The organism is Comamonas humi (assembly GCF_054782535.1).
In genome coordinates, this window is sequence record NZ_BAAGSH010000009.1 from 111,551 (window position 1) to 215,816 (window position 104,266).

A 104,266-nucleotide genomic window follows, 5' to 3' on the forward strand; every position below is an offset into this window, starting at 1 on the left:
CGAGGCCGTGGCCGGCGGCCGCATGCCGGTGCCCCTGACCGAGCATTTCCCGTTCGCCGACTGGCGCACGGCCGTAGAGACGACGATGGAGCGCCGCTCCATCGGCAAAGTGATCCTGGATATGCAGCCATGACCGACAAGCACCTCTTTTCCGACGCCGATGACGCGCTGCCGCTGGCAGGCCTGCGCGTGCTGGACCTGAGCCAGGGCATTGCCGGCCCCTATTGCGGGCTGATGCTGCGCCAGCAGGGTGCGCAGGTGACCAAGGTGGAGCCGCCCCAGGGCGACTGGAGCCGCCACATGGGCCGCAGCAAGGACGGGCGGTCGGCCATCTTCATGGCCTGCAACGCCGGCAAGCAGGGCATGTGCCTGGACGCGGCCACGCCCGAGGGGCGCGCGCAGCTGCAGCGCCTGGCCGCCGAGGCCGACGTGGTCCTGCAGAACTACCGCCCCGGCGTGGCCGAGCGCATGGGCGTGGGCTGGGAGGAGCTGTCGGCGCGCAAGCCCTCGCTGGTCTATGTCTCCATCAGCGGCTGGGGGCGCAGCGGCCCCATGGCCCATGTGCCCACGCTGGACACCACCATGCAGGCGGCCAGCGGCATGATGCATGCCAACCGCGGCGAAGACGGCAAGCCGCGCCGCATCGGTGTTTACGTGGTGGACTACGCCACCGGCATGTATGCGGCCCAGGCCACGCTGGCGGCGGTGCTGCGCCAGGTGCGTACCGGACGTGGGCGTCACGTGGAGGTGGCCATGCTGCAGGCCGCGGCGGTGCTGCAGAACTACCTGACCATCGACGCGGCCATGTTCCCGCAGCAGCAGGGCGGGGCCATCAATGCGCCGACCGGGCTGTTCGAGACCCGGGACGGGCGCTATATCTATGTGAGCATGCTCAACGACGCGATGTTCCTGCGCCTGGCCCGGGCGCTGCAGATGGACGGCTGGATCGCCGATGCCAGCCTGCACGCCAGCAGCGGGCGATTGCCGCGTGCGCAGGAACTCAACGATGCGCTGGCCGCGCGGCTGGCCCAGGATACGCTGGCGCACTGGAGCGAGCTGCTGGCGCGGCACGACATCCTGTTCGCGCCGGCGCGCAGTCCGGGCGAGCTGCCGCAAGACCCGCAGGTGCAGCACCTCAAGGTCTTCGCGGAGCACGAGGTGCCCGGCGTGGGCACGGTGCCGCTGGCCGGGCTGCCGGGCAGCGAGGGGCAACTGCCGCTGGCGCCTGCTCCCCGGCTGGGCCAGCACAATGCCGAGATGTTGGGCGGGCTTTAGGGCCTGTTCACACTAAAATTGGGAGTGCGAAGGATGAATGCCGGGATGCAGCGCTAGGCGCGGTGCCCAGCCAATAGCCGCAGCTATTGGTTGGGTGCCGCAACGCCGCGATCCGCCGGGGCCGCCTAGGCCGGCATTCGTCCTTCCCTTCGGGTTGCCCCGCCGTGGGGCGTCTGCTTTGTCGCTCGGCATCCCCAATAGCTGCGGCTATTGGGAATACCAAGCTTCGCGCATCCATCCCCACGGCGGGGCAACGCATCTCCCAGTTTTAGTGTTAACAGGCCCTAGCCGGCTTTGCCCAGCTCGACGATGCTGCGGAACCCGCCCCAGAACATGCGCTGGGCATCGAAGGGCATGGTGGCGGGGTCCATGTTGGCAACGCGCGGGTCCTTCATGACGGCGGCGTTGATGCGGTCGCGCTCCTCGCGCGAGGCATAGACGATCCACGAGAACACCACGGTCTCGTCGTCCTTGAGCTGCACGGCCTGCGGGAACGAGGTGACTTTGCCCATGGGCACGTCGTCGCCCACGCATTCCCAGTACTGCAGCGCGCCGTATTCCATCCAGACAGCGCCGGCATCCTGGGCCAGCTTGCGGTAGGCGTCAAGGTTGGCGCGTGGCACCGGTAGTACGAATCCATCAACGTAATGCATGGCGGTCTCCTGGGGTTGGACCATCTACAGCGTGGCGGCCAGCTCGGCGAGCTGGTCGGCGCACTGGCCCCAGCCGGTGTGGAAGCCCATGGCTTCGTGCTGCTGGCGGGCCTCCTCGGTCCAGTGGCGGGCAATCGCGGTGTAGCGCGTCTGCGCGCCCTCGGGCTCGAAGCTGACGATGGCGGTGAAGAAAGGCTTGGCGCTGGGCACCCAGCCGGCGGTATACGCATCGGTGAACACAATGCGGCGGTTGGGCACGACCTCGAGGTACACGCCTGCGTTCGGGTATTCGTTGCCGTCGGGGTCGCGCATCACGATCAGGCTGCCGCCGCCGGGGCGCAGGTCCACTTCGGCGCGCGCAATGGTCCAGGGCCTGGGCACAAACCATTTCGGGATCAGCGCGGCGTCGGTCCAGCAGCGAAACAGCTTGTCGGCCGGGGCATCGATCAGGCGTTCGAGCACGAGGTCTTGGGGATGCTTGGTCATCAAAGGTCTCCTGGTTTCAAATAGGTTCAATGGGTGGCCAGCGGCTCGGCGCCGGCCTTGAGGTCCGCGCGCAGCGCGGTGGCGCCCAGCACGGCGGCGATCACGGCAAACAGCGCTCCCGCGCCAAAGGCCCACTGGTAGCCGCCGTGCAGCGCCGCCAAGGCATTGGCGCCACCAGCGGCCAGCTCGCCGGTACGGGCCGCGGCCAGGCTGGCCAGCACGGCCAGGCCTAGCGCGCCGCCGAGCATGAACGAGGTGTTGACCAGGCCCGAGGCCAGGCCCGCGTCGGCGGGCGAGACATCGTGCATGGCGGCCATCAGCATGGGGTTGAAGGCCACGCCTGCGCCCAGGCCCAGCAGCAGCATGCCGGGCAGCACGTAGAGCCAGAAGCCTCCGTCCAGCGGCGCGCGCGCAAACAGCAGCAGTCCTGCCGCGGCCAGCAGCAGGCCCGCGACCAGCGGCGCACGGATGCCGAAGCGCATCACCAGCCTGGCCGACCAGCCCAGCGACAGCGCCGCCATGACCAGGTTGGCCGGCAGAAAGGCCAGGCCCACCTGCATGGGCGTGTAGCCCAGCACCTGCTGCAGGTACAGCGCCGACATGAAGAACCACGCGAACATGCCGGCCGACCACAGCACGGCGCAGATATTGGACACGCTGATGTTGCGCAGCCGGAACAGCGCGAGCGGCACCAGCGGGTGCGCCGAGCGCGACTCGATGGCGAGGAACAGCGCCATCAGCAGCCCCGCGGCGCCCAGCAGGCCCAGGGTCTGGGCCGAACCCCAGCCGGCCTCGTTGCCGTCCACCACGCCATAGACGGCCAGCATCAGCGACAGTGTCACCGTCGCGGCGCCCGCCACGTCCAGTCGCTGGCTGCTGCCTGCGGCGCTGGATGCCGGCAGCAGCACGCGACTGGCCAGGTACACAGCCACGCCTATGGGCAGGTTGACGAGGAAGATCCAGTTCCAGCCCACGCTGGTCAGCAGGCCGCCCAGCAGCACGCCCAGGCTGCCGCCGCCCGCGCAAACGAAGCCGTACACGCCCATGGCGCGGGTGCGCTCCTGGGTCTCGGTGAACAGGTTCATGATCAGCGACAGGGCCACGGCCGACACCACGGCGCCGCCCAGGCCCTGGATGGCGCGCGCCGCCACCAGCACCCCCTGCGATGGCGCCAGCCCGCAGGCCAGCGAGGCGGCGGTGAAGAAGGCCAGCCCGGCGAGGAACATGCGGCGGTGGCCATACAGATCGCCCAGCCGCCCGCCCAGCAGCAGGCAGCCGCCGAAGGTCAGCATGTAGGCATTGACCACCCAGACCAGCGAGGTCTCGCTGAAGCCCAGGTCGGAGCGTATCGAGGGCAGGGCGACGTTGACGATGGTGCTGTCGAGCACGATCATCAGCTCGCCCAGGCACAGCACGATCAGCGCCAGCCAGCGGCGGCGGGGGTGGGCTGCGGCATCCATGGCGCTAGGCCGAGTGCCCGTCGTAGTGGCGCACGGGAATGGCGTCCAGGTCCAGGCCATCCACGCAGCGTATGTTGATGGCCGCCATGGCCTTGCCCTGCGGTCCGGGGGCCTCGCCATAGAGGTGGATGCCGCAGTGCGGGCAGAAGCGGTGGCGGATCACGTGCTTGTGGAAGGTGTAGGTGCTGCTGTTCTCCTCGGGCGTGAGCAGCTTCAGGTTCTCGCGCGCGGTGAACCACAGCAGCGAACCGCGCCGCCGGCACATGGAGCAGTTGCAGGCCAGCACCTCGCCGATCTCGCCCTCGAAGGCGATGGCATTCTTGCCGCAATGGCAGCTTGCTTGGTATTGCATGGTGGATGGGGTTGTTACTGCATCGAGTGCAGGCCGATCATGTTGCCCTCGGTGTCCTGCACGATCGCGCAGTGGCCGTAGGGGCCGATGGAGAACTTCGCGCGGTGGACCTGGCCGCCGGCGCCGGCCACGCGGGCCTGCTCGACGGCGCAGTCCTCGCAGGCGAAGTACACCATGGTGCCGCCACCGCCTGGGGCGGCACCGTCCATCTGGACCAGCATGCCGCCCGAGCCGGGCGCGTCCATGGTCATCGGAAAGGACAGCATGCGCATGTTGCCGGGCACGCAGTCGGAGGCGCCGGCCGGCGCGGGCTCGGGCGGGGCCAGGGCCTCCAGCTTGCACTGGAAGACGGCTTCATAGAACCGGCGGGCGCGCTCCATGTCCTGCACGTAGATCTCGAACCAGACGACGGGATTGGGTTTCATGGCGATCATCCTTCTGACAAAGAAAGGGAAGGGGCGTCAGGTGCCGCGGCGCCTGAGCACCACGTGGGTGGCCTTCTCGGACGCCGTGGACTGCACGCATTCGTAGCCCAGGGCCGGCAGGTCCAAGCCCTCGAACAGGTGCTCGCCGCGGCCCAGCAATACCGGCGCGATGGCGAGGTGCAACTCGTCGATCAGCTGGGCCCGCAGGTACTGGCGGATGGTGTCCACACCGCCGCCTATGCGCACATCCCTGGCGCCGGCCGCGGCGCGCGCACGCTCCAGCGCCTCGTGGATGCCACCGGTGACGAAATGGAAACTGGTGCCGCCTTCCATCTCGATGGACGGGCGCGCATGGTGGGTCAGCACGAAGACCGGCACGTGGTAGGGCGGATTGTCGCCCCACCAGCCTTTCCAGCTGTCATCGGGCCAGGGGCCGCGGATGGGGCCGAACATGTTGCGGCCCAGGATCCAGGCGCCGATGTTATGGAAGCCCCGCGCGGCGAAGTCATCATCCAGCCCCGTAGTGCCATCGGCGGCGCCCATCACCGTCCGCTGGAAGGTGCGTGTGGGCAGCACCCACTGGTGCAGGTTGATGCCGCCCGCGCCCAGGGGCTGGTCGAGGCGCTGGTCGGGGCCGGCGCCGTACCCATCCAGCGAAATGGAGAAACTGGCAACGCGTACCTGTGTCATGGCATTCCTTGCGGGTGGAGGCGGATTCAGCCTTGCTGCACGTTGACCATCCACGGCGTGCCGAAGCGGTCCTTGACCATGCCGAAGCCGGGCGACCAGAAGGTGGCGGCATAGGGCATCACGACCTGCCCGCCCGGTGCCAGTGCGTCGAAGAAGCGCTGGCCCTCGGCCGCATCGGCAGCCTGGATGGAAACCCACAGGCCTTGCGCCGGCTGGTAGCCGCCGCAGGTGGCGTCAGCGCCGGGCATGGAGTCCGAGCCCATCAGCGACTGCTCCTTGATCTGCAGGTGCACATGCATGATGCGCTGCTTGGCCGAATCGGGGATGGGCGGCATGCCCTCGTGCGCCGGCATCTCGCCGAAGCTGCCCTGGTAGACGATGGTGCCGCCGAACAGCTTGGCGTAGAAGGCGAAGGCCTCGGCGCAGTTGCCGTCGAAGTTGAGATAGGGGGTGAATTGCATGGTGAAGTCTCCGTGGGGTTGGGGTGAGGGGAGGGAAAATCAGGCGCCGTCATAGGCGCGCTGCAGCGCGTCCATGTCCAGCTTCTGCATGGTGAACATCAGCGCCAGCGCGCGCTGGATGCCGGCGGTGTTGGACGAGGCCATCATCTCGCTCCAGCGCCGCGGCACGATCTGCCACGATAGGCCGAAGCGGTCCTTGAGCCAGCCGCACTGCTGCGCGGCGGGGTCGCCGCCTTCGCCGAGGCGTGCCCAGTAGTGGTCGATCTCAGCCTGCGAGTCGCAGTGCACGATCAGCGAGAGGGCCTCGGTGAAGTGGAACTGCGGCCCGCCGTTGAGCGCAAGCAGCGACTGGCCGTCCAGCTCCAGCTCCAGGGTCATGGCCGTGCCCGGCGCCTTGCGGTGCAGTTCCTGGCCCACCTCGGTGTAGCGGGTGATGGCGCCGATGCGCGAATTGGGAAAGATCGCCGTGTACTGGCGGGCGGCTTCTTCGGCCTGGCTGTCGAACCACAGGCAGGGCTGGATACGTTCCAAACGGGGCATGCGTGTCTCCTGGCGGAAAACAGTGGCCGGTGCCTCAGCCTAGACGGAAACTGTGTCTGGCGTGTGCACCGGGGCGTACTCGGGAAAATCCATGTGTACAGTGTTCACTTATTATGGAGAATAAAATGTACGCTGTCCACATCAAGATGTCGATGGCCGGTGACAGCTTGTGAAAATTCGTTTTCGCCCCGGCCAGTCCCATCCTTTTGCCTGCCATGAGTGCACCGAAACCAAGAGATACCTACCACCACGGTGACCTGCGCCAGGCCCTGGTGCAGGCCGGGCTGGAGCTGGCGCGCGCTGGCGGCCCCGATGCCATCGTGCTGCGCGAGGCCACGCGCCGCGCCGGCGTGGCCCCCAATGCCGCCTACCGCCATTTCGCCAACCGCGAGGCGCTGTTCGACGCGGTGCGCGCCGCGGCGCTGGGGGCGCTGGCCCAGGCGATAGAGCAGGAAATGGCCGCCGCGCGCGGCATTGCCGAGGCGGCCCTGCGCTCGCGGGCCCTGCTGGCGGCCGTTGGGCGCGGCTACCTGGGCTTTGCCCAGGCCGAGACCGGGTGGTTCCGCACCGCGTTCGCCTGGGGCTCGCACGATGTCGATGTGCCGCCCGATGCCGCCCGCACCGCCGGCATGGGCCTCAACCCCTTCGAGCTGCTGGGCTACGCGCTCGACGCCATGCGCGACGCCGGCGTGCTCGCGGCCGAGCGCCGGCCCGGCGCCGAGTTCCTGGCCTGGTCGTCCGTGCACGGCATGGCCCTGCTGATGATCGACGGGCCGCTGCGCCATGCGCCACCCGAGCAGCGCATGGCGCTGGCCGGGCGCCTGCTGGCCATGGTGGAAGCGGGGATCTGAGCATGGACCTCTCCGACGCCTGCGCGCAGGCCGCCCAATGGCTGCGCGACGCCCGGCGCGTGGCCGTGCTCACCGGCGCGGGCGTGAGCGCCGAGTCCGGCGTGCCCACCTTCCGCGATGCGCAGACCGGCTACTGGGCGCAGTTCCGCGCCGAGGACATGGCCTCCGAGCCCGGCTTCCTGGCCCAGCCCGAGCGCGTCTGGCGCTGGTACCAGTACCGGCGCGAACTGGTCGCCGCGGTGCAGCCCAATGCCGGCCACCTGGCGCTGGCGCGCTGGCAGCGGCGCCATCCCGGCCGGCTCACGCTCATCACGCAGAACGTCGACGGACTGCACCGGCGCGCCGGCAGCGAGGATGTGCTGCACCTGCATGGCGACCTGATGGCCGACCGCTGGCTGCGGCCCGCGCGGCCCTGCTGCGACCTGGCCCGCGTGGAGGCCGGCGAGCCGCCGCGCTGCCCCGTCTGCGGCAACCTGGTGCGGCCGGCCGTGGTCTGGTTCGGCGAGGCGCTGCCGGCCGACGTGCTGCGGCAGGCGGGCGAGGCTGCACGCGGCTGCGATGTGATGCTGGTCGTGGGCACGTCCGGCCAGGTCTATCCGGCCGCTGGGTTGGCGCACGAGGCGGGCCAGGCCGGCGCCCGCGTGGTCATCGTGAATCCGGAGCCGACGGCGCTGGATGGCATTGCCGACCTGCGGCTGGCCGGGCCTTCGGCCAGCGTGCTGCCGGCCTTGTTCGAGGATACTTAAAAAGGATAGCTACTGGCGATTGCTATGTAATGATTTCAGATGGTTTTGTATCTGAAATCATTGCGTATAAAGCGCTAGCAGCTCTCAAATTTGATTATCTCATTTCACACCCAGCCCAGGGCGCCCAATGCGGCGCCCGCGCCCAGCAGCCACAGCAGGTGCAGGCGGGTGCGCCACACCAGCAGCATGGACACCAGCGACACCAGCCACAGCCAGGGCGCCTGCGCCAGCGTGCCGTGCGCCGAGGCCAGCACGATGGCGGTCGAGAACATCATGCCGATCACCACCGGCGACAGCCCCAGCTTGAAGGCGCGCAGCGCGCGGTGCTGCTGGTAGCGCTGCAGCCAGCGCGAGGCCGCGAGCATCAGCGCCGACGTGGGCAGCAGCACGCCCAGCATGGTGCAGGCCACGGCGACGATGCAGGTCAGCCACACGGTGCCGAGCGGTGCGCCCGCGCTGGCGTTCTGGCCGATCTGCAGGCCGATCAGCGCGATGAACAGCACATTCGGGCCGGGCGCGGCCTGCGCGATGGCGACCGCGTTGTTGAACTGCAGCGTGCTCAGCCAGCCCTGCTCGTCGACCAGCACGCGGTGCATGTCGGGCGCGGTGGAGATCGCGCCGCCCACCATCAGCAGCGACATCGACAGGTAGTAGGTCAGCAGGTGCAGCCAATCCTGCGCCTGCATGGCCAGCGGCGCGGCCGTCATGGCTGGCCTCCGTCGCGCGCGGGCTCCGGCGCCAGGCGCCGCCAGGTCAGCGCATAGCTCAGGCCGCCTATGCCCAGCAGCACCGCGGCCAGCGGCCAATGCAGCCAGGCCAGCGCCGCCACCGTGGCCGCCGCGGCCGCCAGGCAGCCCGCCCAGCGCAGCGGGTGGTGGCCCATGGCCATCATCATCTTGCAGGCCGTGCCGGCGACCAGGCCGGCCGCCACGGCGCCCATGCCGCGCACCGCGCCGGCCACCGCGGGCAGGTGCGCCCAGTGGCGGTACAGCAGCGCCAGGCCGATCACCACCATCATGGGCACGAGCAGCATGCCGGCCAGCGCCGCGAGCGCGCCGCGCCAGCCGAAGTAGCGGTCACCCAGCGTGATCGAGAGGTTGACCACGTTCGCGCCGGGCATGATCTGCGCCACGGCCCATTCCTCGACGAACTCGGGCGCCGTCAGCCACTGGCGCTTTTCGACCAGCTCGCGCTGCACGATGGCCATCACGCCGCCAAAGCCCTGCAGCGCGATCGAGGTGAAGGCGGTGAAGACCTGCCAGGGGCTGGCCGGGCCGCGGCGTGGGGGAGGTGGGGTGTTGGGAGCGGGTATCGGCAAGGGGGCGGCCATGGTGCGGGAGCGGGCGGGTAGCGTGCGCCTGCCATTGTGCGCCGAAGCGGCCGCGATGGGCAGGCGCCGGATCGTTCGCATTCGGGGACGGAGGGCATCGCCGATCGCGGGGGGCGAGCGGGCAACGGGGGATACGGCAGCGACAGTGGGCTGCACAGTCTTTGCGCCAGATCGGTGTACGGGGCGGCAAAGTCACGTAAGCTGTCGCCTTTCCCACCCTTGTAGAGACCTGCGGCCGTGACTGCACCCGTGATCTTTCCCCCTCCCTACAGCGACGCTGCCCAGACCGGCAGCATGCTGAGCGCCTATGGCTATGCGGTGCTCAGCCCGGCAGCCGTGAGCCAGTGGGCTGGCTGCGAACTGGCAGCGCTCGAGGCGCTGTCGCCCAGCTGGAACGACATGCCGCCCGACGGCTACCTGAAGGACGGCGGCCGCTACCGCCACCGCCGCCATTCCTGCTTCGTGCTGCGCGATGGCGCGGTCGAGCAAGTGGCGCACCGCGCCCACTGGCAGCCGGTGGAGTACAACGCGCTGCACGGCGGCATGCAGCGCTGGTTCGAGCCCATGGAGCTGGGCACCGTGGCCGCGCCCGCGTGGAAGCAACTGTTGCTGGCGCTGGGGCAGACCGCCGGCGCGCTGTTCGGCACCGGCGCGCAGACCCCGTGGTACGCCGAGGCGCACCAGTTCCGCATTGATACGGCCGACGGCATCGGCCGCCCGACGCCCGAGGGCGCGCACCGCGATGGCGTCGACCTGGTGGCGGTGTTCCTCGTGGGGCGCGAGCGCATCAGGGGCGGCGAGACCCGCGTGTTCGACGCGGCCGGCCCGCAGGGCGTGCGCTTCACGCTGACCGAGCCCTGGTCGGTGATGCTGCTCGACGATGCGCGCATGATCCACGAGAGCACGCCCATCCTGCCGCAGAGCGAGCAGGGCGGTTGGCGCGACACGTTGGTGGTGACGCTGCGCCGCGGCGGTTTCCAGGGCAGCGACGCAGCTTAGCGCGCGCTGGTTTGCCTCGTGCCCCGAATTGGGGTACAACCAATTCAGTAACGCTCTAGAAAGGAAGGCGCCACCATGTTCAAGCACATTCTGGTTCCCGTGGACGGATCGCCCACCTCGCTGCTGGCGGTGTCCAAGGCTGCCGAACTGGCCAAGGCCTTCAACAGCGACGTGACGGCCGTCTACGTGATCGATCCCTACCCATTCACCGGCGTCGGCGCCGACTTTGCCTACGGCCAGGCGCAGTACCTGTCGGCGGCCACCGCCGAGGCCGACTCCGCACTCAACTCCGTCAAGCAGCACATGGAGCAGGCTGGCATTCCGGTCAAGACGCTGGTGGGCGAGGGCCACTCGGTGCACGACGGCGTGATGCAGGCCGTCAAGGCCACCGATGCCGACCTGATCGTGATGGGCTCGCATGGCCGCAAGGGCCTGGAAAAGCTGGTGCTGGGCAGCGTGACCCAGCGCGTGCTCGGGGCCAGCCACATCCCGGTGCTGGTGGTGCGGCAGTAAGTCCGGCGCGGCAAAACAAAAAAGGCTCCTGGTGGAGCCTTTCTTATTTGCGCACTTCGTCGACCAAGGTCTTGAACTGGTCGATGTCCTCGAAGCTACGGTAGACGCTGGCGTAGCGGATGTAGGCTACCTTGTCGAGCTTCTGCAGCTCGGCCATCACCAGGTCGCCGATCAAACGCGTCTGTACCTCGCGGGCGCCCAGGCTGCGCAGCTTGTCTTCGACCTGCTCGATGGCCTGCTCCACCGTATCGATGCTCACCGGGCGCTTGCGCAGCGCCAGGCTGAACGAGCCCTTGAGCTTGCTGCGGTCGTAGTCGATGCGGCGGCCGTCCTTCTTGACGATGGCCGGCAGCGCCACCTCGGGCCGCTCGTAGGTGGTGAAGCGCTTGTCGCACGCGCCGCACTGGCGGCGGCGGCGCACGAAGCCCCCATCCTCAGCCACGCGGGTCTCGACGACCTGCGTCTCCGGGTGGCTGCAGAAGGGGCACTTCATGGATGGATCAGCGGTAGACCGGGAAGCGGCTGGTCAGCGCGTTGACCTTCTCGCGCACGGCGGCGATGTTGGCCTCGTCGCGCGGGTTGTCCAGCACGTCGGCGATCAGGTTGGCGGTCAGGCGGGCTTCCTCGTCCTTGAAGCCGCGCGTGGTCATCGCGGGCGTGCCCACGCGAATGCCGCTGGTCACCATCGGCTTCTCGGGGTCGTTCGGGATGGCGTTCTTGTTGATCGTCATGTGGGCCTGGCCCAGCACGGCTTCGGCTTCCTTGCCGGTGATGCCCTTGGCGCGCAGGTCCACCAGCATGACGTGGCTCTGCGTGCCGCCGCTGATGATGCGCAGGCCGCGCTGGGTCAGCGTCTCGGCCACGATGCGGGCGTTGGTCACCACCTGCTGCTGGTAGGTCTTGAACTCGGGCGTCAGCGCTTCCTTGAAGGCCACGGCCTTGGCCGCGATCACGTGCATCAGCGGGCCGCCCTGCAGGCCGGGGAAGATGGCGCTGTTGATGACCTTCTCGTGCTCGGCCTTCATCAGGATGATGCCGCCGCGCGGGCCGCGCAGGCTTTTGTGCGTGGTCGACGTCACCACGTCGGCGTGGGGCACGGGGCTGGGGTACACGCCTGCGGCGATCAGGCCGGCGTAGTGGGCCATGTCCACCATGAAGATGGCGCCGACTTCCTTGGCGATCTTGGCGAAGCGCGCGAAGTCGATGTGCAGGCTGTAGGCCGAGGCACCGGCCACGATCAGCTTGGGCTTGTGCTCGCGCGCCTTGGCTTCCATCGCGTCGTAGTCGATCTCTTCCTTGGCGTTCAGGCCGTAGGAGACCACGTTGAACCACTTGCCCGACATGTTCAGCGCCATGCCGTGGGTCAGGTGGCCGCCTTCGGCCAGGCTCATGCCCATGATGGTGTCGCCGGGCTTGAGGAAGGCAAGGAACACGGCTTCGTTGGCCGATGCACCGCAGTGCGCCTGCACGTTGGCGGCTTCGGCGCCGAAGAGCTGCTTCACGCGGTCGATGGCCAGCTGCTCGGCCACGTCCACGTACTCGCAGCCGCCGTAGTAGCGGCGGCCGGGATAGCCTTCGGCGTATTTGTTGGTGAGCTGCGTGCCCTGGGCCCACATGACGGCGGGCGAGGCGTAGTTCTCGCTCGCGATCAGCTCGATGTGCTGCTCCTGGCGCAGGTTTTCGGCCTGGATGGCAGCAAAGAGCTCGGGGTCGGTCTGTTCGACAAGAATATTGCGGTGGTACATGGCAGTCCTATGAACTTGATGTCCCTTGAGAACAAGGGCTGCCCAGGCGAACGGCGGAACGCTTCGGGCATCGCCCGGGCGGTACGCTCCCCGGTGGTTCACAGGAGAGGCTCCTGCTGGTTTCCACGTCAGCGGCGGTGCCTGTTCAGGCGCCGCGCCTATCGCCAGTCGCGTACCCGGCTAGTGTAGCCGAGGCCAGGCCTCTGCCGGGGGCCTGGGGCATTCAATTCGGGGCCGCGCGGCGGGCAGGCAACAAAAAAGCACCCCGGGGGTGCTTTCGTCATCTATATAGAGAGCGACAGGGCTGTCTCAGGAGCCCGCCACCATGGCGACCTTGGTGCCGCCGCTGCTGGAGACAGCCGCTGCCGTCTCGGTGGCCTGGTTGGCCAGCGCGAGGTCGGCCGAGGCATTGGTTGCCGGAGCAGGACGCGCCGCGGGGGCCGCCGGGATATTGGCCTTGGCCGACAGGTTGGGTTTGGCCGGCGGATCGGCCGGGTTGCTGCGGCCGTTGGCCACCTGCTTGATGCGGAAATGCTCGGCCAGCACCTTGGCGGCATAGCCACCGTCGCTGGGCAGGTTGGCGGCGCCCACGTAGTAGCGCAGGCCACCCTCGATCGAGCCGGCGCGCTGGATGCATTCCTGCAGCACCTGCACACCCACCTTGAGGTTGGTCACCGGGTCGAAGGCCGCGAAGTGGCCGCCGAAGCCTTCGTACTTGTCGGTGTGGATCTTGGTCATGACCTGCATCAGGCCCTGCGCGCCGACGGAGCTCTGCGCGAACGGGTTGAAGCTCGATTCCACGGCCATGATGGCGAGGATCAGCGTCGGGTCGAGCTTGGTGGCCTTGCCCACCTCGTAGGCTTGCGACACCAGCACGGCCAGCGGCTCGGGCGCCACGCTGTACTTCTTGCTCAGCCAGTAGGCGACGGCAGCCTGGTTCTTGGGCAGCTTATGGGGGTTGGTCGCGGTGGCGCGGTCCACGGCCGCGATGACCGGGCCGGCTTCGGCCGAGGACTCGCCGGCGGCGGCGTCCGCCACCACCGGGCCGGAGGCCAGGTGGCGGGCTTCCAGCCAGCCGCGCAGGTAGTTCTCGCCGCTGTGGCGCAGGTCGTCGCGCGCCACCAGGGTCAGCGCGGTAAAGGCCACCAGCAGGCCCAGCAATGCAAATCCGTTGTGCGTCACGGCCAGGATGGCCTGCGCAATATTGGCGCGCACCAAGCGCACGCCGGCAACCACTTTCGCGGAAGCTGTCATACCTATATTTCCTTTCCAATACCTGCGGCTCAGGGCTGCGTGCCCATGAAGAGGTAGCCGGCAGGGGGCGGGGTCACTGTGCTGTGCCTCACCAAGATCGGGGCGCCTGCTTTGCAAAGCGCCCCTCGTCGTTTCTTGCACGCTGCTCGCGTGTCGGGACTACGATGTGCCACACCGGGGGTGGAGTGGCTCAAGACAAATCAACGATGTAAATCAATGCCGCGAATTCTAGGATTTGTTCTAATATCTGGTCAACACTAAGAGTTTGAAAAATCAGATATATAAGTAATAAAAAATCGTGTAGGAAAAGCCCTTACGGCGATGAAGTAATAGCGCCCATGGAAGCGGCCACAAGCCCTCGGACGGGATGCGGCGGGCGCCTTCGGCCGCCGCAACGCCAGGCAAGCAAAAATATCTGTCATGCCGTGCGCCGAGACCCCCATCCGGGCCGCCCGCGCGGCAGGCTCGCCCTGCGAGCCCGCTTTTGCGCTGGGCAGGCTGCTATGGATGGCGAAGCGGCCCGGCGGAAGCGGGGCCGGGGCCGGCATGCAAAGGCTGACACGAAAATGACAAATTTTTGCGTTTTACCGAGGAGTGGGAGTGGGGCCTGTGGGGGTACTGCTTCGCCAGCCACTCGAAGGCTGCTGCCTGGCACCGGCGAGGGCTGGCGGACCCGTTGCGCGAAGGGCTAAAAACCATGAAAAACAGCCTATAAGCCTGGGGCATATAGGGTTTTTACCAGGGATTGGCTGTGCGTCCGACCCCTGAAAGCCCGAGTCTGGTGCCGAGCCCCTCTATATATAAAGAGGGTGATCCCAGGCCCTGGGGAGAGGTCCCTGGCCGCCAATGGGTCGCCGCGGGTGCTGTCGTTTGCCCTGGCAATTCGGCACAATCCGCTTATCTGCTGCCACGGGCGCTATCAAAACGCTGCAAGAAGATGGACAAGAACACCAAAACCGAAACATCTGTAAAGAACCATCCCGCCGTGCGGCGCTGGCTGCGCCGCCTGGCCTGGGCGGTGGGCGGGCTGCTGGCGCTGTGGGCGCTGTCTTGGGCGGCGCTGCCGTACCTGCTGCGCACGCAGGGCGAGAAGATTGCCACGGCCAAGCTGGGGCGCCAGGTGCATATCGGCGCGGTGGATTTCAAGCCCTGGACGCTGGAGCTGACCATCCGCGACCTGCGCATTGCCGCGGCGCAGGGCGAGCAGCCGCAGCTGGCGGTGGCGCGCATCTATGCGGATGCCGATATCCAGTCGCTGTGGCGCCTGGCGCCGGTGCTCGACGCGCTGGAGGTGGACCAGCCCGTGGTGAGCCTGGCGCAGACCTCGCCCGGCCATTTCGACTTCGACGATGTGCTCGAGCGCCTGAAGGACCCCGAGCCGCCCAAGGAGAGCAAGCCGGCGCAGTTCGCGCTCTACAACATTGCGTTGCGCGACGGTGCGGTGGAGTTCCACGACGCTACCGTCGGCAAGACGCATGAGGTCAAGGGCCTGAACCTGGGCGTGCCCTTCGTCAGCAACCTCGAATCCAAGCGCGAGATCAAGGTGCTGCCCCAGCTGGCGTTCCAGCTCAACGGCAGCCGCTTCGACAGCAGCGCCGAGTCCACGCCGTTCACCGACAACCGCAAGACCGATGCGGTGCTGCACATCCAGCAGTTCGACCTGGCGCCGTACCTGGGCTACATCCCGGCCTCGCTGCCGGTGAAGCTGATGGCCGGCGTGCTCGATGCTGACATCAAGGTCGCGTTCGAGCAGACCGACAAGCCGGCCGTGCGCCTCAGCGGCACGGCCAAGGCCTCGAAGGTGCGTGTGCACGATGCCCGCGATGGCGAGCTGCTGCAGTGGGAGGCGCTCGATGTGGCGCTGGCCGACGTGCAGCCGCTGGCCGGCAAGGTGCATCTCGAATCGGTGGTGCTGCAGTCGCCGCAGGTATCGCTGCAGCGCGACAAGAACGGCCAATTGCGCCTGCTGGATGCGCAAGGCCAGCCGGTGGCAACCGAAAAATCAAAAAAGATAGCTGCTGGCGCAGATGCAGAAAGCGCTGAAGGCCAAAAAGACTCAAAACCCGATGCGAAGCCCGCCGCTGCGGCCGCGCCGGCCTGGTCGGTGCAGGTCGACCGCGTGCAGGTGCGCGATGCCCGCGGCGTGTGGCTGGACGAGAGCGTGCCCATCCCGGCGCGCGTGCAGCTCGACGGCCTGGCGCTGGACGCCAGTGCCATCGCCTGGCCCTTCCAGCAGCCGTTTCCCTTCAAGGGTGAGGCCGGGCTGAGCGGCGACAAGGGCGTGCCGTCCGATGGGCGCATCGCCTTCGAGGGGCAGGCCACCGATGCGATGGCCGATGTGAAGGTCACCACCACCAAGCTGCCGCTGCAGCTCGGCGCCTCGTACCTGACCGGTGTGCTCGAGCCGGGCGTGCTGGGCCAGATCGACAGCCAGGTGCAGATCCACCGGCAGGGCGCCGATGTGACGGTGCAGGTCGCGGACCTGTCCGTCTCGCAGGTGGCGCTGCAGTGCAAGGCGGCCGCGCGCTGCACGGCGCCGCGCGGCACGGCCGTGGGGCTCAAGGGCAAAGACAGCCTGTTCGAGCTGCAGAAGCTGCAGGTCAAGGACGCGGTGATCGACACCGCCAAGCAATCGGTCAAGGTCGGCTCGGTCGAGCTGCTGCAGCCGGCCGTCGGCGTGTCGCGCAACAAGGCGGGCCGCTGGATGTACGAGGAATGGCTGCCGAAAACCCAGGCCGCAGCCGGGGCCAAGCCCGCCGACAAGCCCTGGTCGGTGGAACTGGCCAGCATCGCCGTCAAGGACGCGAACGTCCAGTACCTGGATGAAGCCACGCCGCGCCGGGTGGCCTTCAAGCTCTCGGCACTCGACCTGAAGGTGGAGCAGTTCGCGCCGCTGTCGACCAAGGCGAAGCCATCGCCCGTCAAGCTGGCCGGGCGCATCGCCACCGGCCGCGCCGAGCCGGGGCGGCTGCTGTTCGACGGCACCGTGGGCCTGGCGCCGCTGTCGGCCGCCGGTCGGCTCAACCTGACCCAGGTGCCGGTGCATGCGGTCGAGCCCTATGTGGCCGACCAGCTGCCGCTGCGGCTGCTGCGCGCCGACGCGAGCTTTCGCGGTCAGCTCGATTTCGCGCAGTCGCCTAAGGGGCCGGTGGTCAGCGTCAAGGGCGATGCGGGCCTGGACGACGTGCGCGTGAAGGCCCTGGCGGCGAATGCGAAGAAAGCCGCGAATGCTACTGAAAAAGTAGCTGCTGGCGCTGATGATACGGGCGCTGATGAGCAAAAAGACTCCAAATCCAGCCGCAGCGGCCCGCGCGGCATGCAGATCGCCGGCGACGACCTGCTGAACTGGAAGACCCTGAGCCTGCGCGGCGTCGAGGTGCGCATGGAACCCGCGCAGCGCCTGCGCGTCAAGGTCGGCGAGACGGCGCTGTCCGACTTCTACGCCCGCCTGGTGGTGCAGGAGAACGGCAAGCTCAACCTGCAGGACCTGGGCAACGAGGACGCGCCGGCCGCGCCCGCCGATGCCAAGGCTGCCGATGCCAAGCCCGCCGTGGCGGTGGCGCCGGTAGACACTACGCCCGCCCCGGCGACCGGTCCCATCATCGACCTGGGGCCCATCCTGCTGTCGGGTGGCACGGTCAAGTTCTCCGACCACTTCATCAAGCCCAACTACTCGGCCGACCTGTCCGAGCTGGCGGGGCGCATCGGCGGCTTCTCGTCCGAGCCGGCCGCCGCCGGCCAGCCGCCAGCGCTGGCCGACCTGGAGCTGCGCGGCAAGGCCGAGGGCACTGCGTCGCTGGAGATCACCGGCAAGCTCAACCCGCTGGTCAAGCCGCTGGCGCTCAGCATCCACGGCAGGGTGCGCGACCTGGAACTGCCGCCGCTGTCGCCCTACAGCGTGAAGTACGCGGGCCACGGCATCGAGCGCGGCAAGATGAGCGTGGACGTGCAGTACGACGTGCAGCCCAATGGCCAGCTCACGGCCACGAACAAGCTGGTGCTCAACCAGCTGTCGTTCGGCGACGAGGTCAAGGGTGCGCCGGCCAGCCTGCCGGTGAAGCTGGCCGTGGCGCTGCTGGCCGACCGCGACGGCGTGATCGACCTCGACCTGCCGATCAGCGGCTCGCTCAACGACCCGCAGTTCAGCCTGGGCCCGGTGATCCTGAAGGTCATCGGCAACCTCATCATGAAGGCCATCACCTCGCCGTTCGCGCTGCTGTCCAGCGCCTTTGGCGGCGGCTCCGAGGCCAGCCAGGTGGCGTTCGCGCCGGGCAGCGGCGTGCTGTCGGCCGAGGCCAAGGCCCAGCTCGACAAGGTGGCCAAGGCCCTGCAGGACCGCCCGGCGCTGCAGATGACCGTGGTCGGCGAGGCCGACCTGGAGGCCGAGCGCGATGGCTGGCGCAAGGCCCAGATCGACGACATGGTGCTGGCGCAGAAGCGCCGCCAGGCCATCCGCGCCGGCGGCAAGGCCGAGGCGGTGGAGGCCGTCGCGCCGCAGGAATACCTGGAGCTGCTCAAGGAGGTCTACAAGCGCGCCGACATCAAGAAGCCGCGCAACATGGTCGGCATCGCCAAGGACCTGCCGCAGGCCGAGATGGAAACCCTGCTGCTCACCAGCATCGAGGTGCCCGACAACGCCATGCGCGAGCTGGCGCTGGCGCGCGGCGTGGCCGTGCGCGACTATCTGGCGGGGCAGGGCGTCAAGCTCGAGCGCCTGTTCCTGGGCAACATCAAGACCGAGGGCCAGGATAAGGACTGGAAGCCGCGCGCCGAGCTCAAGCTCGCCACGCGGTGACAGAATCTCAGGCCATAAACACGCTCTTCGCAAACGTCACCGCATTTGACAGGCAATTCCGGTGAAAATAGCGGCTTCATGGCTGGTGCACATGAGCCACCGTAGCCACTTACCCTATTGAGTGACCGTATACATGTTTCCTTTCTCATCGCGTGGCAAGTCTTCCGATGTTCCCGAACCCACTCCGGCGCCGGCCAAGGCGGTGGCTGTGCACCCGCTGGATGCCATGACCGGCGGTGCCTTCTCGGCGGCCACCTCGGGTGACCGCGCCGCCAAGGTGCGCGAATGGCTGGCGGGCAATCCATCGTCCGAGCAGTTGCAGGAAGTCTTCAAGGAGCTGAGCGCCCGCGACAAGGGCGCGGCCAAGGCCATCCGCGAGCGCCTCGAAGAACTGCGCCGCGCCAAGGGCCAGGAGGCGCTGGCCGTCGAATGGGCCGACAAGGCCGAGAAGCTGCTGCAGGCGGGCAAGCTGAACATCGCCGATGCCCTGGCCTGGCAGCGCGACGCCGCCAAGGCCGGTGCGCCGCTGTCCAAGGAGCCGCTGTCGGCGCTGAAGCTGCAGCTCGCCGAGCGCGTCAAGGTCATCGAAGACCTGCAGCACCGCGTGCAGGTGCAGCGCGAGGCCGCCGTGCTGCTGGCCCAGCGCGTGGAAGTGCTGTCCACCAAGCCCTGGACCGATGCGCAGACCGCCCAGCCCGCGCTGGAGGCCGATGTGGCGCACTGGCAGGAGCAGGCTGCCGCGCTCGAAGGCGATGCCAACTGGGGCAGCGTCGAGGCGCGTTTCCCCACGCTGCTCGACGGCTCCAAGGCGCAGCTGCTGGTGGTGTGGGATGCCTTCCAGTCCGCACTGGCGCAGACCGCTACGGCCGCTGCCGATGCGCAGGCGCCGCTGCCGTCGGTGCCGGTGTGGGCCGACGAGATCCGCGCCGCGCGCGGCCTGCCGACCGAGGCCGAGCAGGCTGCGGCGCGTGCAGCAGTAGCCAAGCCCGCCCAAGACCCGCAGGAAGCCAAGCGTGCGCAGGCCGCGGTGAACGAGGCGCTGGCCAAGCTCAAGGCGCAGACCGCTGAAGGCCATGGCAAGGCGGCATCGGGCGCGGCGGGCGAGTTGCGTGCGGTGCTCAAGGTGCACGGCAAGCAGATCGACAGCGCGCTGGAGCATGAAGTCAATGCGGCGCTGATCGCCGCCGGCGAACTCGAAGGCTGGCAGCGCTGGAGCGCCGACAAGGTGCGCGAGGAACTGATCGCCAAGGCCGAGGGTCTGCTCAAGCGCCCCGAAGGCCAGGCCCTGGGCGGCCGCAAGCTGCAGGAATCGCTGCGCCAGCTGCGCGAGGACTGGAAGAAGACCGACCAGAGCGGCCCCACGAACCACGGCCTGTGGAAGCGCTTCGACGAAGCCTGCAATGCCGCCCACAAGCAGGTGGCCGTGTGGCTCGAGAAAGTGCGCGAAGAGGGCGCCAAGCACCGCGCCGAGCGCGATGCCCTGATCGCCGAACTCAAGGCCTGGGGCGCCGAACACGCGGCCAGCGGCGACTGGAAGCAGATCCAGCGTGGCCTGCACCAGTTCAGCGACCGCTGGCGCGCCAGCGGCCACGTGGGCGAAAAAGCCTTTGCCGAACTGCAGTCGGCCTGGAAGCAGGCCGTGGCCGAGGTCTCGGCGCCGCTCGAAGCCGCGCAGAAGACCAGCATCCTGCGCCGCGAGGCCCTGATTGCCGAGGCCGCCAAGCTGGCCGAGGCACCGCACCTGAACATCGACGCGGTGCGCGAGCTGCAACGCCAGTGGCAGACCGAGGCGCAGTCCGTGCCCATGGACCGCCGCCACGAGCAAAAGCTCTGGGACGCGTTCCGCAAGCCGCTGGACGAGGCCTTCGAGCGCAAGACCCAGCAGCGCCACCGCGTGGCCGAGCAGATGAGCGCCCGCGACCAGGGCGTGGTCGCAGCCTCCAAGGCCCTGGAGCAGGCCAGCGCCGGCGGCGATGCCCAGCAGATCCAGGCCGCCATGCAGGCGCTGCAGGAGGCCCTCAAGGCCCAGCAGCAGCAACAGGCCGAGCAGGCCGCCGAGGCGCCTGAGGCGCCAGCTGCCGAGTCTGTGGCTGAATCGGCTGCCGATGGGGCGGAGTCCGAAACTTCTTCCGGCGAAGCCGAGCAGCCGGCCGCCAAGCCCGTGGCCGCACCGCGTCCGGTGGTGGCGGTGCGCGGTGATGACCGTCCGGGTGCGAAAAAGGATGTGCCTTCCGCCGGCCGTAACGACCGCCGTGATGGCCGCGACAGCCGCGATGGCCGGCCCGCACGCGCCGGCAGCCGCCCGGGCGACCGCGATGGTGGCTGGGGCCGGGACCGTCCCGCGCGCGACGACCGGCATGGAGACCGCCGCGAAGACCGCGGTCCGCGCCTGGGCGACACGGCATTCCGTGCCCAGCGCGATGCGATGGACCATGCACAGGCGGCCCTGCGCAAGCTGGCCAGCCAGGCCCATGGCCAGGCGCTGACGCAACTGCTCGATGCCTGGGCCCGCCGCGATGCGGCGCAGCTGCCGTCGGCGCAGGAGCTGGGCGGCAAGCTGCCTGGACCGGTGCGCTCGAACTGGGGCCAGGCCATTCAGGCCGAGCCCAAAGGCCAGGCGGGCGAGGCGCTGCTGCGCCTGGAGATGGCGGCCGACGTACCCACGCCGGCAGACCAGATCACCGCGCGCCGGGCGCTGCAGCTGCAGTTGCTGACGCAGCGCAATGCGCCTTCGCCGCAGGAAACCTGGGCGCAGGACGTGGCCAAGGTGCTGGCCTCGGCCAGCGACGAGGCGGCAGCGCGGCGCTTGCAGGCGGTGCTCAAGTCGCTGTTACGCAAATAAGCGCGGGCTGCTTGCCCATGAAAAAACCCGGCCTTCGTGTGCCGGGTTTTTTATTGCAAAAAGAATAGCTGCTCGCGCTTGCTGGGTAAGGGCTGGAGCCTGATTTGGCTTGAAAAGAAAAAAGCCGCTGCATTGCTGCAGCGGCTTTTGCCGTTGGTGCCCAGGAGAGGACTCGAACCTCCACGGAGTTACCCGCTAGTACCTGAAACTAGTGCGTCTACCAATTCCGCCACCTGGGCTTTCAGGATTTCAACGATGATCGATGCATCCAAGATATGCATCGCTGCCGCAGGCTTGTGCCTTTGGCGATTGCACCACGCCCGCAAGGAGCCTGCTGCATAAATACTTGGTGCCCAGGAGAGGACTCGAACCTCCACGGAGTTACCCGCTAGTACCTGAAACTAGTGCGTCTACCAATTCCGCCACCTGGGCATTTCAGGATTTGGGCGCTGGCCGAACAGGCCTTTGCCAAATTGCTTTTCCTTCTACGATGATTTCGCCACGTTTCACAAAACAAGTTGCACTTGTCGTTAAACTTGGTGCCCAGGAGAGGACTCGAACCTCCACGGAGTTACCCGCTAGTACCTGAAACTAGTGCGTCTACCAATTCCGCCACCTGGGCATTTCAGGAAAGACTCAGATTGTACGTCAAAAAAACCGCTGCCTTTGCAGGAGTAGAAAATTTGTCAGAAGAAATTGAAGGAACAGTCCAGGGACACCGTGAAGGCCACGGCTTTGTAGTGCGGGACGATAACGAAAGCGATATCTATATACCCGCCAACGAAATGAGGGCTGTTCTGCACCGCGACCGGGTGCGCGTGCGCATCGTGCGCACCGACCGGCGCGGGCGGCCCGAGGGGCGCATCGTCGAGATCATCGAGCGTCCCGCGCATCCCATCATCGGCCGGCTGCTGCAGGAAAGCGGCGTCTGGCTGGTCGCGCCCGAGGACAAGCGCTACGGCCAGGACATCCTGATCCCCAGCAACGCCACCAGCGATGCCCAGTCGGGCCAGGTGGTGGTGGTCGAGCTGACCGAGCCGCCGGCGCTGTTCGGCCAGCCCGTGGGCCGTGTGGTCGAGGTGCTGGGCGAGATCGACGATCCGGGCATGGAGATCGAGATCGCGGTGCGCAAATATGGCGTGCCGCACCAGTTCTCCGAGGAGTGCCTGGCCCAGACCAAGAAGCTGCCCGACAAGGTGCGGCAGATGGATCGCAGGGGCCGGGTCGATCTGACCGACGTGGCGCTGGTCACCATCGATGGCGAGGACGCGCGCGACTTCGACGACGCGGTGTACTGCGAGCCCATGAAGATCGGCCGCAACAAGGGCTGGCGCCTGCTGGTGGCGATCGCCGATGTGAGCCACTATGTGCAGACGGCCAGCGCCATTGATGTCGATGCCTACGACCGCGCGACCAGTGTGTACTTTCCGCGCCGCGTGATCCCCATGCTGCCCGAGAAGCTGTCGAACGGCCTGTGCTCGCTGAACCCCGACGTGGACCGGCTGTGCATGGTCTGCGACATGGTGATCGATGCCTCGGGCGCCATCCAGGCCTACCAGTTCTACCCGGCGGTGATGCACAGCCACGCGCGCTTCACCTATACCGAGGTGGCGGCGATCCTGGCCAACACGCGCGGCCTCGAGGCCAGCAAGCGCCAGGAGCGCGTGCAGGACCTGCTGAACCTGCACGACGTGTACAAGGCCCTGCTGTCGCAGCGCTCGCAGCGCGGCGCGGTGGACTTCGAGACCACCGAGACGCAGATCGTCTGCGACGACAACGGCCGCATCGAGAAGATCGTGCCGCGCACGCGCAACGAGGCCCACCGCCTGATCGAGGAGGCCATGCTGGCCGCCAACGTGTGCAGCGCCGACTTCATCGAGCAGGGCGGCCAGCCCGGCCTGTACCGCGTGCACGAAGGGCCGACGCCCGAGAAGCAGGACATCCTGCGCAGCTACCTCAAGGCCATGGGCGTGGGCATGTCGATCAGCGACGACCCCAAGCCCGGCGAGTTCCAGGCCATCGCGCAGGCGACCAAGGAGCGGCCCGACGCGCAGCAGATCCACACCATGCTGCTGCGCTCCATGCAACAGGCGATCTACACGCCGATCAACAGTGGCCACTTCGGCCTGGCCTACGAGGCCTACACGCACTTCACCAGCCCGATCCGCCGCTACCCGGACCTGCTGGTGCACCGTGTGATCAAGTCCATCCTGCAGAACAAGCGCTACGAGCTGCCCGCGCTGCCCACGCCCGGCGAGGCCGAGGCCAAGTTGGCCAAGCGCCTGGCGGCGCGCGGCAACGGCAAGGGCAATGGCGCCGAAGCCAAGCGCCAGACGCCGCAGGCCGGGCGCCTGAGCCGCGACGTGCAGGCCTGGGAAGCCGCGGGCCTGCACTGCAGCGCCAACGAGCGCCGCGCCGACGAGGCCAGCCGCGACGTCGAGGCCTGGCTCAAGTGCAAGTACATGCGCGAGCACCTGGGCGAGGAGTACAGTGGCGTGGTCACGGCCGTCACCACCTTCGGTTTGTTCGTCACGCTGGACGAGCTGTACGTTGAAGGCCTGGTACACATCACCGAGCTGGGCGGCGAGTACTTCCGCTTCGACGAGGTGCGCCAGGAGTTGCGCGGCGAGCGCACCGGCATCCGCTACTCCATCGCCACGCGCGTGCAGGTGCAGGTCAGCCGCGTCGACCTGGACGGGCGCAAGATCGACTTCCGCCTGGTGACGGGTGCGGGCGATGCACCGCGCGCAGCGCCTGTGTCGGCCAAGTCCACCAAGGCCCGCAAGCACACGACGGGGCGCGACGAGGCCTATGGCGAGCAGCGCGCCAGCGCCAAGAAGTCGGCGCGCTCGGTGCGCGAGCAGTCGCAGGCCGGGCAGCAGCGCCCGCATGGCGGCCCGCCCAAGCAGGCATCGAAGAAGGCGGCGCGCAAAGGGCGGCGCTGATCCATTTCCATAAAGAAGCAACTATGAGCAAAAGCAAGATCGCCGTGGTCACCGGCGCGGGCACCGGCATCGGCCGCGCCGCCGCACTGGCGTTGATGAAGGACGGCTGGTCCGTCGTGCTGGCGGGCCGCCGGGTCGAGCCGCTGAACGAGGTGGCCTCGCACGCCGCGCCCGGCCAGGCGCTGGCCGTGCCCACCGACGTGGCCGATCCGGCCGCGGTGCGCGCGCTGTTCGATGCGGCGGTGGCGCAATACGGCCGGGTCGACCTGCTGTTCAACAACGCAGGCACCGGCGCGCCGGCCGTGCCCATCGACGAGCTGCCGATCGAGACCTGGCGCAACGTGGTCGACGTGAACCTGAGCGGCATGTTCTACTGCCTGCAGCAGGCCTTCCGCGTGATGCGGGCGCAGTCGCCGCAGGGCGGGCGCATCATCAACAACGGCTCGATCTCGGCGCACACGCCGCGGCCCATGTCGATCGCCTACACCTCGACCAAGCACGCGGTGATGGGCATGACCAGGACCGCCGCGCTCGACGGCCGCAAGTACGACATCGCCGTGGGCCAGATCGACGTGGGCAATGCCGGCACCGAGCTGGCGCAGCGCATGACGCAGGGCGCGATGCAGGCGCACGGCGTGGTGGCGCCCGAGCCGCTGATGGACGTGGACATCGTCGGCCAGTCGGTGCTCTACATGGCCAACCTGCCGCTGGAGGCGAACGTGCTGTTCCACACGGTGATGGCCACCAAGATGCCCTTCGTGGGCCGCGGCTGACCGGCAAAAAACATAGCTGCTGGCGCTTGCTGTGCAAGCATTTCAGGTAGAAAAATATCTGAAATGCTTGTGTGGTAAGCGCCAGCAGCTCTCTTTTTTATAGGGTTCGCGCCAGGCTTTCGGCCAGCCGCGATGCGGTCAGCGCCTGTCCCGCAGGCCAGGTGTCGGCCGCATGGCCGTGCTGCCACACGGCGGCCAGCGTGGCCTGCCAGTGGGCTTCGGCATTGGCGTTGGTATCGATGCTGCGGCCCAGCCGCGCCCAGTGCGCGCCCAGGCAGCCGGCCAGCACGTCGCCGGTGCCGCCGGTGGCCAACAGCGCGTTGCCGCTGGCGTTGATGGCGTAGCGCCCGCCGGGCGCGGCGATCACCGTGCCCGAGCCCTTCAGCACCACCAGGCATTGCAGGCGCGCCGCCAGCATCTGCGCGGCCTGGATGCGCTGGGCCTGCACCTTCGCCGTGTCCGACTGCAGCAGCCGTGCCGCCTCCAGCGGGTGCGGCGTGACCACGGTCTGCCAGCCCTGCCGCGCGCGCTGCTGCAGCAGGCCCTGCAGCGCGGGCGTGGCGGCGATGGCATTGAGCGCATCCGCATCCAGCACCAGCCGGGGCGAGCGCTGCAGCACCTCGGGCAGCAGGCCCTGCACCAGCTCGCCGCCACCGCAGCCGCAGACCACCACGCCGGCATCCAGCGTGATGGCTTCGCGGCTGCGCAGCATGATTTCGGGCGCGATGCCGGCGGGCCGCGGCGCGGCCTGGCTGCTGCCCAGCAGGTGCAGCAGCACGCGGCCCGCGCCCGCATGCAGCGCGGCCGAGGCGGCGAGCACGGCCGCGCCCTCCATGCCCATGCCGCGGTGCTGCCAGGCCTCGCCGCCGATCACCAGCACATCGCCAAAGCTACCCTTGTGGCGGTTGTGGCTGGCGGCCTGCAAGGCGGGGCGGCCGGACAGCCAGCCGTTGGCGGGCTCCGCCGCGCCTTCGTGCAGGCTATCGAGCCAGACCGTGCCGCTCCAGTCGCGCCCGGCGCCGGTGAACAGGCCTGGCTTGAGCGTGAGCATGGTCACGGTGTGGCGTGGGCCGGCTGGCGCGGCCGGGGCCAGCTGCGCCGCGGCGGGCAGCAGCTGGCCGGTGTCGGCATCGAGGCCGGAGGGCGTGTCTATGCTGAGCACGGGTAGGTCGGTGCGGTAGATCTGCTCCAGGCACCAGCGGGCCTCGGGCGCCAGCGGGCGCGGCGCATCGGCTGCAATGCCAATGCCCCATAGCGCATCGATCACCAGATCGGTGTCATCGGGCAGGCTGCCGGGCGCCAGCAGCGGCACGCCCGCGGCCTGGGCGCGTTGCAGCGCCTGCTGCGCATCGGCCGGCAGCGGCGAGCCGCCGGGCAGCAGGCAGACGCTGACGCGGTGGCGCAGCGCCTGCAGGTGCATGGCGGCCTCTAATCCATCGCCGCCGTTGTTGCCGGCGCCGCAGGCGATCCAGATGTGGCGCGCATGCGGCGCAATCGCATGCGCCAGCCGCGCGGTGGCGAGGCCGGCGCGCCGCATCAGCGTGTGGCCGGGCAGTTCGCCGGCCAGGCGCGCCTCCAGCGCGCGGGTCTGGGCCCGGTTGTGCAGCGGGTGCGAGAGGGTGGAATCGATGCGCAGCAGCATGGGCGGATGGTACCGCTGCGCAGGGCGGGGTGGTCAGCGCTGCAGTGCGAACGCGGCGGAATCGACGGGTGACTCGGCGCCGGCGATCTGCAAGGCCAGGTGGCGGGCGCTGCCCATGGCCAGGCTCCAGCCGTAGCCGCCATGCGCGGTGTTCAGCCAGATGCCAGGCAGGCCCGACGGGCCCACCACCGGCAGGCCGTCCGGCATGGTCATGCGCGCGCCCTGCCAATGCTGCAGCGTGGATTCGGCGCGCTGGATGCTGCCGGGGAACAGCTCCAGCAGCTCGGTGATCAGGTAGTGGCCGGCCTGGTCGGTGCGGGTCTCGTCGCTGGCGTGGCCCAGCTGCGCGCCGCCGCTGATGCGCAGCCGGTTGCCGAAGCGGGTGAGGGCGTAGCCGCGCTCCAGGTCGACGATGGAGCCGCGCGGCGCCAGCGTCTCTTCGGCGATGGGGGCGCTGATGGTGAAACCCTCGACGGCCGCGGTCGGCAGCTTGATGCCATGCGGCTGCAGCAGCGATGGGGCCTGCGCGCCGGCGCAGACCACCACGGCGTCGAAGCGCGTGGTTTCCGCGCCGCTCTTGAGCTGCACGCCGCCTGCGCCGGGCTGCATGGCGTCGATCGCCTGGTTGGGGCGGAAGTCCAGGCCTTGCTCCACCAGCGCATGCAGCAGGCCCTGCGCAAAGAAGCGGCCGTTGCCGGCCCAGGCCTGCGGCAGGTGCAGCGCGCCGCTGAGGGCGGCGTCCGACGCGAGGCCCGGCTCTCGCTCCCGGGCCTGCTCGGGCGTGAGCTGCTCGTACTCGATGCTGGCGGCCGACAGGCGCCGCGTCAGTTCGTACAGCGCCGCGGCGGTCGGCTCCTTGCGGAAGGGCAGCAGCCAGGACTGGGTGAACTGGCCGTCCAGCTCGAAGCGCTCGAGCACCTGCTGCATGCGCTGCATGCTCAGGGCTTCCAGGGCCTGCAGCGCGGGCAGCGCATCCACGGCGGCACCGAGCTTGGCGTGCTTGCGGTGGCGCCGGCCCCAGCGGGTGGTGGAGGACAGCAGCGAGCCCTTGATGTCCAGCGCCGCGAAGCCGGGGCGCGAGAAGCCGAGCTGCAGCGCGTCGGCGAACGCGGCCGCGCCCCAGGGGTTTGCCATGCAGGGCCACAGCAGGCCGGCCTGTGCAAAGCTCGCGCCCTCGGCGACGGTGCGATGCCGCTCGTAGAGGCTGACCTCGTGGCCGTCCTCCAGCAACTCAAAAGCCGTGGCAACCCCGACGATCCCGGCGCCGATGACCGCTAGTTTCATGGATATATATAGGCAGGTTCTGGTGGGCCGCGGGGCCGCCTTGCAAGCGGCGCCGGCCAAACCGTAAGCGATTGTGCCTGGGTTTTGGGGCGGCTTCGGCGAGGGGCGTGGCCGGATTGCCACGCATGGCGAACCGGGCAAGTGGGCCCGGTCCCGGATTGCGCCATCCAGCCTATGCTAGAATCCTCGGGTTTTGCCTAGTAGGCCATTTGTGCCCACGACGCAAAACAGACCTTCACTTAAATCGCAAACCCGGTCAGCAAGGTGTTGCGCACGGTCCGTTGCCCCTGGGGTGGCGCGGGCCTGGCGTGATAAACGGCCGGGATTTTAGACCTAACCTTCGGAGAAGAATATGTCCGTTACGATGCGCGAGATGCTGGAAGCCGGCGTCCACTTTGGCCACCAGACCCGTTTCTGGAACCCCAAGATGGGTCCCTATATCTTCGGCAGCCGCAACAAGATCCACATCATCAACCTGGAAAAGTCGCTGCCGATGTTCCAGGACGCCCAGAAGTTCGTGAAGCAGCTGGCTGCCAACCGCGGCACCATCCTGATGGTGGGCACCAAGCGCCAGGCTCGTGAGCTGCTGGCTGCCGAAGCGCAACGCGCCGGCGTGCCCTACGTCGACCAGCGCTGGCTGGGCGGCATGCTGACCAACTTCAAGACCGTCAAGACCTCGATCAAGCGCCTGAAGGACATGAAGGCCCAGCAGGAAGCCGGCCTGGAGTCCATGAGCAAGAAGGAACAGCTGATGTTCAGCCGCGAGCTGGAGAAGCTGGAGAAGGACATCGGCGGCATTCAGGACATGAACGCTCTGCCCGACGCCATCTTCGTGATCGACGTGGGCTACCACAAGATCGCGATCGCCGAAGCCAAGAAGCTGGGCATCCCGTTGATCGGCGTGGTGGACACCAACCACAACCCCGAGGGCATCGACTACGTGATCCCCGGCAACGACGACTCGGCCAAGGCCGTTGAGCTGTATGCCCGCGGCATCGCCGACGCCATCATCGACGGCCGCGAAAACGCAGTCGCCGAAGTGGTCAAGGCCGTGTCCGAAGGCGGCGACGAGTTCGTGGAAGTGGAAAATTCCGCTGCCTGATATTCGAGCGACCCCAATGATTGACAGCGATTGACAGCGAAACCGATCGCGTCCAAAAAGCGGGGCTCCTGGTTAGCCCCGTTTTTTTTACCTACACCCCATAACCTGATTGACTGAGTACGGAGAATCAAATGGCTGCAATTACCGCAAGCATGGTGGCTGAACTGCGCGCAAAGACCGACGCGCCGATGATGGAATGCAAGAAGGCCCTGACCGAAGCCGAAGGCGATCTGGCCAAGGCGGAAGAGCTGCTGCGCGTCAAGCTCGGCACCAAGGCTGGCAAGGCTGCTTCGCGCGTGACCGCCGAAGGCGTGATCGCTGCCTTCGTCGACGGCCAGACCGGCGCGATGATCGAAGTCAACAGCGAAACCGACTTCGTCAGCAAGAACGACAGCTTCATCGCGATGGCCAACGCCGCCGCCAAGCTGATCGCCCAGCACAACCCCGCCGACGTGGAAGCCCTGGGCGCCCTGGCCTACGAGCAGGACAGCTTCGGCCCCACGCTGGAAGACGTTCGCAAGGGCCTGATCGGCAAGATCGGCGAGAACATGTCGTTCCGCCGCTTCAAGCGCTTCAGCGGCTCCGACCTGGCCCTGTACCTGCACGGCACCCGCATCGGCGTGGTCGTCGAGTTCGCCGGTGACGCCGCCGCCGCCAAGGACGTGGCCATGCACGTGGCCGCCATGAAGCCCGTGGCCCTGAGCAGCGACCAGGTGCCTGCAGACCTGATCGACAAAGAGCGTTCCGTGGCTGCTGCCAAGGCTGCCGAAGACAAGGCCAAGGCCGAAGCCGAAGGCAAGCCCGTGCAGTCCGACGAAATCGTTGCCAAGCGCATCGAAGGCGGCGTGCAGAAGTACCTGAAGGAAGTCTCGCTGAACAACCAGGTGTTCGTGAAGGCCGCCGACGGCAAGCAGACCGTGGAGCAGATGCTCAAGGCCGCCAACACGCAGGTCAAGGGCTTCACGCTGTACGTCGTGGGCGAAGGCATCGAGAAGAAGGTGGACGACTTCGCCGCCGAAGTGGCCGCCCAGGTGGCAGCCGCCAAGGGCAACTAAGCCAGGCCCTTTCCGCCATCACCGCCGATTCCACCTCCCATTTATTTCCATTACCAACCGGAGAACCACCATGTCCACTGCACCTGCCCATAAACGGATTCTGCTCAAGCTGTCGGGCGAGGCGTTGATGGGCGATGATGCCTTCGGCATCAATCGCGCGACCATCGTGCGCATGGTGGAGGAGATCGCCGAGGTCACCCGCCTGGGCGTGGAGATCGCGGTGGTGATCGGCGGTGGCAACATCTTCCGGGGTGTGGCGGGCGGATCGGTGGGCATGGACCGTGCCACGGCCGACTACATGGGCATGCTGGCCACGGTGATGAACGCGCTGGCGCTGGCCGACGCGATGAACAAGCAGGGCCTGACCGCGCGCGTGATGTCGGCCATCGGCATCGAGCAGGTGGTCGAGCCCTATGTGCGTCCCAAGGCGCTGCAGTACCTCGAAGAGGGCAAGGTCGTCGTGTTCGCGGCGGGCACGGGCAACCCGTTCTTCACCACCGACACGGCGGCTGCGCTGCGCGGTGCCGAGATCGGTGCGCAGATCGTGCTGAAGGCCACCAAGGTGGACGGCGTGTACACGGCCGATCCGATGAAGGACCCGACCGCCACCCGCTACGGCAAACTGAGCTTCGACGAGGCCATGAGCCGCAACCTCGGCATCATGGACGCGACCGCGTTCGCGCTGTGCCGCGACCAGAAGCTGCCGATCCGTGTGTTCTCCATCGTCAAGAGCGGCGCGCTCAAGCGCGTGGTGATGGGCGAGGACGAAGGCACCTTGGTGTACGCCTGAGACAGACAGGAGTGAAAGAATGACAATCGCCGAAATCAAGCAAACCATCGAAGGCAAGATGGACCAATCGATTGCTGCGTTCAAGAACAATCTGACCAAGATCCGCACCGGGCGCGCCAACCCCGCGCTGCTGGACACCATCCATGTCGATTACTACGGCTCGATGGTGCCGCTGTCGCAGGTGGCCAACGTGTCGCTGCTCGACAGCCGCACGATCAGCGTGCAGCCGTGGGAAAAGAGCATGGGTGCCAAGATCGAGAAGGCCATCCGCGAGAGCGAACTGGGCCTGAACCCGGCCTCGCTGGGCGAGCTGATCCGCGTGCCCATGCCGCCGATGAGCGAAGAGCGCCGCAAGGAAATGACCAAGCTGGTGCGCAACGAAGGCGAGGGTGCCAAGGTGGCCATCCGCAACCTGCGCCGCGACGCCAACGACTCGGTCAAGAAGCTGGTCAAGGACAAGCTGGCCTCCGAGGACGACCAGAAGCGCGCCGAGGCCGACGTGCAGAAGGTGACCGACAAGCACATCGCTCTGATCGACCAGCTCGTGGCCGACAAGGAGCAGGACATCATGGCTGTGTAAGCCTGGTGGCTGGATGACGAGCAAACACGCACCCGACGCGAACCCGCGCCACATCGCCATCGTGATGGACGGCAATGGCCGCTGGGCCAAGCGCCGCTTCCTGCCGCGCCTGGCCGGCCACAAGCAGGGCGTGGAGTCGCTGCGCCGCTGTGCCGAAGCCTGCGCCGAGCGCGGCGTGGCGGTGCTGACGGTGTTCGCGTTCTCGTCCGAGAACTGGAACCGTCCGGCCGACGAGGTCAGCGGCCTGATGGAGCTTCTGGCCGGCGCGCTGGCCAAGGAAGTGCCCAAGCTGGCGCGCGATGGTATCCGCCTGTACTTCGTCGGCAACCGCGGGTCGCTGTCGGCCAAGGTGCAGAAGGGCCTGGCCGAGGCCGAGGCGGCCACGGCGCAGAACCAGCGCATGGTGCTGAACGTGTGCTTCAACTATGGCGGCCGATGGGACATCGCCCAGGCCGCCGCCAGGCTGGCCGCCAGCGGCACGCCCATCACCGAGGCGTCGCTGAACGACGCCATGGCGCTGGCGCACGTGCCCGACCCGGACCTGCTGATCCGCACCGGTGGCGAGATGCGCATCAGCAACTTCCTGCTGTGGCAGGCTGCCTATTCCGAGCTGTACTTCAGCGACAAGTGGTGGCCCGACTTCGACGCGGCCGCGCTCGACGAGGCGCTGCAGGTCTACCGGGGGCGCGAGCGCCGTTTCGGCAAGACCTCCGAGCAGGTGCAACAATCCTGATCTGGCGCAACCCAGACAGCAGTATGAAAAAGTGAGCTGCTGGCGCTTGATGGCTGCCGATTTCAGATGAATTTCAATCTGAAATCCTTATGCAGCAAGCGCAGGCAGCTATATTTTTTTGAGGAGGAGAACAGTATGCTCAAACAGCGTGTCATCACCGCATTGGTTCTCCTGGCCGTGCTGATCCCGGCGCTGCTCGCGCCCGCGGCCTGGCCGTTTGCCCTGCTGATGCTGCTGGCCATGGGGGCCGCAGCCTGGGAATGGGCGCAGCTCAACGGCCTGCAGGGCGCCGCCGGCTGGCTGGTGGCTGCGGTCTGCGTGGCCCTGTGCCTTGCCTCGTGGGCGCTGGGCCTGCCCCAGCAGCGCCTGCCCGGCCTGTGGCTGGCCGGCGGCGGCGCCTGGGTGCTGGCGGCGGCCGCGCTGCTGCACCGCGGCGTGCCGGGCTGGCCCGGCATCGCCCGGCCGGTGCGCCTGGTGGCCGGCGTGCTGGCGCTGTGGCTGGCCTGGCTGGCGGTGACGCAGGCCAGGCTGATCGGCGTCAACTTCCTGCTGTCGATCTTCGCGCTGGTCTGGACGGCCGACATCGCGGCCTATTTCGCGGGCCGGGCCTTCGGCCTCAAGTTCACCAAGGGCAAGCTGGCGCCCGCCATCAGCCCCGGCAAGAGTTGGGAAGGCGTGTGGGGCGGTGCCTGCGGCGTGCTGCTGCTGGCGGCCGTCTGGATCGCGCTCGATGCGCAGCAGGCTGCGGCCGTGCCCAGTTTCTATTCGCGGCTGTTCGCGCATTCGTGGTGGCTGCTGGTCGTGGCCCTGGTCTTCATGACCGCGATGAGCGTGGCTGGCGACCTGGTGGAATCGCTGGTCAAGCGCAGCGCCGGCATGAAGGACAGCAGCCAGCTGCTGCCCGGCCACGGCGGCGTGCTCGACCGCATCGATGCGCTGCTGCCCACGCTGCCGCTGGCGATGATGATCACGCAGCTGCTGCCTGCATAAGGTTTCAAGTCATGACATTGCAAGTCACCGTGCTGGGTTCGACCGGCTCCATCGGCGTCAACACGCTGGACGTGATCGCCCGGCATCCGGACCGCTACCGCGTGTTCGCGCTCTCCGCGAACAGCCGGGTCGACGAGTTGCTCGCGCAGTGCCTGCGCTTTGCGCCGCGCTACGCGGTGATGGCCGATCCGGCCCAGGCGCGGCTGCTGGCCGCGCGCCTGAAGGACGCTGGCTCGGCCACCGCGGTGGTGGACACGCCCGACGCGCTCGAACAGATCGCCGCGCACCCCGAGGTCGATGCGGTGATGGCCGCCATCGTCGGCGCCGCGGGCCTGCGCCCGAGCCTCGCCGCCGCGCGCGCCGGCAAGCGTTTGATGCTGGCCAACAAGGAGGCGCTGGTCGTCGGCGGCCAGCTCTTCATGGATGCGGTGGAGCAGGGCGGTGCCACGCTGCTGCCCATCGACAGCGAGCACTCCGCGATCTTCCAGTGTCTGCCCGAAGACCCGGCCACCTGGCCCGAGCGCGTGGACCACATCGTGCTCACGGCCTCCGGCGGGCCCTTCCGCACGCGCGATCCGGCCACGCTGGCCGCGGTCACGCCGCAGCAGGCCTGCAACCACCCCAATTTCGCCATGGGCCGCAAGATCTCGATCGACTCGGCCACCATGATGAACAAGGCACTCGAGGTGATCGAGGCGCGCTGGCTGTTCGGCCTGCCGCCCGACAAGATCCGCGTGGTCATCCACCCGCAGCAGATCATCCATTCGATGGTGCAGTTCAACGACGCCTCGATGCTGGCGCAGCTGGGTACGCCCGACATGCGCGTGCCCATCGCCTGCGGCCTGGCCTGGCCCGAGCGCATCGCCAGCGGCGCGCCGGCGCTGGACTTCGCGGCGCTGGGTGCGCTCACCTTCGAGGAGGCCGATGCGCACCGTTTTCCGGGGCTGCATCTGTCGTGGCAGGCGCTGCGCGCGCCCGAAGGCACGACCACCGTGCTCAACGCGGCCAACGAGATCGCCGTGGCCGGCTTTCTGGACGGCGCCATTCGCTTCGACCAGATTCACCGCGTCAACGACAGCCTGCTCGGCCAGGTGCAACCAAATGGCGTGGATTCGATCGAAGCCTTGCTGGCGCTGGACGGCGAGGTGCGCGTGCGCGCCCACGCGCTGATCCAGGAACTGCGCGCCTGAGCCCGATACCGCCATTCCCCGGGAGGATGTGATGCTGACCCTGATTGCCTTTGTCGTCGCGCTGGCGATCCTGATCGCCGTGCACGAGTACGGCCACTACCGCGTGGCCGTGGCCTGCGGCGTGAAGGTGCTGCGCTTCTCGATAGGCTTCGGCAAGCCGCTGTGGCAGTGGCAGCGGCCGGGCTCGCCCACCGAGTTCGTGGTCAGCGCCATCCCGCTGGGCGGCTATGTCCGCATGCTGGACGAGCGCGAGGCGCCGGTCGATCCCAGCGAGCGCCACCTCGCCTTCAACAACCAGCCGCTGCGCTCGCGGGCTGCCATCGTGGCCGCCGGCCCGTTGGCTAACCTGCTGCTGGCGGTGGCGCTGTTCGCCAGCGTCAACTGGATCGGCGTGCAGGAGCCCGCGGCGGTGCTGGGCGCGCCGCCCGAGCGCAGCCTGGCCTACGAGGCCGGCCTGCGCGGCGGCGAGCAGGTCATGTCGGTGGCGAGCGATGACGGCGAGGTCACGCCGGTGCGCTCGCTGGAAGACCTGCGCTGGATGCTGACCCAGGCCGCGCTCGACGGGCAGGATGTGTACCTCAACGTCCAGGCCAAGGCCTCGGGCGCGCAAAAGCCCTACCGGCTGCAGCTGTCCAAACTGAAGCCCGACGATGCCGACGCCAAGCTGATGGAGCGCGTCGGCGTGGCGCGGCCCTGGTCGGCCGCCGTGCTGGGCGAGGTCGAGCCCGGCGAGGCCGCGGCGCAGGCCGGCCTGCAAAAAGGTGATGAAGTGTTGCAGCTGGACGGCCAGAACGTGCCCGACGCCTTCCAGCTGCGCGAGCGCATCCGGGCTTCCGGCGCCGCGGGCGCACCGCCCGTGCAGACCTGGCAGATCCGCCGCGACGGGCAGGTGCTGAATGTGGACGTGCAGCCGCGTCCCTTCGTCGATGGCGAGACGGCCGTGGGCCGCGTGGGCGCCTACATCGGCGCGCCGGTGGCCGTGGTGCAGGTGCGTTATGGCCTGTGGGAAGGCCTGGAGAAGGGCGCGGTGCGGACCTGGGAGCTGTCGTCGCTGACGCTGCGCATGCTGGGCAAGATGCTGATCGGCCAGGCCTCGCTGCAGAACATCAGCGGGCCACTGACCATCGCCGAATATGCGGGCAAATCGGCGCAGATAGGTTTTACACAATATCTCGCTTTCCTGGGCCTCATCAGTGTTAGCCTCGGCGTGCTCAACCTGCTGCCGCTGCCGGTGCTCGACGGCGGACACCTCATGTATTATCTGTGGGAGGCAGTCACCGGAAAGCCTCCAACCACCGCGTGGCTGGAGCGTTTGCAAAAGGGTGGCATTGCCGTGCTGGTGCTGATGATGTGTGTTGCATTCTTCAACGATTTGACCCGGCTCCTCGGCTGATATTCATGGAAGTGCTGCATAATCGCAGCGCTTGTTGCTATAAGAGATGAAATACCTCACACCGCCATCAGTTATCCGGAAAGCGACGGCCGCGGCTGCCATGTTGCTGGTTGCCAAGCTCTCATGGGCACTCAACCCGTTCTCGATCCAGGACATCCGCGTCGAAGGCCTGCAGCGTGTCGAACCCGGCACCATCTTCGCCACCATGCCACTGCACGTCGGTGACGAGTACAACGACGAAAAGGGCTCCGCCGCGATCCGCGCGCTGTTCGCCCTCGGCCTGTTCAAGGACGTGCGCCTCGAAGCCAACGGCAACGTGCTGGTGGTCGTCGTCGAAGAGCGCCCCACCGTGGCCAACGTGGACTTCCTCGGCACCAAGGAATTCGACAAGGACACGCTGAAGAAGGCCATGCGCGACGTCGGCCTGACCGAAGGCCGTCCCTACGACAAGGCCCTGACGGACCGCGCCGAGCAGGAGCTCAAGCGCCAGTACATCAACAAGAGCATGTACGCCGCCGACGTGGTCACCACCGTCACGCCCATCGAGCGCAACCGCGTGAACCTCAGCTTCACCGTGAACGAAGGCGATGCGGCGAAGATCAACGAAATCCACATCACCGGCAACCAGGAGTTCTCGGAATCCACGCTGAAGGACCTGTTCGACCAGGACACCGGCGGCTGGATGAGCTGGTACACCAAGAGCAACCGCTATTCCCGTTCCAAGTTCAACGCGGACCTGGAGACGCTGCGCTCCTTCTACCTGTCGCGCGGCTACCTGGAGTTCCGCATCGAGTCGACCGAGGTCTCGATCTCTCCCGACAAGGAGAGCATCTCGATCAACCTCAAGCTGCACGAGGGCCCGAAGTTCGTGGTCTCGGGCGTCAAGCTCGAAGGCAGCTACCTCGACCGCGACGACGAGTTCAAGTCCCTGGTCACGATCAAGCCGGGCGAGCCCTATAACGCGGACCGCGTGACCGAGACCACCAAGGCCTTCACCGACCACTTCGGCCGTTTCGGCTACGCGTTCGCGCGGGTGGAGGCGGTGCCGGAGATCGATCGCGAGAACAACCGCGTCGAACTGGTGCTGAAGGCCGAACCTTCGCGCCGCGCCTACGTGCGCCGCATCAACGTCGCGGGCAACAACCGTACGCGTGATGAGGTGATCCGCCGCGAAGTCCGCCAATACGAGGCGTCCTGGTACGACTCCAGCAAGATCAAGCTGTCGCGCGACCGCGTAGACCGCCTGGGCTTCTTCACTGACGTTGGCGTCGAAACCCAGGAGGTACCCGGCGCACCCGACCAGGTCGACCTTCAGATGAACGTGGTGGAAAAGCCCACCGGTTCGCTGCAGATGGGCGTGGGCTTCTCCAGCGCCGACCGCGTGTCGCTCACCTTCGGCATCAAGCAGGAAAACGTCTTCGGCTCGGGCAACTACCTGGGCATCGACGTGAACACCAGCAAGTTCCACCGCACCCTGGTGCTGAGCACGACTGACCCGTATTTCACGCAGGACGGCATCTCGCGCACCTACGACCTGTACTACCGTACCGACCGCCCTTATGACTCCCAGGGCGGTACCTACCAGGTCGTGACCACCGGTGGCAGCGTGCGCTTCGGCATTCCGTTCAGCGAGGTCGACACGATCTACGTGGGTGGTGGCCTGGAGCACACCAAGATCAAGCTGGGCACCAACATTCCAGCGGGCTATCTGGACTATTCCAACCGGTTCGGCGACACCAGCATGGCGTTCCCGTTCACGCTGGGCTGGTCGCGCGACAGCCGCGACAGCGCGCTGGCGCCCAATTCGGGTCGCTACCAGCGCCTGAACTCGGAGTGGTCGGCTTTCGGCGATGCGCGCTATGTCCGTGCCAACTACCAGCTGCAGCAGTACATTCCGCTGAACAAGCGCTACACCGTGGCACTGAACGGCGAACTGGGCTGGGGCAAGGGCCTGAACGGCCAGCCCTTCCCGGTGTTCAAGAACTACTTCTCGGGTGGCCTGGGCTCGGTGCGTGGCTTCGAGCAAGGCACACTGGGCCCGCGCGACGTGACCGGCGCGACCCTCGGTGGGCCGAAGAAGATCACGCTGAACGGCGAGTTCATCGGTCCCATGCCGGGTACCGGCAACGACCGCACCTTCCGCTGGTTTGCCTTTGTCGACATCGGCAATGTGTACGGCGATGGCCAGAAGGTGCAACTCAGCGACATGCGGGCATCCGCTGGCCTGGGTCTGAGCTGGATTTCGCCTCTGGGCCCGCTGCGGCTGGCCTATGCGCAGCCGGTGCGCAAGTTCGCCGGCGATAAAATCCAGAAACTGCAATTCCAAATCGGAACGTCTTTCTAATGAAATCCCTTCGCTTCCCCTTCTCCCGTCCTGTTTCCCTGCTGGTGCTGTCCTCTGCCATGGCATTCGGCGCTGCCGCCCAGGCGCAGGATTTCAAGGTCGGTTTCGTGAACACCGACCGCATCTTCCGCGAGGCCAACGCGGCCAAGGCGGCGCAGTCCAAGCTGGAATCCGAATTCTCCAAGCGTGAAAAAGAGCTGGTGGACCAAGGGAATTCCCTGAAGAGCGCCAGCGAGAAGTTCGAGCGCGATGCGCCCACGCTGCCGGAAAGCCAGCGCGTGACGCGCCAGCGCCAGCTGGTGGACCAGGACCGTGAATTCCAGCGCAAGCGCCGCGAATTCCAGGAAGACCTGAGCGCCCGCAAGAACGAAGAGCTGGCCCAGGTGCTCGAGCGCGCCAACAAGGTGGTGAAGCAGGTTGCCGAGACCGACAAGTTCGACGTGGTGCTGCAAGAGGCTGTCTACATCAACCCCAAGTACGACATCACCGAGAAGGTCATCAAGGCGCTGAACGCCGCATCTTCCGGCAACGGCAAGTAAGCCGGTTGGGAGCGCTGCCGTGGGCTTGCTGCTGGGGCACATCGTCGATGCGCTGGGTGGCCGCCTGGAGCAGGGCGTGCGCGACACCGCCATCGAGCGCATCGCGTCGCTGGAGGACGCTGGCCCGGATGCCATCAGCTTTCTGAGCAATCCGAAGCTGGTGCACGCCATGCAGGCCTCGAAGGCGGCGTGTGTGGCGGTGGCCGCTTCGGTGGAGCCTGCGGCCCAGGCCCGTAGCGGTGCCTATCTGGTCGTGCCCGATCCCTACCTGTTCTTCGCTGCGCTCACGCAGTTGTGGCGCAGGCACCATGGCATTCGTGCCGTGGCGCTGGGCATCCATCCCACGGCGGTGGTTGAGGCGGGGGCTGACATTGATCCGAGCGCGTCGATCGGGCCGCTGTGCCACGTGGGTGCGGGCGCCAGGATCGGTGCCGGCAGCGTGCTCACGTCGCGGGTGACCGTGGGCGCGGGCTGCGTGCTGGGCGAGCGGGTGCTGGTGCAGCCGGGGGCGGTGATCGGTGGCGATGGCTTCGGCTTTGCCAACGACCATGGCCGCTGGGTCAAGATCGAGCAGTTGGGTGCGGTTCGCATCGGCGACGATGTGGAGATCGGCGCCAATACCTGCATCGATAGGGGCGCGCTGGGCGATACCGTGATCGCGAATGGCGTGAAGATAGACAACCAGGTGCAGATCGGCCACAACGTGCAGATCGGCGAGCATTCGGCGCTGGCGGGGTGCGTGGGCATTGCGGGCAGCGCCAAAATTGGCAGGCACTGCACGGTGGGAGGGGCCGGAATGATCCTGGGGCACCTCGAAATCGCCGACAATGTGCATATATCCGCTGCAACGGTGGTCAGCAGATCCATGCCCCATGCCGGGCATTACACGGGCTTCTTCCCGGTCGACGACAACAGTCGCTGGGAAAAGAATGCGGCGACGCTCAAGCAGTTGCATACCCTGCGGGACCGTGTCAAAGCCCTGGAACAAATTCAGAAGAACGGCGTTGCCGAACCGAAATGATGGACATTCACCAAATTCTCAAGCTCTTGCCGCATCGCTACCCGTTTCTGTTGGTGGACCGGGTCGTGGAGATCGAGCGCGGCAAGCGCATCAAGGCCATCAAGAACGTGTCGGTGAACGAGCCGTTTTTCACCGGCCACTTCCCGGCCCGCCCGGTCATGCCCGGCGTGCTGATGCTGGAAGCGCTGGCCCAGGCGGCCGGCCTGCTGTCGTTCGACATGATGGGCGAGGCCCCCGGCGACGACAAGGTGTTCTACTTCGTCGGCATCGACGGTGCGCGCTTCAAGAAGCCGGTGGAGCCGGGCGACCAGGTCATCCTTGACGTGGAGCTGGACCGCATCAAGGGCGGCATCTACAAGTTCAAGGGTGTGGCCAGCGTGGACGGCAATGTCGCCTGCGAGGCCGAGATCATGTGCACCATGCGCACCGTGGCCTGATCGGCCGGTAACAGCGGTATTTGCGAGGTTCCCTGGTGAGTCTGATCCATCCCACAGCCGTGGTCGAGGCCGGCGCCCGTTTGCACGAGAGCGTCGAGGTCGGGCCGTACGCGGTGGTGGGGGCGCAGGTGGAGATTGCTGCGCGCACCCGCATTGGGGCGCACTGCGTGGTCTCCGGCCACACCACCATCGGCGAGGACAACCAGATCTTCCCGCACGCGGCCATCGGCGGCGCGCCGCAGGACAAGAAATACGCGGGCGAGCCGACCCGCCTCGTCATCGGCCACCGCAACACCATCCGCGAGTTCTGCACGGTCAACGTCGGCACGGTGCAGGATACCGGCGTCACCCGCATCGGTGACGACAACTGGATCATGGCCTACGTGCACATCGCTCACGACTGCACCGTCGGCAACCACACCGTGCTGGCCAACAACGCCACGCTGGCCGGCCATGTACACATCGACGACCACGCGGTGATCGGCGGCCTGACCGGCATGCACCAGTTCACCCGCATCGGCGCCCACGTGATGGCGGGCTTCGGCAGCCACATCAGCCAGGACGTGCCGCCCTTTACCATGGTGGACGGCCATCCGCTGACCGTGCGCGGCCTCAATCTCGAGGGATTGCGCCGCCGCGGCTTTGGCGCCGAGCGGCTGGCGGCCATCAAGCAGATGTACCGCCTGCTGTACCGCCAGGGCCTCACGCTGCAGGCCTCGATAGCAGCGCTGGAGGATCTGGCGGCCACCTGCGACGCCGAGGCCCAGGCCGACGTGCAGCGCATGCTCCAATTCCTCAAGCAATCCAGCCGTGGCATCGTTCGCTGACGCTTCTTCTCCCGAGTCGCAGTCTGCAAGCCTTTCGCTGGCCATGGTGGCCGGCGAGGCTTCGGGCGATCTGCTGTCGAGCCTGCTGCTGGCGGGCGTGCAGTCGCGCTGGCCGCAGGTACAGGCGGTGGGCATCGGTGGCCCGGCGATGGCGGCCAAGGGCTTCGAGGCCTGGTGGCCGAGCGAGCGCCTCGCCGTGCATGGCTACAGCGCCGAACTGGTCAAGCGCCTGTGGGGCATTCTGCGCATCCGCAAACAGCTGGTGCAGCGGCTGCAGCAGCAGCGCCCGCAGCTCTTCGTCGGCGTCGATGCGCCGGACTTCAACCTGGGGGTCGAGGAGCGTCTGCGTGCCTCCGGCATCAAGACCGTGCATTTCGTCTGCCCGTCGATCTGGGCCTGGCGCGCCGAGCGGGTAGAGAAGATCCGCCGCGCGGCCGACCATGTGCTCTGCATCTTCCCCTTCGAGCCCGAGCTGCTGGCGCGGCACGGCATTGCTGCGACCTATGTCGGGCATCCGCTGGCCAGCGTGATTCCGCTCGTACCCGACAAGGCCGCGGCCCGCGCCCGGCTGGGCCTGCCGGCGGACGGCGAGGTGCTGGCGGTGCTGCCGGGCAGCCGGGCGTCCGAGGTCAGCTATATCGCCCGGCCGTTCTTCGAGGCCGTGGCCCTGCTGTGCCGCCAGCGGCCGCAGCTCAAGGTGGTGGTGCCGGCCGTGCCGGCGCAGAAGGCGCGCATCGCGCAGATGGCGCAGGCCTGCGGGGTGCAGGGGCGCATCGTGCTGCTCGACGGCCAGTCGCACACCGCGCTCGAGGCCTGCGACTGCACGCTGATCGCCAGTGGCACGGCCACGCTCGAGGCAGCGCTGTACAAGCGTCCGATGGTGATCGCCTACCACATGCACCCCATCAGCTGGCGGCTGATGCGAGGCAAGCAGTTGCAACCCTGGGTGGGTTTGCCCAACATTCTTTGCGGCGATTTCGTCGTGCCCGAGCTGCTGCAGGATGCCGCCACGCCGCAGGCACTGGCGGCGGCCGTGGCGCAGTGGCTTGATGCCCCGGCGCACGATCCGCAGCGCATCGTGCAGGTGGAGCAGCGCTTCCACCAGCTTCATTTGGAACTGCGCCGGGACACCGCGCAACTGGCAGCCGATGCGCTCGAAAAAGTTCTCGCTTCCTAGCCAGTCCTCGCTGGAGTGGCATCCGCCGGGCCTGCTGGCGGGTGTCGACGAAGCCGGGCGCGGTCCGCTGGCCGGGCCGGTGGTGGCGGCCGCCGTCATCCTCGACGACCGCAATCCCATCGCCGGCCTCAATGATTCCAAGAAGCTGACCGCGCTGCGGCGCGAAAAGCTGTTCGACGAGATCCGTGCCAAGGCTCTGTGCTGCTCGATCGCCTGGGCCACGGTGGCCGAGGTGGACCAGATCAACATCCTGCAGGCCACCCTGCTGGCCATGCAGCGCGCGGTGACGGGGCTGCGCCTCAAGCCCGTGCGCGTGCTGGTCGACGGCAACTGCCTGCCGCGGCTCGATGTGCCGGCCGAGGCCATCGTCAAGGGCGATGCGCTGGTGCCGGCGATTTCGGCGGCCTCCATCCTGGCCAAGGTCTGGCGCGACCGCTGGTGCGTCGACATCGACCGGCTCTATCCCGCCTACGGCTTCGCGGGCCACAAGGGCTACGGCACGGCGGCCCACATGCAGGCGCTGCGCCAGCACGGGCCCTGCCCGGAGCACCGGCGCACGTTTGCGCCGGTGGCCCAGTGCCTCGGCCACGGAGAGTGATCCATGCAGAAACCGGTATTCATCCAGTCGCGCGACAACGCATTCGTCAAGGATCTGCGCCGCCTCGCCGAGGACGGCAGCGCCTACCGCCGCCAGGGGCGGGTGTGGATCGAGGGCGACCACCTGTGCCGCGCGGCACTGGCGCGGGGGCGCCAACCCGCCATCGGCGTCTATGCAGAGTCTTTTTGGCCGCAAGCCGAGGCGCAGTATGCGCAATACGCTCCTAAAAACATAGTGATTGCCGATGCCATCCTGGCGGGCATCAGCAGCCTGCCGTCGGCGGCGCCCATGGGCTTCGTGCTGGACCTGCCGGCCGAGGCCGCGGCGATCCGGCCCGAGGTGGCCACCGTGGTGCTGGACCGCGTGCAGGACGCCGGCAACGTCGGCTCCATCCTGCGCAGCGCCTCGGCCTTTGGCTTCGGCCAGGTGGTGGCGCTCAAGGGCACGGCGGCGCTGTGGAGCGGCAAGGTGCTGCGCTCCGGCATGGGAGCGCATTTCGGGCTGCACCTGGTCGAGTCGGTGGACGAGGCGCAATTGCAGGCCCTGGCCGTGCCGCTGCTGGTCACCAGCTCGCACCGCGGCGACTGGCTGCACCAGGCCCGCCTGCCGTGGCCCTGCGCCTGGGTGATGGGCAACGAAGGGCAGGGCGTGGCGGCCAGCATCGAGGAGGCCGCCCAGGCCCATGTGCGCATCGCGCAGCCGGGCGGCGAGGAGTCGCTGAACGTGGCGGCCGCGGCGGCGATCTGCCTGCACACCAGCGCCTGCCAGCGTTGAGAAATGTATACGCACTGCGTTGGGTAAAACCTGCGCAGAGTGTCTAAATATTCCGTTTCGGCCATGCGGCTATAGCACATCCAAGCTACAATGAGCGGCTTTCACGTAAATCACGTCGCCCGGCCGCATCCAAGCAAACCCTGATAACACAGGACCCATAAAGCACAGCCCCTATGGAATGATGATCCGGGGCTCCGGGCGACCCGACACATTCTCGGAGAACCCAGTGTTTTTGTCGCAACAGGGAGCCTTCCCACCCGCCATCCTGGCGCTCGCAGACGGCACGGTCTTTATCGGCAATTCCATCGGCGCCACGGGCACCACGGTGGGTGAAGTGGTCTTCAACACGGCCATCACCGGCTACCAGGAAATCCTCACCGATCCCAGCTACTGCCAGCAGATCGTCACGCTCACCTATCCGCACATCGGCAACTACGGCATCAACGAAGAGGATGTCGAGGCCGACAAGGTGCATGCTGCGGGCCTGATCATCAAGAACCTGCCGCTGTTGGCCAGCAACTTCCGCTCCACGCTCACGCTGCCCGAGTACCTGCAGCGCGAGAACACCGTGGCGATCGCCAACATCGACACCCGCAAGCTCACCCGGTTGCTGCGCAGCAAGGGCGCGCAGAACGGCGCCATCGTGGGTCTGGCGGCCGGCGAATCGGTGACGCCCGAGGCCATCGAGCGCGCCGTGGCCGCGGCCCAGGCCGCGCCCAGCATGAAGGGCCTGGACCTGGCCAAGGTGGTCTCGGTGCAGGAGCCCTACGAGTGGAGCCAGACCGAGTGGCAACTGTTCCGCGCCGATGGCACGCCCGGCTACGGCAAGCTGCAGAACCATGAATTCCACGTCGTGGCCTACGACTACGGCGTCAAGAAGAACATCCTGCGCATGCTGGCCGAGCGCGGCTGCCGCGTGACGGTGGTGCCGGCGCAGACGCCGATCGCCGAGGTCCTCAAGTACCAGCCCAACGGCATCTTCCTGTCCAACGGCCCTGGCGACCCGGAGCCTTGCGACTACGCCATCGCCGCCGCGCGCGAAGCCATGGACAGCGGCATCCCCACCTTCGGCATCTGCCTGGGCCACCAGATCATGGCCCTGGCTGTGGGCGCCAAGACCTTCAAGATGCAGAACAGCCACCACGGCGCCAACCACCCGGTCAAGGACCTGGACAGCGGCCGCGTATCCATCACCAGCCAGAACCACGGCTTCGCGGTGGAGATCGACTCGCTGCCCGCGAACGTCCGCGCCACGCACATCAGCCTGTTCGACGGCACGCTGCAGGGCATGGAGCGCACCGACAAGCCGGCCTTCTGCTTCCAGGGCCACCCCGAGGCCTCGCCCGGTCCGCACGACGTGAGCTACCTGTTCGACCGCTTCGTGAACCTGATGCGCAAGCACCAGCAGGCATAAATTTGGATTAAATTGGCCTCTGGCGCCCGTCCATCAAGCGCCAGTAGCTATTAAATAGATAGTAGGCAAACCCATGCCCAAGCGTACAGACATCAAGAGCATCCTCATCATCGGCGCCGGCCCGATCATCATCGGCCAGGCCTGCGAGTTCGACTATTCGGGCGTGCAGGCGTGCAAGGCGCTGCGCGAAGAGGGCTACAAGGTCATCCTGATCAACAGCAACCCCGCGACGATCATGACCGACCCGGCCACGGCCGACGTCACCTACATCGAGCCCATCACCTGGCAGACGGTCGAGAAGATCATCGCCAAGGAGCGGCCCGACGCCATCCTGCCGACCATGGGCGGCCAGACCGCGCTGAACTGCGCGCTGGACCTGTGGCACCACGGCGTACTCGACAAGTACAAGGTCGAGCTGATCGGCGCCACGCCCGAGGCCATCGACAAGGCCGAGGACCGCCTGAAGTTCAAGGACGCGATGACCAAGATCGGCCTGGGCTCGGCGCGTTCGGGCATCGCCCACAGCATGGAAGAGGCCTGGGACGTGCAAAAGCGCGTCGGCTTCCCCACCGTGATCCGCCCCAGCTTCACGCTGGGCGGCACTGGCGGCGGCATCGCCTACAACACCGAAGAGTTCGAGACCATCTGCAAGCGCGGCCTCGAGGCCTCGCCGACCAACGAGCTGCTGATCGAGGAATCGCTGCTCGGCTGGAAAGAGTACGAGATGGAAGTGGTGCGCGACAAGGCGGACAACTGCATCATCGTCTGCTCGATCGAGAACCTCGACCCCATGGGCGTGCACACCGGCGACTCGATCACCGTGGCCCCGGCGCAGACGCTGACCGACAAGGAATACCAGATCATGCGCAACGCCTCGCTGGCCGTGCTGCGCGAGATCGGCGTGGACACCGGCGGCTCCAACGTGCAGTTCTCGGTGAACCCGAAGGATGGCCGCATGGTCGTCATCGAGATGAACCCGCGCGTGTCGCGTTCGTCGGCGCTGGCCTCCAAGGCCACGGGCTTCCCCATCGCCAAGATCGCCGCCAAGCTGGCCGTGGGCTACACGCTCGATGAGCTGAAGAACGAGATCACCGGCGGTGCCACGCCGGCGTCGTTCGAGCCGACCATCGACTACGTGGTCACCAAGATCCCGCGCTTCGCGTTCGAGAAATTCCCAGCCGCCGACAACCGCCTGACCACGCAGATGAAGTCCGTGGGCGAGGTGATGGCCATGGGCCGCACCTTCCAGGAAAGCTTCCAGAAGGCGCTGCGCGGCCTGGAAGTGGGCGTGGACGGCATGAACGAGAAGACCCAGGACCGCGAGATCCTCGAAAAGGAACTGGGCGAGCCCGGCCCCGAGCGCATCTGGTACGTGGGCGACGCCTTCGCCGCCGGCTGGACGCTGGACGAGGTGCACGAGCTGACCAAGATCGACAAGTGGTTCCTGGTGCAGATCGAGGAGATCGTCAAGCTCGAACTCGCGCTCGACAAGCACACCGAGGCCCATGGCGAGAAGGCGCTGTCGGTCATCTCCGCCGACGAACTGCGCACGCTCAAGCAAAAGGGCTTCTCGGACCGCCGCCTGGCCAAGCTGCTGGCCACGACCGACAAGGCCGTGCGCGAGGCGCGCCGCGCGCTCAACGTGCGCCCGGTGTTCAAGCGCGTGGACACCTGCGCGGCCGAGTTCGCCACCAACACGGCCTACATGTACTCGACGTACGACGACGAGTGCGAGGCCGAGCCCACCGACAAGAAGAAGATCATGGTGCTCGGCGGCGGCCCGAACCGCATCGGCCAGGGCATCGAGTTCGACTACTGCTGCGTGCACGCCGCGCTCGCCATGCGCGAGGACGGCTACGAGACCATCATGGTCAACTGCAACCCCGAGACCGTGTCCACCGACTACGACACCTCGGACCGCCTGTACTTCGAGCCGCTGACGCTGGAAGACGTGCTGGAGATCGTGGCGGTCGAGAAGCCCGCCGGCGTGATCGTGCAGTACGGCGGCCAGACGCCGCTGAAGCTCGCACTGGCGCTGGAGCGCGAGGGCGTGCCGATCATCGGCACCAGCCCCGACATGATCGACGCGGCCGAAGACCGCGAGCGCTTCCAGAAGCTGCTGCACGAGCTGAGCCTGCGCCAGCCGCCCAACGCCACGGCCCGCACCGAAGAACAGGCGCTGGCCAAGGCCTCCGAGATCGGCTACCCGCTGGTGGTGCGCCCCAGCTACGTGCTGGGCGGCCGCGCGATGGAGATCGTGCACGAGCAGCGCGACCTCGAGCGCTACATGCGCGAGGCGGTCAAGGTGAGCAACGACTCGCCGGTGCTGCTGGACCACTTCCTGTCCAACGCCATCGAATGCGACGTGGACTGCGTGCGCGATGCCTCGGGCGCGGTCTTCATCGGCGGCGTGATGGAGCACATCGAGCAGGCGGGCGTGCACTCGGGCGATTCGGCCTGCTCGCTGCCGCCGTACTACCTGTCCAAGGCCACGGTCGACGAGATCAAGCGCCAGACCGCCGCGATGGCCCAGGCGCTGAACGTGGTCGGCCTGATGAACGTGCAGTTCGCCATCCAGGAGCGCGACGGCAAGGACATCATCTACGTGCTGGAAGTGAACCCGCGCGCCTCGCGCACCGTGCCCTTCGTCAGCAAGGCCACCGGCATCCAACTGGCCAAGGTGGCGGCGCGCTGCATGGCCGGCCAGACCCTGGCCGAGCAGGGCGTGACCAAGGAAGTCACGCCGCCGTACTTCAGCGTCAAGGAAGCCGTGTTCCCGTTCGTGAAGTTCCCCGGCGTGGACACCATCCTCGGCCCCGAGATGAAGTCCACCGGCGAGGTGATGGGCGTGGGCAAGACCTTCGGCGAAGCCTTCGTCAAGAGCCAGCTCGGCGCCGGCACCAAGCTGCCCCAGGGCGGCAAGGTGTTCCTGACCGTGAAGAACAGCGACAAGCCGCGCGCCGTGGCCATCGCCAAGGAGCTGGCCGCGATGGGCTTCACGCTGTGCGCCACGCGTGGCACGGCAGCGGCCATCGCCGAGGCCGGCATCACCGTGCAGACGGTGAACAAGGTCACCGAAGGCCGCCCGCACGTGGTGGACATGATCAAGAACGGCGACATCGCCATGGTCATCAACACCGTGGAAGAGCGCCGCAACGCGATCGCCGATTCGCGCGCCATCCGCACCAGCGCGCTGCTGGCCCGCGTGACCACCTTCACCACCATCTTCGGTGCCGAGGCGGCCGTGGAAGGCCTGCGCTCCATGGACCAGCAGGACGTGTACTCGGTGCAGGAACTGCACGCCAGCCTCGTGGCCTGAGGAGCTTGGGAGTGCCGGATTAATTCGGCATAATAGATCCCGTCATCAACCGCCGCGCGTGCACCGCGCGGCGGTTTGCTTTTGAAGCGCGGCAAAGGGCCGCGATTGTTTTTGTGGAGACCGATATGGCCACGATTCCCATTACCAAGCGTGGCGCGGAAAAGCTCAAGGAAGAGCTGCAGCGCCTGAAGACCGTCGACCGTCCGGCCGTGATCGCCGCGATCGCCGAAGCGCGCTCGCACGGCGACCTGAGCGAAAACGCCGAATACGACGCGGCCAAGGACCGCCAGGGCTTCATCGAAGGCCGCATCCAGGAGGTGGAGGGCAAGCTGTCCACCGCGCAGATCATCGATCCGTCGCAGCTCGACGCCGGCGGCAAGGTGGTGTTCGGCGCCACCGTGGAACTCGAGGACGAGGACTCGGGCGACACCGTCAAGTACCAGATCGTCGGCGAGGACGAGGCCGACCTGAAGCAGGGCCTGATCAACGTCTCCTCGCCCATCGCGCGCGCGCTGATCGGCAAGGAAGAGGGCGACACCGCCGAGGTGCAGGCCCCGGGCGGCGTGCGCCGCTACGAAGTCATAGGCGTCAGCTACCGCTGATGGAGCAAGGCCGCCTGCCGGTACTGGCATCCGCGCTGTGGTGGGGCAGCCTGTCCACCACTGGCTTCCTGGTGGTGCCGCTGCTGTTCGCGCACCTGCCCAGCGCCGCCATGGCCGGCTCCATGGCCGCCAGGCTGTTCACGGCGCAGACCTGGGTGTCGGTGGTCTGCGGCATGCTGATGCTGGTTTTCAGGCCAAATCGCGGTCAAAGCATTGATGGTAAAGCGCAGACAGCTATCTTTTTGATACTGAGCGGCCTGCTGCTGGCGCTGCTGGGCGAGTTTGCCGTGGCGCCGCGCATCGTGGCGCGTGAGAACCTCAAGCTCTGGCACAGCGTGGGCAGCGTGATGTATCTGGGTCAGTGGCTGTGTGCCGGTGCGCTGCTGTGGCGTGCGGCCCGGCGGGAGCCATGACAGCCCGCAGCCTCAGCACCCAGCCAATAAAAAGCGCCGGTCCTGCCGGCGCTTTTTGCTGTGGTGGCGCAGGGCGTTCAGTCCGCCCAGGCCTGGGCGATCCAGCGGGCCTTCTCGATGTGGCGGAAGCGCCGGTTGCGGCGGCCTTCGAGCGCATCGGGCGGGTTGACCTCGCCATGAAAGATCACGATGCGCGCGCCCGCGGGCGGCACCGGCTCGTTCCAGTAGTTGGTGGGCCAGGTGGGGATGCAGTGGTACTTGAAGCTCGGGCACCACGCGGCGGGCCAGTACTGCAGCTTGCCCTGCTGGTGCAGGAAGTGCGACAGGTATTCCTGTTCGTTGCGGTACTTGGCGCGCATGGCCTCGGTGTGCTCGCGGAAATACGCCAGCACATCCGGGTGCGCGTCCAGCGTGAAGCGGTAGACCGACGAGTTGCCGACGATGCGCTCGCCGAAGCGCCAGAAGCGCGGGTAGTCGTGGATGATGAGAAATTCGCCCGGCTGGGTGAAGAAGTCGTCCAGCGGGCCGACGACCACCACATCCAGGTCCAGGAACAGCGCCGTGCCGGTGAGGCCGTGCAGGTCGGGGGTGAAGGTGGCCAGCTTGGTCCAGCCGCGCTCGGGAATACCGGGCGGCAGGTCGAGCGGGGGAATGGGCAGGCACTGCACCTCGGACCGGATGCCGCGGGCGTCATCGGTCAGGCAGACGAAGTTGAAGTCGCCCGACAGATGCCGGCGCACCATGGCGTACAGGCGGTTGACGTACTCGGGGCCGTATTTCGTGCCCCACTTCATGCACAGGATGTGGCGCTGCATTCCGAGGCTCAGCCCTGCTGCTTCTTGATGGACTTCTGCTTGGGCTTGGCGCGCTTGACCTGGCCGCCGGAGGTGAGGCGCTGGTTGCCCAGCACGCGCAGCTGCTTGACTTCGGGCTTCTGGCCGGCGCGGCCGTACTTGAGCACCTTCACGTCGCGCGGGCCGGGCTTGCGGTCCTCGGCGGCGGCCTTGTCCTTTTCAGGCTGGGGGCGCCACAGCACCAGCAGCTTGCCGATGTGCTGGATGGGGGCGGCGTTCAGCTCGTCGGCGAGCTTCTGGTACAGGGCTTCGCGCTCGGCGCGGTCGTCACCGAAGACGCGGACCTTGATGAGGCCGTGGGCGCTCAGCGCCGCGTCGATTTCCTTCTGCACGGCAGCGGTGAGTCCGCCGGCGCCGATCAGCACGACCGGGTCGAGATGGTGGGCCTCGGCGCGGTGTTCGCGGCGCTGTGCGGGAGTCAGTTGAATTTGGGGCATAGGCCCGTATTATCCAGTCAATCGCTGTTCGGCATCCTTTGCCCATGCAGCACCTTCTGAGGTTTTGATGAAATCGTCCAAAAGCAAGAAAGTCAATAAGAATTGGCTGCACATGCATATCAATGATCCGTACGTGAAAGCCGCGCAGAAAGACGGCTACCGCGCACGTGCGGCCTACAAGCTCAAGGAGATCGACGAGCAGCTCAAGCTCATCCGCCCTGGCGATGTGGTCGTGGACCTGGGCTCGACGCCGGGCGCCTGGAGCCAGTACGCTCGCCGGCGCCTGTCGCCCAGCGGCGCGGCCGTGGGCGAGCTGAACGGCGCCATCATCGCGCTGGACATCCTGCCGATGGAGCCCATCGAGGGCGTGACCTTCATCAACGGCGACTTCCGCGAGGAATCGGTGCTGGCGCAGCTCGAGGCCACGATGGCCGGGCGCAAGGCCGATGTGGTGGTGTCCGACATGGCGCCCAATTTGTCCGGGGTGGAATCGGTGGACGCCGCGCGCATCGCGCACCTGATCGAGCTGGCGGTGGATTTTTCGCAGCACCACATGAAGCGCGAGGGCGCGCTGGTGGTCAAGCTCTTTCATGGCAGCGGGTATTCGCAGCTGGTGCAGCTGTTCCGGGACACCTTCGAGGTTGTCAAGTCCATCAAGCCCAAGGCCTCGCGCGACAAGTCGTCGGAGACCTTTCTGGTCGGCATGCGGCTGAAAAACGGCGACTGAAGCGGCCTTCCACCGGATTCCTGGGTATGCGCAGGGGGCAAGCTGCGGCGCGGGTCCTTGAAAGTCCTAAAATACTCCCAACATGACACAGCACGAGCCTGCGCATCTGCCTGTGTATTTTTTATTTCCACGAAACTGGAGCCCCCTTGAACAATCAGTGGTTTTCTAAGGCCGCCGTCTGGATGGTGATAGCCATGGTGCTGTTTACGGTGTTCAAGCAATTTGACAACCGTAGCGGCAGCCAGCCGCCCCTGGCGTACTCTGACTTCCTGCAGGAGGTGCGCAGCGGCCGCGTCAAGAACGCGACGCTGCAGGAAAGCCCCAGCGGCACGGTCATCGTTGCCACGATGAATGACGACCGCAAGGTGCGCACCACCGCCACCTACATGGACCGCGGCCTGATTGGCGACCTGATCAACAACAACGTCAAGTTCGACGTGAAGGAACGCGAAGAAGGCTCGGTGCTGCTGTCGGTGCTGATCAACTGGGCGCCCATGTTGCTGCTGATCGGCGTGTGGGTCTACTTCATGCGCCAGATGCAGGGGGGCGGCAAGGGGGGCGCCTTCAGCTTCGGCAAGAGCAAGGCGCGCATGCTCGACGAGAACAACAACACCGTCACCTTCGCCGACGTGGCCGGCTGCGACGAGGCCAAGGAAGAGGTCAAGGAGGTCGTCGACTTCCTGAAGGACCCGCACAAGTTCCAGAAGCTCGGCGGCCGCATTCCGCGCGGCCTGCTGCTGGTCGGCCCTCCGGGCACCGGCAAGACGCTGCTGGCCAAGTCCATCGCCGGCGAGGCCAAGGTGCCTTTCTTCTCGATCTCGGGTTCCGACTTCGTGGAAATGTTCGTCGGCGTGGGCGCGGCCCGCGTGCGCGACATGTTCGAGAACGCCAAGAAGAACGCACCCTGCATCATCTTCATCGATGAAATCGACGCCGTGGGCCGCCAGCGTGGCGCCGGCCTCGGTGGCGGCAACGACGAGCGCGAGCAGACCCTGAACCAGATGCTGGTCGAGATGGATGGCTTCGAGACCAACCTCGGCGTGATCGTGGTGGCGGCGACCAACCGCCCCGACATCCTGGACGCGGCCCTGCTGCGCCCCGGCCGCTTCGACCGCCAGGTCTACGTGACGCTGCCCGACATCCGCGGCCGCGAGCAGATCCTGAACGTGCACATGCGCAAGATCCCGGTGGGCCAGGACGTGAACCCCGCCATCATCGCGCGCGGCACGCCCGGCATGTCGGGCGCCGACCTGGCTAACCTGTGCAACGAAGCCGCCCTGATGGCTGCGCGCCGCAACGCCCGCACCGTCGAGATGCAGGACTTCGAGAAGGCCAAGGACAAGATCATCATGGGCCCCGAGCGCAAGAGCATGGTCATGCCCGAGGAAGAGCGCCGCAACACCGCCTACCACGAGGCCGGCCACGCGCTGATCGGCAAGCTGCTGCCCAAGTGCGACCCGGTGCACAAGGTCACGATCATCCCGCGCGGCCGTGCGCTGGGCGTGACCATGAGCCTGCCCGAGAAGGACCGCTACTCCTACGACAAGGAGTACATGCTGAACCAGATCGCCATGCTGTTCGGCGGCCGCATCGCCGAGGAAGTGTTCATGAACCAGATGACCACGGGCGCTTCCAACGACTTCGAGCGTGCCACGCACATCGCCCGCGACATGGTGACGCGCTATGGCATGACCGCGGCGCTGGGCCCGATGGTCTACGCCGAGAACGAGGGCGAGGTCTTCCTGGGCCGCTCGGTGACCAAGACCAACAACGTCAGCGAGCAGACGATGCAGAAGGTGGACGAGGAAGTGCGCCGCATCATCGACGAGCAGTACGGGCTGGCCCGCAAGCTGATCGAGGACCACGCCGACAAGATGCACGCCATGGCCAAGGCCATGCTCGAGTGGGAAACCATCGACGCCGAGCAGCTCGACGACATCATGGCCGGCAAGGACCCTCGTCCGCCCAAGGACTGGACGCCGCGCAACCCGCCGTCCGGCGACGGTGGCTCGGGCGGCACGCCGGTGGTGAACTCGGGCCACGCGCCGACGGCAGCCTGAACGCAGCCACGCTTTTCACACCACCCACCAAGGCGCTCCCATGAGCGCCTTTTTTCATATGACCACGACGTACTGGCAAACCAGCCGTTTTCAGATCGACCTGCGCCGCCCGCAGGTCATGGGCATCGTCAATGTCACGCCCGACTCCTTTTCGGATGGCGGCTCCTGGTTCGATCCCCGCGCCGCGCTGGCGCACGCGGAGCAGCTGCTGCAGGACGGGGCGGACATGCTCGACATCGGCGGCGAATCCACCCGCCCCGGCAGCCCGGCCGTGCCGCTCGATGAGGAACTGCGCCGCGTGCTGCCGGTGCTGCGGGAGGCCGTCAAGCTGCAGGTGCCCATCTCCATCGACACCTACAAGCCCGAGGTCATGCGCGCGGCGCTGGACCTGGGCGCGGACATCATCAACGACATCTGGGCGCTGCGCCAGCCCGGGGCCCGGGTAGCGGTGGCCGCGCACCCGCAGTGCGGCATCTGCCTGATGCACATGCACGCCGACCCGCAGACCATGCACGTCTCGCAGATGACCGGGCACGACGTGGCGGCGCAGGTGCTCCAATTTTTGGAGCGCGAAGCGCAGGAGCTGCTTGCGCTGGGGGTCGAAAAACCTCGCATCATGTTCGATGCGGGCATTGGTTTCGGCAAGACCGTGGCGCAGAATTTCGAGCTGCTGCAGCAGCATGCGGCGCTGGGGGCCACGGGGTATCCGCTGCTTGCGGGCTGGTCGCGCAAGAGTTCGCTGGGCAAGGTCACCGGCCGCGAGGTAGACGAGCGCATGCCGGCCAGCATTGCCGCCGCCATGCTGGCGGTGGAGCGGGGCGCCGCGGTGGTGCGGGTGCACGATGTGCGCGAGACCGTCGATGCGCTGGCCGTGCTGCGCGCCATGCAGCAGCCTCACCATTCGATACCTCTGTGACCTCGCGCCGCGGCGCTGGCCTGACACAATAGCGCCAGCTTCAATACAGGAAGGGATAAGCCCATATGGCACGCCAATATTTCGGAACCGATGGCATTCGCGGCACGGTCGGCAAGTCGCCCATCACGCCGGACTTCGTGCTGCGCCTGGCCCATGCGGTGGGCCGCGTGCTGCGCCGTACCGAGGATCGCCCCACGGTGCTGATCGGCAAGGACACGCGCATCTCCGGTTACATGCTGGAGAGCGCGCTGGAGTCGGGCTTCAACTCGGCCGGGGTGGACGTGGTGCTGCTGGGCCCGCTGCCCACGCCGGGCGTGGCCTACCTCACGAGGGCGCAGCGCGCCAGCCTGGGCGTGGTCATCAGCGCCAGCCACAACCCGTTCGAGGACAACGGCATCAAGTTCTTCAGCGCCGCGGGCACCAAGCTGCCCGACGCCTGGGAGGAGTCCGTCGAGGCGGCGCTGGCTGAAGACCCCGTGTGGGCACCTTCGGCGGCGCTGGGCAAGGCCCGGCGGCTGGATGACGCCGCCGGCCGCTACATCGAGTTCTGCAAGAGCACCTTCGACCAGACGCTGAGCCTGCGCGGCCTGAAGATCGTCGTCGATGCCGCCCACGGCGCGGCCTACCAGATCGCGCCCAAGGTCTTCCACGAGCTGGGCGCCGACGTGATCACCATCGGCTGCCAGCCCGACGGCCTCAACATCAACCGCGAGGTGGGCGCCACCCACCCCGAGGCGCTGGTGCGCGCCGTGCGCGCCAACAAGGCCGACCTGGGCGTGGCGCTGGACGGCGATGCCGACCGCCTGCAACTGGTCGATGCCAGCGGGCGCTTGTTCAACGGCGACGAGCTGCTGTACCTGATGGCCAGCGACCGCCTGCGCCGCGGCGAAGAGGTGCCGGGCGTGGTCGGCACGCTGATGACCAACCTGGCGGTGGAGTCCGCGCTCAAGCGCCTGGGCATACCGCTGGTGCGCGCCAAGGTGGGCGACCGCTACGTGCTCGAAGAGCTGCAAAGCCGCGGCTGGCTGCTGGGCGGCGAAGGCTCGGGCCACCTGCTGGCGCTGGACAAGCACACCACCGGCGACGGCCTGGTCAGCGCGCTGCAGGTGCTGCGCGCCTGCGTGAGCGGCCAGCGGTCCATCGCCGCGCAGCTCCAGGGCGTGGAGCTGTGCCCGCAGGTCATGGTCAACGTGCGCCTCAAGCCCGGGCAGGACTGGAACAGCAACCGCCAGCTGGCCGAGCTGAGCCAGCAGATCACCGCCGACTTCAACGGCGAGGGCCGGGTGCTGATCCGCGCCAGCGGTACCGAGCCGCTGCTGCGCGTGATGGTCGAGGCGCACGACGCGGGCCGCGCCAGCCGCTGCGCCGAGGCATTGGCCGAAGCGGCGCGCGCCGGCGCCTGAGACCTGCAGCCCGGGCCGGCGCCTCAGTCCACCAGCAGGCCGCAGCTCAGGTTGGCCACCGTGCCGGTGATTGCGCCGGCATGGGGCGAGGCCAGGAAGGCGATGCTCCGCGCCACCTGGTCCAGCGTGGGCAGGCGCTTGAGCAGGGTGCCGGCCGCCGCGCCGTCCAGCATGGATTCGACCGTGGTACCCGCGGCCTGGGCCGCGGGCGCGAACACCTCGCGCGTGTGCGAGCCGTGGGCCAGCGCCTCGGGGATCGCATGCGGCCGCACGCAGACCACGCGCACGCCCTGGGCGCCCAGCTCGCCCGCGAGGTGCCGCGACAGCGCCTCCACCGCCGCGCTGGACACGCAGTTGCCCAGGTAGCCCGGCCCCGGCAGGCGCGCGCCTGGCGTGGACAGCGTGAGTATCACCCCCGAGCCCCGGCGCACCATGTGGCGCGCCACCGCCTGGGCGGTGATGAAGTTGCAGCGGGTGTAGGCCGCTATTGGATGCTCGTAGTCCGCCAGCGAGAGATCGAGGAAGGGCGTGCCCTGCACATGCGTGAAGCCCACCGCGTTCAGAGCGATGTCGATGCCTCCGGCCTGGTGCGCCACCGCGTCGGCATGGCGGTCCACCGCCGCGGCATCCAGCGCATCGAGCTGCGCGATGTCAGCCTGTCCGCCGGCGGCCCGGATATCGGTCGCGACGGCCTCCAGCCGGGCCAGGCTGCGCCCCGCCAGAAAGACCCGGGCGCCTTCGCCCGCCAGTACCCGGGCCACGGCGCCGCCGATGGCTCCACCCCCTCCATGGACCACGGCGGTCTGTTTCGCAAATAGCATGGCAGTTCCTTATGTGAACACTGTCAACATAAGGTAGCACGGAAAGTGAACGCCGTCTACATGCGATGGGCGTGCGCGCTGGATGGCCGGGGCATCACGCTAGGGCTCCGGGGCCTTCGGGGTACTGGGGCAGGTCGTCGGTGATGCTGAACCACGGCGCCTTCGAGGCCACGAAGATGTGTGCCGAGGGCCGGATGCTCGGCGCATCCACCAGCGTGCCCAGCGTGACGTGGACATAGGCGCCATCCCGCACCACCGAGTACAGCAGCGAGCCGCAGGCCGCGCAGTGCGCGTCATGTGTTATTTCGTCGCCATGGACGAGCAGGGGGCCGCTGTCCGGCGCCAGCTGCAGCTGGTCGCGCGCAATGCCGGCAAAGGGCTTGAACGCCGCGCCGGTGCTGCGCCGGCACCGCGAGCAGTGGCAGTTCAGCGCATAGGCGAAATCGTCGCCGACGGTGTAGCGCACCCGGCCGCACAGGCAGCTGCCGGCCAGCGTGCGGGCCGAGGAGGGCGAGGCGGTGGGGGCTTTCATGGCGCGTTCCAGTATATCGGCGCCCCTGCGGCAGCCGGTTTACCTGCGGTAACCATGACATGGTCTTGACACGGATCGGACACGACCGCGTCACGCGCGCTGGGCACCATGCTGGGCATGGAGCGTGCGAGGGCTGCGCCATCGCATGCACAACGGTTTTACCGAGGAGCGAACGAATGAACGAACTGCCCTGCCCAACGCTGCCGCTCAGTCCCAGCCACCTGCCACGGGGGTCACTTCATCGCCCTGGCGACACGCTGGGCACGGAGGTCGTTGCACAGGCGGCTGGCGGCCTGGAAGTCACCTGGGCGCGCCACCAGGACGAAGTCCGCGAAGCCCAGCGCCTGAGGTACCAGATCTTCGTGCTGGAGATGGGCGCGCGCCTGCAGACGCCGCTGGCCGGCCACGATGTGGACCGCTTCGACGACTTCTGCGAGCACCTGCTGGTGCGCGACACCGCGTCGCGCCAGGTCATCGGCACCTACCGCGTGCTGACGCCCGGCCAGGCCCGGCGCGCCGGCAGCACCTACAGCGATTCCGAGTTCGACCTGTCGTGCATCGATGCGCTGCGCCCGCGCATGGTGGAGCTGGGCCGCAGCTGCGTGCATGCCGACTTCCGCCAGGGCGGGGTCATCATGACGTTGTGGGGCGCGCTCGCGTCCTTCATGCAGCGCAACCGGCTCGACGTGATGATGGGCTGCGCCAGCATCCCGATGTGGCACAACGGCATCGTCAGCGGCGATGCGGCGGCCAGCATCTGGCGCCAGCTGCAGGCCAAGGGCCAGATCTCGGCCGAGTACCAGGTCACGCCGCGCCTGCCGCTGCCGCTGGCCCAGCTCGACGACAGCGTGGACGTGGAGCCGCCGGCCCTCATCAAGGGTTACCTGCGCGTGGGCACCGAGGTGATCGGCGCGCCCGCCTGGGACCCGGATTTCAACACCGCCGACCTGCCCATGCTGATGCAGCTCGAGCGCCTGTCGCCGCGCTACCGCAAGCACTTTCTGGGGTAGGCGCCGCGGATATTCGGCGGCCCGCCGCGGGCCGCCCGCGAAGTCCTTTATAGTCAAATCGATGGCTGGCGCTTGTGCATCAAGCGCCGGCTGCTATTGAAAATGAAGGATTTCGACGTGTCCAATTCCGCGATTGAACTGCTGGTGCTCAACCCCATCTCCGAGGCGCACCGTGCGCAGATCGGCCAGCATTGCCAGCTGACCTACGCGCCCCAGCCGCAGCAGCGCGCCGAGGCGATCGCGCAGCAGGGCGCGCGCTTCCATGCCGTGCTCACCATCGGCTCCATCGGCCTCACCGCCGACGAGGTGGTGCAGTTGCCGGCGCTGCGCCTGGTGTGCTGCCTGGGCGCGGGCTACGAGGGGCTGGCGCTCGACGCGCTGCGCGAACGCGGCGTGGCGGTGGCCAACGGCGCGGGCACCAACGACACCAGCGTGGCCGACCATGCCTTCGGCCTGATCCTGGCCGCGGTGCGGGGCTTCCGTGAGCTGGACCGGCAGGCGCGCGCCGGCGTGGACCGCTTCACGCTGGCGCACCCGCCCGGCGTGTCGGGCAAGAAGCTGGGCATCCTGGGGCTGGGCCAGATCGGCATGAAGATCGCGCGCCGCGCCGCGGCCTTCGACATGCCGGTGGGCTACCACAACCGCCGCGAACGTTCGGACGTGGAGCACCGCTATTTCGCCTCGGTGCTGGAGCTGGCCGAATGGGCCGACGTGCTGGTCTGCGCCACGCCCGGCGGCGCGGCCAGCCGGCACCTGGTGGATGCGCGGGTGCTCGCGGCGCTGGGGCCACAGGGCTACCTGGTGAACATTGCCCGGGGTTCGGTGGTGGACACCGAGGCGCTGGCGCAGGCGCTGCGCAGCGGCAGCATCGCGGGCGCGGGCATCGACGTGTACGAGAGCGAGCCGCACCGGCCCGAGCCGCTGGTCGAGCTGTCCAACATCGTCATCACGCCGCATGTGGCGGGCTGGTCGCCCGAGGCCACGCAGGCCAGCGTCGACCAGTTCATCGCCAACCTGAACGGTACTTTCCACGGCGCGGGGCCGGTGGCGCCGGTGGTGCTGTAACTATCAAAAAAAGAGCTGCTGGCGCTTGCCATGCATGGGTTTCAGATGGTTTTTCATCTGAAACCCATATGCAGCAAGCGCGAGCAGCTATCTTTTATCTGGCGCCGGCCGCTTCCAGCTTGGGCTGGGCCACCTTGAACTGGAACACGCGCGCGGTGCGCGCCCATTGCTGCACTTCCTCGTTCAGCAGGTAGGCGGACTGCGGGTGCTGCTCGGCCCAGTCGGGGCTGGCGCGCAGCGACCACTTGTCGGGCTTGGCGCGCAGCTGCAGCGAGCGGAAATCGGGCTCGCGCCGCGCATGGCACAGCAGCACGGCCAGGCGCAGGCTCAGGAGCTGCAGCGCAAACTCGTTGTCGCCCAGGTAGGCCTCGACCTTGCGCAGCTTGCCGCGCTGGCCCAGCACCAGCGCGCTCATGTGCATCAGCTCGGACTGGGTGAAGCCCGCGATGTCCGAGTGCTGCAGCACATAGGCGCCGTGGTGGTGCGAATCGTTGTGCGAGATCAGGCAGCCGATCTCGTGCAGCTCGCAGGCCCATTCGAGCAGCGGCGCGCGCAGCTGCAGCGGATCGGTGATGCCCACGTAGCGCTTGGCCTGCTCGTACAGCCGCGCGGCCGTGGCCTGCACGCGCTGCGCCTGCGGCGCGTCGGCCGCAAAGCGCTGCATCAGCGCGCCGATGGTCACGCGCCGGGCGTCGTGGTGCTCCTGGTGCTGCACCATGTCGCGCAGCGCGCCCTGGCGCAGCGCGCCGTCGGCGATGCGCATCTCGGGGATCTGCAGCAGCTCGAAGATGGCGCACAGCGCCGCCACGCCGCCGCCCACCACCGCGCGGCGGTCTTCCTTGAGGCCGGGCAGGCGAAGGTTGGCGGCGTTCTGCGCGGCCAGCAGTTGCTCGCACAGCCACTGCAGGCCTTCGCGGCGGATCAGGCCGTCCGGCTCGCCGTGGGCGTGCAGCACCTCGGCGATGGCATTGGCCGTGCCCGACGTGCCGTAGGCCGTGTCCCAGCTGCTGCGGGGAAAGCCGTTCAGCGCCTCTTCGAGCACCGCCTGCGCCGCGATCTGCGCGGTCTGCAGGCTGGCGCGGCTGAAGGCGCCGTCGGGAAAGTAACGCAGCGACCACGAGACGCTGCCCACCGGAAAGGACGCCACCTGCCGCGTGTGGTAGCCCTGGCCCAGGATCAGCTCGGTGGAGCGGCCGCCGATGTCGACGACCAGGCGTTTCTCGTCGGACGGCGGCAGCGAGTAGGCCGCGCCCTGGTAGATGAGGCGCGCTTCCTCGGGGCCCGAGATCACGCTGATCGGGTAGCCCAGCACCTCGGAGCCGCGCGACAGGAATTCGTCGCGGTTCACCGCCTCGCGCAGGGTCTGCGTGGCCACGGCGCGCACGTGCTGCGCCGGAAAGCCCTGCAGGCGCTCGCCAAAGCGCGCCAGGCACTCCCAGCCGCGCTGCATGGCCTCGGGCGTCAGGCGCTTTTGCTCGTCCAGCCCCGCGCCCTGGCGCACCATTTCTTTGGTGTAGCTCACCCTTTCGATATGGCCCAGCGCATGGCGCCCGATCTCGAGGCGAAAGCTGTTGGAGCCGAGGTCCACGGCTGCGAGGAGGGTTCCGTCTTGCATAGAAAGCTGAATAAGGCCGATTCGTCGATACAGAAGGCCAGCATAGCACCGGCGCCCGCCAGCGCCCATGACGCCAGCACGGTAAATTACGACGGAATCATGAAATCCGTGTGACAGTTCGGTGTGACGGGCGGGCGGCCGTGCGACGCCGCCGCTCTCTGGAATATGACGGAACGTGTCATAGGAATGTCATAAAGAATCTCTACAGTCCGGGCTATTGCGTTTCATCACCCATAGGAGTTTTCATGAAACTGTCCGCGATTCGTGTGCTGGTGGCTGGCCTGGTGGCAGCAGGTGCCTTCTCCCATGCCATGGCCGAAGAGGCCACCGGCGCCGGCGCCAGCTTCCCGGCACCGCTGTACGCCAAGTGGGCGGCCGACTACCACAAGGCCAGCGGCGTCAAGATCAACTACCAGTCGGTGGGCTCGGGCGCCGGCATCAAGCAGATCGATGCCAAGACCGTGGACTTCGGCGCATCCGACATGCCGCTGACCGACGACGACCTGAAGACCAAGGGCCTGCTGCAGTTCCCCACCGTGATCGGCGGCGTGATCCCCGTGGTCAACATCAAGGGCATCAAGCCGGGCGAGCTCAAGCTCAACGGCCAGGTGCTGGGCGACATCTACCTGGGCAAGATCACCAAGTGGAACGACCCCGCGATCAAGGCGCTGAACGGCTCGCTGGAGCTGCCTGACGCCGCCATTGCCCCCGTGCGCCGCGCCGACGGCTCGGGCACCACCTTCCTGTTCACCAACTACCTGTCCAAGGTCAATGCCGACTGGAAGGCCAAGGTTGGCGACGGCACGGCCGTGAACTGGCCGCTGGGCACCGGCGGCAAGGGCAACGAGGGCGTGGCCGCCTACGTGGGCCGCCTGCCCAACTCCATCGGCTACGTGGAGTACGCCTACGTCAAGCAGAACAAGATGACCTACGCGCTGCTCGAGAACGCGGCCGGTACCATGGTCGCCCCCGACGACAAGGCCTTCAAGGCCGCCGCCGCCGGCGCCGACTGGGCCAAGAGCTTCTACCAGGTGCTGACCAACCAGGCCGGCAAGGAAGCCTGGCCGATCAGCGGCGCGACCTTCATCCTGATGCACAAGAGCCAGGACAAGCCCGTGCAGGCCACCACTGTGCTCAAGTTCTTCGACTGGGCCTACAAGAACGGCGACAAGACCGCCGACGACCTGGACTACGTGCCCATGCCCGACGGCGTGAAGGCCAGCATCGCCAAGGCCTGGGGCGAGATCAAGGACGGCTCCGGCAAGCCGGTGGCCGTGAAGTAAACACCGCCCCGCAGGCCGCCTGACGAACCGTCCGGCGGCCTTTCTCCCCTAGAAGGAACGCAGAACGTGTCGACCTCCTTGCCCATCCCATCCACCGCCGATTCGGGCCCCGGGCCCCTCGCGCAGCAGGGGCAGCCGCCCTCGCGCCGGCCACTGATCTCCAACACCATGGCGGACAAAATCTTTGCGATGCTGGCGCGCGGCGCAGCGCTGCTCACCCTGTTCCTGCTGCTGGCCATCATGGCCTCGCTGTTCGTCGGCGCCTGGCCGGCCATCCGCGAGTACGGCCTGGGCTTCTTCCTGTCCAGCGAATGGGACCCGGTGCAGAACCGCTACGGCGGCCTGGTCATGGTGTACGGCACGCTGGCTACCTCGATCATCGCGCTGCTGATCGCCGTGCCGGTGAGCTTCGGCATCGCGCTGTTCCTGACCGAGCTGTCGCCCGTCTGGCTCAAGCGGCCGCTGGGCACGGCCATCGAACTGCTGGCCGCCGTGCCGTCCATCGTCTACGGCATGTGGGGCCTGATGGTGTTCGGCCCGCTGCTGGCCACCTATGTGCAGCAGCCGCTGCAGGCCGTCTTCGGCAACGTGCCCTACCTGGGCGCCTTCTTCTCCGGCCCGCCGGTGGGCATCGGCATCTTCTCGGCCGGCCTGATCCTGGCGATCATGATCATTCCCTTCATCTCGTCGGTGATGCGCGACGTGTTCGAGGTCACGCCGCCCATGCTCAAGGAATCGGCCTACGGCCTGGGCGCCACCACCTGGGAGGTGATGTTCAAGGTGGTGCTGCCCTTCACCAAGACCGGTGTGTTCGGCGGCATCATGCTCGGCCTCGGCCGAGCGCTGGGCGAGACCATGGCCGTCACCTTCGTGATCGGCAACATGAACCAGCTGAACTCGCTGTCCATCTTCGAGGCGGCCAACAGCATCACCTCGGCGCTGGCCAACGAGTTCGCCGAGGCCGGCGAGGGCCTGCACCAGGCCTCGCTGATCTACCTGGGCCTGGCCCTGTTCTTCATCACCTTCATCGTGCTGGCCTGCTCCAAGCTGATGCTGAACCGCCTGCAACGCGCGGAAGGAGCCCGTTCGTGAACACCACCACCTCCACCTCCGATTCGCTGATCCAGTCCGCCGAGGCCACGCGGCTGCGCGCCGCCAAGTACGGCCGCCGCAAGCGCATGAACCGGATCGCGCTGACGCTGTCGCTCGCCGCCATGGCTTTCGGCGTATTCTGGCTGGTCTGGATCCTGTGGGAGACGCTGCGCCTGGGTCTGGGCGGCATCTCGCTGTCGCTGTTCACCGAGATGACGCCCGCGCCCAACGAGGAGGGCGGCATCGCCAACGCCATCTGGGGCTCGCTGGTGATGGTGGCCATGGCCACCTGCATCGGCACGCCCATCGGCGTGATGGCCGGCGTCTACCTGGCCGAGTACGACAAGAGCGGCTGGCTGGCATCGACCACCCGCTTCGTCAACGACATCCTGCTGTCGGCGCCCTCCATCGTGATCGGCCTGTTCGTCTATGGCGTGGTCGTGGTGCGCATGCGCAGCTTCTCGGGCCTGGCCGGGGTGGTGGCGCTGGCGCTGATCGTGATCCCCGTGGTGATCCGCACCACCGAGAACATGCTGTCGCTGGTGCCCGCCGGCCTGCGCGAAGCCGCCTACGCGCTGGGCACGCCCAAGTGGAAGGTCATCAGCATGGTGACGCTGCGCGCGGCCCGCGCCGGCGTGATCACCGGCGTGCTGTTGGCCGTGGCCCGCATCGCCGGCGAGACCGCGCCGCTCTTGTTCACCGCGCTGAACAACCAGTTCTGGAACGCCGACCTGACCAAGCCCATGGCCAGCCTGCCGGTGACCATCTTCAAGTTTGCGATGAGCCCCTACGAGAACTGGCAGTCGCTGGCCTGGGCCGGCGTGTTCCTGATCACGCTGGCGGTGCTGGGCCTGAACATCCTGGCGCGGACCCTGGCGCGCCAAAAATAATTGCTACGGATCTGACTATGCTGACGAAAACCCAAATGGACAACGCCAACGCCCTGACGTCGAAGATCTCGGTGCGCGACCTGAACTTCTACTACGGCAAGTTCCACGCGCTGAAGAACATCAACCTCGAGATCCCCGAGAAGAAGGTCACCGCCTTCATCGGCCCGTCGGGCTGCGGCAAGTCCACGCTGCTGCGCACCTTCAACCGCATGTACGAGCTGTACGCCGAGCAGCGCGCCGAGGGCCAGATCATCCTCGACGGCGAGAACCTGCTGACCAGCAAGCAGGACGTGGCGCTGATCCGCGCCAAGGTGGGCATGGTGTTCCAGAAGCCCACGCCGTTCCCGATGTCGATCTACGACAACATCGCCTTCGGCGTGAAGCTGTTCGAGGATCTGAGCAAGACCGACATGGAAGAGCGCGTCGAGTGGGCGCTGCGCAAGGCCGCGCTGTGGAACGAGGTCAAGGACAAGCTGCACCAGAGCGGCTCGGGCCTCTCGGGCGGCCAGCAGCAGCGGCTGTGCATCGCGCGCGGCGTGGCCATCCGCCCCGAGGTGCTGCTGCTCGACGAGCCCTGCTCGGCGCTGGACCCGATCTCCACCGCCAAGGTCGAGGAGCTGATCGCCGAGCTGAAGGACGAGTACACCGTGGTGATCGTGACCCACAACATGCAGCAGGCGGCGCGCTGCAGCGACTTCACCGCCTACATGTACCTGGGCAGCCTGATGGAGTTCGGCGCCACCGAGCAGATGTTCTTCAAGCCGCAGCGCAAGGAGACGGAGGATTACATCACTGGGAGGTTCGGATGAACCTGCCAGTGATGCAACGGCAAAGGCTAACTTCGCTCCGCGAAGTTAAGCGAAGCGGCCGGAGCCACTACATCACCGGCCGCTTCGGCTGATCGGTGAGATACTATTGAATTGATAGCTGCTTGCGCTTTATGGACGGGCGCCAGAGGCATTTTTCACTAAAGAACGAGACGCATATGACCGAAAAGCACCTCTCTTCGCAGTTCGACAGCGAACTCAACAATGTCTCCACCCGGGTGATGGAGCTGGGCGGGCTGGTGGAGTCGCAGATCCAGCAGGCCATCTATGCGCTGTCGAACTTCAGCCTGGATGCGGTGGAGCGCGTGGCCGAGATGGAGAAGCGGGTCAACCGCATGGAGGTGGACATCGACTATGAGCTGTCGTCCATCATCGCCCGCCGCCAGCCCACGGCGCGCGACCTGCGCCTGCTGATCGCGTTCTCCAAGGCCACGGCCAACCTCGAGCGCATGGGCGACGAGGCCCACAAGATGGCGCGCATGGTGGGCTCCATCATCGAAAGCGGCGCCGCCCGCTCGCTGCCCACCACCGACATCCGCGTGGCGGCCGAGATGGCGTCCACGATGCTGCGCAAGGCGCTGGATGCCTTCGCCCGCCTCGACACCGCGGCGGCCGTGGCCATCCTCAAGGAAGACAACCTGATCGATGCCGAGTTCGACGGCTTCGTGCGCAAGCTGGTCACCTACATGATGGAAGACCCGCGCACCATCTCGGCGAGCCTGGACCTGCTGTTCCTGGCCAAGGCGATCGAGCGCATCGGCGACCACTCCAAGAACGTGGCCGAACTGATCATCTACCTGGTCAAGGGCATCGATGTGCGCCACACGACGATGGACGAGATCGAATCCAGCGTTCTGTAATGATTTTGGCCTCTGGCGCATATGTGGTGAGCGCCAGCAGCTATACTTTTTGAAGTAATGAAAAAACTACCCCGCATCCTGATAGTGGAAGACGAACCGGCGATCGCGGAGCTGATCGCGGTGAACCTGCGGCACAACGGCTGCCTGCCCATCTGGGCCGAGGACGGCGACGCCGCGCAGCGCGAGCTGGACGTGATGGTGCCCGACGTGATCCTGCTCGACTGGATGCTGCCGGGCCAGAGCGGCCTGTCGCTGGCGCGCAAGTGGCGCGGCGACAGCCGCTTCAAGGGCGTGCCCATCATCATGCTGACGGCGCGCGGCGACGAGCCCGACAAGATCGCGGGCCTCGACGCCGGCGCGGACGACTACATCACCAAGCCCTTCTCCACGCAGGAGCTGCTGGCCCGCATCCGCGCGGTGCTGCGCCGCCGCGTGCCCGAGCAGGCCAACGACACCATCAGCATCGGCGAGCTGGTGCTCGACGCCGCCACCCACCGGGTCAGCTACCAGGGCTCGCAGCTCAAGCTCGGGCCCACCGAGTTCAAGCTGCTGCACTTCCTGATGAAGCACTCCGAGCGCGTGCACACGCGTTCGCAGCTGCTGGACAAGGTCTGGGGCGACCACGTCTTCATCGAGGAGCGTACGGTGGACGTGCATGTGAAGCGCCTGCGCGAGGCGCTGGGCGCGGCCAACGTGATGGTCGAGACCGTGCGCGGCGCCGGCTACCGCGTGACGGCCCAGCCGCAGGCGGCGCAGCGGGCCTGAGCGCCGCTCCGGGACCTGCGGTGCCCGGATTAACCAGTACCATGTGCTGCGCCCGTCGCAGCACTTTCTTTTTGCGAATCCGCATGCTTCTACGAATCTTCATCTTCCTGCTGTTCCAGGCCCTGGGCGCCGCCCTGGGCTGGTGGTGGCATGGCGCCATCGGCGCGCTGGCCGCCGCGCTGGCGGCCGTGTGGTGCTGGTTCCTGATGGACCTGTGGCGCGGCGCGCGCGCGATCGCCTGGCTCAAGACCGGCGACGTGCAGACCATGCCGCGCATGCTCGGCCTGTGGGGCGAGGCCACCGACCGCACGCGCCGCCTGCTGCGCCAGCTGGGCAAGGGCCAGAAGGACGCGCAGGACCAGCTGCACCAGGTGCTGACCGCGCTGCAGGTGTCGCCCAACGGCGTGGTGCTGCTCGACGCCCAGGGCCACATCGAGTGGTGCAACCAGGTGGCGGCTGAGCACTTCGGCTTCGACCTTGAGCGCGACCGCATGCAGGCCATCGGCAACCTGGTGCGTGCGCCGGAGTTCGCCAACTACCTGGCGGCCAAGGACTTTGCGCGCGACGTGGTGCTGGCGAGCCCGGTGATCCGCGCGACCAGCCCGCTGCGGCTGTCGGTGCAGATGTTTCCGTACGAGGCGGGGCGCAAGCTGCTGCTGTCGCGCGACGTGACGGCCATCGAGCTGGCCGACGCCATGCGCCGCGACTTCGTGGCCAATGTGTCGCACGAGATCCGCACGCCGCTGACGGTGCTGATGGGCTTCGTCGAGACCATGCAGACCCTGCCGCTGGGCGACGACGAGCGCGCCAGCTACCTCGGGCTGATGTCCAAGCAGGCCCAGCGCATGCAGAGCCTGGTGGTGGACCTGCTCACGCTGTCGCGGCTCGAGGGCAACCCGCCGCCGCCGCTGACCGAATGGGTGCCGGCCCGCTCGCTGCTGCAGCGCTGCGCCGAGGATGCGCGCGCGCTGTCGCAGGTGATCGCCAAGCCGGGCGAAAAGCCGCACCAGCTGCGTTTTCCGGAAGGGCCGGCGCTGGCCACCGTGGGCGAACTGGCCGGCGCGGGCAACGAGCTGCAGAGCGCGCTGACCAACCTGGTGAACAACGCCGTGCGCTACACGCCGGCCGGCGGCGAGATCGTGGTGAGCTACGACATCCAGCCCGACGGCCGCGCCTGCTTCAAGGTGACGGACAGCGGCCCCGGCATTGCGCCCGAGCACATCCCGCGCCTGACCGAGCGCTTCTACCGCGTGGACCGCAGCCGCTCGCGCGACACCGGCGGCACCGGCCTGGGCCTGGCCATCGTCAAGCACGTGCTGCAGCGCCACGGCGCCACGCTGCAGATCCGCAGCACGCTGGGCCGGGGCTCGGAGTTCTCGGTGTGTTTCCCGGCGTCCCGGGTGCGCACGTCGGCGTAAGATCACCGCTCACGCAAAGGATGGGCATGGGTTTTCGGTTGAATCGCTGCGGTGCCTGGCTGCTGGCACTGGCGGCCACGGGTGCGCTTGCCATGCCGCCTGCGGCACAGCCCGCGCTGTATGCCGCGGCCGAGCGCGAGCTGGCGCCGTTCCTCGGCACCCTGCAGCAACTGGTGGAGATCGAGTCGGGCAGCCTCGACATCGAGGGCCTGCAGCGCATGGCCGCCGTGGCGGCCGAGCGGCTGCGCGCCGAGGGCGGGGCGGTGCAGGTGCTGGAGGCCGGGCGCATCGAGCCGCTGGCCGATGCGCCGGCCCGCGTCGGGCCGATGGTGCAGGCCGTGTTCCGTGGCAGCGGCACCGCGAAGATCATGCTCATCGCCCACATGGACACGGTCTACCAGCGGGGCGACCTGGCGCGCCAGCCGTTCCGCATCGACGGCGACCACGCCTACGGCCTCGGCATCGTCGACGACAAGCAGGGCGTGGCCCTGATCGTGCACCTGCTGCGGCTGCTGCGCGAGCAGGGCCTGCAGCGCTACGGGCAGCTCACCGTGCTGCTCAACAGCGACGAGGAAATCAGCTCGCCGGGCTCGCGCGAGACCATCACCCGGCTGGCGCAGGACCAGGACGCCGTGCTGTCGCTGGAGACCGGCGGCCGCGCCGGCACGCTGCGCCTGGGCACCAGCGGCATCGGCGCGGCCTACCTGCGCGTGCAGGGCCGCGCGGCCCACGCGGGCGCCGAGCCCGCCGCGGGCGTGAATGCGCTGTACGAGCTGAGCCACCAGGTGATGAACATGCGCGACCTGTCGCAGCCCGAGGCCGGCCTGGAGCTGAACTGGACGCTGGCCACGGCGGGCACGCGCCGCAATGTGATCCCCGACACCGCCGAGGCACAGGCCGATGCGCGCGCTACGCGGGTGGCGGATTTCGACCGGCTGGAGCGGCGCATGCGCCAGCGCATCCAGAACCAGCTGTTCGAGGACAGCCGGGTCCAGCTGGATTTCGAGGTGCGCCGCCCGCCGCTGGAGCCCAGCGACGCGGCACGCCGTATCGCCGCCCGGGCGCAGCGCATTGCGCTGGACGAGCTGGGGCAGCGGCTGGCGGTGGTGGATACGGCCCACGGCGGCGGCACCGATGCGGCGTTTGCCGGCCTGAAGGCGCGCGGCGGCGTGGTCGAGGGTTGTGGGGTGCCAGGCTATGGCGCCCATTCCATCCACGGCGAATACCTGCTGGTATCGAGCATCGTGCCGCGCCTGTACCTGGTGGCGCGGATGGTGATGGAGCTGTCGGAGGAGGTGAAGGGGCAGGATTCGCCGGTGGGCGGCCTGTAGCCAGCCCCCTGGCGTCAGCGTTGCTGCTTGCAGCGCTTCACTGCGTTATTACTCGCTGGGCGGGACATAACCCGCCGCGGCGTCTGCGCCGCCGCCGAAGAAATGGTTTTCCATCTGCCGGGCGAGGTACTGGCGGGCGCGGGCGTCGGCCAGGTTCAGGCGGTTTTCGTTCACCAGCATGGTCTGGTGCTTGAGCCAGGCCGCCCAGGCCTCCTTGCTCACGCCTTCATAGATGCGCTTGCCCAGCTCACCCGGGTAGGGCGGAAAGTCCAGCCCCTCGGCTTCCTTGTTCAGTTTGATGCAGTGGACCATGCGTGCCATTGGTGTGATTCCGTGGTTGTGCCTGCGCGCAAGACCGGTGCCGGCCTGCTATACAGGTTCTATATGAGTTTTGGTGATAAAAAACCAAATATATATTGGTTTGAGTTTCGTAGGACTGCTTCCAGAATGCCTGCAGCTTCTTTACCGGACATTGGAAAGCCCCCATGCAACGTCGCCGCCACTTTATCAAGTTTCCCATAGCCGCAGGCCTGATCGCGTCTCTTTCCGCGCTGGCGCCCGTGCATTTCGCCCAGGCCCAGCAGGCGCAGGCGCCCGTCACGCTGCTGAACGTGTCGTACGACCCGACGCGCGAGCTGTATGTGCAGTTCAACCAGGCCTTTGCCAAGCACTGGAAGGCCACCACGGGCCAGGACGTGACCATCAAGCAGTCGCACGGCGGCTCGGGCAAGCAGGCGCGCTCCATCATCGATGGCATCGACGCCGACGTGGCCACGCTGGCGCTGGCCGGCGACATCGACGCGCTGAACAAGCACGGCAACCTGGTGCCCGCTGACTGGCAGAAGCGCCTGCCGCAGAACTCGGCGCCGTACACCTCGACCATCGTGTTCCTGGTGAAGAAGGGCAATCCCAAGGCGATCAAGGACTGGGGCGACCTGGTCAAGCCCGGCGTGCAGGTGATCACGCCCAACCCCAAGACCTCGGGCGGCGCGCGCTGGAACTACCTGGCGGCCTGGGAATTCGGCAAGCGCCAGGGCGGCGAGGCCGCCGCCAAGGACTACGTCACCAAGCTGTTCAAGAACGTGCCGGTGCTCGACACCGGCGCCCGCGGCTCTACCGTGACCTTCGTGCAGCGCGGCATGGGCGATGTGCTGCTGGCTTGGGAGAACGAGGCCTACCTGGCGCTGAAGGAGTTCGGTCCCGAGAAGTTCGAGATCGTCACGCCGTCGCTGTCCATCCTGGCCGAGCCCACGGTCACGGTGGTGGACAAGGTGGCCGACAAGCGCGGCACCCGCAAGATCGCCGAGGCCTACCTGCGCTACCTGTACTCGGACGAGGGCCAGGACATCGCCGGCAAGAACTTCTACCGTCCCACCGGCGAGAAGGCCAAGGCGCAGTACGGCAAGCAGTTCGCACCGCTCAAGCTCTTCACCATCGACGAGGCCTTCGGGGGCTGGGCCAAGGCCGACGCCGCGCATTTTGCCGACGGCGCCAGCTTTGACCAGATCTATACCAAAAAGTAGAGCAGCCAGCGCTTGATTGACAAGCGCTAGAGCCTGTTTTTATTGATATTTTCGAGTGGAGATGACGCCATGCCAGTCCAAGCCATCAACCATGTGCAACTGCCTTTCCCCGTGGGCACCGGGCCCTTGATCCGCCATTTCTACGGCGAACTGCTCGGCCTGCCCGAGCTGTCCGTTGGCGCGGCCGGTGCCGGCAATGGCGCGCTGCGCTTCGTGGCCGGCGGGCAGCGCATCGACCTGGTGCCGTCCACCGGGCGCGCGGCCGGCTCGGTCTCGCACCTGGCGCTGGAGGTGGACGGATTGCCCGAGCTGCGCCAGCGCCTGCTGGATGCGCAGACCGCCGTGGTCGAGAGCAGCGCCTTGCCCGGCTACCTGCGCTTCTTCGCCAAGGACCCGGCGGGCAACCAGCTCGAGTTCCTGGAGCCCGAGCAGGGCGGCATCTTCGTCGACTGATTTTTTGCGGCCCGGCACGCAGCCAGGGCCGCCGAACTGCCTGCAATGAACTTTCAGCAACTGCGAGCCGTGCGCGAGGCGACGCGGCAAGACTTCAACCTGACCGAGGTGGCGGCCACGCTCTACACCTCGCAGCCGGGCATCAGCCGGCAGATCCGCGAGCTGGAGGAGGAGCTGGGCGTCGAGATCTTCCGCCGCGCCGGCAAGCGCCTGACCGGCCTCACGCCGCCCGGCGAGGTGCTGCTGCCCATCGTGACCCGGCTGCTGCAGGAGGCCGACAACCTGCGCCATGCCGGCGACGAGTACCGCGACAGCGCGCGCGGGCACCTGACGATCGCCGCCACCCATTCGCAGGCGCGCTATGCGCTGCCCGCGGTGGTGAAGGATTTCCGCCAGGCCTTCCCGCAGGTCGAGCTGCACCTGCACCAGGGCTCGCCCAACCAGGTGGCCGACATGCTGCTCGAAGGCGTGGCCGACATCGGCGTGGCCACCGAGGCGCTGTCGGACTGCGAGGAGCTGCTGACCTTGCCCGGCTACCGCTGGACGCACAGCGTCATCGTGCCCAGCGGCCACCCGCTGCAGCAGCTTGGCCGCCCGCTGGGCCTGGCCGACATCGCCGCCTACCCGGTCATCACCTACGAGCGCGGCTACACCGGCCGCGCCCACATCGACGACGCCTTTGCGCGCGAGGGGCTGATCCCGCACGTGGTGCTGACCGCCATGGACGCCGACGTCATCAAGACCTATGTGGAGCTGGAGCTGGGCGTGGGAATCGTGGCATCGGTGGCCGTGGATGCGCAGCGCGACCGCACCCTGCATGCCATCGATGCCGGCCACCTGTTCGAGATCAACACCACCCGCATCGGCCTGCGCAAGGGCGCCTGGCTGCGCGGCTATGCGTTCGCCTTCATCGAGGCCTTCGTGCCCACGCTCCACCGCGGCGTCGTGGAGCAGGCGCTGCGCGCCACGGTGTAAAAATAGATGAAATTGGCCTTCAGCGCTTATGTATCAAGCGCCATAAGCTATTGTTTTTGATGTCTCTGCGGGTGCCATAATCGGCGCACCATGTCCCACCGCAAACCTGTCACCGTTGCCGACCTGTCCCGATTCCCCGTATTGATCGATGCCCGGTCGCCCGGCGAATACGAGCTGGACCACATACCCGGCGCGATCAACTGCCCGGTGCTGGACAACGACGAGCGGGCGCAGATCGGCACCCTCTACAAGCAGGTGGGCGCGTTCGAGGCCAAGCGCGTGGGCGCCGCCATGGTGGCCTCCAACCTGGCCCGCCACCTGCGCGAGACCCTGGCGGACAAGCCGGCCAACTGGAAACCCCTGGTCTACTGTTGGCGCGGCGGCCTGCGCAGCGGCTCCATGGTGACCTGGCTGCGCCTGGTGGGCTGGGACGCGCAGCAACTGCAGGGCGGCTACAAGGCCTACCGCGGCCATGTGGTGCAGCAGCTGGAGCTGCTGGTGCCGCAGCTGCGCCTGCGCGTGCTGTGCGGCGCCACCGGTAGCGCCAAGACGCGCCTGCTGCAGGCGCTGGAGCGGCGCGGCGCCCAGGTGCTGGACCTGGAAGGCCTGGCGCGGCACAAGGGATCGCTGCTGGGCAGCCTGCCGGGCGTGGAGCAGCCCAGCCAGAAGCAGTTCGAGACACAGCTGGCGCACCACATGGCGCAGTTCGATCCGGCGAAGCCCGTTTTCGTCGAGGGCGAGAGCGCCAAGATCGGCCGCGTGGCGCTGCCGCTCACCCTGGTCCAGCATCTGCGCGCAGCGCCATGCGCCGAGATCGACGCGACCCCGCAGGCGCGCCTGGATTACCTGCTGCGCGACTATGCCTACCTGGGCGACGACGTGGAAGGGCTGTGCGACAAGCTGGCCTACCTGAAGGAGCTGCAGGGCCGCGAGGTGGTCGAGCGCTGGCAGGCCTGGGCCCGCGAGCATGCGCTGGCCCCCTTGTTCGCCGAGCTGATGGCGCTGCACTACGACCCGCACTACAGCCGCTCGCAGGCCCGCAACTTTGCACAATGGCCGCAGCGCGCCCGCTTCGCCAGCGACGACCTGCGCGAGGCCGGCATCGAGGCGCTGGCCGCCGAGGTTGCCGCCTGGGGCGAAGCCCTGGCGGATCAGACGCCGGTCACATCCGCCACCAGCACGTCGTCGACGAAGATCCGGTAGTGCTGCGGGCCGGCGCCGGGCACCAGGGTGGTGTGGCGCTTTTCGACGCGCACCTGGTGGCTGGCCACGGGCCGCTCCCAGCTCTGCTCGTGTTGCCAGTTGAAGTGCGTGGCCGGGTCCAGCGGGTTCTGGAGCCAGATGGTCTCATTGGGGGTGATGAGCTTCATGGCGCCGGACAGCCATTCGCGCGCAAACGTGACCGGCATCTTCCCCACGACGAAGCGGATTTCCATAGCAGCCTCCGTATGCCCCGTGAACGGTGCAGCGCCAGGCGGCCGGAACCGCGCACGGACGGCACCGACTATCTCAGCACAAAACGCAGGGCGCCGCAATCGGCGAAAGGCGCATAGGGGCGATGCGGGGCCCCGGGCCTATCGGCCCTTGGCGGATTTCTGCCAGTAGCGGAATGCCTCTTCGTGCAGGTCGATGTCCATGTCCGAGACCTGCTGCTGCAGCCGCTCTTGCGCATGGACGATGGCCTGGTTGTAGACGGCGGGGCCGATCTCTTCCAGAAAGAATCCCAGCAGCGCGCCCGCGGCGACATTGCCGATGGGCTCGTCCATGTTCGTACGGAAATAGCGCTCGATCGAGGCAATCGCTTGCTCGCGAGCTTCCTTGCTCAGTTCCACCGCCATGGGTCAGGCCGCCGCGGGCACCAGCTCCACCCGGTAGCCCTGGGTCGTGGCGATGACTTCGAGCAGGCGGTCGATATTGGGGTGGTTGCCCGGGTGCTGGCGCGCGTCGTCGGTGTGCTCGGCAAACAGCTGCAGGCCTTCCTGCGCGGCTTCGACCGTGATGCCGCCATGCTTGGCCGCCAGCGCATGGTAGACCGCCAACGAGCCCGCCTTGCCGGGCTTGTTTTCGATGACGGCCGCCACCTCGCCGGCACCATCGATGAGCTTGAGGGCGGCGATGTGGGCAATGCTGGGGAGCTGGCGCAGATTGTCGGCAAAAGCCATGGAAGTCTTCCTTGAGAGTTGTTGTGCCGCCATTGTGCATGCAGAAAGCAGTGCCCGATGGGGAGGGGGCGGTCAGCCGGCGGGCTGCGCGCCCATCAACCGCAGGATGAAGTCCCAGTGCTTCCGGTCCACCGGTGTGATGGAGAGGCGGTTGCCCTTTTGCAGTACCCGCATGTCGGCCAGCTCGGGGTGGCGCCGCAACTCGCCCACGGTGATGGGCGCGCATTTCTTCAGCGCTTGCACATCGAGCAGCAGCCAGCGCGGCTTGTCGCGGCTGGACTTGGGATCATAGTAGGGCGACAGCGGATCGAACTGGGTGTCGTCCACGCGCAAATGGCCGGCGATGCGTGCCAGGCCGTAGATGCCCGGCTCGGGGCAGCTGGAGTGCCAGTACAGCACGCCGTCGCCAGCCTGCATGTCGTCGCGCATGAAATTGCGGGCCTGGTAGTTGCGTACCCCATCCCAGGCCACGGTTGCAGCGGGGGCGGCCAGCGCGTGGTCGATGGAACACACGTCGGGTTCGTTTTTCATCAGCCAGAAGCGTTGGGGTGTGGTCATGGCATGCAGCGTGGGTAGGGCAGGGAACGAGGCGATGGAACCATCATAGACCTGTGCATCCAGGCCATGCGCGATTCGGCAGAGCCTAGGCAGAAATAGGTGGTCCATAGTAGAATGGAGAGCTTTTTACTCAATCTGCGCTATGGCGTCATGGAGCAGGGTTGATTTGTGCTCGGCGGCAGGCCTTCGGTGCGAGGGCCAGGAGCTGCCAGGCGGCGCGCAAGCGTTGGGGCACACCAGGCCAATCGACGATTGGCAGTGCCAGGGGCATCCACCGCGGATGCCAGGCGCGCACCGGCCGGGCTCGTCTGGCCGGACAAACGAAAGGATTGAACGAGGTTTATGGCTAAAGAAGAACTGATCGAGATGCAAGGCTCCGTGACCGAGGTGCTGCCTGATTCGCGCTTTCGCGTGAAGCTGGACAACGGTCACGAACTCATCGCCTATACCGGCGGCAAGATGCGCAAGCACCACATCCGCATCCTCGCGGGCGACAAGGTGTCGCTGGAAATGTCGCCCTATGACCTGAGCAAGGGCCGCATCACCTTCCGCCACCTGCCGGGCCGCGGCCCCAACCCGTCCAGCTCTTCCTGAGGGCTTCGCAGCCACCCAATGGAGATGCTCTGCCAAACATAAAAATCGAGCATTTTCCCAAAAGGGTCGGGCTGATGTGGTTACAATAGCAGCTTGTCGGAGCGTAGCGCAGCCTGGTAGCGCATCTGCTTCGGGTGCAGAGGGTCGCGAGTTCGAATCCCGCCGCTCCGACCATTAAAACCAAGGCCTTGCCGTGTAATGCGGCAAGGCCTTTTGTCTAACTGATTCCGGCGTGTCTAACGGAGTTAGCGCACTGCTCGGGCTTGAAGTGCCTTCTTGTGGCGCACATAGTCCGCGGTCTGGGACTGGGTGGTGTGGCCGCCGAGCCGCTGGGCGGCCTGGATTCCATGCGCTTCGTCCAGGTCGGTAAGGGCCTTGGCTCGCAGGTCGCGGAACTGGGTGTTTGTCAGGCTCGCCCGTTTGAGGCCGCGCTTCCAGGCAGAGGCGACGCCTGAGTAGGTGTACCGCTCACCATCCAGCTTGCAGAATACATGGCGCTTGCCGCTCTGCGGGAAGGCGCGCAGCCGCTTCACCAGCTTTTCCAGCCGCGGACTCCAGCCGACCAGGATAGCGACGGCAGTTTTCTCCAGGGTTTTACCCGGCTGAAAAAGGATTCCCCTGCCGCTGATCTCGGCCCATTCCATGTTCAGCAGGTCGTTGACGCGCTGCCCTGTGAGGTACGCCATTTCGACCAGGCAGCAGATCATGGGCCCACTGGGCGTGCGCTTGCCGTCTTCGCCATAGCAAATGCCGACCTTGATCCGACGTAGCTCGCTGTCGGTGATGTAGCGCTGGCGCGGGGGCGTCTTCATCAGCTTGATGGAGTCCACCGGGTTGCTGCCTGGCGGACGGTATCCCAGCTCCTCGGCGTATCGCATCAGCTCGCGCAGCATCGCACGGTAGGCATTGAACGACCTCGGCATACTGACGTAGTTCTTCAAGAACTTGGCCACATCAGGCGAACCGACCTCGCCGGCACGAAACTCTGCGAAGGCTTCGCTGATGGTTCGGGTCTGGTAGATGTCGTTCGCTTGCGTCTTGGGCTTGTGCGTGGAGGAGACCTCCAGCATCCAGTCAGCGATCATCGCCGGCATCATGTCGGTCTTCAGTCCGGCCTGCTCCAGATCCGCCAGCGCGCGGTACATGGCCGGCAAGCCATCGGAGATCGCGCACAGGCGGGTCCAGACCCTCTTCTTGCCGTCGGCACGGACATGCCAGTAGGCCCCGTTCTTCTGGTAGACGCGCTTGGGCAGGTCGGATTTCTTCATGCTGTGGCAGGGCGGCGGAGGGCGGGGTTGCGCAACTGCGGACGCTTGACTGTTTGGGCCGCTGCGCCTGCGCAAATGGCATCGTAGTGGACTCGTTCCAGCTGTACGGCGCCAGTTCGCGAGATGCGTGCGCGAAAGAAGCCGAGGGAAAGTAGTTTGGCCAGCTGTTTGGCGGGCTGTTTGTAGCCCGTCAGTTCTTCAATTTCTAGTTCTGTGAGGGTGAGTGTCATGGTTGGTCTCCATGAAAAACCCGCCGAAGCGGGTCAGGGTGTTGTCTTGCGTCGCCACTGGATATGCGGCGGATCGCCAGCGTTGATGTATGCGTCCCACAGTTCTCTGCCGATGGGGCAGCGTTCTTGCCTTCCTGGCATGGCACCTGCTGCAATGCACTGTGGGCAGTGGAAGTGGTGTAGCTGGTAGGCGCGGTCTGCTGATCCCCAGTTACTTGGTGGATCAGACATCGATCACGACCCCGGATGCTATGAGCGGATGCGTGATCTGGCCGCACGAAATGACGTGGTTGAACCAGTGCGGGATGCGCTCATATATGGACGCTGGCACTCCGCTGAATTGCACGCAGTGGAGTCGGTGCAGCCGCTCGAACGAGTCCTTTGTCTGCGCAGTCAGTGGAATGCACATGTTCTGCATGAAATCTCGCAGGGAGCAAATGTCGAAGCTGTGATATCGCGTGTATCGCTCCTCGACTTCGCGTCGCAGTTTTCGCACCTCCAACTTTCCCCAGTCGTCCAAGCCAGATTCATCGGGCCAGACGAATAGCTCAAGAGGTCCTCGCGAGATCTGGAACGTGCGCGTAGGGATGATGCTGGCAGCTACGGCACTGCCAGTGATTACTGCTGATGCAAGGCGTAGGCGATCAAGTACTGCTGTCATTCAGTTCTCCAAAAAGAAACCCCGCTCATTGGCGGGGCTGGTTCCATTTGTCTTGCTCGCGGCGTTTTTTGCTGCGGCGGATTTCGCGTCGGGTAGGGCGTGTCATGTTCACTCCCATGCAAGCTTCTTATCCCGCCAATTGCGCTCACGGACTTCGCCGCTAAATGGCGATTCGCCAAAGATGCTGCACAGCCTCGTGAAGTTCGCCCAGGACATGCCCTCGAAACCGTTCGTCTGAACGAAGTAGGGCATTTGCATCTCAAGCATGTCGGGGTCGTCATCAATGATGGCGTAGTGCGTAACCTCGACGTGGTTGTCTAGCCATGCCTTGATCTCATCGCCGCGGCTCCCGGTCAGAACTGGCGTTGCGTCTATGATCGGCAGGTCGAAGGCTTTGGCCACGGTCTTGAAGTCGTTGAAGGTTCGCCAAGCGCTGGATAGCACAACCTGTATTCCGCTGGAATCGCACAGTCGCTGCAGGAGCTTGATGGCGATCCAGTCGAAACCTGCACGATCTTCGAGCCTTTGTGGATAGCCGCCAGTGGCGACGCAGGTTCTGGTGCTGTTCAAAACACCATCGATGTCCAAGAAAAGGACTCTCATGTCTTGCTCCTTGCTCTGATGGCGGTGGCGATGGCCTCCTTGGTGTCGTGGCACAGCGTGCTGAACCAGCCCTTGCCACGCCATTCCCTTGTCTCGACGACGAATCGAGCGCACGCCTCGCGCTCGTCAGCAGCCACTAGAGCGGCGAAGCTCTCCAGCGCATCGTCGTACCCTGGTGGCAGACCGGCCTCATTTGCCCAGCGGATGATGTCGTCTCGCTTCATGGTTGCTCTCCTGTGATGCCGTGGGTATTGGCTTGTGGGTTCATTGCCTTCTCCAACCTGTATCCGTCGCTCGTGCGGATAAGCTGCATGCTGGCAACGTGGATTGCATTGAGAACGCCCCGAGGAATGCTGTGTACTTGCTGGGCGAGTAGAGCTCGCACGGTGTCCGCGGTGTAGAGGTCATACTCGACGCCATTGCGCATGTGCGTGATGAACGGCTCTGGCAGCTTCACTGTATCCGCTACACTCCCCGCAGCTCCGGCAGTCGGCGAGGGCTCGCTGATGATAGCTACACGCTTGTCTTCGCTGGCTGCCGGGGCTGTTTTGGCTGCAAGCTGGGCCTCCAGCTCTGCGATGCGCGACAGCAGCGCGAGCACGGTGCCCGGGTTCGCCGCGGCATAGAACATGGCCAGCTTGAGCGATTCGCCCTCGGTGCCGTAGGTGTCCGCGTCGATCTCGGCCAGCGGATATGGCTCGCCATCCCAGATGCTGCCGACTACCGCGGTATCGTAGTGCTCCGCATGGGGCCACGCCTGATTGCAGTTGCTCCAGTCCTTGACTGCTTCTGCCAGGCCGGCGAGTGCGCGCAGGTCTGCTGTGGAGGGGGTGGTTTCAGTGGCCATGTCGTGCCCACTACAGGAAAAGCGCGACCAGAATGGCCGTAACGCAGAGCGGCGCAACGATGTACACGCCGATTGCTTCGATGATTTCTGGGGTCATGGTGTTTCCTTATTGCTTGCGCTCCAGCGGTCCCCGGGGCCGAGGAACACGCTGAAGTCGAGTAGGTCGTCGGAGTTGGCCGGGCCGCGAAAGCGCACCTTGAGCAGCGTGCCGGGCTGCACGTAGGGCACTGCCACAGGGGCGTGCACCGCCGGCGCGGCGTAGCCACCAAAACCAGCGGCGATGGAGAGGGAAAGCACGTTCTTCCTCATTGAGCCTCCATAGTCGTTTCAATCGTGCGTGACTTGTTCGTGCAGCTCGAGACCTTCCCAACAAGGCGGCATTCCTGCCAATTGGTCTGCGTACTAACTTTCCCGTCCGGACAGCGTGTGTAGTACTGCCAACGTTCCTCGGCCTTGAATCTGAATACCTTGCAGCCGTCGGGTGAGTCGCGGAAGAGGTGTGGGGTCTGTTCCTGCAGTCGATCAGCCACACGCTCCCGTTCTCTGGCGGCATGCCAATCAGACGTGCTGCAGGAATAGACGCCGAAAATCACTGCCACGATGCCGGCCAGCCAAATGGCGTTAGCTTTCAGATCATCCATTGCTCTCTCCCTCCTGGGCCTTGGCCTGGGATGCGGCCGGCTTGCGGTTCTTGGGCTGCCGTGCTTCTGCAGCGGCTCGTTTCCAGCCGCGAGCTGTGGCGTGGGCCTTCCCGTGGGAGCCGTCGTCGTAGGGGCAAGGCAGGCCGTCAGCGAACATCTTTCGGCCCACGGCGTCGTAGTCCGTTTCCTTGCGGAGCTTCTTGATGATGGCTTTTCGCCCGAGGCTTCGGCTCATGCTGCTTCACCCCCCTTGGCCTGGGCGATTGCGGCGTCGATGGCGGTTCGCACGTTCGTGCTCACGGCTGCGTGCAGTCCGCCCACGCGGAAGCGCATAGGATAGAAATCACCTTCCCCCGGCAGCAGATCTATGGTCGAGCCTGTCTGCTGCAAATGATCCAGTCGAGCGGCATCCCGCGCCTGCGCTGCTGGTGCTGACTGGGCGGCGCCGACCAACGCGAGTAGGCGCTTGCGCACTGTGCCCCACGGCTCGTTGTTCAGCCCCTGTCCGTGGTCCTTGCCGTCCAGGATCTTCAGCACGCTTGCGCATAGCGACAGGCATGCGTGCTCATAGGCTTCCAGCTCGCAGGCCGTGGCGAACTCAATGTTCCATCCGTCGCGCTGGATGTCGCGCAGCCGGTTGTAGGCCCGCATGGCGCAGGTGGCGTCTGCATATGCGTGTAGTTCAGATGCGCGCACCATCATGAGCAGATCCTGGCTATAGGATGGGATTTCCTTTCCCGGTAGCGGCGGATACTCGCCCGTGGCTGGTGCAGCTCCGGTAGTAGCCGGTGCTGCCGGCTGCGTAACCTGTAAGCAAGCCTTACCAGTTGCCTCTGCGGGGCCTGCGAGACATAGCTTGGCACCAACAGGAGCGATTACGCGGCGAGTCCATTCAATCTCGCCGCCCCAGTCGGTGAACTTGGTGACGACTGCTATCGGTTCTTGCTCGGCTGCTGCCTGGGTGGCGGGCGCTGCGGCGGGGCGATGCAGTGCGCGAAGTGCTTTCTCGACGTGCACCACAGCATCGGGGGGAGTCGGCGCGGAGAAAATGCGCTGGATAGCGGCCTTCCTTTCGGCGACGTTCTCACCAGCGTAGTCAGGAGCTTCATCGCTGACTGGCGCTGCGCCCCAGCGAGCGAGCACGGCGCGCGCATAGTTGGCGTAGTGCATGCCGAGGCCTCCCGACATACCCATGCACTTCTTGCTCAGCGCCATCAGTTCTTCATCGGACGGCCCTGCCACAGCGGCAGGGGATGCCTGCATCAACCCAAGTTCCTCGGGGTGCTTCTTGGCATCTTCCAGGCCGCGTGCATAGCCGGTTTCTTCAGCGCGCCTGGCGTTCTCGGCACTGGCTGCTTGGGCTGCATGGATCTGCCGGTGCAAATCCGTGTCTTCTTCGCAGTGGCGCCGGCAGATTTCCTCCATCTTCCGGTACTCGGCCAGGTTGATTTGACAGCCGGGTGCCTGGTATTCGGTCCTGCCGAAATGCTCTTGTGCCGACTCGGGAGTGGTAAAGGTGGCGTTGCAGTGAAAGCAGGTCCAGGCTGGCACTGCCTGCACAGGGGCGGCGAGAGCGCTCACATCAACAGGCCCGAGGCGATGCCAGCGCGGTTCGCCGGTAGTGTCGGGGTTGATGGCGTAGCGGCCATCCTCATGCTCATACAGGATGTTGGTGGGATTGGTCATGGTTGGGGTTCCTTCATGTCTGGTGTTCCGGCCGTGCGAGCGATGCCCACAAGCAGGTCGCGGAACGGCGGCGGCGTGGCATTGCGGATGCGTGTCTTGTCCTTGCCACCGACCAATGCCATGCGCCCCACCTTGCGGGCCTTCTCGTAGCCATAGCGGAGCACCATCTCCGGTGTCGGGCCGCTGTCGCTCGGCCCCCAGATGAATTCCGGCAGGCTTTCCGGGCTGGCCACGGCGTAGAGCCATGTCGCCTTGCCCGCGAAGTGCCCGTAGTGGCCCTGCCAGACACAGCACGTCCAGCCGCCGAACTCGTCGGCCTTGACCCACCCACCCGTTACGGGCGGTGGCGTCAGGCCGAAATACCGCCACGCCTGCGAGTCTTTCGGGTGTTCGATCACCCCCCCATAGTTGCGCACCGCAGTGAGCGCAGCGGCAAAGCATCCACCGTCTTCGCCCAGCCGGTACTGGTGCGGTTTGCATGGTGCGCCATGCCAGTAGCGGCCCCAGCGCTGGCATGGAGGATGGGCTACAACGGGTGCAGGACCGCTATAGCGCCTGGCATCTCGGGGCTCATCCCAGGGGTCAATTCCTGGTATGCCGAAGTACGCGCCTTCGGTTTCCACAAAGAGGGCGGCTATATCACGCATGGTCTTGGCCCGCCGGAATGCTGGGGGGAGAGCTGTAAACCGGGCCAATCCACCAACCGAGCTCAAGCAGACGGCCCGCGACAGTACCGCGATAGCCTTCTTTTCTCGCGGCTGTGAGTACGAGGTCTTTGACCCCCTTCTCCGTCTCATTGCTGTATCCGGGGAGTGGGATGGCGCCGCCGTTGTGGCTAGCAAACACCGTATAGAAGGCCGGCTCCTGAGGCTCTTCGATCTGATGCAAGCACTGTCGGCGCAGGGGAGAGACGCCTCCGGCTCCGATGGAGGCGATGTAATCCACCACACGCTGGCGCGCTGCTGCCGCCTTGGTGTTGTAGGTGCTGTGGCCCTGGGTGTGACGTGCTTCTGCGTAGTCATCCACCAGGTCCATGAGGGATGGTTGGTCTTGTGTGGTCATGTCTGGCTCAGAAACGAAAATGCCCGCCGTGATTACTCAGGGCGGGCTTGGTGGTGGGCTTGGTGGTGGGCTTGGGGTGGGTCAGAAGGGGATGTCGTCGTCCATGTCGTCGAAGCCGGACGATGCCCTGGGGGCAGGCGAATGGCTCGCTTCTCGTGGGGAGTTCATGCCATCATGCTCAAACTGCTTTCGTGAATCCGGGGCAGCAGCAGCGCGGCTCCGGCCTGCCTCCCGCGATTCGTTTTCTACGGACTTCGGAACTCCGCCCAGCATCTGCATAACATCGGCGCGAACCTCAGTCGCATAGCGCTCCTGGCCGGTCTGCTGGTCGGCCCACTTGCGGGTGCGCAGGCTGCCTTCCACATAGACCTGGCTGCCCTTGCGCAGGTATTGGCCGGCGATCTCGGCTAGGCGGCCGTTGAAGACGACGCGCACCCACTCGGTGGCTTCCTTGTTCTCGCCGGTGTTCTTGTCGCGCCAGCGGTCGGTGGTGGCGATGGTGACGTTGGCCACCTGGTCGCCGCTGGGGAAGGTGCGCATTTCGGGGTCGCGCCCCAGGTTGCCGACGATGATGACTTTGTTGACGCTAGCCATTAGGCGGCCTCCGTTACTTGTTCGTTGTTGGCGGCCAGTGCCGCACGCAATGCTTCCTCGTACTTCTGTACCAGTTGAGCGAAGGCCCACAGGTCAGCCCCCAGTTGCTCGATGGCGTCCTCGTCGCGGGTGATGCGGTGGATTACCATGTGGTTGAGGTCGGGCGCCCACAGGACAAGATCAACCCACTGCCGGCCCAGGAGCCAGAGATAGCCCAGGCACTGGTCGACATAGGCGCTGGTGTCGTGCTCGGCTACCGCGGTAAACAGCGTGTCGCTGCTCACCATCGTCTTGATTTCAAGCACGCCATCGTCGTCAATGAGGCCATCTGGAGATAGGCCAAAGAGGCTATCCTCGGTGGTGAAAAAGCCCACCTCGTCAACCATGAAGCCGGTCCGTGCCTCGTACATGGCGCGGGCGACTGGCTCCTGTTCGGTGCCTGAGCGCATGGCTGCGTTCTGGAACTTGGCCGGGGCCTTGCCGCCCAGCCGTTCGCGGGCCAGGTCGCGGGCATAGTCCAGGCATGCCTTGCTGGGCTGCCCGTTCTTCAGCTTGTCGCGAGCGTCGCGGAACCGGCTGCCGGTGATGCAGCCTCGGCGAGCGTCCAGCCACTCCTGCGACCCTTGGTCAAGATTCAACCACGGCATCTTTTACCTCCACGTCGGTGACTTGCTGCTCGGCCACTTGGGCCTGGAGCCGGGCCTTTTGCGCCTTGCATGCCGCCTTGAGGGCGTCGTGCGCAGTCAGGTCATTGGCCAGCTTGCCGTTGTTATCTGCCCAATAGGCGTTCAGCTCGGCGACGGTCTTGGTATTCCGTGCGCCGTCGATGATCGGCTGAGGGTCAATGCTGGCAACGCGGGGAGTGGAAGTCGCCAAGCCTTCACCGCCATCGGTGTTCAGGTGGTGAATGGCCTGATCCAGGCGGTCAGACTTGGGCCAGTACTTGTAGGCCCGCTTCACAACGGTTTTCTTGGCCATCTCGCCATAGTCGGTGTCCCATGGCGAGGACTTGCCCGCCTTCACCGACTCCGAGCGGTTCTTGATGGAGTCAATGTCCTCACGACTCATGCAGGTTGTGAGGTAGTCGCCTGCGTGCGTCTTGACCACCACATAGGCGCCGACCATCTCGCCACGGTCCTTGGAGAACGGGTTGAAGGAATGGGTAGGCGGTTTGTCGAAGCCGTTGAGCGCAAAGGCATCGCTGGCATAAACCAGCTCAGCCTGCGCCCACATGATGGAACCAGACTGGATAGCCAAGTCGATCAATCCCATGTAGCTGATATCCAGGCAAATCTTGCCCTTGCGCGGCACCAGATACGCCTGCTTCTTGGCTGGGTTCAGGCTGATGCCGATAGCAGCGATGTTGGTCACGGCATTGACCACGGACTGGCGGTCGCCAGTAGCGAGCCGGGACACGTAGTCATTGGCCGTCAGGATCTGGATGGCGAACCCTGCTTCGCGCTCGAAGTTCAGGGTTCGGTCCACCAGGACGCTATTGAAGCCGGCTTCGGCTCCATAGACGTAGTTTTGAATGGTCTGAATTGCGCTCATGGCATCCTCAATAGGCTATAGATACGGCCGGGATGGTTCGTTTGGCAATCAGCGTGACGGCCAGCCTCGCGCATTCTTCGGTCATGCCGCCCTGCACAAAAGCCTCCATGGCCGCCCTGTTGATGGCTGCTTTGTGCACCTTGTCCTGTTCACGGCGCTTGGCTTCTGCGGCTTCAGCGTCTGCCTGTGCGGCAACACGGCGCTTCTCTGCTTCTACAGCTTCGGCGGCGCGGCGCTCAGCCTCGACTAGGGCCTGCTGCTCTCGTTGGAGGGCTTCTGCCTTCTCGCGCTCCGCACGTTCAGCCGCTAGCTTCAATTCAAGCTCTCGGCGTTCTGCGGCCGCCTTAGCGTCGGCTTCGCGCCTGAGGACTGCTTCGCGCTCGGCCTGTGCTTTGGCCTCTGCCTCACACTGGGCGCGCCCTGCGGCCTCGCGGGCAATCCGTTCTTCGCGCTCTTTCTGCTCGCGAGCAGCAGCTTCGGCGCGCAGACGGGCAAGCTCCACCTGCTCCGCCTCGTACTTCTCTCGCTCCGCTATGGCTGCAGTCAGCGCATCGAGTGCTTTGGCCCTGGCCCGGCGTGCCTCTGCTTCGTATTCCTCCATGGACGCGTCAACAGTGATGACATCTAGCTCTTCAAGCCGTAGCTTGAGCGTAGCGGCGTCCACGCCATCGAAGCCTTGTCCAAAAAACTGGATTCGGATGATGCAGTTTTGGTGCTCTTGCTTGCGCGCTTCTTCCGCCTCTTCCCATGCCGTTAGTGGTGCGCGAACCTCATCCTTCCACTGGTCAAGCAAGTCACGCATACGCTTGCGTTCTGCATCGATCTTCTTGGGAACGTCCTTCAGTTCGGCAACCAAATCCTTACCGATGTTGTCCAGAGCCGTTTTGCCCTTGGCAACCTTGTAGGCAATGGACGCGATGGCGTCGCGACCCTTCTTGGTGCTCACGTCAGGCACGAAGGCATCCAACTCTTCTTTGATCTTCGACAGATAGGGGTCAAGGCCATTAGGCGCGGAGAACACCTGCAGGGCCGATTCCTTCGGCGGGAGCAGGTCTAGTTCATTGGTGGTCATACAAACCTCTCAGAAAAGGAACTTGTCAGGTGGCGGCATCGTCATGGCGATGGCGGTAACGGCAGCCAGGCAGAAGGCCAGCACGGCCATGCAGGCGGCCCAGACTTTGACGAACAGTCTCATTCGATGCCCCTGCGTTCGATGATTGCGACTTGCTGGGCTTGACTGAGGGCGTCTTGCGCATCAGCTGCAACAGCGCGATCCACCGACAGGTCAAACTCAGAGTCAGAAAAGACGATGACCGCGATCAACGCGGCCATCAGGGTCAGGGAGAGTGCGGCGTTCTTACGCATAGGTGACTCCGGAGGAATGAGGCGGATGAGCGGGTGACAAGCTCAAAAGAGCCGCAGCCATCTCCAAAAATCTTGAACTGCAATCCAAGGGCGGAGCAGGCCGGCTCGGACTGCCCACTCTGGGATGCTGTTAAGAACTTCGGCAACTTCAAGTCCTTGCTCCTCCCATTCCGGGATGTATTTCGGGTCGCCTTTGAAGTGGAAGTCATAGGTTTTCGTCTTTCCCTTCACGACAATGGAAATGGTTGTTTTCATGGCTTATCTCCAATGCCAATGGCTATGTTCAACCAGGCAAGCTCCAGAAACGGGCGACCATCCAAATCAGTCCCAATAGCTATCGCTGGAAGCAGAAACAGGGTGGATGTAGATCTGCGGAAGTACATTTAGCTAGTCCAGAGGAGGAGGGCTATCACGGCCAGCGCGATCAGGCCCACATAGAAAATAAGCCTGTCGGTGACAGGCTTGGTGTAGTGCTCGAAGGGGTCGTAGTAGCTGGGTGGCTGACCGAAGGCGTCGTTCAGCGTCCGTGGGGTGGCGCGGTAGGGGTGTCTCATGCAGACTCCGTGAATGGTTTGCAGGCGTCCTCAAGCTGCTGGAGGCATCGCTTAGACGCCTTGACAGTGGGGAAGCTGCGCGCGACGAACTTGGATGCCCGCTTGTAGGCCTTGAGCCAGAGTGCGGTCTGTCGCACTCCGAAGGCGCCTTGCTCAACGATGCTTTGCTTCATGCGCTCGCGGAGCAGTTCTTGCCATTCGCTGCGCTTGCTGGCGTCCCTGGGGATGTGTGCGGGGGGGCTTGTTCGCTCATTTCTTGACCTCCGTTGCGGCTAGGGCGGCGCGGGCCTGCTCATACTCCGACTTCCCGTTGTCCCAATAGAGCAGCGACTGCACAACTTCACGCAGCATCGCCACCTGCTCCACCAGTTGCCGCGGCGTCAGGCCGGTTGTCTCATGGGCATTGCCTGCCTCTGCAATCAGTCGTGAGATGCGCTTCGTGAAAGCACCGTTGCCGCAAAATACTCGGATCTCCGCGGCGACATGCTCATCGGTTTCCATGGCCTCGATGTTCTTGAAGCCGGCTCGCCATATGGCATGGGTTGCTTCGCTCATGCTTCCTCCAGTGCAATAGCCATGCGCCGGTTCTCGGCGACTTTCTCTTCTGCCTGCCTGCGAAACAGCGCCTTGATCTCCTGGGAGCAGTACAGGCACAACTCCCGATCTGTTTCCGCCTGCCAGGACTTTCCCTCTGCATCTATGCAGTTGGAAAGCAGGGTGGCGACCATCTTCAGGAAGCTGTCGTTGTCTCCGACTAGTTCCCGCAGGCCCTCGAAGATGTTGGGATGCGTCAGGGCGAATGCCGGGTCGGTGGCCAGCATTTCATCAACTGGATCTTCATCAGGCTCGTAGTAGTCAGGAGGCAGTGCGGCGTCGTGCCTTGACTGGGCTATGGTTAGGGCGTTCATGATTCGGTTACCTCCTCGGCTTGCGGAGTCCACGTCTTGACATGCGCGTCAATCAGCGCGAGTGCAGCGCGGTACTCATGGCCATGCAGGTTGTCACCGTGTTCCGCGTCCAGCTTGGCAACGAACTCCTCGCGAGTTCCGAAGAAACATCCGGCCTGAAGGCGCAAACCCTTGTCGGTGATATAGGACGTGAAGTAGGCGCAGCGTGACCCGATGGGGCCGATGATGAAGACCGGCCGTTCGCCGACGAGCTTGGCATCTCCGTCCAGGTACGCCCCGTCCAGGTACGCCCCGTCCAGGTACGCCCCGTCCAGGTACGCCCCGCCCAGGTTCGCCCCGTCCAGGTACGCCCCGCGCAGGTACGCCCCGCCCAGGTTCGCCCCGTCCAGGTACGCCCCGCGCAGGTACGCCCCGCCCAGGTTCGCCCCGCCCAGGTTCGCCCCGCCCAGGTACGCCCCGCCCAGGTTCGCCCCGCCCAGGTACGCCCCGTCCAGGTTCGCCCCGCCCAGGTACGCCTTGGCCGCAGTGGCTGCCTCCAAGGCGGCACGCATAGCAAGACCGCTGGCCTGCTGTTCGTCGGTGGCCTCAAACTCGTAAAGCACCCTGCTGCTATCAAAGCGATGGACGATCTTGATGATTTGCGACATGAGTGCTCCTTGCTGTAGAAATGAAATAGGCCCGCGATTGCGAGCCTGGGAATAAAAAAAGCCCCGGCTGGCGGGGCGAGGGCGCTGACTGGAGGGACAGCGCGGAGGGAAGAGGGTGTGTGGCATGGGCAATCAGGCATGCCCCCGTCAGAACGCGCGTTCTATCCCGAGGGACACAGGGGCATGCTTGATGGCCCCGCTTAACCTTGCGGGCACAGGGCGTGATGGGCTCACGCGGGCACTGTTCGCTTACATCGTCATATCTCCGTAATTACTTGGCTTGCTGTTTGCGAGGTATGTAGGCGAGGCAGCTTTGATGGCCGAGCGTCAACTGCCTTGAGTCGGCAGCAGTTTTGCACCAGTAGGCGTCGTAGTGCTCTGAGGATTGCTCGGCATTCGAGCACCTGCGGCATGCTGCAGGCATGTCTTCGACTGCTGACTCAACCCAGTCCGACCACTCTTTGGCTGTGTACTGCCTACCTTTGTAGACATGACTTGCACATCGACTGCAATACCAGCTGCGGATTGGGCCGATCCCTTGCGAGAGATCCTTCCAAGCTGAATTCGCGCAGCACGCCGCGGATGGGCGTGTGACGGGTTCCCGTGCCTCGAGCATACTGTTCTCCTGGTTTGACCCGGATGCGAGCCGGGGAGCTAGGCACGCAGGGCAATCGATGCACCGCCATTGATGACCGCAAGCACAGGGCCTGCGGGGCGAAGTTTTCGTTGAGCAGCGGGGAGCGTTCGCAACGATTGCTTGGCGCAGTAGATGGCCAGGCGGTGGTTGTCCGTGTCCATCTGGAACTGATGGAGCTTTCCATCGACGCCGCGGTAGTAAATGTTCATGGTGGGCTCCTTCAAATAGACAGAGACCAGACGCCGACGCCGTGCCGCGCGCAGATCTGCTCTCGTACAGTCCAAGCCGCATCGCGTGCCTCGCGGATGAACTCGACAGCTTCCATGCCGAGCAGATTCCGAGGCCGGATGGCAAAGCGCTCGCGCTCCGCTTGATACTCAGGAGTGGCGATGAATTCACGCTGTGCTGCGGCGATTGCCGCTTGCTTAGCGTCGCGAATTTCACGGTTGATCGTCTTGCGATCCTTGCCCGTGTTGCGCTGCGCGCAGACTTGGCCGTAGTGGACCAACTCGCCGTCATCCAGCTCGATGGTGACGGTGCACTTCAGATTCGACTTGCCGCAGCAGTCGCAGGTGGTGATGCTGTCATCCGTGCCGAGTGCTTTGGCGATGCCCTGGCGAATCTGAGCCGCATCGGATCGGCTCAGCACGACACCTTCGCGATTGACAGGACCAAGAGCGCGAATGAAGTCCGCCGCGTGTGTGTAGGGATGTCTGCTCATCTCTGTTTTCCTGGTTTGACCCGGATGCGTGCCGGGGTCAGATCTTGGTGAAGGTGCGCTGAGTCACGGTCACCTGCTTTTCTTCGCAGGTCAGTTCGTAGGCGTGCTCAATCCATGGGATGGAGCTGGGTTCGGCATACTTGCCGCCACCGTACCAGCGTGTCCAGCCGACCCAGGATCCATCTGAAGCCTGCCTTGCCAGTGACTCGCTCTCGAAGTCAGAAAGGCCACGAGCCCATGGGGTTTGGTCCTCGATGTTGGTCAAGGTGCCTGTGTTCCGAATCTCCTCGCGGGCGTCCTGCAGGCCGTAGTCAATGTCATGCTCGTCATAGAGAGCATCTACGTTGTCTGCGTTGACTTCTTCGGGCAGAGCTATCTCTCCCCATGATGCGGCTTTCATCAAGATGGCCAACTTCAGTTTCTGTGCGGGTGTCATGAGGTTCTCCTGTGGGTTACTGCAGGCCGTAGGCGGTGGCGAAGGCGGATTGGTCGGCGTGGAATTCGATGTTGCTGTCCAACACGATTCCGCCGGTGTTGACTGTCACAACTACTTTGCCGTCCGCGTTCTCGCGCACCTGGATGGTGTGGCCGTGACGGTTCTTCATTTCGACATTGCGCAGCAGGCTGCTCACGTTGTTCAGCGCGCACATGGCGCTGTAGACGGCTTCTGCTTGTTCCTTGGTGAGGATGAGTGACATGGTTTACCCCTTCAAAAACAAAAGGCGTCTCCGTTAGGGAAACGCCTTTTTTGTGAATCACAATGTTGAAGCGGGGTGCATTTCCCGCTTTCTTTGCCGATACGCTTCATGCGCTTGATCTGCAGTGTCAAAACTGCCTATGTGCGTCTGCTTGCCATCAATGTAGATCTGCGCGATCCAGCGCTTGTCACGTTTATGGAACGTTGTTCCCATTGGGGCCGAATCCGATGTAGCAACATGCCTGTTCTGGGCGTTCAGTGCTGGACTTACATCGCGAAGATTGCAGAGCCGGTTGTCACTCCTGTTGCCGTTGATGTGGTCGATCTGACCAGACGGCCACTGTCCAAAATGGATTGCCCAGGCAACGCGATGTGCCTTAAAGCGCGTGCCATCAACGCAAATTTGTATGTAGCCGGAGCCATTGGGGTTTCCCGCTGACTTGGATCTACTGCGCCCAGGCGCTTTCTCTATCCATGTCAACAATCCCGTCTCTGGGTCGTATGCAAGCTTCTCTCGAAGCTTTTCAATTGGGTAGCGAGCATTCATTGTTTCTCCTAGATCCGAAGTCCCCGATCAGGAGGCTTCGGATCTAGCCCTCTTGCGAAGGGCCTCGCAGCACGTCCTTTGATCTACAACCCGCGTCACTACTGCGGGCGTGTGCTGCTGCTGGCATCGTCCAGCTCGCCTGATTGACCGCTCAGGCCGCGAAGTGGTGCTTGTTCTGATCTAGCCCAGCTGGGCCATCCCTTGCCAGTGTTTGGTTCTGGCTTCCGCCTCTCGACGTTTGGGCTGTCTTTTTCTTCTGCCGACAGATCACAGGGGCAGGTCTTTCGACTGTTCATCCTATTGAGCTGATGTGATTTGGAGAGGCGGGCTGGATGCGATCCCAGCATTCGGTTCTTGTTCAAGTCCATCGACTCCGCCAGCAGGGGTGTTCCGCAATTCGTTCGGGCTCTCGCCGTCGCAGAGGTGTCCCACTGTTGCGCATCGCCTGCGCATTCCGCCTCTCCAAATCACACCAGGAGAGCTACAGAGAGATGCGGGCTGGAGCTGATCCCAGCATGAACTATCACCGGTATAGGCGGCACCGCTTAGCGCGGGATGGGGATGTCCACCAGCTTTATCTGACGATCTTGGCTTACCAGCCATTTACCCACCTTGTCTTACAGCCAAGCTCACTGCATCGTCAGTTCGTCATCCGCGTGACTGCCAGTCAGCCCTGGCATTCCGCATCTCTCTGTAGCCCTCGTTTTTAATGACCAAAGGTCCAGAAAGTGGTGAAGGGTGCGGGCGGGTTCGCTATCTCCCGCTGGGCAGTCACTGGCGACCACAATGTGGCTCGGTTTCCCTACCTCACATCAACGCTGAATCACGCCCAGCGCGGCTGATCCAGTTCAAGGTGCATGAGCTACATGCTTCCGCACCCTTCACCACTCTCTTTTTAAAGACCCAGAGCAGAAACGGTCGATGCCACTTTGCCCATCTCTGCAACTCGCTGCGCCCCTCTGGGACTAGACCTGCCTTTGCTTCCTGTCGGCTTCGGCCCCGTATCGCTAGGCCTGGGTCGTTTTGCGGTTGTGTTGCGTCGATGGGTGTATTTTAAGCGAAATGCTTAAAGATGGTCAAGCGAAACTTAAGCGATCATCTTGTTGTATTTATGCATATCGCTACAATCCCCCCATGCCCACCCAGACCCAAGACAAAAAAAAGGCCACCTCATGGGTGGCTCAATGGAAGGCGCGTCGAAGCAGCTTGGCGCATGAGAGGGCGGAGCGCGACCGCGGCGAGTGGGGCTACATCCCGCCAGGCTGCTTGTTCGTTCCTAAGAGATGGCTCGTGACAGTGAATGTCTGCTTGGTAGTGATGATGCTCTCAAACGCCATCATGCTGGCAGTGCAGGCATACAGCTACTTTGAGAAGAAGTCCCACGCCGCCAAGACTGTAGCTACTGCTCCGAACACGGCGGCAGCGAGCGCGGCCAAGTAGTTCCTGTCGTGCCTCCACGATTTTGGCTGCAGCTTTTCCGACTGCCGGCGCATCAACTCCATGGTGATGGCCATCTTCGCGCCTTCATCGAGGATGCCGTCCTGCGGCACGCTTTCGCGCGTCAGGTACTGCATCAGCTTCTCATCTGGCAACTCACGTATTCGTTCCGCCCTCAGTGAATAGGTCTGAGGTTGCGCCTCCGGCTTGGGAAGATCTGTGCGAGCAATGGATTCTGACTGGAGGCGTCGGCGCCGCTCATCGGAACCATAGTCTTTTGGCTGCTCGACTGGCGGAATGGCTTGGTCATCTGCAACCTGCGCGCCTTTTAGATCGGCCAACCTCCTGGACGGCCGAGGCGTTACCGCAAGCCCCAACGATTCCAGTCCGCTTTGCGTTTGTTTGTCCATGGTTCAAGTATCACGCAGGCTCGGACATTGTTGCAGAGAGTCAGCGCAAAAAAGCCCGCGGCTGCGGGCTTGGCTAGGATGATGGCTGTTTGGCCTTTGGTTTCCCGTACACCTTGTCGCAATAGGCAAGCCAGGCGTCAACATCTTCCTCTTTGAGCACAGGTATAAGCCTGGAACTTCGAGTGTTCACAATGGCGCCAAGCATGATGGCGTCTTCACGCAGTCGATCTGGCAAGTGCTCATATGCCTTCTCAAGCCAAGCTGCATAGACCAGCCCAACATCTCTCACGCGAGGGATCTCCATGCTGGAGTCGGTCATCTTGGCAAATAGTTCCTCCTTGGTCATGGCCGCGTCCTCAACTCACCCGCACATCAAACCTCGTCTCCTCGGAAGGCTTGTAGCCCCCGAGCGCGACTTGGGTTGCCTGCAAGCACGCTGCATGGAAAGCCTTGGCCAGGCGCTGCGCCTCATTGCCTAGCGGCACATCACCGTCAATGGCGGTATGGTATGCCTTGTGGGCGCGCTGCAGCTGGTCTTGGCTGGGGAACTGCTTGCCCAGGATGGTGGTGAACTTCTGTTCTGCAGCGGTGATGCCCTCGGCGGTCATCTTGGTTGGGGCGTCGCGCAGGGTAGCGGTGAGGGAAGACATGGAACACTCCTGTACTGTTTAAAAACACAGTATCCAGTATCGCCTATGGCTGGATGTTTGTACAGGTGTGTGCGCAGAATAAAGCCCGCTCGGGGCGGGCTCGGTATGCAGGCGAGGGGAAGATCACTTGCGCGGCGACACGGGCACCTGAGAAGTCTGTACTTCTTGCTTGACTTTTGCTTCCAGGGCCGCCTGTAGCTTCTCCATGCGCGCAGCAGCCTCAGCAATGTTCTTTGAAGTCTCTCTGCCAGAGTCAAAAGACGAGATGGCAATCGCTAAGGTGGCTCCCACTATGGAGATGATTGCCACTGCCGCTGTCCACACATTGGCCTTTACGCTCTTTGACTGATCTTTGGCATCCTGGCTGACAACCGCGAGGTTGGTCTTCATCGCCTCAATTGCTGCGACCACTGTGGCAGCGCGGATGTTGTTTGTCTCTCTGTCAGCACGCATCTCAACCAGCGTCGCATCAAGCTTGGCAGACATGTTCGCCACGCGTCCATCCATGCGCGCTTCAACCGCCTCTAGCTTGGCGTGAATTTCCTCTCTTGAGGGGGAGGTAGTCATTGAATCATTGTATCCGTCTTTTGAAACTTTGGTGTGACTGGCCTCTTTATATATGTGGTCATTTTCCCCATTGCTCAGTTCAATTGGTAATCCGGCTTCATCGCAAATTGTCTCATATAGTTTTCTATTTAAGTCGCTTGGCTCCTTCGTGTTCTGTTGTGTTATTGTTAGATGCTTGTCATCACTCTTGTCTGGAACCAAGAACAGTTTCATTCTGCCATTGCTCATTGCTCATTGCTCATTGCTCTGGTGTCTCAAGATAGTTCTGCAGAACCTTTACGAGATTCTCTACTTGCGATCTATTTAATATATATGTCCCAAGCGCCACTCTCTCCATTGAAAAATTCATGTCTTTATTAGTTCCTGTTGGAACAAGCGAGTCTGCCATGAATGTTAGTGAGTACGAAAACTCTGGTGAGGTGGATGGGGATTTTCTGGACCCAAGTTTTGCTGCGGCGACCTTGTCAACATGTGCAGATGTATAGTTAGGCCCTTTGACTACCTTGAACTCAGCAGATTCTAGTTCGGATATTTTCTCTTTGAATGCGGTCATAATTACTAATTATATGCAGTGTTAATTGCAAACTTCAACTTGAGTGGATTGTTATTCGTATTTTTGATTTGTGCCTTCTGTATGCGTCCCTCAAAAGTCCTTGGCGCCGGCCTTGGCTTGCTATTCTGAAATCTCTTTCGTAGCAAATATTTCGCCGGTTCCTCGATCAGCCACAATGACCTGTTGAAGGTTAAAAACTAGTGCAGGCCCTTCCCAATTGACATCAACTGGGTCAGAGATGGTGGCGGGACTCGGATCACTTACATGTCCCAGGAACGGAGAAGTCAATTTCCCTGCATAATAAATATCCGAATTTGTCTTTGCTCTCCGCGCTTGTTCTGGCGTGACGCCCTTGGTAGCAATAAAGATGCTGCGCGTCCTATCAAAGCCTTGATTTGCGAACGCAATGGCGCATGTCTTGAAGCGTAGTTCTTCAACCCTGACAGTGGCGCCAAAGGCATTTGAAGCCTTGTAGTATCTTGGTCTGGATTCAGATATTTCAACCGATTCCCAGTTGTATACCTTCAAGGCTCCATCTCCAGCAAAAGCTGATGATTGCCTAATTCCTATCTCAACAGTCAAGGTTTCACTGTCGGCGTCATATTTGATATCCGGACGAAGTTTTCCATTACGTCTAAATGCAAGCGTGCTATCGAGGGAAGTTCCGCCCACAAGCCGCTCTGAAGCCAGCCCTGCAATGCGATCTTTATACTTCTCGGTTGACTCAAACTCGTCTTTTTTGAGATTAAGCCTCTTTACAGCAGTTGCTGCGGCATAACAATTATGGCCTCGATACCCTGATTCCAGTTTTGTTATAGATGCATCAAAAGGATTTTTGTCAAAATCCTTCTTGCTTGGGGCGTTAGCTTGCGCGGCTGCATTAGCTGCAGCCAAAGCGGTGATTGCAATTATCAGAATTCCATTCATAATTTATTCCTATAGCTTTCGACCGTTCCACGCCCATACAACTCGGCCAAGCACAATAGTTTGCGACTCTCCATTTAATAATCCAGTTGTTTTTACTGCTGGATTATCGCTGGTTATATCCCATCCTGATCCATCATAGCGCTCCGTTACGCGCTTTATGAATATTCGCCGGCTGGTTCTTAGTACATACACCCCATCGGCACCCGATGGGTCTCTGGCCTCCGTATCAACTAGCAGAATGTCGCCGTCTGAAAATGTGGGCAACATGCTGTCGCCATAAGCATGTATGAAGCGCAGTGCGCCATGACGAGCCGCTCTAAATCGCTTAAGCGCCCATCCCTGGTCAAGTTCTATTTGGCCGACAATAACGTCTTCATGTAGCTCATTCTCGCCATCTCCCATGCTGCCTGAATTGGCAAGAAGCGGAACACTGATTGATGGCTGCCCGGGGATTGGTGTCGGGCTAAGGCTGGGGATTACAACAGGCTGAACCGCCTGTAGTGGCGTTGTAGCGTCCGGAGAGTGCTCAGTGTCCATCCAGCCTTCTGGCTTTTTGCAGCCCTTCTCCAAGCGGCGTGCAGTGATGTTCCCCATCTGCCTTGGCTTGCCTGTTTTGAGGTCTAGCGTTTGGTTCTTGATCTGACTGAGGTAGACAGGGCTAGCTCCAGAAATCTCTGCCACCCGCTCCATGGTTCCATGCTCGGAAGCCAGGATGTCAAGATTCTCACGCCGGATAGTTGCTACTAGTTTCATGATTCCGATTGGAAGCGCAACGCTTAAGATCAACAAATAAGCGCAATGCTTGATTGATCCTGGAAATTCGCTTAAGATGCACTCATGCAATTAAGCGAATACACGGCTATGGCGCGCGGCACAAAGTCTGAGCTTGCGCGATCTTTGAGGCTCCCAGCTCAGCTCATTGGGCAGTGGGCCAACGGACTCCGCCCTGTGCCTGTGGCTCGCTGCCTTTCTATCGAACAAGCTACCTCCGGCGCCGTAACCCGCCGCGACCTCCGCCCCGACGACTGGATGCTGATCTGGCCCGAGCTGGCAGTTTCCGCTGATGCTCGCCCCTCCACCCAGCAGGAGGCCGCTGATGCTGCGTAGCACGACTTCCTCACGCCTTGACGCTTGCAAGAAGGCTGCGGCAACCACCAGCTGCGCATCCTGCGTGCGCGTCAACTTCATCGAGGCCGACGCCGTTACGCCGATCTGCTCACGTGGGTTCGGCTGTGTTGTTCGGCCTATTGCAATGGATGCCGACTCCACTGGCGAGCGAGCGATCCCCGCTGCCGACAACGCAGTGCTCGTTGAGCAGTTGGTGTGGCCGCAGCTAGCGGACTTCGATGTGGCAGTCGCTGACTTCTGCCGCGCGCATGGCCAAGTTCCATCAACTGCCAGGCTCAACGACGCCGCGTCCCGGGATGTAGGTTCTGCCATCAGGGAAGGCTTGGTGCTGAACCCTGCAGAGGTGACAGCTGAAGTGCCCGTACCCGTTGTGGATGAGAACGCTCTTCTTGCCATTCTCGAGGCACGTCTGGCAGACGAAATGCGGGGGCTCGGACTGTCGCTCCGTGAGTTCGCTTTGCGGACGAAGGCGATACGCGAGGAAATCCCCAAGAGTGCCAAGTTTTGCAAGCTCGTAGCGGGCTTTTTCCCGCTCGCTGCTTTCCAGCTCGCGGACGCGCTCCTTAGCGAGACGCAGGGCTTCACCTTCAAGGACGACGGCGCTTTGTACCTCAAGCAGCTTGGTCTGGAGATCGAGGATTTTGTCCGTGAGCTCGATCTTGAGGGCCGCAAGTTTTTGGCCGTCGCGTTCGTTGACAAGAGCGGTCGCAATGTTCTTGATGGCACTGCCAACGGGGATGAGTTGTGAAAGCTCAGCAAGCATTTTTGTCTGCCCTCCAGGGGGTCGCTGGTAAAGGTTTCGTCACCACCAGCATAGCCCAAGGCAGGGCAGGCACCCCGATCCCACTTCCTTGGGCAAACACACACCAGGCACCGCTGATCGGGATCGCATAGCCCATCTTCAACAGATTCAGTTTCAACCACCACCGAGAGAAAGAGAAAAACATGACGTACCGCAACCGTGCTCTTGTTCGCAAGCCCAGTTGCATGCTCCGCGCCAACGAAACGGAACAGGCTGATCTCGACTTCCTGGTCGATGAATACGGCGGCGGTGAGCCGTCGGCTGTGTTGCGCGAGATCTTGCTGGAGGTTGCTAGGCAGAAGCGTCATGAACGGAATTCTCTGTCCCATCGTCGGCTTGACAGAAACGCCTTTGGTTCCCTCATGGCCGCTTAGCCGCGGCCAGCCTTTCCTCAACCTCCCAAACCTATGTAGATACCAATGCATCACACCGAGACTGCTCTTGACCTGTCTACCGCGACGAATCAAGAGCTGGAAGCTATTAATTCGAGAGCAAAGAAGGATGGGGTTTCATTCGATGAGGCCGCCAAACGAATGCTCCTCGAACACGCTGCACAGCTTCGCGCCAAGGGTCGATTGAACCCAGTCGCAAAGCTGTTCCGTTTCTGGACGGACAACAAGGAGTAACTCAAGAGTTGCTATGAACGCCTTCCGCATTCCAACCCACTCCATCGCCCTGAAGCTGCCCCAGGCCAAGGTAACCACCAACACAGCCCCTTGTCCTCGGCAGCAGAGCTACCGAATCACCAACCGCCAGACCGGCGAACAAGACCGACTCCGCATCCAAGCATTACGAAAGGCAAGCATCTAAATGAACCTGATCCAACGATTCCTGGCGCTGTTCTCCCGCCGTGCATCCATGCCTGCGGCACCTGTGCAGAAGCCTCGCAAGGCTGCTACGACGGCCGACTTCGTGCTGATGCGCCTGCGCCTGTTTGGTGATGCCACTTCGTCGGAGATGGCTGAGTCCATCAATGCGAACGTCGGCACGGTCACCAACGTCTTCACGCAGCTCAAGCGCGAAGGAAAGGTCGTGGCCAAGGGCAAGGACGGCCGGGAAGTCATTTGGGGCCTGGCATGAGCCCCAAAGAAAAACGCCTGCGGCTTTTGGCGAAGCGAGCAGGCGATCTATTCATGTCGGCTTACCTCGGCGGCAACCGAGAGAGAGCCTATTTCTTTTTGCGAAAGATGAACGCAATTCTAAAGATGGTTCAACAGCTTGACAAGGGGGTTGCGTAAATGGCCAACCAATGGCTCAGGTTGTGGCACGACATGCCCACCGATCCGAAGTGGCGCACGATCGCGCGTCACGCAAAGCAGCCCCTGTGTTTGGTGCAGGCTGTGTACCTTCATCTTCTGGTTGATGCGTCACGCAACGTCACGCGCGGTCACGTAGATGTCACGCCAGAAGATTTGGCAAGCGCACTCGATGTGACAGAAGACGAGATTCAGGCTGTTCTGACCGCCATGGAGGGCCGCGTGCTGTCCGCTGGCGAACTCTCTGGATGGTCCAAGCGGCAGCCTAAGAGGGAAGATGCAGGCGACGATGAAACTGGCGCAAAGTCTGCTTCTCAGAGGAAGCGTGAGCAGCGTGAACGCGAAAAGCTGACCTCTGGCTCTCCTGAAAATGGAGCATGTCACGCTGAGTCACGCAATGTCACGCTAGATAAAGATAAAGATAAAGAATACCCCCTTACCCCCGTGACGGGGGAGGGCGGCGTCACGCCACTGCGCGAATCCCTGTTTGACGAATTTTGGAAGGCGTACCCGAAGCGAGTAGGCAAGGACGCCGCCCGCAAAAAGTTCGACCAGCGCAAGTTCGCCCGTGGCGACATGCCGAAGCTGTTGGCGGCGATCAAGGCGCAGGCGCAGTCGGAGCAGTGGCGCAAGGACGGCGGGCAGTACATCCCCAACCCCGCGACATGGCTCAACCAGGGCCGCTTTGACGATGAAGTGGCGGACGGCGGAGTAACGCAATCGTCACCGCTGGGGACGTTCGTATGAGGGGCATGGACGAACTCCGAGCGATGCGCCGCCTGGGCTACAAGCCAGCCGCCGCATTCGTGACCGATGCCAGCGACAAGCTGTCCATCCTCAATGCCGAGCGCTGGCAAGACGAGCCGAATCGCTTTGACCAGGGGCGCTTCTACGCCGAAATCCAGCTCGATGAAGCCGATGTGCCGGAGCAAGTGGATTTCCGGCCTCTGGTTGGCCTGGACGTGCATATCCACGGCTTTCGCAGCGATTCCCGGACCACCCGAATTTTCAACGTCATCAAGCGCATCAAGCCAGCGCTGCTGATTGCAATCCTGGACCAGGGCCACCTGTTTTTCACGAAGGAGATTGGTGATGAGCTTCATTCTCACGCCTGACGATATCGATTTCTCGCAGTACGAACGCGAGACGGAGCCCATGCAGAAGGTCAAGCCTGCCGGCATGTACGTGCAGGAACTGATCGACCGGCTGCGCAACCCACCGCGGCCGAACCACCGGTACATGCCTTGGGGCAAGACCTACAGCCTGTTCCAGTTCCGCCCGGGCGAGGTGACGATTTGGGGTGGCGCCAACGGCAACGGCAAGTCCATGGTGACGGGCTTTGTCTCGCTGGGCATGCTGGCCCAGGGTGAGCGCTGCTGTATCGCATCGTTCGAGATGAAGCCCATTCGCACGCTGGAGCGGATGGCGCGGCAGTTCTCAGGCTACAACCCGATGGACCCTGCATTTGCCGGCAGCGCTGAGGCGACCAAAGCACTGGTGAACGTCTATGGCGAGTTTCAGGGTTGGACCGATAACCGCCTGTGGCTTTACGACCAGCAAGGCACGGTGACTGCCAAGCAAGTCTGTGCTGTGGCTCGCTACTGCGCCAAGGAGCTGGGTGTGACCCAGATGTTCATCGACAGCCTGATGAAGTGCGTGCAGGGCGAAGACGACTACAACGGCCAGAAGGCATTCGTTGATGAGCTGACTGCCATCGCCCGCGATCACTCGATCCACATCCATCTGGTTCACCACATCAAGAAGCCCGCGAGCGAAGACCAGAAGCCTGGCAAGTATGACTTCAAGGGGACCGGTGCAATCACCGACCAGGTGGACAACGTGATCGCCGTGTGGCGCAACAAGCCGAAGGAGCGCAAGCAGGCGGAGGGGAAGCTGGTCGAGGCCGATGAGCCGGACTGCCTCCTGATCTGCGACAAGCAGCGCAATGGCGAATGGGAAGGGACCATCGGCCTGTGGTTCGACAAGGCCAGCCAGCAGTACCTTCCTGGCCCCGGCATGGCACCCATGGAGATGAGCGTCCCTGGAGGCATGGCATGACCGGCGAAATGTTCACCTTGCCCAGCGGGGCAATCATCAAGGTTGGCACTCTGATCGCTGGCACCCAGGACGACTGGAACTGCAGCTACCAGAGCAAGCATCAGGACCATGCGGTGACGCTCCGTGGCGACTTCCTGCGCAAGTATGGGGATCGCTGGTGATGGCTGAAGTCACTCTGAAAACCATCTACGACCGCTGTGATGAGGTCGGCGAATGCTGGATTTGGCGCAATGCGACGGACTCCAATGGCTATCCGATCATCAAGATCGACGGCAAGTGCGTACTGGTGCGCCGCGTTGTCCAGGAGTTGAAGGGAGAACCTGCGGCCCCTCGCCAACCGGTGGCCACCAAATGTGAGGAGCGCGGCTGCTGCAACCCTGAGCATCTGCGCCTGTCCACCGTCAAGAAGGTTGCCATGCGGGCCGCAAAGCGCGGAGCGTGGTCATCGCCGACTCGTTGCGCCAAGGTGGCTGCAGCCAAGCGCGCCAGTCCTGATGCCAAGCTCACCATGGACAAGGCCATGGAGATTCGTCTGAGCGACAAGACCAGCAAGGCGCTGGCGTCCGACTATGGCGTGAACGTGAGCGTCATCAAGGGTATCCGCCAGGGAACGATGTGGCGGGACTACTCCAGCCCGCTTGCTGGTTTGGGAGAGTGGAATGCCCGCTGACAACACCCTAAGCCAGTCCCCCAGCCCTGTCCACGGTAACGGAAACGCTTCGTACCCGTGCAGCAAGGCAGATGTGCCGCCTGGAGGCCCTGGCTTCATCAACTACGGCTACTGCCGCACCAGCCTGGACAGCGCTGCTGGATCAACCGATCCCCGCTGCCCCAAGGACTGCAAGCACAAAGCACCGGCCACTGTGGTCGAGCAATTCAACCAACTGTTCCTGCAGCAGGGCGCACAAGCCGCGGCTGCATGGGCGAAGGATCAACGAGGAGTCACGAAATGAACTGCAAGGAAGGCGACATCGCGTTGTGCATCAAGGGCGAGCATGCCGGAAAGGTGTGCGAAGTGGTTGCTCGCGGTAATAGCTATTGGGAGATTCCTACTGGGCGATTGCTCGACGGATGGCATGTTGCATTCCCCCGCGAGGTTCAGTGGGGACAGGTACATCAGCCCGATATGGCTGCCGAGGGATGGTATCCCGATGAATGGTTGAAGCCGCTCCGAGGTGGAGATGGCGAAGACGAAACCCTGCATTGGGCTCCTGCGCTGGTGAAGGAGGTTGTATGAGCAAGTGCCAATGCACCTTCGCCCAGCGCGCCACCGGCGATGGCTGCCGCTACTGCAATCCGCAGGAGTTCATCGACCGACTGCTTGACTCGGCAGACGAAGAAGGCACCCAGGCCGCAACCGGAATTGAAGCACTGGTATGTGCTGATATCGCTCGCCGCCAGGAGTTCGGGTTGGGTAAATACGGCACGACCGTGGCGGAGAACCCGCTCGAGCTGCGCGCATGGCTGCAACATCTGTACGAGGAGCAGCTAGATGCGTGTGTTTACACGCGCCGCGCCATTGAGGAGCTGGACAAGATCATGGGCTCCACGGGGATGCTCACCCTTCCAGTGAAGGAGATGAGCCATGGCTGAGCGCCTCGAAATCGACCTGTTCAATCGACAGCAGACCAAGGTGGCGCTGAGGGAGCTGCTATTCCCTTTCCTGGGAAGCGTCCTACAGGGTAGCGGTCGTTGGGTTCTGACAGTCACCCGCCGCAAGCGCACTAAGGCACAGAACAGGCGTTATTGGGGAAACGGTGTGCTGTCCCAGATCGCGCAACAAGCCACCACACCAGACGGCAGGCTGTACAGCGCTGAGAGCTGGCACGAAGTTTTCAAAAGGATGTTCATCGGCATCGAGGAATTGCCCAATGGCGAAGTCATCGGCAAAAGCAGCGCCGACCTCACGACAGCCGAATTCTCCGAGTTCTGCGCCAAGGTGGAAGCCTATGCCGCCTCGGAACTGGGCGTGACGTTCTATGACCTGGAGGGCCGATGAAGTCATTTAACCCCAAGCCCCGCCCATGCAAGGCCTGCAGTAACTCTTTCGTTCCGGCCCGCCCGATGCAAACCGTCTGCTCCCCGCGCTGCGCCGCCCGCAAGGTGAAGCAGGACAAGGCGGAGGAGCGCGCCCAGGTGCGCACCCGAAAAGAGGCTATCAAGACGCTTCCAGCCCTCAAGGCAGAGGCGCAGGCCGCTTTTAACGAGTTCATCCGTATTCGGGATGCTGGTAAGCCATGCATCTGCTGCGGCCTGCCGCTGGGTGAGGGTGATGTGGGCGGCGCCTACGACTGCGGCCACTACCGCTCAGTCGGCAGCGCGCCCCAGCATCGGTACAACGAACTCAATGCTCATGCACAACGAAAGCAGTGCAATCGCTGGGGTGCTGGCAGGGCGGTCGACTACCGGGTTGGACTGATAGCCAGGATCGGCCTGGAAGCCGTCGAGGCCCTGGAGGCTGACAACGCCATCAAGAAATGGACTGCCGAGGATCTGCGGGGAATCCGCGATCACTACAAAGCCAAGGTCAAGGAACTGAAGAAAGAGAGAGCCTGATGATTGAAGAACGCTACCTGTCCGCAACCCTGGCTTCCTGCCTGGCAGATGAATCGCACTGCCTGGGTCAGGTCGACGTAATCAAAGCCAGCGGCATGAGCGCCCGGAACATGGCCGCCCACTACCTGCGCTTGATCTCCAAGCCGACCAAGGACGACATGCTGCGGGTCTATGCAGGACTGCTGCGCGTGGTGCAGGATCGCCAACTGCCCGGCGGGACGGATTCCATCGTGGCCGCTATCCAGTGGTTGATGGACCCCCGCTGCAAGGTCTGCAATGCCAAGGGCGTCATCACCAAGAACGACAAGGAGCACACCTGCCCAAAGTGCAGGGGAGAGCGCTTCCGCAAGGAGCCCGCCTGCAGGACGGCACAGATCCTGATCGACTACGTGAAGACCTGCCGTTCGGCTCATGGCGGGCGCATGTTTAAGCTTCTGCAATAAATGCTTGTAGCCCGCCTGAATCTGTGGTAACGTGCAGTCTGCGTTAGTTTGATCATGAATCAGTTTGGGCTGTACTTAGGTCTCCCTTGATTCAGCTGGAACATCCCATGGAATCCATGGCAGGCCCAAGATGATCAAGCACGCCCGAATAGTCCCTCGACAAGACTGGGTGCTGGGCCAAAGCTCTTCACCAACCCCAAGCCCTGATTGCTCACGCAGTCGGGGCTTTCTTTTTTCCGCATCACAAGGCCGACATGAACGACGACGCAATTGAGCAACAAATTCAAGCGAAGGGGCTGACCGCGCCGCGTGTCACCCTGGCCGATCTGAATGCCAACATCGTGCACACCGAGATCGTGAAGCATGTGGCGCCTAGTGGGCAGATCCTGCGCTGGGCTGTTCTGACCACGCGCAGCGGTTTCGCCGTCACGGGGCGTCCGTCTGCCAGTGTGTCGGTTGAGAACGACAACGCGGAGATTGGCGAGGGCGTGGCGATTGAGAACGCTCGGCAGGAACTGTGGCCATTGATGGGCTATGAGTTGCGCTCCAGGCTGGTCAGCCAGTAATCAGTTTCGCCGCCACCAGGCGCATCCCCCAACCACATGCCTTTGCGCAATGGGATGCTAGGCCTGCGTGGCGGCACCTCTTTGGAGATAGCCATGAGCATCAGAAAGAAGCTGGCCTTGTGGCTGTGTCCGGAGTTGGAGCAGTCAATGGAATTGCGGCTCTC

General features: G+C 65.0%; 124 protein-coding genes, 4 tRNA genes and 1 riboswitch (2 of these 129 cut by a window edge). Of the genes, 67 read left to right on the top strand and 61 right to left on the bottom strand.

Features of this window, described 5'->3' with window-relative positions:
* Together ACYVKR_RS11770 and ACYVKR_RS11775 are read left to right on the top strand one after the other, a co-directional pair.
* Positions 1 to 133 carry the 3' portion of an NADPH:quinone oxidoreductase family protein gene (locus tag ACYVKR_RS11770; protein ID WP_460481269.1) on the top strand. Its footprint begins 881 nt before the window's first position, so 133 of the gene's 1,014 nt are visible here — the last part of the coding sequence; its start codon lies off the left edge, out of view; its stop codon occupies positions 131 to 133.
* Positions 130 to 1,275: a CaiB/BaiF CoA transferase family protein gene (locus tag ACYVKR_RS11775; protein WP_460481098.1), complete on the top strand. Its 1,146-nt coding sequence runs from the start codon at positions 130 to 132 to the stop codon at positions 1,273 to 1,275. The genes ACYVKR_RS11770 and ACYVKR_RS11775 overlap by 4 nt, the downstream gene beginning before the upstream one ends.
* Before the next feature lie 284 nt (positions 1,276 to 1,559).
* Here the strand turns inward: ACYVKR_RS11775 and ACYVKR_RS11780 are convergent, their stop codons facing one another.
* Genes ACYVKR_RS11780 through ACYVKR_RS11815 form a run of 8 tightly spaced genes read right to left on the bottom strand, consistent with a single transcriptional unit; the run spans position 1,560 to position 6,342 of the window.
* Positions 1,560 to 1,928, bottom strand: coding sequence for a DUF1428 domain-containing protein (locus ACYVKR_RS11780; protein WP_460481099.1), 369 nt, complete (start codon positions 1,926 to 1,928; stop codon positions 1,560 to 1,562).
* A 24-nt stretch (positions 1,929 to 1,952) separates the two neighbouring features.
* Positions 1,953 to 2,414: an SRPBCC family protein gene (locus ACYVKR_RS11785; protein ID WP_460481100.1), complete on the bottom strand. Its 462-nt coding sequence runs from the start codon at positions 2,412 to 2,414 to the stop codon at positions 1,953 to 1,955.
* 26 nt (positions 2,415 to 2,440) lie between these two features.
* On the bottom strand, positions 2,441 to 3,874 hold the full coding sequence (locus ACYVKR_RS11790) for an efflux MFS transporter permease (RefSeq protein ID WP_460481101.1): 1,434 nt from the start codon (positions 3,872 to 3,874) through the stop codon (positions 2,441 to 2,443).
* 4 nt (positions 3,875 to 3,878) lie between these two features.
* Positions 3,879 to 4,226, bottom strand: coding sequence for a GFA family protein (locus ACYVKR_RS11795; protein WP_460481102.1), 348 nt, complete (start codon positions 4,224 to 4,226; stop codon positions 3,879 to 3,881).
* A gap of 14 nt (positions 4,227 to 4,240) precedes the next feature.
* Positions 4,241 to 4,651, bottom strand: coding sequence for a VOC family protein (locus ACYVKR_RS11800; RefSeq protein ID WP_460481103.1), 411 nt, complete (start codon positions 4,649 to 4,651; stop codon positions 4,241 to 4,243).
* Between the two features lie 36 nt (positions 4,652 to 4,687).
* Complete coding sequence (locus ACYVKR_RS11805) at positions 4,688 to 5,341, bottom strand: dihydrofolate reductase family protein (RefSeq protein WP_460481104.1); 654 nt, start codon at positions 5,339 to 5,341, stop codon at positions 4,688 to 4,690.
* Positions 5,342 to 5,367: 26 nt separating this feature from the next.
* A complete protein-coding gene (locus tag ACYVKR_RS11810) occupies positions 5,368 to 5,802 on the bottom strand; it encodes a VOC family protein (RefSeq protein WP_460481105.1) in 435 nt (144 codons plus the stop codon).
* A 39-nt stretch (positions 5,803 to 5,841) separates the two neighbouring features.
* Complete coding sequence (locus ACYVKR_RS11815; RefSeq protein ID WP_460481106.1) at positions 5,842 to 6,342, bottom strand: VOC family protein; 501 nt, start codon at positions 6,340 to 6,342, stop codon at positions 5,842 to 5,844.
* A gap of 215 nt (positions 6,343 to 6,557) precedes the next feature.
* Between ACYVKR_RS11815 and ACYVKR_RS11820 the strand changes: the two genes are divergently transcribed.
* Both ACYVKR_RS11820 and ACYVKR_RS11825 read left to right on the top strand, forming a co-directional pair.
* Positions 6,558 to 7,193 (top strand): TetR/AcrR family transcriptional regulator, encoded by a 636-nt coding sequence (locus ACYVKR_RS11820; RefSeq protein WP_460481107.1) that lies wholly within the window; start codon positions 6,558 to 6,560, stop codon positions 7,191 to 7,193.
* Between the two features lie 2 nt (positions 7,194 to 7,195).
* The gene (locus tag ACYVKR_RS11825; RefSeq protein WP_460481108.1) at positions 7,196 to 7,939 is read left to right on the top strand and encodes an SIR2 family NAD-dependent protein deacylase; all 744 of its coding nucleotides are present in this window, start codon (positions 7,196 to 7,198) and stop codon (positions 7,937 to 7,939) included.
* Between the two features lie 104 nt (positions 7,940 to 8,043).
* Here ACYVKR_RS11825 and ACYVKR_RS11830 read toward each other — a convergent pair whose 3' ends face one another.
* Together ACYVKR_RS11830 and ACYVKR_RS11835 are read right to left on the bottom strand one after the other, a co-directional pair.
* Positions 8,044 to 8,646, bottom strand: coding sequence for a chromate transporter (locus tag ACYVKR_RS11830; RefSeq protein WP_460481109.1), 603 nt, complete (start codon positions 8,644 to 8,646; stop codon positions 8,044 to 8,046).
* Positions 8,643 to 9,269, bottom strand: coding sequence for a chromate transporter (locus tag ACYVKR_RS11835; protein ID WP_460481110.1), 627 nt, complete (start codon positions 9,267 to 9,269; stop codon positions 8,643 to 8,645). The genes ACYVKR_RS11830 and ACYVKR_RS11835 overlap by 4 nt, the downstream gene beginning before the upstream one ends.
* Positions 9,270 to 9,563: 294 nt before the next feature.
* On the opposite strand from ACYVKR_RS11835, the gene ACYVKR_RS11840 reads away from it, so the two are divergent.
* Positions 9,564 to 10,268, top strand: a complete 705-nt coding sequence (locus tag ACYVKR_RS11840; RefSeq protein ID WP_460481270.1) for a 2OG-Fe dioxygenase family protein — start codon at positions 9,564 to 9,566, stop codon at positions 10,266 to 10,268.
* A 75-nt stretch (positions 10,269 to 10,343) separates the two neighbouring features.
* Entirely contained in the window at positions 10,344 to 10,781 is a 438-nt protein-coding gene (locus ACYVKR_RS11845) for a universal stress protein (protein WP_460481111.1), read from the top strand.
* Between the two features lie 43 nt (positions 10,782 to 10,824).
* Here the strand turns inward: ACYVKR_RS11845 and nrdR are convergent, their stop codons facing one another.
* From nrdR to ACYVKR_RS11860, 3 genes are all read right to left on the bottom strand, one after another.
* Complete coding sequence (gene nrdR / locus ACYVKR_RS11850) at positions 10,825 to 11,274, bottom strand: transcriptional regulator NrdR (protein WP_460481112.1); 450 nt, start codon at positions 11,272 to 11,274, stop codon at positions 10,825 to 10,827.
* 7 nt (positions 11,275 to 11,281) lie between these two features.
* Positions 11,282 to 12,526: a serine hydroxymethyltransferase gene (gene glyA, locus ACYVKR_RS11855; RefSeq protein WP_460481113.1), complete on the bottom strand. Its 1,245-nt coding sequence runs from the start codon at positions 12,524 to 12,526 to the stop codon at positions 11,282 to 11,284.
* 33 nt (positions 12,527 to 12,559) lie between these two features.
* A riboswitch (ZMP/ZTP riboswitch) is annotated at positions 12,560 to 12,708 on the bottom strand.
* A gap of 127 nt (positions 12,709 to 12,835) precedes the next feature.
* Positions 12,836 to 13,780, bottom strand: a complete 945-nt coding sequence (locus ACYVKR_RS11860) for a lytic transglycosylase domain-containing protein (RefSeq protein WP_460481114.1) — start codon at positions 13,778 to 13,780, stop codon at positions 12,836 to 12,838.
* Between the two features lie 937 nt (positions 13,781 to 14,717).
* On the opposite strand from ACYVKR_RS11860, the gene ACYVKR_RS11865 reads away from it, so the two are divergent.
* Positions 14,718 to 18,575, top strand: coding sequence for a DUF748 domain-containing protein (locus ACYVKR_RS11865; protein WP_460481115.1), 3,858 nt, complete (start codon positions 14,718 to 14,720; stop codon positions 18,573 to 18,575).
* Positions 18,576 to 18,708: 133 nt separating this feature from the next.
* On the top strand, positions 18,709 to 21,417 hold the full coding sequence (locus ACYVKR_RS11870; protein ID WP_460481116.1) for a DUF349 domain-containing protein: 2,709 nt from the start codon (positions 18,709 to 18,711) through the stop codon (positions 21,415 to 21,417).
* 154 nt (positions 21,418 to 21,571) lie between these two features.
* Here ACYVKR_RS11870 and ACYVKR_RS11875 read toward each other — a convergent pair.
* The 3 genes from ACYVKR_RS11875 to ACYVKR_RS11885 all read right to left on the bottom strand — a co-directional run bounded on the left by ACYVKR_RS11875 (position 21,572) and on the right by ACYVKR_RS11885 (position 22,039).
* A tRNA-Leu gene (locus tag ACYVKR_RS11875) sits at positions 21,572 to 21,656 on the bottom strand.
* Positions 21,657 to 21,764: 108 nt separating this feature from the next.
* Positions 21,765 to 21,849 (bottom strand) — tRNA-Leu (locus ACYVKR_RS11880).
* Positions 21,850 to 21,954: 105 nt separating this feature from the next.
* Positions 21,955 to 22,039 (bottom strand) — tRNA-Leu (locus ACYVKR_RS11885).
* A 19-nt stretch (positions 22,040 to 22,058) separates the two neighbouring features.
* Between ACYVKR_RS11885 and rnr the strand changes: the two genes are divergently transcribed.
* The gene (rnr, locus tag ACYVKR_RS11890; protein WP_460481117.1) at positions 22,059 to 24,362 is read left to right on the top strand and encodes a ribonuclease R; all 2,304 of its coding nucleotides are present in this window, start codon (positions 22,059 to 22,061) and stop codon (positions 24,360 to 24,362) included.
* Positions 24,363 to 24,385: 23 nt separating this feature from the next.
* Positions 24,386 to 25,135: an SDR family oxidoreductase gene (locus ACYVKR_RS11895; protein WP_460481118.1), complete on the top strand. Its 750-nt coding sequence runs from the start codon at positions 24,386 to 24,388 to the stop codon at positions 25,133 to 25,135.
* Between the two features lie 97 nt (positions 25,136 to 25,232).
* Here ACYVKR_RS11895 and ACYVKR_RS11900 read toward each other — a convergent pair whose 3' ends face one another.
* Complete coding sequence (locus ACYVKR_RS11900) at positions 25,233 to 26,777, bottom strand: carbohydrate kinase family protein (RefSeq protein WP_460481119.1); 1,545 nt, start codon at positions 26,775 to 26,777, stop codon at positions 25,233 to 25,235.
* Between the two features lie 33 nt (positions 26,778 to 26,810).
* Positions 26,811 to 28,061 carry an FAD dependent oxidoreductase family protein gene (locus tag ACYVKR_RS11905; RefSeq protein ID WP_460481120.1) on the bottom strand — a complete coding sequence of 417 codons (1,251 nt, stop codon included), beginning with the start codon at positions 28,059 to 28,061 and terminating at the stop codon, positions 26,811 to 26,813.
* A 352-nt stretch (positions 28,062 to 28,413) separates the two neighbouring features.
* Here ACYVKR_RS11905 and rpsB point away from each other — a divergent pair, with 352 nt between their 5' ends.
* From rpsB to ACYVKR_RS12005, 20 genes are all read left to right on the top strand, one after another.
* Positions 28,414 to 29,163 (top strand): small ribosomal subunit protein uS2, encoded by a 750-nt coding sequence (gene rpsB / locus ACYVKR_RS11910; RefSeq protein ID WP_460481121.1) that lies wholly within the window; start codon positions 28,414 to 28,416, stop codon positions 29,161 to 29,163.
* 131 nt (positions 29,164 to 29,294) lie between these two features.
* Entirely contained in the window at positions 29,295 to 30,218 is a 924-nt protein-coding gene (gene tsf / locus ACYVKR_RS11915; protein WP_460481122.1) for a translation elongation factor Ts, read from the top strand.
* Between the two features lie 70 nt (positions 30,219 to 30,288).
* Positions 30,289 to 31,008 (top strand): uridine monophosphate kinase, encoded by a 720-nt coding sequence (gene pyrH / locus ACYVKR_RS11920; RefSeq protein ID WP_460481123.1) that lies wholly within the window; start codon positions 30,289 to 30,291, stop codon positions 31,006 to 31,008.
* 19 nt (positions 31,009 to 31,027) lie between these two features.
* A complete protein-coding gene (gene frr / locus ACYVKR_RS11925) occupies positions 31,028 to 31,588 on the top strand; it encodes a ribosome-recycling factor (protein ID WP_460481124.1) in 561 nt (186 codons plus the stop codon).
* Positions 31,589 to 31,601: 13 nt separating this feature from the next.
* Positions 31,602 to 32,321 carry an undecaprenyl diphosphate synthase family protein gene (uppS, locus tag ACYVKR_RS11930; protein WP_460481125.1) on the top strand — a complete coding sequence of 240 codons (720 nt, stop codon included), beginning with the start codon at positions 31,602 to 31,604 and terminating at the stop codon, positions 32,319 to 32,321.
* A 135-nt stretch (positions 32,322 to 32,456) separates the two neighbouring features.
* Entirely contained in the window at positions 32,457 to 33,311 is an 855-nt protein-coding gene (locus ACYVKR_RS11935; protein WP_460481126.1) for a phosphatidate cytidylyltransferase, read from the top strand.
* A gap of 11 nt (positions 33,312 to 33,322) precedes the next feature.
* Entirely contained in the window at positions 33,323 to 34,501 is a 1,179-nt protein-coding gene (gene ispC / locus ACYVKR_RS11940) for a 1-deoxy-D-xylulose-5-phosphate reductoisomerase (protein WP_460481127.1), read from the top strand.
* Between the two features lie 28 nt (positions 34,502 to 34,529).
* Positions 34,530 to 35,894 (top strand): RIP metalloprotease RseP, encoded by a 1,365-nt coding sequence (gene rseP / locus ACYVKR_RS11945; protein ID WP_460481128.1) that lies wholly within the window; start codon positions 34,530 to 34,532, stop codon positions 35,892 to 35,894.
* Positions 35,895 to 35,940: 46 nt separating this feature from the next.
* A complete protein-coding gene (gene bamA, locus ACYVKR_RS11950; protein ID WP_460481129.1) occupies positions 35,941 to 38,238 on the top strand; it encodes an outer membrane protein assembly factor BamA in 2,298 nt (765 codons plus the stop codon).
* On the top strand, positions 38,238 to 38,777 hold the full coding sequence (locus ACYVKR_RS11955) for an OmpH/Skp family outer membrane protein (protein WP_460481130.1): 540 nt from the start codon (positions 38,238 to 38,240) through the stop codon (positions 38,775 to 38,777). Before bamA ends, ACYVKR_RS11955 begins: the two co-directional genes overlap by 1 nt.
* Before the next feature lie 19 nt (positions 38,778 to 38,796).
* Entirely contained in the window at positions 38,797 to 39,798 is a 1,002-nt protein-coding gene (lpxD, locus tag ACYVKR_RS11960) for a UDP-3-O-(3-hydroxymyristoyl)glucosamine N-acyltransferase (protein ID WP_460481131.1), read from the top strand.
* Positions 39,795 to 40,235 carry a 3-hydroxyacyl-ACP dehydratase FabZ gene (gene fabZ, locus ACYVKR_RS11965; RefSeq protein WP_460481132.1) on the top strand — a complete coding sequence of 147 codons (441 nt, stop codon included), beginning with the start codon at positions 39,795 to 39,797 and terminating at the stop codon, positions 40,233 to 40,235. The genes lpxD and fabZ overlap by 4 nt, the downstream gene beginning before the upstream one ends.
* A gap of 35 nt (positions 40,236 to 40,270) precedes the next feature.
* Complete coding sequence (gene lpxA, locus ACYVKR_RS11970; protein WP_460481133.1) at positions 40,271 to 41,062, top strand: acyl-ACP--UDP-N-acetylglucosamine O-acyltransferase; 792 nt, start codon at positions 40,271 to 40,273, stop codon at positions 41,060 to 41,062.
* Positions 41,046 to 42,239 (top strand): lipid-A-disaccharide synthase, encoded by a 1,194-nt coding sequence (gene lpxB / locus ACYVKR_RS11975; protein ID WP_460481134.1) that lies wholly within the window; start codon positions 41,046 to 41,048, stop codon positions 42,237 to 42,239. Before lpxA ends, lpxB begins: the two co-directional genes overlap by 17 nt.
* Entirely contained in the window at positions 42,211 to 42,837 is a 627-nt protein-coding gene (rnhB, locus tag ACYVKR_RS11980) for a ribonuclease HII (protein WP_460481135.1), read from the top strand. The genes lpxB and rnhB overlap by 29 nt, the downstream gene beginning before the upstream one ends.
* A 3-nt stretch (positions 42,838 to 42,840) precedes the next feature.
* On the top strand, positions 42,841 to 43,611 hold the full coding sequence (locus tag ACYVKR_RS11985) for a TrmH family RNA methyltransferase (RefSeq protein ID WP_460481136.1): 771 nt from the start codon (positions 42,841 to 42,843) through the stop codon (positions 43,609 to 43,611).
* A gap of 226 nt (positions 43,612 to 43,837) precedes the next feature.
* Positions 43,838 to 45,025 carry a glutamine-hydrolyzing carbamoyl-phosphate synthase small subunit gene (gene carA / locus ACYVKR_RS11990; RefSeq protein WP_460481137.1) on the top strand — a complete coding sequence of 396 codons (1,188 nt, stop codon included), beginning with the start codon at positions 43,838 to 43,840 and terminating at the stop codon, positions 45,023 to 45,025.
* Positions 45,026 to 45,098: 73 nt separating this feature from the next.
* Positions 45,099 to 48,344, top strand: a complete 3,246-nt coding sequence (gene carB, locus ACYVKR_RS11995) for a carbamoyl phosphate synthase large subunit (RefSeq protein WP_460481138.1) — start codon at positions 45,099 to 45,101, stop codon at positions 48,342 to 48,344.
* 125 nt (positions 48,345 to 48,469) lie between these two features.
* Positions 48,470 to 48,946, top strand: coding sequence for a transcription elongation factor GreA (gene greA / locus ACYVKR_RS12000; RefSeq protein WP_460481139.1), 477 nt, complete (start codon positions 48,470 to 48,472; stop codon positions 48,944 to 48,946).
* On the top strand, positions 48,946 to 49,359 hold the full coding sequence (locus tag ACYVKR_RS12005; protein WP_460481140.1) for a DUF4149 domain-containing protein: 414 nt from the start codon (positions 48,946 to 48,948) through the stop codon (positions 49,357 to 49,359). Before greA ends, ACYVKR_RS12005 begins: the two co-directional genes overlap by 1 nt.
* 77 nt (positions 49,360 to 49,436) lie before the next feature.
* On the opposite strand, the gene ACYVKR_RS12010 is transcribed toward ACYVKR_RS12005, so the two are convergent.
* Together ACYVKR_RS12010 and ACYVKR_RS12015 are read right to left on the bottom strand one after the other, a co-directional pair.
* Entirely contained in the window at positions 49,437 to 50,174 is a 738-nt protein-coding gene (locus tag ACYVKR_RS12010; protein ID WP_460481141.1) for a glycosyltransferase, read from the bottom strand.
* A gap of 8 nt (positions 50,175 to 50,182) precedes the next feature.
* Complete coding sequence (locus ACYVKR_RS12015) at positions 50,183 to 50,650, bottom strand: YhbY family RNA-binding protein (protein WP_460481142.1); 468 nt, start codon at positions 50,648 to 50,650, stop codon at positions 50,183 to 50,185.
* Between the two features lie 67 nt (positions 50,651 to 50,717).
* Between ACYVKR_RS12015 and ACYVKR_RS12020 the strand changes: the two genes are divergently transcribed.
* From ACYVKR_RS12020 to glmM, 4 genes are all read left to right on the top strand, one after another.
* Entirely contained in the window at positions 50,718 to 51,377 is a 660-nt protein-coding gene (locus ACYVKR_RS12020; RefSeq protein WP_460481143.1) for an RlmE family RNA methyltransferase, read from the top strand.
* A 146-nt stretch (positions 51,378 to 51,523) separates the two neighbouring features.
* Positions 51,524 to 53,437 (top strand): ATP-dependent zinc metalloprotease FtsH, encoded by a 1,914-nt coding sequence (gene ftsH, locus ACYVKR_RS12025; protein ID WP_460481144.1) that lies wholly within the window; start codon positions 51,524 to 51,526, stop codon positions 53,435 to 53,437.
* Positions 53,438 to 53,477: 40 nt separating this feature from the next.
* Positions 53,478 to 54,353 carry a dihydropteroate synthase gene (gene folP, locus ACYVKR_RS12030; RefSeq protein WP_460481145.1) on the top strand — a complete coding sequence of 292 codons (876 nt, stop codon included), beginning with the start codon at positions 53,478 to 53,480 and terminating at the stop codon, positions 54,351 to 54,353.
* Between the two features lie 65 nt (positions 54,354 to 54,418).
* Positions 54,419 to 55,756 carry a phosphoglucosamine mutase gene (glmM, locus tag ACYVKR_RS12035; protein WP_460481146.1) on the top strand — a complete coding sequence of 446 codons (1,338 nt, stop codon included), beginning with the start codon at positions 54,419 to 54,421 and terminating at the stop codon, positions 55,754 to 55,756.
* Positions 55,757 to 55,779: 23 nt separating this feature from the next.
* On the opposite strand, the gene ACYVKR_RS12040 is transcribed toward glmM, so the two are convergent.
* Together ACYVKR_RS12040 and ACYVKR_RS12045 are read right to left on the bottom strand one after the other, a co-directional pair.
* Entirely contained in the window at positions 55,780 to 56,577 is a 798-nt protein-coding gene (locus ACYVKR_RS12040; protein WP_460481147.1) for an SDR family NAD(P)-dependent oxidoreductase, read from the bottom strand.
* Between the two features lie 94 nt (positions 56,578 to 56,671).
* The gene (locus ACYVKR_RS12045; RefSeq protein WP_460481148.1) at positions 56,672 to 57,109 is read right to left on the bottom strand and encodes a GFA family protein; all 438 of its coding nucleotides are present in this window, start codon (positions 57,107 to 57,109) and stop codon (positions 56,672 to 56,674) included.
* A 176-nt stretch (positions 57,110 to 57,285) separates the two neighbouring features.
* Here ACYVKR_RS12045 and ACYVKR_RS12050 point away from each other — a divergent pair, with 176 nt between their 5' ends.
* Together ACYVKR_RS12050 and ACYVKR_RS12055 are read left to right on the top strand one after the other, a co-directional pair.
* Complete coding sequence (locus tag ACYVKR_RS12050; RefSeq protein WP_460481149.1) at positions 57,286 to 58,119, top strand: GNAT family N-acetyltransferase; 834 nt, start codon at positions 57,286 to 57,288, stop codon at positions 58,117 to 58,119.
* 102 nt (positions 58,120 to 58,221) lie between these two features.
* Entirely contained in the window at positions 58,222 to 59,184 is a 963-nt protein-coding gene (locus ACYVKR_RS12055) for a 2-hydroxyacid dehydrogenase (RefSeq protein WP_460481150.1), read from the top strand.
* Between the two features lie 94 nt (positions 59,185 to 59,278).
* Here the strand turns inward: ACYVKR_RS12055 and ACYVKR_RS12060 are convergent, their stop codons facing one another.
* Positions 59,279 to 60,799: a Ppx/GppA phosphatase family protein gene (locus tag ACYVKR_RS12060; RefSeq protein ID WP_460481151.1), complete on the bottom strand. Its 1,521-nt coding sequence runs from the start codon at positions 60,797 to 60,799 to the stop codon at positions 59,279 to 59,281.
* Between the two features lie 245 nt (positions 60,800 to 61,044).
* Here ACYVKR_RS12060 and pstS point away from each other — a divergent pair, with 245 nt between their 5' ends.
* From pstS to ACYVKR_RS12100, 8 genes are all read left to right on the top strand, one after another.
* Positions 61,045 to 62,082 (top strand): type 2 periplasmic-binding domain-containing protein, encoded by a 1,038-nt coding sequence (pstS, locus tag ACYVKR_RS12065; RefSeq protein ID WP_460481152.1) that lies wholly within the window; start codon positions 61,045 to 61,047, stop codon positions 62,080 to 62,082.
* 168 nt (positions 62,083 to 62,250) lie between these two features.
* Positions 62,251 to 63,174: a phosphate ABC transporter permease subunit PstC gene (gene pstC, locus ACYVKR_RS12070; RefSeq protein ID WP_460481271.1), complete on the top strand. Its 924-nt coding sequence runs from the start codon at positions 62,251 to 62,253 to the stop codon at positions 63,172 to 63,174.
* Positions 63,171 to 64,064, top strand: coding sequence for a phosphate ABC transporter permease PstA (gene pstA / locus ACYVKR_RS12075; protein WP_460481153.1), 894 nt, complete (start codon positions 63,171 to 63,173; stop codon positions 64,062 to 64,064). The genes pstC and pstA overlap by 4 nt, the downstream gene beginning before the upstream one ends.
* A 35-nt stretch (positions 64,065 to 64,099) precedes the next feature.
* Positions 64,100 to 64,873, top strand: a complete 774-nt coding sequence (pstB, locus tag ACYVKR_RS12080) for a phosphate ABC transporter ATP-binding protein PstB (RefSeq protein WP_460481154.1) — start codon at positions 64,100 to 64,102, stop codon at positions 64,871 to 64,873.
* Between the two features lie 176 nt (positions 64,874 to 65,049).
* Complete coding sequence (gene phoU, locus ACYVKR_RS12085) at positions 65,050 to 65,751, top strand: phosphate signaling complex protein PhoU (protein WP_460481155.1); 702 nt, start codon at positions 65,050 to 65,052, stop codon at positions 65,749 to 65,751.
* A 57-nt stretch (positions 65,752 to 65,808) separates the two neighbouring features.
* Positions 65,809 to 66,516 carry a response regulator gene (phoB, locus tag ACYVKR_RS12090; protein WP_460481156.1) on the top strand — a complete coding sequence of 236 codons (708 nt, stop codon included), beginning with the start codon at positions 65,809 to 65,811 and terminating at the stop codon, positions 66,514 to 66,516.
* Positions 66,517 to 66,599: 83 nt separating this feature from the next.
* Positions 66,600 to 67,934: a sensor histidine kinase gene (gene phoR, locus ACYVKR_RS12095; protein WP_460481157.1), complete on the top strand. Its 1,335-nt coding sequence runs from the start codon at positions 66,600 to 66,602 to the stop codon at positions 67,932 to 67,934.
* Between the two features lie 26 nt (positions 67,935 to 67,960).
* Positions 67,961 to 69,265, top strand: coding sequence for a glutamate carboxypeptidase (locus ACYVKR_RS12100; RefSeq protein ID WP_460481158.1), 1,305 nt, complete (start codon positions 67,961 to 67,963; stop codon positions 69,263 to 69,265).
* 48 nt (positions 69,266 to 69,313) lie between these two features.
* Here the strand turns inward: ACYVKR_RS12100 and ACYVKR_RS12105 are convergent, their stop codons facing one another.
* The gene (locus ACYVKR_RS12105; RefSeq protein ID WP_460481159.1) at positions 69,314 to 69,586 is read right to left on the bottom strand and encodes a Fe(2+)-trafficking protein; all 273 of its coding nucleotides are present in this window, start codon (positions 69,584 to 69,586) and stop codon (positions 69,314 to 69,316) included.
* A 164-nt stretch (positions 69,587 to 69,750) separates the two neighbouring features.
* On the opposite strand from ACYVKR_RS12105, the gene ACYVKR_RS12110 reads away from it, so the two are divergent.
* From ACYVKR_RS12110 to mnmH, 4 genes are all read left to right on the top strand, one after another.
* Positions 69,751 to 70,788 (top strand): sulfate ABC transporter substrate-binding protein, encoded by a 1,038-nt coding sequence (locus tag ACYVKR_RS12110; RefSeq protein ID WP_460481160.1) that lies wholly within the window; start codon positions 69,751 to 69,753, stop codon positions 70,786 to 70,788.
* 69 nt (positions 70,789 to 70,857) lie between these two features.
* Complete coding sequence (locus tag ACYVKR_RS12115; RefSeq protein ID WP_460481161.1) at positions 70,858 to 71,241, top strand: VOC family protein; 384 nt, start codon at positions 70,858 to 70,860, stop codon at positions 71,239 to 71,241.
* 45 nt (positions 71,242 to 71,286) lie between these two features.
* Positions 71,287 to 72,216, top strand: coding sequence for a CysB family HTH-type transcriptional regulator (locus tag ACYVKR_RS12120; RefSeq protein WP_460481162.1), 930 nt, complete (start codon positions 71,287 to 71,289; stop codon positions 72,214 to 72,216).
* A gap of 90 nt (positions 72,217 to 72,306) precedes the next feature.
* Entirely contained in the window at positions 72,307 to 73,419 is a 1,113-nt protein-coding gene (gene mnmH / locus ACYVKR_RS12125) for a tRNA 2-selenouridine(34) synthase MnmH (protein WP_460481163.1), read from the top strand.
* Here the strand turns inward: mnmH and ACYVKR_RS12130 are convergent.
* From ACYVKR_RS12130 to ACYVKR_RS12145, 4 genes are all read right to left on the bottom strand, one after another.
* Positions 73,368 to 73,652 (bottom strand): hypothetical protein, encoded by a 285-nt coding sequence (locus ACYVKR_RS12130; protein WP_460481164.1) that lies wholly within the window; start codon positions 73,650 to 73,652, stop codon positions 73,368 to 73,370. The genes mnmH and ACYVKR_RS12130 overlap by 52 nt on opposite strands.
* A gap of 138 nt (positions 73,653 to 73,790) precedes the next feature.
* Positions 73,791 to 74,054: a DUF2164 domain-containing protein gene (locus ACYVKR_RS12135; protein ID WP_460481165.1), complete on the bottom strand. Its 264-nt coding sequence runs from the start codon at positions 74,052 to 74,054 to the stop codon at positions 73,791 to 73,793.
* Between the two features lie 3 nt (positions 74,055 to 74,057).
* Positions 74,058 to 74,378 carry a DUF2322 family protein gene (locus ACYVKR_RS12140; RefSeq protein WP_460481166.1) on the bottom strand — a complete coding sequence of 107 codons (321 nt, stop codon included), beginning with the start codon at positions 74,376 to 74,378 and terminating at the stop codon, positions 74,058 to 74,060.
* 72 nt (positions 74,379 to 74,450) lie between these two features.
* Positions 74,451 to 74,936: an EVE domain-containing protein gene (locus ACYVKR_RS12145; protein WP_460481167.1), complete on the bottom strand. Its 486-nt coding sequence runs from the start codon at positions 74,934 to 74,936 to the stop codon at positions 74,451 to 74,453.
* Positions 74,937 to 75,278: 342 nt separating this feature from the next.
* On the opposite strand from ACYVKR_RS12145, the gene infA reads away from it, so the two are divergent.
* Together infA and ACYVKR_RS12155 are read left to right on the top strand one after the other, a co-directional pair.
* On the top strand, positions 75,279 to 75,530 hold the full coding sequence (gene infA, locus ACYVKR_RS12150) for a translation initiation factor IF-1 (RefSeq protein ID WP_460481168.1): 252 nt from the start codon (positions 75,279 to 75,281) through the stop codon (positions 75,528 to 75,530).
* Positions 75,531 to 75,627: 97 nt separating this feature from the next.
* Positions 75,628 to 75,704, top strand: a tRNA-Pro gene (locus ACYVKR_RS12155).
* A 71-nt stretch (positions 75,705 to 75,775) separates the two neighbouring features.
* Here ACYVKR_RS12155 and ACYVKR_RS12160 read toward each other — a convergent pair.
* From ACYVKR_RS12160 to ACYVKR_RS12320, 33 genes are all read right to left on the bottom strand, one after another.
* A complete protein-coding gene (locus tag ACYVKR_RS12160; RefSeq protein ID WP_460481169.1) occupies positions 75,776 to 76,798 on the bottom strand; it encodes a site-specific integrase in 1,023 nt (340 codons plus the stop codon).
* The gene (locus ACYVKR_RS12165; RefSeq protein ID WP_460481170.1) at positions 76,795 to 77,028 is read right to left on the bottom strand and encodes a DUF4224 domain-containing protein; all 234 of its coding nucleotides are present in this window, start codon (positions 77,026 to 77,028) and stop codon (positions 76,795 to 76,797) included. Before ACYVKR_RS12165 ends, ACYVKR_RS12160 begins: the two co-directional genes overlap by 4 nt.
* Before the next feature lie 769 nt (positions 77,029 to 77,797).
* The gene (locus tag ACYVKR_RS12170; RefSeq protein ID WP_460481171.1) at positions 77,798 to 78,292 is read right to left on the bottom strand and encodes an HAD domain-containing protein; all 495 of its coding nucleotides are present in this window, start codon (positions 78,290 to 78,292) and stop codon (positions 77,798 to 77,800) included.
* Positions 78,289 to 78,516: a hypothetical protein gene (locus ACYVKR_RS12175; RefSeq protein ID WP_460481172.1), complete on the bottom strand. Its 228-nt coding sequence runs from the start codon at positions 78,514 to 78,516 to the stop codon at positions 78,289 to 78,291. The genes ACYVKR_RS12170 and ACYVKR_RS12175 overlap by 4 nt, the downstream gene beginning before the upstream one ends.
* On the bottom strand, positions 78,513 to 79,139 hold the full coding sequence (locus ACYVKR_RS12180; RefSeq protein ID WP_460481173.1) for a hypothetical protein: 627 nt from the start codon (positions 79,137 to 79,139) through the stop codon (positions 78,513 to 78,515). Before ACYVKR_RS12180 ends, ACYVKR_RS12175 begins: the two co-directional genes overlap by 4 nt.
* Positions 79,140 to 79,232: 93 nt before the next feature.
* Complete coding sequence (locus tag ACYVKR_RS12185) at positions 79,233 to 79,436, bottom strand: hypothetical protein (RefSeq protein ID WP_460481174.1); 204 nt, start codon at positions 79,434 to 79,436, stop codon at positions 79,233 to 79,235.
* Positions 79,437 to 79,444: 8 nt separating this feature from the next.
* Entirely contained in the window at positions 79,445 to 79,780 is a 336-nt protein-coding gene (locus ACYVKR_RS12190) for a hypothetical protein (protein ID WP_460481175.1), read from the bottom strand.
* Positions 79,773 to 80,015 (bottom strand): hypothetical protein, encoded by a 243-nt coding sequence (locus tag ACYVKR_RS12195; protein WP_460481176.1) that lies wholly within the window; start codon positions 80,013 to 80,015, stop codon positions 79,773 to 79,775. Before ACYVKR_RS12195 ends, ACYVKR_RS12190 begins: the two co-directional genes overlap by 8 nt.
* Positions 80,012 to 81,466 carry a hypothetical protein gene (locus tag ACYVKR_RS12200; protein ID WP_460481177.1) on the bottom strand — a complete coding sequence of 485 codons (1,455 nt, stop codon included), beginning with the start codon at positions 81,464 to 81,466 and terminating at the stop codon, positions 80,012 to 80,014. The genes ACYVKR_RS12195 and ACYVKR_RS12200 overlap by 4 nt, the downstream gene beginning before the upstream one ends.
* Entirely contained in the window at positions 81,463 to 81,864 is a 402-nt protein-coding gene (locus ACYVKR_RS12205) for a hypothetical protein (RefSeq protein ID WP_460481178.1), read from the bottom strand. The genes ACYVKR_RS12200 and ACYVKR_RS12205 overlap by 4 nt, the downstream gene beginning before the upstream one ends.
* A gap of 241 nt (positions 81,865 to 82,105) precedes the next feature.
* Positions 82,106 to 82,528: a hypothetical protein gene (locus tag ACYVKR_RS12210; RefSeq protein WP_460481179.1), complete on the bottom strand. Its 423-nt coding sequence runs from the start codon at positions 82,526 to 82,528 to the stop codon at positions 82,106 to 82,108.
* 81 nt (positions 82,529 to 82,609) lie between these two features.
* The gene (gene ssb / locus ACYVKR_RS12215) at positions 82,610 to 83,122 is read right to left on the bottom strand and encodes a single stranded DNA-binding domain-containing protein (RefSeq protein WP_460481180.1); all 513 of its coding nucleotides are present in this window, start codon (positions 83,120 to 83,122) and stop codon (positions 82,610 to 82,612) included.
* Positions 83,122 to 83,769, bottom strand: a complete 648-nt coding sequence (locus ACYVKR_RS12220) for a lambda exonuclease family protein (protein ID WP_460481181.1) — start codon at positions 83,767 to 83,769, stop codon at positions 83,122 to 83,124. Before ACYVKR_RS12220 ends, ssb begins: the two co-directional genes overlap by 1 nt.
* Positions 83,750 to 84,673 (bottom strand): recombinase RecT, encoded by a 924-nt coding sequence (locus ACYVKR_RS12225; RefSeq protein ID WP_460481182.1) that lies wholly within the window; start codon positions 84,671 to 84,673, stop codon positions 83,750 to 83,752. Before ACYVKR_RS12225 ends, ACYVKR_RS12220 begins: the two co-directional genes overlap by 20 nt.
* 7 nt (positions 84,674 to 84,680) lie before the next feature.
* Positions 84,681 to 85,745 carry a hypothetical protein gene (locus ACYVKR_RS12230; protein WP_460481183.1) on the bottom strand — a complete coding sequence of 355 codons (1,065 nt, stop codon included), beginning with the start codon at positions 85,743 to 85,745 and terminating at the stop codon, positions 84,681 to 84,683.
* 119 nt (positions 85,746 to 85,864) lie between these two features.
* Positions 85,865 to 86,038: a hypothetical protein gene (locus tag ACYVKR_RS12235; RefSeq protein ID WP_460481184.1), complete on the bottom strand. Its 174-nt coding sequence runs from the start codon at positions 86,036 to 86,038 to the stop codon at positions 85,865 to 85,867.
* 42 nt (positions 86,039 to 86,080) lie between these two features.
* Positions 86,081 to 86,293, bottom strand: a complete 213-nt coding sequence (locus ACYVKR_RS12240; protein ID WP_460481185.1) for a hypothetical protein — start codon at positions 86,291 to 86,293, stop codon at positions 86,081 to 86,083.
* 128 nt (positions 86,294 to 86,421) lie between these two features.
* Positions 86,422 to 86,592 carry a hypothetical protein gene (locus ACYVKR_RS12245; RefSeq protein ID WP_460481186.1) on the bottom strand — a complete coding sequence of 57 codons (171 nt, stop codon included), beginning with the start codon at positions 86,590 to 86,592 and terminating at the stop codon, positions 86,422 to 86,424.
* 249 nt (positions 86,593 to 86,841) lie between these two features.
* The gene (locus tag ACYVKR_RS12250; RefSeq protein WP_460481187.1) at positions 86,842 to 87,147 is read right to left on the bottom strand and encodes a hypothetical protein; all 306 of its coding nucleotides are present in this window, start codon (positions 87,145 to 87,147) and stop codon (positions 86,842 to 86,844) included.
* Entirely contained in the window at positions 87,144 to 87,500 is a 357-nt protein-coding gene (locus tag ACYVKR_RS12255) for a hypothetical protein (protein ID WP_460481188.1), read from the bottom strand. The genes ACYVKR_RS12250 and ACYVKR_RS12255 overlap by 4 nt, the downstream gene beginning before the upstream one ends.
* Positions 87,497 to 88,147 (bottom strand): pentapeptide repeat-containing protein, encoded by a 651-nt coding sequence (locus tag ACYVKR_RS12260; RefSeq protein ID WP_460481189.1) that lies wholly within the window; start codon positions 88,145 to 88,147, stop codon positions 87,497 to 87,499. The genes ACYVKR_RS12255 and ACYVKR_RS12260 overlap by 4 nt, the downstream gene beginning before the upstream one ends.
* Positions 88,148 to 88,801: 654 nt before the next feature.
* Positions 88,802 to 88,993, bottom strand: a complete 192-nt coding sequence (locus ACYVKR_RS12265; RefSeq protein ID WP_460481190.1) for a hypothetical protein — start codon at positions 88,991 to 88,993, stop codon at positions 88,802 to 88,804.
* Positions 88,994 to 89,004: 11 nt separating this feature from the next.
* Positions 89,005 to 89,505, bottom strand: coding sequence for a hypothetical protein (locus ACYVKR_RS12270; RefSeq protein ID WP_460481191.1), 501 nt, complete (start codon positions 89,503 to 89,505; stop codon positions 89,005 to 89,007).
* A gap of 37 nt (positions 89,506 to 89,542) precedes the next feature.
* Entirely contained in the window at positions 89,543 to 89,941 is a 399-nt protein-coding gene (locus tag ACYVKR_RS12275; protein WP_460481192.1) for a hypothetical protein, read from the bottom strand.
* A gap of 16 nt (positions 89,942 to 89,957) precedes the next feature.
* Positions 89,958 to 90,203: a hypothetical protein gene (locus tag ACYVKR_RS12280; RefSeq protein WP_460481193.1), complete on the bottom strand. Its 246-nt coding sequence runs from the start codon at positions 90,201 to 90,203 to the stop codon at positions 89,958 to 89,960.
* A 57-nt stretch (positions 90,204 to 90,260) separates the two neighbouring features.
* Entirely contained in the window at positions 90,261 to 90,749 is a 489-nt protein-coding gene (locus ACYVKR_RS12285; protein ID WP_460481194.1) for an HNH endonuclease, read from the bottom strand.
* A 1,361-nt stretch (positions 90,750 to 92,110) separates the two neighbouring features.
* Positions 92,111 to 92,596 (bottom strand): hypothetical protein, encoded by a 486-nt coding sequence (locus tag ACYVKR_RS12290; RefSeq protein ID WP_460481195.1) that lies wholly within the window; start codon positions 92,594 to 92,596, stop codon positions 92,111 to 92,113.
* Positions 92,597 to 92,669: 73 nt separating this feature from the next.
* Positions 92,670 to 92,942: a hypothetical protein gene (locus ACYVKR_RS12295; protein ID WP_460481196.1), complete on the bottom strand. Its 273-nt coding sequence runs from the start codon at positions 92,940 to 92,942 to the stop codon at positions 92,670 to 92,672.
* A 10-nt stretch (positions 92,943 to 92,952) separates the two neighbouring features.
* Positions 92,953 to 93,246 (bottom strand): hypothetical protein, encoded by a 294-nt coding sequence (locus ACYVKR_RS12300; protein ID WP_460481197.1) that lies wholly within the window; start codon positions 93,244 to 93,246, stop codon positions 92,953 to 92,955.
* A gap of 123 nt (positions 93,247 to 93,369) precedes the next feature.
* Entirely contained in the window at positions 93,370 to 94,026 is a 657-nt protein-coding gene (locus tag ACYVKR_RS12305) for a hypothetical protein (RefSeq protein ID WP_460481198.1), read from the bottom strand.
* A 25-nt stretch (positions 94,027 to 94,051) separates the two neighbouring features.
* Positions 94,052 to 94,366 (bottom strand): hypothetical protein, encoded by a 315-nt coding sequence (locus ACYVKR_RS12310; RefSeq protein WP_460481199.1) that lies wholly within the window; start codon positions 94,364 to 94,366, stop codon positions 94,052 to 94,054.
* A gap of 120 nt (positions 94,367 to 94,486) precedes the next feature.
* Positions 94,487 to 95,293 carry a hypothetical protein gene (locus ACYVKR_RS12315; RefSeq protein WP_460481200.1) on the bottom strand — a complete coding sequence of 269 codons (807 nt, stop codon included), beginning with the start codon at positions 95,291 to 95,293 and terminating at the stop codon, positions 94,487 to 94,489.
* A 9-nt stretch (positions 95,294 to 95,302) separates the two neighbouring features.
* Positions 95,303 to 96,046 carry a S24 family peptidase gene (locus ACYVKR_RS12320; protein ID WP_460481201.1) on the bottom strand — a complete coding sequence of 248 codons (744 nt, stop codon included), beginning with the start codon at positions 96,044 to 96,046 and terminating at the stop codon, positions 95,303 to 95,305.
* 108 nt (positions 96,047 to 96,154) lie between these two features.
* On the opposite strand from ACYVKR_RS12320, the gene ACYVKR_RS12325 reads away from it, so the two are divergent.
* The 17 genes from ACYVKR_RS12325 to ACYVKR_RS12405 all read left to right on the top strand — a co-directional run.
* On the top strand, positions 96,155 to 96,400 hold the full coding sequence (locus tag ACYVKR_RS12325) for a YdaS family helix-turn-helix protein (protein ID WP_460481272.1): 246 nt from the start codon (positions 96,155 to 96,157) through the stop codon (positions 96,398 to 96,400).
* Complete coding sequence (locus tag ACYVKR_RS12330) at positions 96,390 to 97,169, top strand: hypothetical protein (protein WP_460481202.1); 780 nt, start codon at positions 96,390 to 96,392, stop codon at positions 97,167 to 97,169. The genes ACYVKR_RS12325 and ACYVKR_RS12330 overlap by 11 nt, the downstream gene beginning before the upstream one ends.
* Positions 97,170 to 97,366: 197 nt before the next feature.
* The gene (locus ACYVKR_RS12335; RefSeq protein WP_460481203.1) at positions 97,367 to 97,597 is read left to right on the top strand and encodes a hypothetical protein; all 231 of its coding nucleotides are present in this window, start codon (positions 97,367 to 97,369) and stop codon (positions 97,595 to 97,597) included.
* Between the two features lie 436 nt (positions 97,598 to 98,033).
* Positions 98,034 to 98,303, top strand: coding sequence for a hypothetical protein (locus tag ACYVKR_RS12340; protein ID WP_460481204.1), 270 nt, complete (start codon positions 98,034 to 98,036; stop codon positions 98,301 to 98,303).
* The gene (locus ACYVKR_RS12345) at positions 98,300 to 98,461 is read left to right on the top strand and encodes a hypothetical protein (RefSeq protein ID WP_460481205.1); all 162 of its coding nucleotides are present in this window, start codon (positions 98,300 to 98,302) and stop codon (positions 98,459 to 98,461) included. The genes ACYVKR_RS12340 and ACYVKR_RS12345 overlap by 4 nt, the downstream gene beginning before the upstream one ends.
* Positions 98,462 to 99,226: a hypothetical protein gene (locus tag ACYVKR_RS12350; RefSeq protein WP_460481206.1), complete on the top strand. Its 765-nt coding sequence runs from the start codon at positions 98,462 to 98,464 to the stop codon at positions 99,224 to 99,226. It begins immediately after the preceding gene.
* A gap of 5 nt (positions 99,227 to 99,231) precedes the next feature.
* The gene (locus ACYVKR_RS12355; protein WP_460481207.1) at positions 99,232 to 99,594 is read left to right on the top strand and encodes a hypothetical protein; all 363 of its coding nucleotides are present in this window, start codon (positions 99,232 to 99,234) and stop codon (positions 99,592 to 99,594) included.
* Positions 99,572 to 100,537, top strand: a complete 966-nt coding sequence (locus ACYVKR_RS12360; protein WP_460481208.1) for a P-loop NTPase family protein — start codon at positions 99,572 to 99,574, stop codon at positions 100,535 to 100,537. Before ACYVKR_RS12355 ends, ACYVKR_RS12360 begins: the two co-directional genes overlap by 23 nt.
* Positions 100,534 to 100,698 carry a hypothetical protein gene (locus ACYVKR_RS12365; RefSeq protein ID WP_460481209.1) on the top strand — a complete coding sequence of 55 codons (165 nt, stop codon included), beginning with the start codon at positions 100,534 to 100,536 and terminating at the stop codon, positions 100,696 to 100,698. Before ACYVKR_RS12360 ends, ACYVKR_RS12365 begins: the two co-directional genes overlap by 4 nt.
* The gene (locus ACYVKR_RS12370) at positions 100,698 to 101,207 is read left to right on the top strand and encodes a hypothetical protein (protein ID WP_460481210.1); all 510 of its coding nucleotides are present in this window, start codon (positions 100,698 to 100,700) and stop codon (positions 101,205 to 101,207) included. Before ACYVKR_RS12365 ends, ACYVKR_RS12370 begins: the two co-directional genes overlap by 1 nt.
* Positions 101,208 to 101,486: 279 nt before the next feature.
* Positions 101,487 to 101,774 carry a hypothetical protein gene (locus tag ACYVKR_RS12375; protein ID WP_460481211.1) on the top strand — a complete coding sequence of 96 codons (288 nt, stop codon included), beginning with the start codon at positions 101,487 to 101,489 and terminating at the stop codon, positions 101,772 to 101,774.
* Positions 101,771 to 102,130 carry a hypothetical protein gene (locus tag ACYVKR_RS12380; RefSeq protein ID WP_460481212.1) on the top strand — a complete coding sequence of 120 codons (360 nt, stop codon included), beginning with the start codon at positions 101,771 to 101,773 and terminating at the stop codon, positions 102,128 to 102,130. The genes ACYVKR_RS12375 and ACYVKR_RS12380 overlap by 4 nt, the downstream gene beginning before the upstream one ends.
* Complete coding sequence (locus tag ACYVKR_RS12385; RefSeq protein WP_460481213.1) at positions 102,123 to 102,536, top strand: NinB/YbcN family protein; 414 nt, start codon at positions 102,123 to 102,125, stop codon at positions 102,534 to 102,536. Before ACYVKR_RS12380 ends, ACYVKR_RS12385 begins: the two co-directional genes overlap by 8 nt.
* Positions 102,533 to 103,093, top strand: coding sequence for a recombination protein NinG (locus ACYVKR_RS12390; protein WP_460481214.1), 561 nt, complete (start codon positions 102,533 to 102,535; stop codon positions 103,091 to 103,093). The genes ACYVKR_RS12385 and ACYVKR_RS12390 overlap by 4 nt, the downstream gene beginning before the upstream one ends.
* Positions 103,093 to 103,536 (top strand): hypothetical protein, encoded by a 444-nt coding sequence (locus ACYVKR_RS12395; protein ID WP_460481215.1) that lies wholly within the window; start codon positions 103,093 to 103,095, stop codon positions 103,534 to 103,536. The genes ACYVKR_RS12390 and ACYVKR_RS12395 overlap by 1 nt, the downstream gene beginning before the upstream one ends.
* Before the next feature lie 254 nt (positions 103,537 to 103,790).
* Positions 103,791 to 104,102: a Gp49 family protein gene (locus ACYVKR_RS12400; protein ID WP_460481216.1), complete on the top strand. Its 312-nt coding sequence runs from the start codon at positions 103,791 to 103,793 to the stop codon at positions 104,100 to 104,102.
* A gap of 93 nt (positions 104,103 to 104,195) precedes the next feature.
* On the top strand, positions 104,196 to 104,266 hold the 5' end (the start) of the coding sequence (locus ACYVKR_RS12405) for a hypothetical protein (protein WP_460481217.1). The gene runs 301 nt beyond the window's last position; the window shows 71 of its 372 coding nt (coding positions 1-71); it begins with the start codon at positions 104,196 to 104,198; its stop codon lies beyond the right edge, outside the window.

Excerpts from the sequence above, each read along its gene's own strand:
- fabZ (WP_460481132.1), top strand. The coding sequence starts at position 39,795 with ATGATGGACATTCACCAAATTCTCAAGCTCTTGCCGCATCGCTACCCG.
- ACYVKR_RS12250 (WP_460481187.1), bottom strand. The coding sequence starts at position 87,147 with ATGAGCGAAGCAACCCATGCCATATGGCGAGCCGGCTTCAAGAACATC.
- ACYVKR_RS12395 (WP_460481215.1), top strand. The coding sequence starts at position 103,093 with ATGATTGAAGAACGCTACCTGTCCGCAACCCTGGCTTCCTGCCTGGCA.
- ACYVKR_RS12255 (WP_460481188.1), bottom strand. The coding sequence starts at position 87,500 with ATGAACGCCCTAACCATAGCCCAGTCAAGGCACGACGCCGCACTGCCT.
- ACYVKR_RS11810 (WP_460481105.1), bottom strand. The coding sequence starts at position 5,802 with ATGCAATTCACCCCCTATCTCAACTTCGACGGCAACTGCGCCGAGGCC.
- folP (WP_460481145.1), top strand. The coding sequence starts at position 53,478 with ATGAGCGCCTTTTTTCATATGACCACGACGTACTGGCAAACCAGCCGT.
- ACYVKR_RS12165 (WP_460481170.1), bottom strand. The coding sequence starts at position 77,028 with ATGACACTCACCCTCACAGAACTAGAAATTGAAGAACTGACGGGCTAC.
- glyA (WP_460481113.1), bottom strand. The coding sequence starts at position 12,526 with ATGTACCACCGCAATATTCTTGTCGAACAGACCGACCCCGAGCTCTTT.
- mnmH (WP_460481163.1), top strand. The coding sequence starts at position 72,307 with ATGTCCCACCGCAAACCTGTCACCGTTGCCGACCTGTCCCGATTCCCC.
- ACYVKR_RS12360 (WP_460481208.1), top strand. The coding sequence starts at position 99,572 with ATGAGCTTCATTCTCACGCCTGACGATATCGATTTCTCGCAGTACGAA.
- ACYVKR_RS12160 (WP_460481169.1), bottom strand. The coding sequence starts at position 76,798 with ATGAAGAAATCCGACCTGCCCAAGCGCGTCTACCAGAAGAACGGGGCC.
- ACYVKR_RS12295 (WP_460481196.1), bottom strand. The coding sequence starts at position 92,942 with ATGACCAAGGAGGAACTATTTGCCAAGATGACCGACTCCAGCATGGAG.
- ACYVKR_RS12170 (WP_460481171.1), bottom strand. The coding sequence starts at position 78,292 with ATGAGAGTCCTTTTCTTGGACATCGATGGTGTTTTGAACAGCACCAGA.
- ACYVKR_RS12135 (WP_460481165.1), bottom strand. The coding sequence starts at position 74,054 with ATGGCGGTGGAACTGAGCAAGGAAGCTCGCGAGCAAGCGATTGCCTCG.
- ACYVKR_RS12300 (WP_460481197.1), bottom strand. The coding sequence starts at position 93,246 with ATGTCTTCCCTCACCGCTACCCTGCGCGACGCCCCAACCAAGATGACC.
- ACYVKR_RS11780 (WP_460481099.1), bottom strand. The coding sequence starts at position 1,928 with ATGCATTACGTTGATGGATTCGTACTACCGGTGCCACGCGCCAACCTT.
- ACYVKR_RS12260 (WP_460481189.1), bottom strand. The coding sequence starts at position 88,147 with ATGTCGCAAATCATCAAGATCGTCCATCGCTTTGATAGCAGCAGGGTG.
- ACYVKR_RS12115 (WP_460481161.1), top strand. The coding sequence starts at position 70,858 with ATGCCAGTCCAAGCCATCAACCATGTGCAACTGCCTTTCCCCGTGGGC.
- ACYVKR_RS12195 (WP_460481176.1), bottom strand. The coding sequence starts at position 80,015 with ATGAGCCGAAGCCTCGGGCGAAAAGCCATCATCAAGAAGCTCCGCAAG.
- rpsB (WP_460481121.1), top strand. The coding sequence starts at position 28,414 with ATGTCCGTTACGATGCGCGAGATGCTGGAAGCCGGCGTCCACTTTGGC.
- phoU (WP_460481155.1), top strand. The coding sequence starts at position 65,050 with ATGACCGAAAAGCACCTCTCTTCGCAGTTCGACAGCGAACTCAACAAT.
- ACYVKR_RS11845 (WP_460481111.1), top strand. The coding sequence starts at position 10,344 with ATGTTCAAGCACATTCTGGTTCCCGTGGACGGATCGCCCACCTCGCTG.
- phoR (WP_460481157.1), top strand. The coding sequence starts at position 66,600 with ATGCTTCTACGAATCTTCATCTTCCTGCTGTTCCAGGCCCTGGGCGCC.
- ACYVKR_RS11795 (WP_460481102.1), bottom strand. The coding sequence starts at position 4,226 with ATGCAATACCAAGCAAGCTGCCATTGCGGCAAGAATGCCATCGCCTTC.
- ACYVKR_RS12305 (WP_460481198.1), bottom strand. The coding sequence starts at position 94,026 with ATGAAACTGTTCTTGGTTCCAGACAAGAGTGATGACAAGCATCTAACA.
- ACYVKR_RS11895 (WP_460481118.1), top strand. The coding sequence starts at position 24,386 with ATGAGCAAAAGCAAGATCGCCGTGGTCACCGGCGCGGGCACCGGCATC.
- ACYVKR_RS11935 (WP_460481126.1), top strand. The coding sequence starts at position 32,457 with ATGCTCAAACAGCGTGTCATCACCGCATTGGTTCTCCTGGCCGTGCTG.
- ACYVKR_RS12145 (WP_460481167.1), bottom strand. The coding sequence starts at position 74,936 with ATGACCACACCCCAACGCTTCTGGCTGATGAAAAACGAACCCGACGTG.
- ACYVKR_RS11835 (WP_460481110.1), bottom strand. The coding sequence starts at position 9,269 with ATGGCCGCCCCCTTGCCGATACCCGCTCCCAACACCCCACCTCCCCCA.
- ACYVKR_RS12240 (WP_460481185.1), bottom strand. The coding sequence starts at position 86,293 with ATGAAAACAACCATTTCCATTGTCGTGAAGGGAAAGACGAAAACCTAT.
- ispC (WP_460481127.1), top strand. The coding sequence starts at position 33,323 with ATGACATTGCAAGTCACCGTGCTGGGTTCGACCGGCTCCATCGGCGTC.
- ACYVKR_RS12110 (WP_460481160.1), top strand. The coding sequence starts at position 69,751 with ATGCAACGTCGCCGCCACTTTATCAAGTTTCCCATAGCCGCAGGCCTG.
- ACYVKR_RS12180 (WP_460481173.1), bottom strand. The coding sequence starts at position 79,139 with ATGGCCACTGAAACCACCCCCTCCACAGCAGACCTGCGCGCACTCGCC.
- ACYVKR_RS12100 (WP_460481158.1), top strand. The coding sequence starts at position 67,961 with ATGGGTTTTCGGTTGAATCGCTGCGGTGCCTGGCTGCTGGCACTGGCG.
- ACYVKR_RS12235 (WP_460481184.1), bottom strand. The coding sequence starts at position 86,038 with ATGCGTAAGAACGCCGCACTCTCCCTGACCCTGATGGCCGCGTTGATC.
- ACYVKR_RS12320 (WP_460481201.1), bottom strand. The coding sequence starts at position 96,046 with ATGAAACTAGTAGCAACTATCCGGCGTGAGAATCTTGACATCCTGGCT.
- ACYVKR_RS12330 (WP_460481202.1), top strand. The coding sequence starts at position 96,390 with ATGCTGCGTAGCACGACTTCCTCACGCCTTGACGCTTGCAAGAAGGCT.
- ACYVKR_RS11785 (WP_460481100.1), bottom strand. The coding sequence starts at position 2,414 with ATGACCAAGCATCCCCAAGACCTCGTGCTCGAACGCCTGATCGATGCC.
- ACYVKR_RS12055 (WP_460481150.1), top strand. The coding sequence starts at position 58,222 with ATGAAGGATTTCGACGTGTCCAATTCCGCGATTGAACTGCTGGTGCTC.
- ACYVKR_RS12060 (WP_460481151.1), bottom strand. The coding sequence starts at position 60,799 with ATGCAAGACGGAACCCTCCTCGCAGCCGTGGACCTCGGCTCCAACAGC.
- phoB (WP_460481156.1), top strand. The coding sequence starts at position 65,809 with ATGAAAAAACTACCCCGCATCCTGATAGTGGAAGACGAACCGGCGATC.
- ACYVKR_RS12270 (WP_460481191.1), bottom strand. The coding sequence starts at position 89,505 with ATGAGCAGACATCCCTACACACACGCGGCGGACTTCATTCGCGCTCTT.
- ACYVKR_RS12275 (WP_460481192.1), bottom strand. The coding sequence starts at position 89,941 with ATGACACCCGCACAGAAACTGAAGTTGGCCATCTTGATGAAAGCCGCA.
- ACYVKR_RS12210 (WP_460481179.1), bottom strand. The coding sequence starts at position 82,528 with ATGACCACACAAGACCAACCATCCCTCATGGACCTGGTGGATGACTAC.
- ACYVKR_RS12375 (WP_460481211.1), top strand. The coding sequence starts at position 101,487 with ATGAACTGCAAGGAAGGCGACATCGCGTTGTGCATCAAGGGCGAGCAT.
- ACYVKR_RS11775 (WP_460481098.1), top strand. The coding sequence starts at position 130 with ATGACCGACAAGCACCTCTTTTCCGACGCCGATGACGCGCTGCCGCTG.
- ACYVKR_RS11790 (WP_460481101.1), bottom strand. The coding sequence starts at position 3,874 with ATGGATGCCGCAGCCCACCCCCGCCGCCGCTGGCTGGCGCTGATCGTG.
- ACYVKR_RS11830 (WP_460481109.1), bottom strand. The coding sequence starts at position 8,646 with ATGACGGCCGCGCCGCTGGCCATGCAGGCGCAGGATTGGCTGCACCTG.
- ACYVKR_RS12265 (WP_460481190.1), bottom strand. The coding sequence starts at position 88,993 with ATGAACATTTACTACCGCGGCGTCGATGGAAAGCTCCATCAGTTCCAG.
- greA (WP_460481139.1), top strand. The coding sequence starts at position 48,470 with ATGGCCACGATTCCCATTACCAAGCGTGGCGCGGAAAAGCTCAAGGAA.
- carB (WP_460481138.1), top strand. The coding sequence starts at position 45,099 with ATGCCCAAGCGTACAGACATCAAGAGCATCCTCATCATCGGCGCCGGC.
- infA (WP_460481168.1), top strand. The coding sequence starts at position 75,279 with ATGGCTAAAGAAGAACTGATCGAGATGCAAGGCTCCGTGACCGAGGTG.
- ACYVKR_RS11905 (WP_460481120.1), bottom strand. The coding sequence starts at position 28,061 with ATGAAACTAGCGGTCATCGGCGCCGGGATCGTCGGGGTTGCCACGGCT.
- ACYVKR_RS12045 (WP_460481148.1), bottom strand. The coding sequence starts at position 57,109 with ATGAAAGCCCCCACCGCCTCGCCCTCCTCGGCCCGCACGCTGGCCGGC.
- nrdR (WP_460481112.1), bottom strand. The coding sequence starts at position 11,274 with ATGAAGTGCCCCTTCTGCAGCCACCCGGAGACGCAGGTCGTCGAGACC.
- pstC (WP_460481271.1), top strand. The coding sequence starts at position 62,251 with ATGGCGGACAAAATCTTTGCGATGCTGGCGCGCGGCGCAGCGCTGCTC.
- bamA (WP_460481129.1), top strand. The coding sequence starts at position 35,941 with ATGAAATACCTCACACCGCCATCAGTTATCCGGAAAGCGACGGCCGCG.
- pstS (WP_460481152.1), top strand. The coding sequence starts at position 61,045 with ATGAAACTGTCCGCGATTCGTGTGCTGGTGGCTGGCCTGGTGGCAGCA.
- ACYVKR_RS11805 (WP_460481104.1), bottom strand. The coding sequence starts at position 5,341 with ATGACACAGGTACGCGTTGCCAGTTTCTCCATTTCGCTGGATGGGTAC.
- ACYVKR_RS12245 (WP_460481186.1), bottom strand. The coding sequence starts at position 86,592 with ATGAGACACCCCTACCGCGCCACCCCACGGACGCTGAACGACGCCTTC.
- ACYVKR_RS11815 (WP_460481106.1), bottom strand. The coding sequence starts at position 6,342 with ATGCCCCGTTTGGAACGTATCCAGCCCTGCCTGTGGTTCGACAGCCAG.
- uppS (WP_460481125.1), top strand. The coding sequence starts at position 31,602 with ATGACGAGCAAACACGCACCCGACGCGAACCCGCGCCACATCGCCATC.
- rnhB (WP_460481135.1), top strand. The coding sequence starts at position 42,211 with ATGCGCTCGAAAAAGTTCTCGCTTCCTAGCCAGTCCTCGCTGGAGTGG.
- ACYVKR_RS12380 (WP_460481212.1), top strand. The coding sequence starts at position 101,771 with ATGAGCAAGTGCCAATGCACCTTCGCCCAGCGCGCCACCGGCGATGGC.
- ACYVKR_RS12230 (WP_460481183.1), bottom strand. The coding sequence starts at position 85,745 with ATGACCACCAATGAACTAGACCTGCTCCCGCCGAAGGAATCGGCCCTG.
- ACYVKR_RS11900 (WP_460481119.1), bottom strand. The coding sequence starts at position 26,777 with ATGCTGCTGCGCATCGATTCCACCCTCTCGCACCCGCTGCACAACCGG.
- ACYVKR_RS12355 (WP_460481207.1), top strand. The coding sequence starts at position 99,232 with ATGGACGAACTCCGAGCGATGCGCCGCCTGGGCTACAAGCCAGCCGCC.
- glmM (WP_460481146.1), top strand. The coding sequence starts at position 54,419 with ATGGCACGCCAATATTTCGGAACCGATGGCATTCGCGGCACGGTCGGC.
- ACYVKR_RS12285 (WP_460481194.1), bottom strand. The coding sequence starts at position 90,749 with ATGAATGCTCGCTACCCAATTGAAAAGCTTCGAGAGAAGCTTGCATAC.
- ACYVKR_RS11800 (WP_460481103.1), bottom strand. The coding sequence starts at position 4,651 with ATGAAACCCAATCCCGTCGTCTGGTTCGAGATCTACGTGCAGGACATG.
- ACYVKR_RS11825 (WP_460481108.1), top strand. The coding sequence starts at position 7,196 with ATGGACCTCTCCGACGCCTGCGCGCAGGCCGCCCAATGGCTGCGCGAC.
- ACYVKR_RS11865 (WP_460481115.1), top strand. The coding sequence starts at position 14,718 with ATGGACAAGAACACCAAAACCGAAACATCTGTAAAGAACCATCCCGCC.
- pstB (WP_460481154.1), top strand. The coding sequence starts at position 64,100 with ATGGACAACGCCAACGCCCTGACGTCGAAGATCTCGGTGCGCGACCTG.
- ACYVKR_RS11870 (WP_460481116.1), top strand. The coding sequence starts at position 18,709 with ATGTTTCCTTTCTCATCGCGTGGCAAGTCTTCCGATGTTCCCGAACCC.
- ACYVKR_RS12400 (WP_460481216.1), top strand. The coding sequence starts at position 103,791 with ATGAACGACGACGCAATTGAGCAACAAATTCAAGCGAAGGGGCTGACC.
- tsf (WP_460481122.1), top strand. The coding sequence starts at position 29,295 with ATGGCTGCAATTACCGCAAGCATGGTGGCTGAACTGCGCGCAAAGACC.
- ACYVKR_RS12130 (WP_460481164.1), bottom strand. The coding sequence starts at position 73,652 with ATGGAAATCCGCTTCGTCGTGGGGAAGATGCCGGTCACGTTTGCGCGC.
- ACYVKR_RS12105 (WP_460481159.1), bottom strand. The coding sequence starts at position 69,586 with ATGGCACGCATGGTCCACTGCATCAAACTGAACAAGGAAGCCGAGGGG.
- ACYVKR_RS11860 (WP_460481114.1), bottom strand. The coding sequence starts at position 13,780 with ATGACAGCTTCCGCGAAAGTGGTTGCCGGCGTGCGCTTGGTGCGCGCC.
- ACYVKR_RS12020 (WP_460481143.1), top strand. The coding sequence starts at position 50,718 with ATGAAATCGTCCAAAAGCAAGAAAGTCAATAAGAATTGGCTGCACATG.
- ACYVKR_RS12280 (WP_460481193.1), bottom strand. The coding sequence starts at position 90,203 with ATGTCACTCATCCTCACCAAGGAACAAGCAGAAGCCGTCTACAGCGCC.
- ACYVKR_RS12140 (WP_460481166.1), bottom strand. The coding sequence starts at position 74,378 with ATGGCTTTTGCCGACAATCTGCGCCAGCTCCCCAGCATTGCCCACATC.
- ssb (WP_460481180.1), bottom strand. The coding sequence starts at position 83,122 with ATGGCTAGCGTCAACAAAGTCATCATCGTCGGCAACCTGGGGCGCGAC.
- ACYVKR_RS12385 (WP_460481213.1), top strand. The coding sequence starts at position 102,123 with ATGGCTGAGCGCCTCGAAATCGACCTGTTCAATCGACAGCAGACCAAG.
- ACYVKR_RS12040 (WP_460481147.1), bottom strand. The coding sequence starts at position 56,577 with ATGCTATTTGCGAAACAGACCGCCGTGGTCCATGGAGGGGGTGGAGCC.
- ACYVKR_RS12220 (WP_460481181.1), bottom strand. The coding sequence starts at position 83,769 with ATGCCGTGGTTGAATCTTGACCAAGGGTCGCAGGAGTGGCTGGACGCT.
- ACYVKR_RS12310 (WP_460481199.1), bottom strand. The coding sequence starts at position 94,366 with ATGACCGCATTCAAAGAGAAAATATCCGAACTAGAATCTGCTGAGTTC.
- ACYVKR_RS12200 (WP_460481177.1), bottom strand. The coding sequence starts at position 81,466 with ATGACCAATCCCACCAACATCCTGTATGAGCATGAGGATGGCCGCTAC.
- ACYVKR_RS11985 (WP_460481136.1), top strand. The coding sequence starts at position 42,841 with ATGCAGAAACCGGTATTCATCCAGTCGCGCGACAACGCATTCGTCAAG.
- ACYVKR_RS12370 (WP_460481210.1), top strand. The coding sequence starts at position 100,698 with ATGGCTGAAGTCACTCTGAAAACCATCTACGACCGCTGTGATGAGGTC.
- ACYVKR_RS12390 (WP_460481214.1), top strand. The coding sequence starts at position 102,533 with ATGAAGTCATTTAACCCCAAGCCCCGCCCATGCAAGGCCTGCAGTAAC.
- ACYVKR_RS12175 (WP_460481172.1), bottom strand. The coding sequence starts at position 78,516 with ATGAAGCGAGACGACATCATCCGCTGGGCAAATGAGGCCGGTCTGCCA.
- ACYVKR_RS12345 (WP_460481205.1), top strand. The coding sequence starts at position 98,300 with ATGAGCCCCAAAGAAAAACGCCTGCGGCTTTTGGCGAAGCGAGCAGGC.
- ACYVKR_RS12325 (WP_460481272.1), top strand. The coding sequence starts at position 96,155 with ATGGCGCGCGGCACAAAGTCTGAGCTTGCGCGATCTTTGAGGCTCCCA.
- ACYVKR_RS12010 (WP_460481141.1), bottom strand. The coding sequence starts at position 50,174 with ATGCAGCGCCACATCCTGTGCATGAAGTGGGGCACGAAATACGGCCCC.
- ACYVKR_RS12120 (WP_460481162.1), top strand. The coding sequence starts at position 71,287 with ATGAACTTTCAGCAACTGCGAGCCGTGCGCGAGGCGACGCGGCAAGAC.
- ACYVKR_RS12350 (WP_460481206.1), top strand. The coding sequence starts at position 98,462 with ATGGCCAACCAATGGCTCAGGTTGTGGCACGACATGCCCACCGATCCG.
- frr (WP_460481124.1), top strand. The coding sequence starts at position 31,028 with ATGACAATCGCCGAAATCAAGCAAACCATCGAAGGCAAGATGGACCAA.
- ACYVKR_RS12315 (WP_460481200.1), bottom strand. The coding sequence starts at position 95,293 with ATGAATGGAATTCTGATAATTGCAATCACCGCTTTGGCTGCAGCTAAT.
- ACYVKR_RS12290 (WP_460481195.1), bottom strand. The coding sequence starts at position 92,596 with ATGGACAAACAAACGCAAAGCGGACTGGAATCGTTGGGGCTTGCGGTA.
- ACYVKR_RS12050 (WP_460481149.1), top strand. The coding sequence starts at position 57,286 with ATGAACGAACTGCCCTGCCCAACGCTGCCGCTCAGTCCCAGCCACCTG.
- ACYVKR_RS11820 (WP_460481107.1), top strand. The coding sequence starts at position 6,558 with ATGAGTGCACCGAAACCAAGAGATACCTACCACCACGGTGACCTGCGC.
- ACYVKR_RS12365 (WP_460481209.1), top strand. The coding sequence starts at position 100,534 with ATGACCGGCGAAATGTTCACCTTGCCCAGCGGGGCAATCATCAAGGTT.
- ACYVKR_RS12015 (WP_460481142.1), bottom strand. The coding sequence starts at position 50,650 with ATGCCCCAAATTCAACTGACTCCCGCACAGCGCCGCGAACACCGCGCC.
- ACYVKR_RS12005 (WP_460481140.1), top strand. The coding sequence starts at position 48,946 with ATGGAGCAAGGCCGCCTGCCGGTACTGGCATCCGCGCTGTGGTGGGGC.
- ACYVKR_RS12225 (WP_460481182.1), bottom strand. The coding sequence starts at position 84,673 with ATGAGCGCAATTCAGACCATTCAAAACTACGTCTATGGAGCCGAAGCC.
- ACYVKR_RS12190 (WP_460481175.1), bottom strand. The coding sequence starts at position 79,780 with ATGGATGATCTGAAAGCTAACGCCATTTGGCTGGCCGGCATCGTGGCA.
- ACYVKR_RS12335 (WP_460481203.1), top strand. The coding sequence starts at position 97,367 with ATGACGTACCGCAACCGTGCTCTTGTTCGCAAGCCCAGTTGCATGCTC.
- ACYVKR_RS12340 (WP_460481204.1), top strand. The coding sequence starts at position 98,034 with ATGAACCTGATCCAACGATTCCTGGCGCTGTTCTCCCGCCGTGCATCC.
- ACYVKR_RS11955 (WP_460481130.1), top strand. The coding sequence starts at position 38,238 with ATGAAATCCCTTCGCTTCCCCTTCTCCCGTCCTGTTTCCCTGCTGGTG.
- pyrH (WP_460481123.1), top strand. The coding sequence starts at position 30,289 with ATGTCCACTGCACCTGCCCATAAACGGATTCTGCTCAAGCTGTCGGGC.
- ACYVKR_RS11840 (WP_460481270.1), top strand. The coding sequence starts at position 9,564 with ATGCTGAGCGCCTATGGCTATGCGGTGCTCAGCCCGGCAGCCGTGAGC.